Consider the following 91,001-nt stretch of genomic DNA (forward strand, 5'->3'; position numbering starts at 1 on the left):
CGTATCAACATAAAACCCTCGACACCAAAATTTGCGATTCCCATATTTATACTTTAAATTAGCGTGTCGATCAAATATCATTAAGCTACTTTTGCCCTTTAAATATCCCATAAATGAGGAAATACTTAGTTTCGGTGGTATACTCACCAACATGTGAATATGATCTGGGCAAGCTTCTGCTTCATGAATTTCAACACCTTTTCTTTCGCATAATAATCGTAAGATTTGACCAATACTTGCTTTGTATTTCCCATAAATTATCTGACGTCGATATTTGGGTGCGAACACAATATGATACTTACAATTCCATGTAGTATGTGCTAAACTATTATTATCCTGTCTCATCAGGGGTCCTCCTTTTGTATATTAGTTAGCGGTCGGGAAACCTTATCTAATATAACACTTTAGGGGGACTTTTTTGATACATCGCTAAAAGCTTTTCGGAACCACTAGCACAGCTAGTGGTTTTCGTAAAACAATAACACCCCACAAGCTACAACTTGTGGGGCATTTTCTTTTATTAGTTTTTCTCTTACAAAATAACGTCTGTTTTTTCAACTTTGTAAAGGGCAATTCCCATGATTATGGTCAAGACAAGAAGAATTAAAACAGCAGGGGTCCAAGAGTTAAAGAGTTGTTTGCTTGAACCGAACAAGACTGGACCAAGGGCTGCAAAGATATAGCCTCCGGTTTGGGCTAAACCTGATAGTTGGGCTGTTTTTTCAGGCGTGCTAGCCTTCATTGAAAAGGCAACCATCATGTAAGGGAATAGGACACTAGCAGAACTTCCGATTAAGAGGTTAAGGACTAACCAATACACAAAGCTGTCTGTATTGACTAGAAGCATAGCCACTCCGATAAGTCCTGCTAGGACGGTAGCCACTAGCATCAAATGGCGGTTGCGATCAGAAAGTTTCGTGATTAGGCTAGGAACAATCATAGAGAATGGAATACTCGTCAGTGTGAAAACGGAAGCTAGAATTCCGGCATTGGCTTCGCCGACACCGGCTTGTGTAGCCATGGTTGGAAGCCAAGTGATAGTGGTATAGAAGAAGAGTGACTGTAATCCACCGAAAATCATGATGGCCCAGACTTTGCCACTCTTATACCAACTGCCTGAATTTTCGCTGGTAGAAGTTTCTTGTTCTAAGTAATGATTGTGACGGACATTAGGAAGCCAAACTACAAGAGCCAGGGCACAGACTGCTGTCAATACCCAGACCAAGCATTGCCATGAGGTTGCCTTAGTGATTGGAACGGCTACCGATGAAGCCACAGCTGTGGACAAGCCCATGGCTGTAATGTAGAGTGTGGTTAAGAATCCTAACTGATTTGGCTCATTAGCTTGGATGAGGCTTGGGAGAAGGACGTTGATAAAGGCAATCCCAGCTCCGACTAAAAGCGTCCCCACATAAAGGAGGGGAAGATTGAAGGTACGCAAAGCAGAACCAAGTGTCATCACAATTAAAACACCGAGGAAGAGTCTTTCAATACCAAAGCGTTTGGCCCAGCTAGCCGCAAAAGGAGAGAATATCGCAAAGGTCAAGAGAGGCAGACTTGTCAAGAGACCGAGAGAACTGACCTCAACGCCTAGACCAGAAGCAATGTCTGATAAGACCGTAGACAAGGTTGTGAACGGGGCCCGCAAAACAATCCCTAGAAGAAGGATCCCAGGGATTAGAAAATGTGAATGTTTCTGTTTCATAAACTATCTCCATGTTTAATAAGGGTATTTAAATTGATAAGCATATGATACTAATGCGTCACTTCCATCTTACCATAAATGAAGTGGGTGGTGAAAGCGATTACGTTGGATTATCAAGAAAGAATTTTTAGTTTTAAAATCCTATTCTGCTGATTATCAAATAGCATAATCTGATTTTTAAAAGACCGAACATGTAGTCCAGCCTCTTTTCAATGTCTTCTTAAATTTCATACCCCATAAGGAGTCCGCCTTCTTCAGCATAAAAACTACAGAGTCCAGAAGTAGGAAGGACTTCGATGCTTGCTTGGGCAAATTTTTCACGAACCAATTCAGAGAATTGCTCGATAAATTTTTCATTGTTGCGGTGGGCAATCGTAATGTGGCCTCCAGCATAACCAGCCTTGAGGAGTTCATCAAAGGCAGCTTTGATAGCTTTCTTTTGACCTCTGGCTTTTTGAAGCAACTCAAGAGTACCTGTCTTACTAGCTTCACCGACCATACGGATATTGAGGAGTCCAACAACGGTGCCAACTAGTTTACTTAGACGACCATTCTTCACCAAATTATCGACCTTTGCCAAGACAAAGAGCAACTTGGTTTTAGACTTGTAGCTTGTGATAGCATTAACGACTTGGTCAAAATCAAGGCCTTCAGCGACTAAGTGATTGAGTTTACGAACGATAAGGTCGACCTCACCACCAGCTGACAGGCTATCAATCACGTGAATCTTAGTATCAGGACGCTCTTCCAGATAAATTTTCTTAGCGATTTCAGCACTATTGTAGCTACCAGAAAGGGTTCCAGTGATCGTCACGACGACGATATTGTCCGCTCCTTCAAAGGATTTCATATAATCATCAGGACTCGGACAGGCAGACTTAGAAGCAGTCGTAGTCGCATACATTTCCTCCATCATTTGATCAATATTGAGTTGGATATCATCCCTGTAAATGGTCTCGCCCACTTGGATAGTCAAAGGAACACTGACAAACTCCGTATCTGGTGCCAGATTGTCCAAAGAACGGTAGTCACAGCCTGAATCCGCAATAATTTTCCATTTCATAGGTTACACCTCATATCTGCATAATGTACATTGACAAGTTATTTGTCTTCTTTTACAATTTTATCATGAAGTGCTTTGCTATCAAAGCAGATCTCATCAGGTGTGACAGATAGAAAGTGAATGTTATGGCAGAAAGAAAAATCTCAGAGAAATCCTTGGAAAATCTCAAACGATTTAACCAAGAAAACAAAGCAATTACACGAGAATCCATTGAAATTTCTCTCCTGCAATTGTTGGAGAAAAAAGACTTTAAAAAGATTACCATATCGGAACTGGTTGAGCGTGCGGGTGTATCTCGTGCTGCCTTTTATCGCAATTATGGTTCTAAGGAAGAGATTTTGAAATCTATTTTTGAGTCTAGCATTGCAAAGATTACTAAGTCTTTGGACGGCTATAATCTTAAGACTGATCTCTATCAGGTCTGGGTTTATCTCCTTAAAGAAGTCAAAAAAGAAGCCAAAATCATCAGTCTTGCCATTGATTATAATTTTGAGCAGGTATTGACCAAGGCAGTTTATGATTTTTTGGAAAAACGAAATGGTAGCTCATCAAATGGTGCTGGTAGTTACCTCAATTCCTTCTGGAGCTCGGCTATTGTTTCAGTGATTTCCAAATGGGTCAAGGATGGCATGAAGACCCCAGCGGAAAAGATTGCCAAACTTGGTCTCCCGCTTTTTCCACAAAAGAGGAAGTAGTAATCGCTGAGAGGCGGTTTTTAAGTAAACTGCACCTCTCCATTACTAGTTCAAATGAATAGATAGAACTGTGCACAGATTATACAAAGGACAAGAACGATGATCGAAGAACGAATTCTTGCTGCTAAGCAGTATGTTAAAACCTTATTTGCTGATCGAGCGGATGGCCATGATGTGGCGCATACCCTTCGCGTCTATACCAATGCTATGAGAATCGCACAAGCAGAAGGTCCATGTGATCTGGAGATAGTGGGCTTGTCAGCTCTTCTTCACGATGCTGATGATTATAAATTGTTTCAAACAGAGAATAATGCGAATGCTCGCATGTTTCTAGAAGAGATTGGTGCTCCTAAAAAGCAAATCGACCAGATTTGTCGGGTTATCAATGCTGTTTCTTTCAGCAAAAATCGCGGTAAACATCCAGAATCGTTAGAAGGCAAGATTGTCCAGGATGCAGACCGCCTGGATGCGATAGGAGCTGTTGGAATTGCGCGAACTTTTTCCTATGGTGGCCACAAAGGGAGACCCCTTACTGATACCGTCCAACATTTCCACGACAAGTTGCTCCTCTTAAAAGATGAAATGAACACGGAGACTGCCAAACAAATGGCAGAAAGTCGCCATCAATTTTTAATCACCTTTCTAAAAGAACTAGAGAAGGAATTGGACTGAGTGAAATATTGAATTAACTTTTATAATAGACTTATTTGAAAGGAAGATATGCTAAATCAACTAATAAAGAAACCTATTTTAAGTTGTTCAATTATATTTGTTATCTGCTCAGTAGCAAGGCTAATTGAATACTTCTATATTAGGACGGATGAAACCTTCTTATCTGAGAATTTTTTACATAAGCTTTTTGGAATTTTTCTACTGTGGGGAGTCCTTTCAATTTGTAATTTAAGATGGAAAGATATTGGTTTCAGTCCTGACGGAATAGTGAGTGGTATAGGGAAGGGGCTACTCTTTGGCTTAGTGTGTTCCGTCTTTGCATATACAGTTGAGTGCATTGTTCTCTTGTTTCTTCATGGCAATGTTCACTTATCGTTTTACGCCAGTGGTTTTTCCTTAACAAACGAAAAAGTATCTCAAGCAGGAATCTTACTTATTCTCTCAAGTGTGGTGTTTAACCTGATAAACGTATGGATGGAAGAAGGAGTTTTTCGTGGCCTTTTCACAAAAATTCTTGAAGGGATTTCGTACCGCAAGAGTCTATTCTTTATAGCCTTCCTATTTGGAATATGGCACTTGGTAATGCCCTTAAGAGATTATCTTCAAGGAGAGTCGTCACTCGTAAACCTCATCGTCATGGGCATTGGCTATGTTATCTTAGCGGGAATGATGAGTATCAAATGGTCCTTACTCTACAAAATGACGGGTTCCTTATGGTTTGGGTTAGGAGATCATTTTTTCAACAATCTTGCTTCGAATCTAGTTCATGTGGTTTCAAATTCTGAAGCAGATAGTTTGCAGATTGTGAGAATCCTTCTATGGCAATTGCTATCATTTGCTATAGTGTTATGGGGTTATCAAAAGAGAAACTGATAGTCAATCCCCTTGCTACTACAACTAATTGGAGGTTCAGTATGCCAATATATGAATTTTGTGCAGAGAATGTCACTAATTTAGAAAAAGCCTTTAAAGCCGGTGCTCAACGCGTGGAGTTGTGTGATAATCTGGCTGTTGGAGGCACGACGCCTTCTTATGGTGTCATAAAGGCGGCTGTTGAGTTGGCCAAGGATTATCAGGCTAAGGTGATTGTGATGATTCGTCCACGAGGGGGCGACTTTGTCTATAGCCAGCAGGAATTAGCTATCATGCTAGAAGATATCAAGTGTGCGCGCGAATTGGGTGTTGACGGCTTTGCACTAGGTGCTTTGACTTCAGAAAACCAACTCGATACAGAAGCTCTAAAGACCTTGTTAGATGCTAGTCGAGACCTAGAGGTCACCATGCATATGGCCTTTGACCAAATCCCTAAAGCAGCTCAGCCTAGTGCTATTCAGTGGCTTAAGGACCACGGTGCGACGCGTCTTCTCACCCGTGCTGGAACTCCTGAGACTGCTCTAGACTTACGCTTGAAACGTTATGCAGAATTGGTTCAGCTAGCAGACGGTCAGTTGGATATTTTAGCAGGAGGTGGTATCTCCGTGGCTAATCGTGACCAATTTCTTGCCTTACCTGGTCTTGAGCAAGTTCATGGAACACGTGTCGTCTTTTAGATTTACAATGGAACCAGCTTCTTGGCTCGGTTCCTTTTGATTTTTGTGCAATGGGAGGCACTTTGCTTTTCTAGTCATTCTTTGGTAAGCTATTACTATAGCATTAAAAAAATTGGGGGATGTATGTTAGATAATTTGTTAAAAAAGAACCCTATCTTGGGTGTCATTATTTATCCGTTATTAGGGCTAGGAGCTATTTGGCTTGGTCACTATTACTCACAGAGCCTTTCGCTATTGGAAAAAACGGGTGGTAAGCTTAAGGTTAATACTTTTGTTTACATTGCCTATCAATTAGGTGGGACCAAACTCGTCATGGGTTTCTTTATTCTTTTAGCGCTTTTCTTTTTCTATCTGGGCTATACTTACTTTAAAAAACTTGGCAATACTCAGAAATAAGTACTATGCTTATACACCGACTGCGGCTGCTTGCTTGCAGTTTTTTTCTTTTCGAACTAGTCAACCAGAATCCCCGTTTTATGCTAAAATAAAAGTATTACGCTTCAAAAAGGAGATGAGATGAAAGCAGAAGAATGGTTAACCTATTTTATAAAGATTTATGGACGTCGCCCAAAGATGACAGAGGTTGACGAGGCGATACAAAATGGTAGTCTCTTGGCCAATCGAGCAGAAGTAGAGAGCTTATTGTTAGCATCTAAGAAGGGCTTTTGGCAAACCTTAAGTCAGTCTATTGTGACTCATAAGGTCGCAGCGTCAGTTCTTGCAGTTTCTTGTATGACGCTTCTTGGTGGTGGTGCCATTTTTGCTTGGCATTCTCATCATTCACAAGCGCAACAGACGTCATCCCTTGCGGTAGCTTCGTCAGGCAGTCAAACTGGCCAAACGTCTTCCTCAGACAAGTCTAAACAATCGAGTTCCAAAGCGTCTGACTCGTCTTCAAGCTCTAGTTCTCAAAGTCAGAGTGCCTCATCGGAAGCAAAAACGCCTGCTATGGATGTGGAAGCCATTCGAAATGGTGATTTTTCAAGCATCGAAGGTGACTGGGTTTCTGACGGCGGTCATGTTGTGACCATTACCAAGTCAGGGCTCACAAAGTCTGAAGAGACAGGAAGTACTGATGGCAAGACTGTCGTTAAAGATTTTAACGGTCAGCCTATGTTTTATTTTGCGGACAATGGTCCAGGACATGGGGTTAATCCTTTTGTGCCTGTGCCAGCCAACCAAGCGGCACCGTCTCCAGACAATTCTGTCAAAGACACAGATCGTCTGGTTCAAATTCCAGAATCTGGAGGGCCGGGAGTGGTTTACACGTCCTATTACAGAGTGAAAAGCAAGAGTCAGTCTGGTCAATCTAGCCAGACCAATATGACAGCCCTTTGGAATAGTGACAAGGCCGCTAAGCTTGCTAGTTACATGGTAGAGTTTGGTCACAAGATGAATCAAGAAAGTTATAGAAGACTAATACCTAACGGAAGTGATGACTTCTTTGGTGCCATGTCTTTTGCCAAAAATAACCGCATCATTGTAGGTGAAAAGACAGAACAAAATGCTCCAATGACCAACCAACAAAAGGTAGACGTTGCCTTTTCCGAAGATGGTACAGGGACAGCGGACTATCTCATCGTGGATAGCTACGGGTATTCAGGTTCTGCCATGATTCTCTACCATTTCACCATTCATAAAGGTCAACCAGTGGTCCTAGTTTCCATGCAAAATCAGGGAAATCCTGAAAACATGTATTACATGTACCCTACCAATAATAAGGACATCCAAGAAGCCTTTGCCAATATTGTGAATGGCAAGTGATGGTTTGGAGACTAAAAAGCCTTTGTCCTCAATCTAAAGCCTTAGCAACAAGGCTTTTTCTTGTGGATAAGTATCTTGAGAATGAGTAGTCAGCAAAATCTGGTATAATGAAGCCAAGGAGGCGCCTATGAAACATTTGAAAAAACAGACGCTAATACTTCTATCTATCGCTAGCCTATTACTCGTTGGTTTAGCAGTTTTTGCACATATCCACAAAAAGGAGGAAAAACCAAGCTACTCCAACCTTAATAGCAAGGCCAGTCTCAATGAGGTGCGTTCCATTCTCTCGAAACATTTAGACAAGGGGAGTGTGGATAACTTTACCAATCTGGTTAGAGATTACAATGATACTGTGGGTTCTGTTGGACTTTCTGGGGATTTTGCACCATTTACCAAAACAGACTATGATGTGGAAAAAATAAGTAGCCTGTGGACAGCCAAGCATGGTGACTTTATCGGCACCAACTGTCGTATCAACACCTATACGCTCCTGAAAGGCAAAATCAAGATTCCACAAGTCAAAAATGATACTGAGCTCCTTTTCCAAGATAAGGACGCTATTGACAAGGGCAAGCTCTTTGATGCCAAGGATCAGGAAAATTTTGAGATTCTTTTTTCAAGGGTCAAGACTGAGGCCACCCAAGATGTCAAGGTTCACGCCAAGCATATGGAGGATTACTATAAGCAATTCACCTTTGATGACAAGGCACGTATGCTGTCGGTCGTTGTCCACGATAATCTGGATGGCGATTCCCTTTTTGTCGGTCACGTCGGCGTCTTAGTTCCTACGACAGATGGTTACTTATTTGTCGAAAAATTGACCTTCGAAGAGCCCTACCAAGCCATAAAATTTGCTAACAAGAAAGATTGCTACAAGTATCTCACAACCAAGTACAAGGACTATACCGGACCAGGTCTAGCCAAACCCTTTATCATGGACAATGACAAATGGGTGGATATGGACTAGCTCAGCGTGAGAAGAAGGTTTTTTATAGGCAAGAAAAGGAAGCAAGATATGAAAAGAAAAGAAGCCTTGTCGTTTTATCTGGCGGGGACCTTTGGACAGATTTTACTGGTCAGTCTCCTTGTTTGGTTGCTAAGAGTAGGAGGAGTTAGGGTTGATTATGGAACTCCAATTGGCCTCTTTACCCTTATCTTAGGTGGCTTGTCATCAGCCATTTGGGGAGGCTATGTTAGCATCCGCTATCATCACTCTAGTTTTAAACAACTTGTCAGAGATTTTTTCCAAGTCAAACAGCCTCTTAGTAACTATTTCTTAGTCCTCATTTTTTTAGGTTTGGATTTTTTACCACTTGTCTTGAGTGGAGGGATGATTATTCAGGCTTGGTATCTCCCCATTATCTTATTTTGCAAAGCCCTTGTCTTTGGTGGTATCGAAGAAATCGGTTGGCGCTATTTTTTCCAGCCTGCTTTGCAAGAAAAGTTGACCTATCTAGTGTCCACGCTCTTTACATTTTTGGCTTGGTCACTATGGCATATCCTCTATTTTTACATTGATGGGTCTCTGGCCACGATTCATTTATTGCCTTTCTTGCTAGGCTTATTAAGCAATTGTTTCATCTTATCCGCCATTTATACAAACACCAGAAGTCTTTGGCTTTGTGTGATGACACATGCGCTTATCAATGCTTTATCGCAACTGTCATCAGCGGAGAGCCTTTGGTTGTCCCTTGTGATTAAGGTGTTGATAATTCTTCTTGCCATGAAAATTGCAAGTAGCAGTATGGAGAAAGTGAAATCCTAAGCTGGCTTGATTTTCATTGCTTCAGTTAGTTATAATTCCCAAGAGTAGTTCAATGACTGCTCTTTTTTTCCACTCAAATGACCTTGCCCATCTTTTTGAGGCATGTTATACTAGAAAGGTATTGTCAAAATTTTCTGACATTACAGGTGGAAAGGAGGTGCTAATGCCTTTTAAAAAAACAAAACACCTTGTTTTTTCCCGCTACCTAAGCCTGCTCTGTTTGCTTCTACTTTTACTAGTAGCGTCAGTTTTTGTAGCAGTGTCTTTAGGGGCGGTCACTATAGATATAGGTGATACCTATGGTGTCATCTCCAGTAAATTGGGGCTTCCGATTGCCAGTCATAGCATAGCCAAGCCACTTGAAGCTATTATCTGGAATATGCGAGTTCCTAGGGTTCTCCTAGGGTTAATAGTTGGTGCAGGTCTTTCCATGTCTGGGAGTGTCATGCAGTCAACCGTCAATAATCCGATTGCCGAACCCTATATCCTGGGAATCTCGGCAGGGGCAACTTTTGGAGCAACCTTGGCCATCATTTTAGGCCTTAAGGCTGTGGTAGGCTTGGGTGCCTTTGTGGGGGCTATCCTAGCGACGATTCTTGTCCTAATCATTGCCTCTATGCAGGGGAGAGTGACCACATCTGGCCTGATTTTATCTGGAACGGTTGTCAATGCCCTCTTTATTGCCTTTGCTAATTTTATAATCTCTATTGGAGCGACTGCAGACAGTGTCATGACCATTAAGTTTTGGACCATGGGTTCATTGACAGGAACATCTTGGTCAGATTTGCTGCTTCCAGCACTAGTAGTTGGTTTGGCCTTTCTTTTTTTCTCAACTCAGTATCGTGTCTTCAATGCCATGATGATGGGAGATGAAGCAGCTTTGACTTTAGGGATTCCACTTAAACTCTACTGGTATCTTTATATTGTCATTGTTGCGATCATAACGGCCGTCTTGGTTGCTAGCTGTGGGATTATCGGTTTTGTCGGCTTGATTACCCCTCATATTGCTAGAAGTTTAGTCGGGACTAACTATCGTAAGCTTTTCCCGGTGGCAACGCTCTTAGGTTCCTTGTTTGTGGTTTGGGCAGACGTCTTGGCTAGAATCCTCGTTAAAAATGCAGAGCTACCGATCGGTATCTTTACTGCCTTAGTTGGTGCACCTTTCTTTATTTATATTGTGACTAAAAATCGTAGAAAGGTGGTTTAGACTTATGGATGTAAAGTGTCAGGATATTCATTATTCGATTGGAGAGAAAAAAATATTAAACGGTGTCTCTCTAGAGGTTAAAGGTGGGCAATTCCAGACCATACTGGGACCAAATGGGAGTGGCAAATCAACCTTGCTCAAAACCATTTACCGCCAGTTGAAACCAGATAGCGGTCAGATTTTTCTTGATGGAAAATCCCTAGACCAGGTAAGCCTAAAGGAAACTGCAAAAGAAATGGCCGTTGTGACACAGTTTAACACCCTTCAATTTGATTGTACGGTGGAAGAAATTGTCATGCTTGGCCGAACGCCTCATCTTTCCTTTCTGCAAAAAGAATCGGAGCGAGATTACGTCCTCGTTCAGGATGCCCTAGACAAGGTTGGCATGTCTGAAAAGAAGGCCCGCTATTATTCGTCCTTATCAGGTGGCGAAAAACAAAGAGTCATCCTGGCGCGTGCCTTGGCTCAGGAACCTAAACTCCTTTTATTGGATGAGCCTACTAATCATTTGGACATTAAGTATCAGTTGGAGATGTTGGCCCTGGTCAAGGAACTCGGCATTAATGTTCTGGCAGTTCTCCACGATATTCAATTGGCCTGTCGTTTTTCAGATTATATCTACTTAATGAAAGGGGGTGAGATTGTTGCCCAAGGTGTCCCAAGGGATGCCGTAACCCCACAATCCTTGCAGGCGGTTTATGATGTTCAGAGTCGTATTACTTGGACAGATGACCAGCAGGCAATGATTCAGTATTTATAAGCCTAGGAAAGGAAGGCCTTATGAACAAGAAAACATTTCGTATCGCATTAATCGCTGCAGCAGTCCTCACATTGACAGCATGCAGTTCTACATATAAAAACAGCACATCATCGTCATCATCAGCAAAAGAAACGGTGAAAAAGACCAAGTCAGAAACCCAGTATCCTTTGACTGTCAAAACTTATGACGATAAAGGAACTGAGCTAGATCAAGTCTTCAAAAAGGCACCAGAAAAGGTTATCACCAATAACCTTTCATCAACTGAAATCTTGATTGAGCTTGGTTTGAAAGACAAAATTGTCGGTATGCTTAACCCTGACAATGAAGTAACCGATAAATATAAGGATGACATTGCTTCAATCCCACATATCGGTGATAAGAAAACAATTTCTCAAGAAGCCATCTTGGCTTACGGACCAGATGCTCTTATTGGTCGTAATATGATGTTCTCAGACAAGTCAATGGGAACCATCAGCACATGGAACAGCAACGACATTCCTGTTTATACCCAAAAAGCTTCTGTCTCAACAACCAAACAAGATTTGAATAATATCATCGAAGATGTTAAAAATATTGGTGACATTTTCAACGTCCAAGACAAGGCAGACAAGTATGCGGGACAACTTCAAAAGCGTATCGACGCTGTTAAAAAGAAAAACAAGTCTTCTGACAAAGACTTGAAGAAGGCTCTTATCATGTGTGCCTACAACGATGAGACCTTTGGAACTTACAAATCTGCCCTTCAAGAAAGCATGCTCAATCAGCTTGGTTATACCAATGTTGCGACAGGAACATCAGATTTGACTCTGGAAAATCTCGTGTCAATGGAACCAGAATTGATTATCTATGTAACCAGTGACCGTAATAAGGCCATGGACAAGGAAGCAACAGACAAGATGGAAAAGAACGCTGTTCTTGAAAATGTTCCAGCCGTTAAAAACAAGAAAATCATGACTATTTCTTATGATGAGCTTATGGATTACGGTCCATCTGTGATTGATTCTCTTGAAAAGGTTAATGACTTTGTTAATAAATAAAGACTTTGTCTGCCATGACATTCAGGTTACGGTTGCCCTTCCTGAGTCTTATGATTTCAAGAAGGCTTATCCAGTTGTTTTTTTGAACGATGGGCAGCTTGAGTATCTGGGAAAAATCGCAGATTCTGTTATCCTGGTTGGGCTTGAACCTCAGAATCGCTTGGATGATTTTACGCCTTGGCAGGCTCAGGCTCTGAGACCTGGAAGCCCTGATTTTGGCGGTAAGCTAGCCAGCTATCATGACCATCTATTTGGCCATATTTTCAAAAGCATCGCACAAGAGTTTCGACTGGATGAAAGTCGCATGGCTTACGGAGGCTATTCGCTGGGTGGTTTGGCTGCTATTTCCAGTCTTTATAGCAGTGATAAGATGCCTTTGATCTTCTCCATTTGTGGATCCTTCTGGTATCCAAATTTTGTAGCTTACTGCAAAGCCCACCAGCCCATCAATAAGTCTTGCTCGGTCTATTTACGTAACGGTTTGACCGAGGGGGCTAATCATAAGAATAGATTGGCCAAAGCTCCTAGTTATGCCAAAGAAGTGCATGAACTTATCAAAAAACAGAGCGTGTCTACTTATTCAGCATTTGACCCCTACGGACATCATGACCATCTCCAAAAAAGATATGACGCTTTTTCGGATTGGTTGATTGAGCAGTGGAAGCTTTAGTTTTAACATGGTGTAAGAAAGAGCACTAGACAGACTAAAAAAGTAGTGAAGAAAATTCCGACGATGGAATCTCTTCACTACTTTTTGTTATGCTCGAAAACTACCATCACAGTTGATGCTTCCGAAAAGTTTTTAGACATGAATCAAAAGACGCCTTAACTCTGTATATTAAAGGTAATTTATTTACCTTTGACTTATATCCTAACTTCAAAAAGGACAGGACTATTATTGTTGCTGATGCAGTAACTTATATAATTTAAAACTTTTTTGTTGGAGAAGTAGAAGGGAAAAAACTATACTTTGGTGCCTGAGAATACTTCGATATGGTTCCCTAGTATTTTTATATCTACTGGCAGATTATCCGATTTGTCTCCATCAACATCTGACTCTAACTCAACCTCTGAAGAAATCCTAATATTACGCGCTTTGATATATTCGATATTATCGTTACCTACTAGATCCCCTTTTAACAAATCTGGGATAGTCGATAATTTAGAAATGATGGATGCATCTTTTAAAATCAAGATATTTCCATATCCATCTGTATTTTCATCAAATAGTTTTTTGTCTGCATAGTAATTAGATAGAAGAACTAAGACCTGACTAGCTTCACCTTCATAATTGCCATTTTCGCTTTCAATACGAACATTAAATACATCGTCTTCTACAACGGACTTCATCGTATTGATTGCATATGCAAAGATACCGTACTTTGTTTTATCTTCAATATCAACGTTATGAATAGCTTCTGGTAAAGATCCAACACTAAAAATATAGCCAAAATAATTTTGATTAGCTTTTCCAACATCAATGGTTTTAGTAAAATTGAAGTCAAGTTCTTCAATCGCTTGATCAATACTTTGGTTGATTTCTAATAGCTTAGTGATTAAATTACCAGTTCCACCAGGAATAATCCCAAGTTTTGGGATGTGATTTTTTTCAGCAATCCCTGAAATAACCTCATTTACAGTACCGTCTCCACCAAAAACAATTACTGCATCATATTTTTCTTTAGAGGCTTTTTCAGCAAATTGAGTTGCATCTTTGGCTTTTTGCGTAATCTTAGTTTCAACATAATCAAAATACTCTTTAGCCTTATTCTCCAAGATCTCTTTATAATCTAATGCTGTTTCTCCTCCAGAAGTTGGATTAATAATTATCATTACTTTTTTCATTGCTATTTTCTCCTATGGACTACTAGTGACAATACTTTTCAACGGTTTCTTATGCTTATCAAATTAATATCTCACATTACTTGTTGTTATTTGGGGATTCTTTTTACTTATCCTTTTCTATTTGTTGAAGATCATCATCGTTTTTATATTGAATGATGTAGTCGACTAATTCTTTTTCAGTTAATCTATTATTTGTTAATTGTGAAACCTGAATCGAGATATTTTTCAAACCATATTCATTTTGTTTGTTAATGATACCTTGTAACTCAGCTTCTGAAAGATATTTACCTGAAATGGTTAGCTTTAGTGTATTATTTTCTTTACTATATTTCTTTTTCAAAATAGTATGGTTTTCAAATTGATCAGATAGATAATTATTGATAGACTCATTGATTAGCGTATCTCTAACTAAGGTAGTTGCAGAAGCTAAACTTGGAATAATAAGAACAAGCGAGACTAGAATTAATATTTTTCGCATTTTAGAGGCTTCACGATTATGTTTAACATAAGGATTATTAACCATCATCACATTAGTGCCAATATATGTAGCAATCATAATAAAACTGCAGTTAATGGAGAACAAATATGACGCCCCTATCATATACTCAAGATTTCCTGTGGCAATAGAATACCCCACGGTACAAACAGGTGGCATAAGAGCAGTTGCAATGGCGACACCAGGAACAATGTTATTAGCTTCTTTCTTTCGTGCTCCAATAATGCCGGCTAATCCACCGACGAATGCTATTACAACGTCCCAAATTGTGGGCGAAGTTCTAGCAATAATTTCCGTACTTGCATAAGAAATGGGCGAAATTAAAAAATAAAGTGTAGAGGCTAAGAGGCTTACTGCAACTTGAATAAAAAGAACTTTAAACGATTTTTTGAGAAGTTTTGTATCTAATATTGCTAACGCAAAACCTACTCCAAGGATAGGTGTCATCAATGGAGAAATCAACATTGCCCCTATAATTGTTGGAATAGAATTCATATTCAAACCAATAGATGCAATCAATATCGCACACAATAAAGTGGTTAAGTCACTTTTTGATAAATCTAAATCCTCATAGATTTTGTCCCTAAATTCTATGAGAGAATAAAGTTTACCATCCTTCAAAACTTTTTCCATAACAGTACTCCCTCTTTGTTAGTATAGTCAACTTTTTAAGCTCACTCTTTGACGACGTATCTAAATCATTGGTCATTATTATTGTAACTTCTTTACGTGGGCGTGTTTTATATTCTACATTCAATTTGTAATCAATTCACTACTCCATATTAATTTTAAACTCCTACTGAAAGTGATGCAGTGTTTGGTGTATTATTTATACTATTTTGTTAGATACTTACTATTTAAAGAAAAATGTGTAAGGGTTTACATGTCTCAATTATACATTTTATTTTTACTTTCGTCACTCGAACGTCTTAGGGCTATTTTCTTTTGTGGCTAAAATGCTAATCAATCATATGAATGTAGCAGTTTAATCAAACTTTTAATTCATAAATCAATCCATTTAGAGGAAGTCCTAATAATAGTAGAAGTATGTGTAGACTTTTAACAAAAAAATGAGATAAGAGAAATTGTAAAACCATACAAGCGATTGCAAAATCCCAGGATGGTTTTCATGTCTATTTTCGTGTAAGCGCAAACATTTTTATTGACTTATCAATTTGATTAACATATACTGTTATTAACAGGTATATACTAACATTAATCTTATGATTGTTAAGATTAATATAAAAAATGTTTTAGCTAAAATGTAACTCTTTAGATGGTTTGATTTTCCAAACAATCTAACTTTCCTCTATTTAGAAAGGGGGAGACATTATGCTTTGGGCTATTATTGTCGGAGGCTTTATAGGTTTTATTGCTGGTGGAATCACTAAAAAGGGAGGTTCCATGGGAATAATTGCCAATATCTTTGCAGGTTTAATTGGTTCATCTGTTGGACAGTCACTCTTCGGTTCTTGGGGACCTAGACTAGCTGGAATGGCCTTAATTCCATCAATTTTAGGGGCAGTTATTGTTGTTGCAGTAGTATCATTTTTCTTAGGAAAAAAAGAATAATTTTCAATATTTCGATAGGAAGACTCCAATCAACTAGCAAACTTAGTGCTGATAAATTTAAAAAGTGGTAAACATGGACTAGCTAATGGTTTATCAGCAAATAAAGATAACGTTAGTGAGGGTGTTCAAGCTGTTTATGACTCGACTTCAACACAAAAGCTATAATTTAACTTATCTTGTTATACTTAAAAATTTGAATGTATTATTGAAGAGCGTTCATATTTAACAATCTTTATGTCCAAAGGAGGATAAAATTATGTCAGTAGAAGAAAAACTCAACCAAGCTAAAGGCGCATTTAAAGAAGGTGTCGGAAAATTAACTGGTGATAAAAAAACAGAAAAAGAGGGTGCTGCTGAAAAAGCAGTCTCAAAAGTGAAAGAAGTTGCCGAAGATGCCAAAGATGCTGTTGAAGGCGCTATCGAAGGTGTGAAAAATATGATTAAAAAGGACGATAAATAATTAAATAGCCAATTGATTTTTCACATAAAAGCTACAAAAGCTACTCTACAAAAAAATAGAGTTGTCATATTCTACTCCTAATTACTCACTTATAAGATTACTTTCAAAATAACTACAAATCGATATTCTTATAATATTATTCAGTTGAAAAATCAACTTTCTTTAGATTAATTCAAATTCCTTTTTAACTCCATATACATATTCTTTCTAATAGTAAAAGCACTCTAATTTCTATAGTTTTATACAAGCTATAGACGCTAGAGTGTTTTTTATAACATTTTGAAGAATTATTTAATGATTAGGGGAGATTTGTATTTATCTAGTGTCTATAAAAATCAGCAAAGTATAAGTGCTGACGTCATCCCGAATAGGGAATGGCAAACGTTTGCATTACTTGTGAATATTTTCACTACCAAAACATCACATTTTCAGTGAATTACTTGATTTTCATAAGTATTAGTTTTATAATCAAAGTATAGAAAACGCTTTCAAAAACATCTCCGAGTTTTTGTCCTACTTGAAGTGGTTAGGCTAACAGCCGACTTCCATTCTAGAAAGGAGTATTGTTTTGAGTCAATGTGATATTCTCATTATAGGGGCAGGTCCTGGCGGTTATGTTGCTGCTGAAGAAGCTGCCCGTTTAGGTAAAAAGGTAACTGTCATTGAGAAAAACTCCATAGGTGGCACTTGTTTGAACGTTGGCTGTATCCCATCCAAAGCCTATCTTCAACATGCTCATTGGCTATTAGCTGCTAAAGAAGCCTCTCAGTATGGAGTAACAATTTTAAATGATAATCTTGATTTTCAAAAACTTGTTGCTCGCAAAGATCAAGTCGTAGCAACACTACAGTCTGGTATTCAATCAAGTTTTAAACAATTAGGGATCACCTATATTGAAGGTGAGGCAGCTTATATTTCTGATAAAACCTTCCAAGTTAATGGTGAAAGAGTCTCAGGTAAGTCTGTTATTTTGGCGACGGGGAGTCATCCATTTATTCCTCCTATTTCTGGTATTAACGATGTTGACTATTTGACAACAGATAGCTTTTTCAACTTAAAGGAACTTCCTCAACGTTTGGTTATCATTGGTGGGGGTATTATTTCCGTTGAGTTAGCTTTTGCTATGGCTCCACTAGGTGTGGATGTGACAGTAATAGAGGTTGCACCAACAATTTTGGCAACTGAAGATGACGAAGCACGTTCCATTATTAGAGAAAAGATGGAGCAACTTGGAATTACTATACTGGAAGGAGTTAGCATAGATAGAGTTGAAGAAAATGCTGTAATTCTAGCAAATGGCAAGTCCTACTCTTATGATAACTTACTTGTAGCAACAGGACGTAAGCCAAATATTGAGTTAGCCCAAATGATGGGCTTGGAGCTGACTGAAAAAGGTTTTATAAAGGTAGATAGTTATTACGAGTCATCTCAATCAGGTGTTTATGCGATTGGGGATTTGATTCCTGGATATATGTTAGCTCATGTTGCTAGTAGCGAGGGAATCAAAGCTGTTCGAGCCATTTGTCGTCAGGCTGAGGAACCGGTGGATAATTCAAGTGTTCCACGGTCGCTCTTTACAACGCCAGAGATTGCTTCCTTTGGCTTGTCAGAAGAGGAGGCGGTTCAACAAGGATACGATATATCAGTTGGTCAACTTCCTTATGTTTATAATGGTCGAGCAATTGCGTCTAATTCAGCAAAAGGTTTTGTTAAAATTGTCTCTGAAAAACGCTATCACCTACTATTAGGTGCCGTTATCGTTGGCCCACATGCAACTGATATTTTACAATCCTTGATTGTCTTGAAAGATGCTGAAGGAACACTTGATCAGCTTGATAAGACTATTTTTGCACATCCAACAATTTCTGAGTTGGTTCAGGAAGTTGCAAGACTGATTTTAAGGTCCTAAGCTCGATGGATAGGTTTAGCGTAGTCATTTTCATTTTTTTAAATTTATATATGTCAATAATATTTGTTTTTTATAAAGTTCTCTATAGAAGGAGGAAACAATATGACACATTATCAAGAATTGCCACAAGCCCTAATGAAAGAAAAACATCAGGGACAAACCTTAACCAAGGAAGAAGTTAAGGTTCAAACTGCCCATGATCTTGGTGTGGAAAATGTTTCAAAAGAAGAGGCTAAATCCATGTATAAGACTATGTGCGATATTCGAAATTTTGAAGAAAATGCACGACATTTCTTTTCAATCGGTCAAATTCCAGGATTTGTTCATCTTTACTCAGGTGAGGAGGCTATTGCGACTGGGGTATGTGCTAACCTGACTGATAAAGACTACATTACTAGCACACACCGAGGACATGGACACTGTGTGGCTAAAGGTGGAGACCTTAAAAAAATGATGGCTGAAATCTTTGGTAAGTCTACAGGGCTTGGTAAAGGTAAGGGTGGCTCTATGCATATCGCTGACTTGGATAAAGGAATCCTTGGTGCTAACGGTATGGTAGGTGGAGGCTTTGGTCTTGCGACTGGTGCTGCTATGCGTAACAAATATCTAAAGACTGATGATGTTGCTGTATGTTTCTTTGGTGACGGTGCTGCCAACGAAGGTAATTTTCATGAGTGCTTAAACATGGCCTCTATTTGGAATCTACCTGTGGTATTTGTAAATGAAAATAACCTTTTTGCAGAATCAACACCACAATGGTACTCATCAGGTTCACCAACAATTGCTGAACGTGCACAAGCATACAATATGCCTGGAGTTCGCGTTAATGGTAAAGACTTATTTGCTGTTTATCAAGTGGCTAAAGAGGCCATTGAACGTGCGCGTCGTGGAGATGGTCCAACGTTAATTGAAGCTATTACTTATCGTAACCATGGCCATTTCGAAGGAGATGAGCAAAAATACAAAGCACCAGATGGAATCGAAAAAGAATGGGCAGATGTGGATGCCTTGGAAGTATTTCGTGACCTTGTAACTGAAAAGGGTATCCTTAGCCAAGATGAATTGGATGAGATTGTTGCCCAATCACAAAAAGATGTTGAAGATGCAATCCACTTTGCTCAAGAGAGCCCAATTCCAAAAGAAGAAGCTCTCTACGAAGACGTATTTGCAGACTGATTGAGGAGGATTCATAATGACTAGAGAAACATTATTTATGAAAGCCATCAATGAAGGGCTCGATCAAGCCATGGAAAGAGACGAGCGAGTTGTTCTTCTAGGAGAGGATATCGCAGGTGGTGTTAATGTTGAACACTTAGAAAATAATAACGAGGATGCCTGGGGCGGTGTCATGGGTATCACACGAGGATTGATGCCGAAATATGGCAGGGAACGTGTTATTGATACTCCGATTTCTGAGCACGGCTATTTATCAGCTTCGGTGGGGATGGCGCTTACGGGACTAAGACCTGTACCAGAGTTGATGTTTAATGATTTTATTGGATTCTGTTTTGATGCCCTATTAGGACAGGCATCTAAGATGCGTTACATGTTTGGAGGAAAAGCTAAAGTTCCGATGGTTGTGCGTACTATGCACGGTGCGGGTGCTTCAGCTGCGGCTCAACACTCCGGCTCATATTACGGCCTCTTTGGATCTATTCCAGGTATTAAGGTAGTTGTTCCTGCTACACCATATGATGCTAAAGGTTTACTATTGGCGTCAATTGAAGATGATAATGTTGTTATTTTTTCTGAGGACAAAACCCTCTATGGCTTAAAAGGGGAAGTGCCAGAAGAATACTATACTGTACCAATTGGTAAGGCTGCCGTTCGTAGAGAAGGTAAGGATTTAACAATTGTGACAATTGGTAAGATGTTGTATGTAGCTTATGAGGTCGCAGATCGTTTAGCAAAAGACAACATTTCTGTAGAAGTGATTGATCTTCGTACAGTTGCTCCATGGGATGAAGAAACAGTGTTAAATTCCGTGAAGAAAACGGGTCGTTTGGTTATTGTGGATGAGGCAAACCCGCATAACAATACTGCAACTGATATTGCATCTGTAGTTTCAGATAAAGCTTTTGATTATCTTGATGGACCAGTGAAATGTGTTTGTGCACCAAATACTCCTGTTCCATTTGCGACAAACTTAGAACAAGCCTATATCCCGGATGCGGATAAGGTTTTGAAAGTAGCTGATGAATTGATTCAGGACTTGAAAGGATAGGAGGGCGCTTATGGCAACAGAAATTTTAATGCCCAAGCTCGGCCTAACCATGACTGAAGGACTCATTCAAAAGTGGTTGGTCCAAGTTGGTGATACAGTAACAAGTGGTCAGCCTTTATTGGAAATTAGTTCTGAAAAATTGACTAGTGAAGTCGAATCCCCTGCTTCTGGGGTTGTTCTTGACATTGTGCATGGTGAAGGTGCTACAGTTAAATGTAAAGAAGTTGTTGGATGGGTTGGCCAGGAAGGAGAAAATGTAGGAACCCAAGAAGCTCCTGCACAAGAGGAAGCTCCAACTGAAGTCGCTAAAGATCCAACACCGTCTAGTCCTAAATCTACTACAGCACCTATAGCTCGTACTAGTGGGGAACGAATTTTCATTACACCGGTAGCTCGTAAGATGGCTACTGAGAAAGGCTATGATATCTCCCTTATTAAAGGAACAGGTGGAAATGGTCGTATTACAAGACGTGATGTAGAATCTTACCAACCAAGTCTTGTTGCTGATAAGGTCGTTGAACCTCTAACACAAGCTATGGCCACAGGACAATACGGTGAGGGACTCGAAGGCATGCGTAAGATTATTGCCGAACGTATGATGAACAGTCTTCATTCTTCTGCTCAAGTGACACTCCATCGTAAGGCTGATTTAACTGAGCTTTTGAAATTCCGTAAAGAACTTAAGGCCAAGGTACATACTCCACTTGAAAATGGTGAACTAGGTATCACAACTCTATTAACTAAAGCAGTAACCAAAGCTTTGAGAGATTTTCCAGCTTTGAATGCTTGGTATGGTGGCGGAATTCATAAGATTCACGAACGCATTCATATTGGTATGGCAACAGCTTTGGATGATGGTTTGGTTGTTCCTGTGATTCAAGACGCAGATCGTATGACTTTAGCAGATCTTGGTCAAAGCATTAAGACTTTGGCTAATCAAGCTCGAAAAGGTACACTTGCATCTGACCTATATAGTGGTTCTACTTTCTCAATTACGAACCTAGGGGGGCCAGGTGTAGAATACTTCACACCAATCCTTAATTCCCCAGAGGTGGCAATCCTTGGTGTAGGAGCAACTCAACAAGCTTTAGCATTTAATGAGGAGGGAGAGGTTGTTCAAAAAGACTATCTTCCATTGAGTCTGAGCTTCGACCATCAAGTCATCGATGGCCTTCCAGCTGCTGAATTTTTAGCAAGAGTTGTTTCTTATCTTGAAGATCCTTATCTCCTTATCTTCTAACAGAAGTATCCATTTGTAAGATGCAATTGTGGACGAATAGGACTTACTAGAGGTATAAAAGTAAAGTAATTGTTGATGTTCCGCAACCTAGTATGAAGAGAAGACTAAATTAGTCTTCTCTTTGTGTTTTGCTAGGGTTGAGACATTAGATTTGATTAAGGAGTTTTTTATTAAATTTCCTAATCACTCTTAGTGACAACATACACAACCCATTTGTAATTTTGCTTTTCTTCAATCTTTGAAAAGCCAATGCTTGTTAACAACTGCATCAATTCATGGCTTGTCCCATAATCTGTCATATGATATTTTATTTTTTCTTTTTCGGAAGCAATAATCAAAGTGGAAGGATTGGACATGACTCTATAGATTTCCTGAAAACTCTGTTTTAAATCCTCCCAGAAAATATGTGTCTGGATGGCAAATACCAAATCAAAATCATTATTTTGGTAGGGAAGGTTTGCTACATTACCAATCCGCAGCTTAACACTTCCGTTTTCTATAGCATCTGAATGAATTCGTCTAGCAGTTTGATAAGACTCCTTAGATATATCAATACCATGAATGTCAAGATTTTTATCTAACTCAAGAAGGTTCTTAATAGTGCTGCCTCCGCCATAGCCGATTTCTAAAATCCGACTATTGTTAGGGATAGTGGTTTGTTTGATTGCCCAAAGGCTGAGTTCTTTGAAATAGGACGACCAGATGTTGGTAATCAATCGACCGACAAGACCACTCGGTTTTCTAGATTGCTTTATAAGATATTGAATGAGCATGTTCTCTCCCATTTTTGAAAATAAAATTTGAAATATACATGATTAAAATTCAAACTTTATTATAGAGAAAGCTAGTAAGAATAGCAAGGGAAAATGAAATATATATTCATATATTTCAAACTTATGCTACAATTGTTTATAACAGAGGTGTTCACATGAATCAATATCAAAAGACAACTGAGAAAAAGAAGCAAGCGATTGTTCAAGCAGCTTTGCGTTTGTTTAAAGACAAAGGTTTTAAGGAAACTAGTATAAAATCTATTGCAGAGGCAGCAGAAGTATCTCCTGTTTCTATCTACAATTATTTCGGGAGTAAAGATAATTTGGTAGCTCTCTGTGTTAATGACTTGTTTGAAGAAGTCACACAGCAAGCTGAGGACATTTTAAATAGTAATCTAGATTTTAAAACAAAATTAAACCAGGCTTTTTCTCTATGTCAGGAGAAAATGAGTCGGCAAATCTCGGACTATTTTCAAGATAAAATGGTGAAAGAACCTACTTTTTCAACTCTCTTAGCGAAAGCGATCACTGCAAAAAAACGTGATATCTATCGTGCTTATATTGAGCTAGGAAAAGAAGAGGGCCTTATTGCTAAAGACCTATCGACAGAGCTTGTCCTAAATGTCATGGATGCTCTTAATGGTATGGGAAATCAGTTAGACCACAGTGACAATTTAGAGACAGAGGTTGAGCAAATTCATCAGATTTTTTTGTATGGTATTTTTGGAAAAAAATGAGTCTAGCTTTCATGTCTTGTCCATCAATCCCAATCAGTTGTATATTCTCATGCATGGGTGTAAAATCTACTATATAAAGATAAAGAGGAAGTAGTAATGGAATTAAAAGATTTTACAGAACAAGAACAAAAGCAAATCGAAAAAGGTTTGAGTACAGCTGAGATTTCTGACAAGGAAGCGGCTAAGAAGTTGCTCGCTCTCGTACCGCAAGAATGGATTAAACGTATTCCTTTCTTTGTCAGAGGGCATGCGACGACCAAGACGGTGGAGCGTGTAGCCAAGCAATACCCTGAACTCTACGCAGTAGCTAAACGCCAAGGGGACCTTCCTGAAAAAGAAGGCCAAGAGCTACGTAAAATCATGACAGCTATCTTTGAAGAAAAAATGAACAAACACAAGATTAAGTAAGATTTATAAAGATTGTGAACAATACCATCTTTGAGTCGATGCGGATTAAGGTGAGATCTATCTGATTTATTATCCCGTAACGGAGGAAAAATGAGCAAATTTATTTCAAAAAAATCAGTCGCTATCTGGTATGCACTGACTGCCCTCCTTGCTACATTTATAGTAGGGCAAGTTATCCTTTGGTGTTTCCCAGATGGAAAGAGCACAGGTGACTCTCTACTGTTTATCCTAATGAACTGTATTCCCCTGATTATGGCGGCTATCTTTTCTCTTGTGTTGAGTGAAGTCAAATCTTTGGGCGATTTTTTCAAAAAGGTCTTTCTTCAAAAAGAAAGTCACCTATCCTGGATCCTAGCTTTCATCATCCCCGTCATCTATTATGGGATTTCAATCCTGCTCATGAATGTTCGCTTTACTGGGAACTCCCTCTTAGCCTTCTTCCTATATCTCCCCTGGACCTTTTTATATGGCGGTCTGGAAGAAGTCGGTTGGCGTTGGTTTTTACAAGAACATCTTTACTTTAGTAAGCACTTTATAACTAAAATGATGGTTCTTTCCATTATCTGGTTCCTCTGGCATATCCCTATCTATCAACTACCTTGGATTACAGCAGGCTCGTCCAACTATCTCATCTTTTACCTGATGATTTTAGGGAATACCTTTCTTTTGGGAGCTCTTAAAGAGTACTCGAGAGGAGCTGTTCCTTGTATCCTCGCTCATATGCTGATCGATAGTCTGGCTGTCCTTATGCTGGTTCAGAGTTCACTCACTCAGATTGTCCTTCTTGTTATTTTCGAAATTCTAGTAGCCTTTTGGCTGGTGGCCATGAGAAAATCATAGAATTAGAGTTGAACCTCCCACTGAATTTCGGTGGGAGCTTTTCTTTCCTATCAGTTGATATAATGACACAGTTTCATTTTTAGGAGGTGACTCGTTTGGCCAAGGATACATTTCATCATCAAAAGGCTGAAAAAGAGAGAAGAGCTCCGTAAAATCATGAGAGACATCTTTGAAGAAAAAATGAATAAACACAAGATTAAGTAATGTTGTATCAAAAGAGGTATAAGTCTACAAACTTATACCTCTTTCATATCTTTACTTCTTACTTGATTTGGATAGGGTGATGGCAACCATTGTCGCACACAGGAAAAAGGCTGCTAGTAAACCTTTTGTAGTCGTGGTCATAAAGGGTTTATCAAAGACATAATAGTTATAGACAGAAAATCCCAGTCCAATAAGAGTTACAATAATCGACACAACAAATAGCGTCACCCATAATCTTCTTTGAGTCATCGTCAACCTCCTGTTTGTATTCGTTTTCTTTCTGCCTATAGTATAACATAAAAAACCTTAGCTAAATTCCAGAGAGTGGATTGGCTAAGGTTTTTAATTTTATTTCGTCAAGATAACCGTATCATTTGGATCGTGGTCATCATCTTCAATAGTCAGCTGATTACCGTCGAGTTTGTAGAATTTGGTATCGTCACCAATCGTTAGACTTTGATTGTCAGGGTTAATTGTTACAGACTTGCTTTCCTTCTCGCCATCTGCTTCGTCCTCTTCCCAAGTTCCAGTATTTCCAGAGATGGTTAGGGTAATGCGATCATTTTCATCAGTCCCTTTATAGGTGCCATCTAGCCCTTCAGTCTGTTTAGAAACTTCAGAACTTTGTGAAGATAAAACCTTACTTGAACTTTGTTGGGTGCTAGCAGAGCTTTCAGGTGTTTGAGCTTTCTGGTTTGAGCAGGCTGCTAAAAGACCAAGAACTGCCATAGAGGCAAGAGAAAGTGTGAGTTTTTTGGACAATGTCATAGGCTTTGTCTCCTTTCTTTGATACCTTAAGTATAGCAAACGCTTATACATAAACCAAACAAAATCCCTTTTCTGAAAATAGTTGAAAATCACTCTTCAAATTCTCAAAGGCATAATCTATTATCCCCATTTAAACTATGCTATACTGATAAAAAAGCAAGAAGGAAGATTCCTAATGACAACTACCAATCCACGTCGCCAGTGCGAGCGACTTTGGGCAGCAAATAAGTACCTGGTGCTCAGCCATTCAAACAAGATTTACTTAGAAATCCGTAACTATCTCAAGAATGATGAGGTTAGTTTGGATCAGGTTCAGGCCTACATTGATCAAGCCCTGGACCTTCCTGAAAATCCTGGTCAGGTCGTCAATGCCTTCCAACATATCTGGGGTTACTTTAAGAAAAAAGCGACTGCCAACGAGAAGGAAATGTTTATGGCCCAACTGGAAAGCTATGCGACAGGTCGAATTCCTCAGATGTGTTTGGTGGCATCCGTCAAAGAGCTCCTCATCAAGTACCCAAATCGCTATCTGGAGGAGTCAACTCTGATTAATGGAGGTAGCAAATGAGACTATGGCATCAAGCCTTGATTTCAAAACTACCCCGTCAGCAATTATTAGGGCAGCACCGAGAATGTTGTGCCCTTCGTGGTAAGGGATGGCAACGCAAACATGCGACGGTTAACTATGTTTTTGATTATTCACCGTATCGCTTGTTTAAGTACCATGAGCTTATTATGCAAGAAATGGCGGAACGTGGCTATCGTGTCAGCCCAGAGTGGTTGGACAAGGAGTATCGAGGCAAGCAGATGCCAGCCTACGATAAGATTGAAGTGGAGAAGCTACCAGTCATCATTTACCCAGAGCATGATACTGCCTATTTACAGGAATGTCTGGACAATCTCAAGCAAAAAGGAATCATCATCTAAAGGAGGAAAACGATGCATTTGTTTAAGTGGCTTGCACCTAAAAAGAAAGCAGCAGAAGGCCTTGTCATGCGTATTTCGACAGCTGATCAGGTAGACTATGCGACGATGACAAACCCAAGTGACAGTGATATCTGGGATGCCTTGGTGCAACTTCCAGTATCCTACGATAGTCTCTATCTTACATATGGAGATAAAGAGTCAATGAGCTTTATCTTTGTTGAATACGAGGATGACAAGTATCGCTTGGAACATGACACACCTAAGCTAGGATTAGAATTGACAAATGTCGCGCGTGTATCCCAACAAGTTGCCAGAGATATCCTTATTCACTTTTCTAAAGAGCACACAGTGATTTTGGACGACCATTGGAAACAAGAGAAAGTAAGGTAGTCCTATGGCATATCTTACCCCAGAAACCAGACGTAAACGACGAAAAGCCTTTTGTTTAATTATTGAAATCATTTGTCTGGTTCATTTTGCAATCATTGTCCCGCGAGACCGGATTTTTACTCCTGAAAAATGGGCTCAAACACCAGCTCCTATGCGACACAAACTCATGTGGAGTTTTCACCGGCAGTATCAGCTTGAGGGCATGACGAGAAAAGAAGTTGAGAAACTCTTGGGCAAGGGGAGTGATCTTCAAGGAAGTGTTGAGTACAAGCTGAAGGACGATTGGATTGGTGGTTGGCGTGTTTACCATATTGACTATAAGCAAGACCGTGTGATTCGTGCCAAAGAAATGTGGCTAGACTGGTGAGAATGGGCTTTTTCTTCCCCTAAAAGTAGTATAATCAAGGTGTAAAGGTAATCGTTTTCAAAAGAACGAAGCTGTCTTTTGAATAGAAATGGAGGACAAACTCATGACCCTATTTATGTCTAAACTGATGAGCGGTATTATGGAACTGCTCATAGTCTCTGTCGTTCCTTTTATCACTTGGTTAATTTGGAGCAGGAAAAGGGTCGGTTTCTTTGACTGGATTGGGTTGAAGAAAGTTGAGAGTCAGAAGAAGAGGCAATTACTACTGACCATTTTTGGTTTTACCCTACTTTTTACTCTTTTTTCGATTGTAGTCTTTAGTTGGTTTGACTCTAGCAAAACGGCCACAGCAGATTTTTCTGGAAAGGGAATTGGAGCTCTTCCTGCTATTCTAGCCTACGCTATCTTAGGGACTGCCTTGCCTGAAGAAATCTTCTTTAGAGGTTTTCTATTAAAAAGGATGCAAGGAAAACTAGGATTTCTAGGAGCAAATCTGGTTCAGTCTCTCTTATTTGGGCTCATCCATGGGTATATGTTTATCCAACTAATCGGTGACCTAAAAGCTATGGCTATTTTTGCCTTTATTAGTCTCATAGCTTTCGTTTTGGGTGCTATCAATGAAAAGAAAGCAAATGGCTCCATTCTTCCAAGTGTCTTTATTCACGCCTTGGCCAATACGGTTGTAGGGTTGCTCTTTGCCTTCTCCCTCATTTAGATAAAATTATATAGAAGAAAGTTATCATGGATGAATTAAAAGAAATCAAACTTAAAAATTATCAGTACTTAAATGAGGTCGCTATCAAGGGGGAGACGCTTTTCACGGGCTCCTCTCTCATGGAGCTTTTTCCCATTTGTGAAATCGCTAGGAGTAGAGGTATCGACGATATCATCTACAATCGAGGCATCAGTGGTTTGAATACGGATGAATTTCACCAGCATCTCCATCCCCTGCTTTTGGATCTGCAACCGAGTAAGGTTTTCATCAATATCGGTACCAATGACATGACCGAGGAGCCTTATGGAGTTCAGTGGTTACAACATATGACGGCAAATATCAGCCAAATTCTGGAGCAAACATTTGCTATTTTGCCCCATACCAAGATTTACCTCATGGCTTTTTACCCAGCCAATCTACATCTGCCTTGGCAGACACCGGCATCTATCCAGTGGATGAAACTGCGGACTCCTGAAAATCTTGACCGCTGTAACCAGGCTCTTGAGGAAATCGCCAAAACCTATGGCTGCCACTTCATTAATTGTAATGCTGAGCTGGTCAATGATAGAAAAGAGCAGAAGGCTGAGCACACCTATGACGGCGTCCACCTTTATGCCAATGCTTACTTAAAAGTCTTTGAAGTTCTGGAGCCATATCTCCTGCATTAAGAAAATATGAGAGAATTTCCAGTTCTTACTCGCTTTTTTCCCTTGATTACAGTACAATAGACGTCAAAAGTGAAAAATTGAAATGAGGTATCCCTATGTGGAAATGGTTTAAACGACTCATTGTCCTCGTCATTGTGGTCTTTTTTGCAGTGGCGGCTCTACTTATTCCGGACAAGATCGACAGTCAGGACCAATTAAAAAATGTATCAACACAAACATCCCTTGCTGATTTAGCCCAGGCTGGTATTGGTGGGGCGTCCCTTTCATCAGGCGGGGTTTCAACTGAGATTAATCTTGACAGTAATCAGTTTCGTCAAATCCTAAAAGCAAGCATGGCTGATTCTAATGACGAGACCTTGCAAAACAGTAGCGTAGAGTTGAATGATTCCTATCTAACAGCTAAGGTTCCCGTATCTCTTGGGCCTATCGGATCAACATTTAGCCTTGATTTTACGGTCAGCACTAACAAGGAAGTCATCCTACTAGATTTGGCAGGTGCCCACCTGGGTCGCCTTCCAGTTTCAAAATCACTGGTTCTGCCTTACCTCAAGAAGAGCATTGCCCAGTCCAGCAGTGGTATTCAAATGGTTAATGACCAAATTCAGCTCAAGCTTCCTGAAATCGGCTATGAAATTGAGCAAGCCTCTGTGACCAATAGCAAGATGAAGGTTAAACTTAACATTCCGATTTCCTTGCCAACAAGTTGGTAATCTATAATGAATCTTTCAAAACAAGTCCATAGTCTGGACTTGTTTTTTGATACCTTCACTTCTAAACTAAGAAAGTTAAAAAATTCTTGAAATAATAGCTTTAAATCCCTCAATCCCCTAGAAAATGAGCTTTTCCTATGCTATCATAAGATTGTAAAATTGATAAGCGTCTGACACTCATTGAAAAAGAGTTATTTCACTGAGTTAAAGAGTTTTAGGATAGTAGTTAGGAGGAAAAAATGGACGCTTTAAAATATATCACACCCAAATTTTTCACTACCATCAGGACTTATTCCAAGGGACAGTTCATCAAGGACCTGATTGCAGGAGTTATCGTGGCTATCATTGCCCTGCCCTTGTCGATTGCTCTAGCGATTGCCTCTGGTGTTAATCCCGAACAAGGTCTATACACAGCAGTGGTTGCAGGTTTTTTTATTTCCTTTTTAGGAGGTAGCCGAGTTCAGATTGGTGGACCTACCGCAGCCTTCGTTGTCATCATCTATGGCATCATCGCCCAGTATGGCATGGCGGGTCTGACTGTTGCCACGCTCATGGCGGGACTCATGCTTATTATCATGGGGCTCCTGCGTTTTGGCGACCTGATTAAATTCATTCCCAAAACCATCACACTTGGCTTTACCTTGGGGATTGCCGTTGGGATTGTGGCTGGACAGATTAAGGATTTTCTAGGCCTTGAGATGAAGTCGGTGCCAGCTGAGTTTCTGGAAAAGATGATTGCCTATGGAGAGCATCTTTCGAGTATTAGTTGGGCGACTCTAGCTATCGGTATTTTAGCCCTGCTCATTCAAATCTTTTGGCCACGCCTTTCTCAGAAAATTCCGGGTTCTCTGGTTGCTATCTTTGTGACCACAGCTATCGTTGCTTTTGGTCATCTCCCCGTCAAAACCATTGGTGACCTTTACACCATCAAGGCGGGACTCCCAAGTTTTACGGTTCCTGACCTATCATTTTCTTTGATTCGCCAGATGATTTCGCCAGCCTTCACCATTGCGATACTTGCTGCCATTGAATCGCTCCTTTCTTGTGTGGTTTCAGATGGCATGATTGGTGGTAATCACCGCTCTAATGCAGAATTGGTCGGCCAAGGTGTCGGGAATATCATGTCAGCCCTCTTTGGCGGGATTCCGGCAACGGGTGCTATTGCCCGTACCGCAGCCAACGTCAAAAATGGCGGACGAACACCAGTAGCAGGTATGGTTCATGCCTTCACCCTGCTTCTGATTTTACTCTTCCTCATGCCTTACGCCTCATTGATTCCTATGACCTGTCTGGCCTCAATCCTTATGATTGTCGGTTATAACATGAGTGGTTGGCGTACAGTTGGTCGTATGATCAAACGTGCCCCTAAGAGTGATGTGGCGGTTCTGCTAGTGACTTTTGTCTTAACCGTTTTCTTTGACCTAGTAGTTGCCATCGAATTTGGTATGGTCCTAGCAGCCTTCCTCTTCCTCAAACGCATGTCCGACGTGGCTCAAATTCGTCAGTGGGTGGACAAGGAAAATCTGGACGATCCAGTTTTGTCCGAGGATAGCGACTTGAAACAAGTTCCTAAAAACGCTGTCGTCTATGAAGTTTTTGGTGCCCTCTTCTTTGGTGCAGCCAATAACTTCTTGAATGTGATCAATGATGAAACTAAGAATGTTCTCATCCTACGCATGCGAAACGTTCCAGCCATGGATATCTCAGGCCTAGATGCCCTTGAAGAAACCCTGGCCATCTGCCAAAAACGTGGCATGACCTTGCTTCTTTCTCACGTTAATGCTCAACCCTACAGAGTGCTTGAAAAATCAGGCTTTATCCAAACTATTGGACCAGACCATATCTGTGAGTCGACCGATCAAGCCCTTGAAAAAGCAGCAGCCCTAGCACAAGAAGCTTAGACAAATGTTTTTAATACAAGAAGAAAAAGCCAGTTCAACTGAACTTGGCTTTTTAAAATATAAACAAAGACAGCGTTTACAAATTTTGTTGTAAATTTTCAGATATTATTGTAAAATATTAGAAAAAAGCATAAGGAGATTCTTAAATGAGCGACTTAGTTTTAGGACTTGATATCGGTATAGGTTCTGTTGGTGTAGGTATCCTTAATAAAGTGACGGGAGAAATTATCCATAAGAACTCACGCATTTTCCCAGCAGCTCAAGCGGAGAATAATGTAGTACGTAGAACAAATCGTCAAGGAAGACGATTGACACGACGTAAAAAACATCGTAGAGTTCGTTTAAATCACATATTTGAAGAAAGTGGATTAATCACTGATTTTACGAAGGTTTCAATCAATCTAAACCCATATCAATTGCGAGTTAAGGGTTTGACCGATGAATTGTCTAATGAAGAATTGTTTATCGCTCTTAAAAATATGGTGAAACACCGTGGGATTAGTTATCTTGATGATGCAAGTGATGACGGAAATTCATCAGTAGGTGACTATGCACAAATTGTCAAAGAGAACAGCAAACAATTAGAAACAAAAACACCAGGCCAGATTCAATTGGAACGCTATCAAAAATATGGTCAATTACGTGGTGATTTTACTATTGAGGAGGATGGAAAAAAACATCGCTTAATTAATGTCTTTCCAACATCAGCTTATCGAGCAGAAGCACTGAGAATACTGCAAACCCAACAAGAATTTAATCCACAGATTACCGATGAATTTATTAATAGTTATCTCCAAATTCTAACTGGAAAACGTAAATATTATCACGGACCAGGAAATGAGAAATCAAGAACTGACTATGGTCGTTATAGAACATCTGGAGAAACTTTAGACAATATTTTTGGAATTCTAATTGGGAAATGTACATTTTATCCAGAAGAGTTTAGAGCAGCAAAAGCTTCCTACACGGCTCAAGAATTCAATTTGCTAAATGATTTGAACAATCTAACCGTTCCAACAGAAACCAAGAAGTTAAGTGTAGAACAGAAGAATCAAATCATTACCTATGTCAAAAATGAAAAGGCGATGGGTCCAGCGAAACTCTTTAAGTATATCGCTAAACTACTTGCTTGCGATGTTGCGGATATCAAGGGATATCGTATCGACAAATCAGACAAACCAGAAATTCATACTTTCGAAGCTTACCGAAAAATGAAGACGCTTGAAACCATTGATGTTGAGCAAATGGAGAGAGAAAAACTTGATAAGTTGGCCTATGTCTTAACATTAAATACGGAGAAGGAAGGTATCCAAGAAGCGATAGAGCATGAGTTTGCTGATGGTACCTTCAGTCAGGAGCAAATTGATGAATTTGTTCAATTTCGCAAAGCAAATAGTTCCATCTTTGGAAAAGGCTGGCATAATTTTTCTGTCAAGTTGATGATGGAGTTAATTCCAGAATTGTATGCAACGACAGAAGAACAAATGACTATTCTGACACGACTTGGAAAACAAAAAACAACTTCGTCTTCAAATAAAGCCAAATATATTGATGAGAAACAACTAACTGAAGAAATCTACAATCCTGTTGTTGCTAAGTCTGTTCGTCAAGCTATTAAAATCGTAAATGCGGCAATCAAAGAATATGGTGACTTTGACAATATTGTCATCGAAATGGCTCGTGAAACAAATGAAGATGACGAAAAGAAAGCTATTCAAAAGATTCAAAAAGCTAATAAAGATGAAAAGGATGCAGCCATGCTTAAGGCTGCCAACCAATATAATGGAAAGGCTGAATTACCACATAGTGTTTTCCACGGTCATAAGCAATTAGCAACCAAAATCCGTCTCTGGCATCAGCAAGGAGAACGTTGCCTTTATACTGGTAAAACAATTTCAATTCATGATTTGATTAATAATCCTAATCAATTTGAAATAGATCATATTTTACCTCTCTCTATTACCTTTGATGATAGCCTTGCCAATAAGGTTTTGGTTTATGCAACTGCTAACCAAGAAAAAGGACAACGAACACCTTACCAGGCTTTAGATAGTATGGATGGTGCATGGTCTTTCCGTGAATTAAAAGCCTTTGTCCGTGAATCAAAAACTCTTTCAAATAAGAAAAAAGAATATCTTCTTACGGAAGAGGATATTTCAAAATTTGATGTTCGAAAGAAATTTATTGAACGAAACCTTGTAGATACAAGATATGCTTCAAGAGTTGTCCTCAATGCCCTTCAAGAACACTTTAGAGCTCACAAGATTGATACAAAAGTTTCCGTGGTTCGTGGGCAATTCACATCTCAATTGAGACGCCATTGGGGAATTGAGAAGACTCGTGATACCTATCATCACCATGCTGTTGATGCACTGATCATTGCTGCTTCAAGTCAGTTGAATTTGTGGAAAAAACAAAAGAATACTCTTGTAAATTATTCAGAAAACCAACTACTTGATATTGAAACTGGTGAACTTATTAGTGATGATGAGTACAAGGAATCTGTATTCAAAGCCCCTTATCAACATTTTGTTGATACGTTAAAGAGTAAAGAATTTGAAGACAGTATCTTATTCTCATATCAAGTGGATTCTAAGTTTAATCGAAAGATTTCTGATGCAACAATTTACGCAACAAGAAAAGCGAAATTAGATAAAGAGAAAAAAGAATACACTTATACTTTGGGGAAAATAAAAGATATCTATGCTTTAGGGACAAAAACTCCTTCTAAAACGGGATTTTATAAGTTTTTAGATTTATACAAAAAGGATAAATCTCAATTCTTAATGTATCAGAAGGATAGAAAAACTTGGGATGAAGTAATAGAGAAGATATTGGAACAATATCGACCATTTAAAGAAAAGGACAAAAATGGAAAAGAGGTTGATTTTAATCCTTTTGAAAAATATAGAATTGAAAATGGACCTATTCGCAAGTATAGTCGAAAAGGCAATGGCCCAGAAATCAAGAGTCTTAAATACTACGATAATCTCCTAGGAAGATTTGTTGATATAACTCCCTCAGAAAGTAAAAATCCTGTAGCTTTACTATCTTTGAATCCTTGGAGAACAGATGTATACTACAATACAGAAACAAGAAAATATGAATTCTTAGGATTAAAGTATGCAGATTTGTGTTTCGAAAAAGGAGGTTCTTACGGTATTTCAAAAGTTAAGTATAATAAAATAAGAGAGAAAGAAGGAATTGGTAAGAATTCAGAATTTAAGTTTACACTGTATAAGAATGATTTAATTTTAATTAAGGATACTGAAACAAATTGTCAACAAATCTTTAGATTTTGGTCTCGTACTGGAAAGGATAATCCAAAAAGTTTTGAAAAGCATAAATTAGAATTAAAACCTTATGAAAAAACAAGATTCGAGAAAGGAGAAGAACTTAAGGTATTAGGAAAGGTACCTCCTTCTTCTAATCGATTGCAAAAGAATATGCAGATAGAAAATCTTTCTATTTACAAAGTAAGAACAGATGTCCTAGGAAATCAGCATATCATCAAAAATGAGGGTGATAAGCCTAAGCTAGATTTTTAATATTAATTGTTAAAAAGTGTTGCAATTATAGTTATCATATACTATAATAATCGTGTAAGGGACGCCTTACACAGTTACTTAAATCTTGCAGAAGCTACAAAGATAAGGCTTCATGCCGAAATCAACACCCTGTCATTTTATGGCAGGGTGTTTTCGTTATTTAAAAAGGAGAAGAAATGACTTGGAGAGTTGTACATGTCAGTCAAAGTGAGAAGATGCGCTTAAAGCTTGATAACTTGTTAGTGAAAAAGATGGGTCAAGAGTTTACGGTGCCACTTAGTGATATTTCGATAATAGTTGCTGAAGGTGGGGATACAGTTGTTACTCTTCGATTATTAAGTGCCCTAAGTAAATATAATATTGCCTTAGTTGTCTGTGATAACGAACATTTACCAACAGGGATTTATCACTCGCAAAATGGGCATTTTAGAGCCTACAAGCGCTTGAAAGAACAGATGGACTGGACGCAGAAGCAAAAGGATAAGGCGTGGCAGATTGTGACTTACTATAAAATCAATAACCAAGAGGATGTCCTAGCCATGTTTGAAAAAAGTCTGGATAACATTAGATTACTTTCAGACTATAAAGAGCAGATAGAACCTGGTGATAGAACCAATAGAGAGGGACATGCTGCCAAGGTCTACTTTAATGAACTTTTTGGTAAAGAATTTGTCAGAGTAACACAGCAAGAGGCTGATGTTATCAATGCTGGCTTAAACTATGGCTACGCTATCATGAGGGCACAGATGGCTAGAATAGTGGCGGGTTATGGTTTAAATGGACTATTAGGAATCTTCCATAAAAATGAATACAATCAGTTTAATTTGGTTGATGACTTGATGGAGCCATTTAGACAGATTGTAGATGTTTGGGTTTATGATAATCTACGAGATCAAGAATTCCTTAAGTATGAGTATAGGTTGAGATTGACAGATTTACTCAATGCTAAAATCAAATATGGCAAAGAGACTTGCTCAGTGACAGTTGCTATGGACAAATATGTCAAAGGCTTTATCAAATATATTTCGGAAAAAGATAGTAGTAAATTTCACTGCCCAGTGGTATCAAGTTTAGAGTGGAGAAAATAAGATGAGGTATGAAGCGTTGAGATTATTATGTTTTTTTGATTTGCCAATGGAATCCAAGGATGAAAAAAGAATCTATCGAAATTTTCGTAAAGAATTAATTTCAAATGGGTTTGAAATGTTACAATTTTCGGTCTATTATCGCACTTGTCCTAATAGAAGCTTTGCAAATAAATTTTATAAGAAACTAAAGATGAGCAATCTACCTGCTGGAAATGTGAGACTTTTGGCGGTTACTGAAAAGCAATTTTCAGAAATGACATTAATCATAGGTGGCAAAACTAAGCAAGAAGAAATCGTCAGTGATAATAAGTTGGTGGTTATATGAAATTTTTTGTACAACATCCTTACAAGGAACGTATTGAATTGAATATTGGTGCAATCACACAAATTGTTGGTCAGAATAAAGAACTCAAATATTATATTTGGCAGATTTTGAGCTGGTATTTTGGTGGAAAAAAATACTCAAGTGAGGACTTAAGTATTTTTGATTATGAGGAGCCTACTATACTTGATGTGACTGGAGAAATAGTGAAACAAAGTGGTTATCACTATATCGACATTTCATGTTTTAAGGATTTACTTGAGCAGATGGAATATAAGAAAGGAACACTTGCTCAGGGTTACCTTAGTAAAATTGTCAATCAGGTTGATGTTGTAGCCTATTTGGAGAAAATAAATGAACAAGTTGAGCTCATAGAAGGAGCGATGAATCAGCATATAAACTTAAACAGCGGTCAGGCGGAATACCATTTAGAGAATCAACCTCTGACACTAAATCAACTACTTTCAAAAAACTTTAGTCCATTTTTTGCCATTGAGAACAAGAATTTATCTTTTGAATGGGTTTCAAATACTGATAAACTATTCCTCTTTTTAGAAATGTTAGACCGTCTTCTGTCACAAACGACAGAGAAATATCTCATTGTGCTAAAAAATATTGATAGTTTTATTTCAGAGGAATCATATGATAGTTTTTATAAGCAAATTAGTCAGATAGTCAAAAAGTATCCAAACTTAACCCTTATTTTATTTCCTAGTGACCAAGGCTATTTAAAGATTGATGAAGAAAATAGCAAGTTCGTGAATATTTTATCTGACCAGGTGGAGCATTTGTACGATGTTGAGTTTATGTATGAAAGGGTAAAGAAACATTATCCAAGTAATAATTTTCCAACGATAGAGGATTTTAGGATGTCCTTAGAGACCGTAACGCCTTATTTATTGACAAAAATGCTGAGACAACCTAGTCTCTCACTTATAGATTCAGCAATTTTAAATATCTTAAATCAGTTGTTTCACTTTAACTACTGTATAAGATATTCTCAGACACCTGATGAGGAGCTATTGCATAAATTTTTAGAAAGTAAGAATTGACAAGGACAGTTATTGATTTTATAATCACTATGTGGGTATAAAAACGTCAAAATTTCATTTGAGGTTTTTGTACTCTCAAGATTTAAGTAACTGTACAACATCATTGCCTTTCCGAATGGCGTTGAGGTGGTTTTTGTACTCTCAAGATTTAAGTAACTGTACAACAGTAGTTGTTTTACCCTCCCCCTCATCTGCGTTTTTGTACTCTCAAGATTTAAGTAACTGTACAACTATGGGAAACGTGTTTATTCAAGGGTGTTCGTTTTTGTACTCTCAAGATTTAAGTAACTGTACAACATAACCGTACACACCTTGGTCGTTTGAGTGGTTTTTGTACTCTCAAGATTTAAGTAACTGTACAACTCCGCTACATATTGCGGGACGACTGGTCTAGTTTTTGTACTCTCAAGATTTAAGTAACTGTACAACCTGATGCTGGTCAAAACTGGTTGAAAGGCTGTTTTTGTACTCTCAAGATTTAAGTAACTGTACAACAGAATTCCAAGGCGGCATTCCGGGCATCCGTTTTTGTACTCTCAAGATTTAAGTAACTGTACAACCTTACAAGCAAGTCTTCATCAATACCTACAGTTTTTGTACTCTCAAGATTTAAGTAACTGTACAACTAGGTGCCTCTAAAGCTGACCTAGAAACTAGTTTTTGTACTCTCAAGATTTAAGTAACTGTACAACTTCTTCACTTTCACTTTGAAATTGTTAGATGTTTTTGTACTCTCAAGATTTAAGTAACTGTACAACAGCCTTTGACGAAAGCAACCGTCCAACGAGGTTTTTGTACTCTCAAGATTTAAGTAACTGTACAACAGAGCCACATAGCGAGCGTCTTCTTCGTCAGTTTTTGTACTCTCAAGATTTAAGTAACTGTACAACCCGTAGCTGATGATCTTGTTGTTTGGTACAGTTTTTGTACTCTCAAGATTTAAGTAACTGTACAACTGATTGACGGCAAAGAATTTGGTGAAATAAGTTTTTGTACTCTCAAGATTTAAATAACTGTACAGTTTGATTGATTCAACTTAAAAAGCCAGTTCAACTGAACTTGGCTTTTTAAAATACACGATAAACATAAGGATTGTCAGGCTGACCAACCTCTTTGACCTCAGTCAAATTAAGGATAGGCAGGCTCTGTTTAAGATTTTGATAGTAATCCACAGTGATGGTACCAGTGACTTTCACCCAGGTATTGTCCTTAAAGGTTTGGTCACTTCCTGTCGTCGCCAGCCCGTAAACACCTGAATCGGCGATACAGTGGATAATTCCGAAACGGAAGATGAACTGATAACCCTTGGTTTGTGGGTCATTGTAGACAAAACCGGTATAGGTAACCTTCTTGCCCACAAAATCGTTAGGATAGAGGTAAATGAGTTCCATGACTTCCATGTAATTTTCTGTGGTAATCTGGATGGTCTCACGTCCCTTGTACTTGGCTAGCTCTCTGGTCATTTCCTTCTCATAAGCTGAGGAGGTGAAGTAGGAGCTGGTGTCCGGCTTCAAGTACTGAATAGTCGTTCCCTCTTGGTCGGCCTGATTAGGATCGCTCCCTGCCGCCAGTGGAAAATGATACCCCTTAGCTGACACGGTATTGGCATCCAAGGTTACTGTTGGCACCAAGAGCCCAGTGAGGACTGGAAAGGCCAAGAGAACGATGCTGGCTACCTTGGCTACTCGACCTGACAGATGCGAGTGAACCTTCATCTGCTTCATCCAAACGATGAGTTGGACCACAGCAAGGATAAAGGAAAGCACCATGGAAATGTAGGCCAAGTAGGAGTAGTGGATGTTAATGTACTGGTTGAGCTTGCCAGAAACTTGCAAGTACATGACGAGCTCAAAGTACCCAGATAAGATGAGAAAACGTAACATTAAATCACCCCCAATAACAGACAGTAAATGATTGTCACCAGACTTGCGGTTCCTACGAAGAGACCAACAAAGCGTGTTTTAAATTGGTGTTTCATCATAATCAAGTTCTTGATATCAACCATAGGACCAATGATGAGAAAGGCAACCGTTGGTGCCACTCCGAAACTAGAGAGCAGCGAAGCCCCGATAAAGGCATCGGCCTCTGAACAAAGGGAGAGGATGAAGGCCAAGAGCATCATGATCAGGATGGCTGTCACTGAATTATGACCGATGGTCGTGAGGATACGGGTCGGTAGGTAGGTCTGCATACTTGCTGCCACCAAGCTCCCGAAAATCAAGTAACGCCCAGTGTCAAAGAACTCGTCAACCGCATGAACCAGAGCTTGAAAGACTTTCTTACCAGCTGACAAACCACTATAGTCGTGAACATGACTAGCCTTACGATTGTCCTTGAGAATCTGGTCATCCACCACAAAGCCCAGTAAAATTCCCAAAATCATGGCAATCAAGAAAGCCCCAAGGAAACGTAAAATTACGTAGTACCAAGAGTTCCCAAAGGCTGTGTATGTCGCAAAGAGAACAACTGGATTAATGATAGGAGCAGTTGCCATGAAAGGAATAGCCGTGTAGCTAGGCACTTTTTTCTCTAAAAAGCGCGTGATAATTGGAACAATCCCACACTCACAAGAAGGGAAAATAAAACCAATCAGGGTTCCAAAGAGAATAGCCAGGACCTTGTTTTTAGGAAGGAAGTTTTGGACCTTTTCAGGAGTCACAAAGACCTCGATAAAGCCAGATAGGATACTTCCCAGTAAAACGAAGGGCAGGGCTTCGATAATAATCGATAGAAAAACTGCCAGAAGCTGCAAAACGCTATCTGGTAGTTGATGAAAAATAGCCATAAAAATTATTTCTTCTTATCTTCTTGAAGACGTTTGTCCTTCTTAGGATCAGTTCCCGCCTTTTCAAAATCAGGGATAGCCGCAAAAGATGCCATCATGCTTTCAAGTTCATTTGTTTTTTTCTGAATAACTGCCATAAAAAGCCTCCGAGTTAATTAAGATACTAAGGGCGTCATTTCTGACAGAAAAGAGGGCATCAGACGAAGAAGCTCTGCTTCTAGGAAGATGCATCTATTTTCCGAAAGAAATAGCCCGAGTTCAGTTACAAAAGATACTAAGGGCGTCATTTCCGAAAGAAATAGCCCCTAACAATAGGTTTACTTTTCTATTATACTACCTCTTGCTTAAAAATTCTCGCTTCAGCTACAAGGTTTTCTGCCCAAGCAAATCTCCTCTCGTGGTATAATAGAGCTTATGGAAAATCGTAATTTAGAGACATTGGCTCAGGAATTGGGCCTAAAAAAACAACAAGTTGAAACTGTTTTGGAATTGACCGCAGAAGGCAATACCATTCCCTTTATCGCCCGTTACCGTAAGGAAAAAACAGGCAATCTGGATGAAACGCAAATCAAGGCCATCATTGATATGGACAAGTCCTTGACTGCTCTTCAAGACCGTAAGGAAACAGTTCTTGCCAAGATTGAGGCTCAGGGCAAATTGACTGATCAACTCAAGGCAGCCATTGAAGCCGCTGAAAAACTGGCAGATGTGGAAGAGCTCTATCTTCCCTATAAGGAAAAACGCCGCACCAAGGCGACGGTTGCCCGTGAAGCAGGTCTATTCCCCTTGGCTCGTCTTATCTTGCAAAATAGTCCAAACCTCAAGGCTGAAGCTGAAAAGCTGACATCTGAAGCCTTTCCAACAGCTGACAAGGCTCTCGCAGGTGCTGTGGATATTTTGGTTGAGGCCTTTTCTGAGGACAATAGCTTGCGCTCTTGGACCTACAACGAGATCTGGAACAACAGTGATATCACCTCAACCCTCAAGGATCAATCACTGGATGAAAAAGAAACTTTCAAAATCTACTATGATTTTGAGGATAAGGTTTCTAAACTTCAAGGTTACCGTACCTTAGCCCTTAACCGTGGGGAAAAACTAGGCGTTATTAAAGTAGCCTTTAAACACAATCTTGAGAAAATGCACCGTTTCTACAGTGCCCGTTTCAAACAAAAAAATGACTATATTGAGGAAGTCATCAACCAATCTCTCAAGAAGAAAATCATTCCAGCTATGGAGCGACGTATCCGTAGCGAGTTGACTGAAGCGGCAGAAGATGGTGCAATTCAACTTTTCTCTCAAAACCTTCGAAGCCTTCTTTTAGTTTCACCACTTAAAGGTAAGATGGTACTCGGTTTTGACCCAGCCTTTCGTACAGGGGCTAAGTTGGCCGTAGTTGACCAAACTGGTAAGCTCATTACAACGCAAGTTATCTATCCAGTGGCTCCAGCCAGTCAGGCTAAGATTGCCCAAGCTAAGAAAGACTTGGCTGACCTCATTAAAAAGCATGCCATTGAGATTATCGCTATTGGTAATGGAACAGCCAGTCGTGAAAGTGAAGCTTTTGTGGCAGAAGTCCTCAAGGATTTTCCAGAGACTTCTTATGTTATTGTCAATGAAAGTGGTGCCTCTGTCTACTCTGCATCAGAGTTGGCTCGACATGAGTTCCCAGACTTGACGGTCGAAAAACGCTCTGCCATTTCCATTGCCCGTCGTCTTCAAGACCCATTGGCTGAGTTGGTTAAGATTGACCCTAAATCAATCGGAGTAGGCCAATACCAGCATGATGTTAGTCAGAAGAAACTCTCTGAAAATCTTGATTTCGTCGTCGATACCGTGGTTAACCAAGTTGGTGTTAATGTCAATACGGCAAGTAGTACCCTCTTGTCACACGTGTCAGGACTCAACAAGACTATCTCTGAAAATATCGTCGCCTACCGTGAGGAGAATGGTGAGATTGCATCACGTGCTGAAATCAAAAAAGTCCCACGTCTTGGTGCTAAAGCCTTCGAACAAGCTGCAGGTTTCCTTCGTATTCCAAATGCCAAGAATATCTTGGATAATACAGGGGTCCACCCAGAGTCTTACCCAGCGGTAAAAGCCCTCTTCAAGAAGTTGGCTATCACAGACTTGGACGACTCTGCCAAGGCAAAATTGAAGGCCCTTAATCTTAAAGAAACAGCAGAAGAGCTGGGACTTGGACAGGAAACCCTCAAAGATATCATTGCTGACCTTTTGAAACCAGGTCGTGACCTCCGTGATGATTTTGAAGCACCTGTGCTTCGCCAGGATGTTCTTGAACTCAAAGATTTGTCAGTAGGACAAAAACTTGAAGGAACGGTCCGTAACGTTGTGGACTTTGGTGCCTTTGTGGATATCGGTGTCCATGAGGATGGTCTTATCCACATCTCAGAGATGAGTAAGAGCTTCGTTAACCACCCAAGTCAGGTTGTCTCTGTTGGGGACTTGGTTACCGTGTGGGTATCAAAAGTTGACTTAGAGCATGAAAAACTTAATCTCTCCTTGGTGAATCCGCGTGAATCTAACTGATTATGTTAAGACTGTTTCTATAGAAGATTTTGGTTGGGAATTTAAGCATCAAGCCTTGTGGAACAAGCGTCTCCGAACCACTGGAGGTCGGTTCTTTCCCAAGGATGGTCATTTAGATTTTAACCCAAAACTCTATGAGGAACATGGTCTTGAAACCTTTCGAAAAATCGTCCGCCACGAACTCTGTCATTATCACCTCTATTTTCAGGGCAAGGGCTACAAGCATGCGGATAGAGATTTCAAGGACTTACTAGCTAAGGTCGATGGCCTTAGATACGCTCCAAAGATGCAAGGTCAAGAGGAGAACTACTACCTCTATCAATGCCAATCCTGTGGTCGTATTTACCGTCGCAAACGCCGTGTCAATACACGGAAATTTGGCTGCGGTTTGTGTCGAGGAAAGCTCATTTTTCTAAATCAGTCCTAGGGCTGATTTTTTTAGTTTAAAAAAATCATATAATTAAATCAAAGAAATGATGGGAGAAGAAGACCATGTCAAATCGTTTTTATAAGACACGAAAAAATAGACTCGTCGCCGGTGTTGTTGCAGGTTTGGCAGATAAGTTTGGCTGGGACCTAGCTCTAGCTCGTATCTTGGCTATTATTCTCATGGTTTCAACGCAGTTTGGAATTTTTCTATACTTGGTTTTAGCCTTTCTCCTTCCTTACAAAGAAGATATTTATCCCGAAATCAAACTCAAGGATGGACGCAAACGTAAAAACGCTGAACCTGTAGAAGACGAGTGGAACTGGTAAGTAACTGTTAATATGACCTGTGATTGGCCCTGGTGCTTGTCACAGGTCTTTTTTGTTTTGAGAACCGCATTGAAAACCTTTTTATGATACAATAAAACTAGTAAATAATCGGAGGAAATAACATGACAGTAACCGTTAAAATGTTGGTTGACAGGCTTAAACTCAAGGTTGTCTATGGGAATAAGGAGCTTTTGGCAAAACCGATAACAACTGCTGATATCTCTCGTCCTGGTTTAGAAATGACAGGTTATTTTGACTATTATTCACCGGAACGACTGCAGTTGGTTGGGATGAAGGAGTGGTCCTACCTTAAAACCATGACTGAAAATAACCGTTATTCTGTTTTTGCGAATATGTTTAAAGCGGAAACTCCAGCTGTTATCGTGGCGCGTGGTCTTGAGATTCCGGAAGAGATGCTTCGAGCTGCTAAGGAAAATGGTGTAGCAGTTCTTCAAGGACGAAACGGCACATCGTCGCTTTCAGGTGACATGTCTTGGTATCTTAACTCGCAATTAGCTGAACGAACTAGTGTCCATGGTGTTTTGGTAGATATCTACGGGATGGGAGTTCTTATTCAAGGAGACTCTGGCATCGGTAAGAGTGAGACAGGGCTTGAGTTGGTGAAACGTGGTCACCGTCTTGTCGCTGACGACCGTGTGGATGTTTATGCTAAGGATGAGGAGACTCTCTGGGGTGAGCCCGCGGAAATCCTCCGCCATCTTCTTGAAATTCGTGGGGTTGGTATCATTGATGTCATGAGTCTCTACGGAGCTAGTGCTGTCCGTAATTCCTCTCAGGTTCAGTTGGCCATTTATCTTGAAAATTTTGAAGACGGTAAGATCTTTGATCGTCTTGGAAACGGAAACGAAGAAATCGAATTGCAAGGCGTTAAGATTCCACGTGTCCGTATTCCTGTTAAGACAGGACGTAACGTATCAGTTGTTATCGAGGCTGCAGCTATGAACTACCGTGCTAAGCAAATGGGATTTGATGCAACCAAAACCTTTGAGGAACGTTTGACCAACCTCATTAGTAAGAATGGTGAAGACTAATGTTAGCTACTATTGATCCTATTGCTCTAAGGCTTGGCCCCATTAGTATTCATTGGTATGCCATCTGTATCGTATCTGGTCTTTTACTAGCCGTTTATCTGGCTCAGCGTTGGGCTCCCGAAAAGGGAATTGACCCTGAAAACATCCTAGATTTTATTCTTCTTGCCTTTCCTATAGCCATTGTTGGTGCAAGGCTCTACTATGTGATCTTCCAGTGGTCTTACTACAGTCAGAATCCTTCAGAAATTTTTGCGATTTGGAATGGCGGAATTGCCATTTATGGTGGCTTGATTGCTGGTGCAGCTGTCCTCTATTGGTTTTCGAAACGTCATGCCATTGCTGTCTTGGATTTTCTAGATATCGCGGCACCTGGCGTTATGATTGCTCAGAGTATCGGTCGCTGGGGAAACTTTGTTAACCAAGAGGCTTACGGAAGAGCAGTTAGTCATCTGAATTATGTCCCTGAATTTATTCGCCAGCAGATGTTCATTGATGGGAGTTATCGTGTACCGACCTTTCTTTATGAAAGTCTCTGGAACTTAGTCGGATTTATCACTATCCTAGGACTAAGACGCTTTAATAAGAAACTACGTCAAGGAGATGTGACCTCATTTTACCTTATCTGGTATGGTCTTGGACGTTTTGTCATTGAAGGCATGCGTACCGATAGCCTCATGTTTGTTGGCTTGCGTGTTTCTCAATGGGTCAGCATCGCCATTATCATCTTGGGTGCTATCTTACTATATTTGCGAAAACAACGTCCAGAGGCAGATTATAAAATGAAAAACTAGTCATATAGCTCAGACTTTGTTATAATATAATGAAAATTATCATAACAAAGGTCACTGGAAACTGGAGAGTTTACTTCAGTTTTCTTGTAGCGACCTTTTAAAAAGATCAAAGGAGTCTTAAACTATGGCAGAAATTGCATTTCTTATTATCGCAATCGCACTTGCTGCGTTCCTCATTGCATTGATCCCTACCCTACTTCGTACACGTCATGTGGTCAAAGAAGTTGAAGAAACAGTTGCTGTGCTTCGTACAGACATTAATGTAACCCTTCATCAAACAAATGAAATCTTGGCTAAGGCAAACGTCTTGGTTGAAGATGTTAATGAAAAAGTTCAAACAATCGATCCTCTCTTTGTAGCAGTAGCTGAGCTTTCAGAAAGTGTTTCTGACTTGAATACTGAAGCTCGTTACCTCGGTGCTAAAGCAAGTGCAGCAGGAGCAAGTGTCGGTAAGGCAGGTTCAGCCTTTGCTATCGGTAAGGTTGCCTCAAAACTTTTTGGTAAAAAAGACAAGAAAAAATAAGGAGATCTTTTCATGAGTAAATTTTTAAATACCCTAATCATTGGTGCAGCTTCTGGAGCTGCAGCAGCATACTTCTTTACAACTGAAAAAGGTAAAGCTGTTAAAGCACGTATTGATGAAGAAATCGCTTCATTCAAAGAAGATCCTAAAGCTTATCAAAATCAAGTGGTGGAAAAAGCTAACGACTACAAAGATTTGGCAGTCGATACTTTCCAAGACTATAAAACAAAATTTGAAAATGGCGACATCACTGCGGATGATTTGACAAAAGCTGTCCAAGAAAAAACAGCTCAAGTTGCTGACTTTGCAAAAGAGAGCTTTGAACTTATCAAAGAGAAAACTGCTCAAGTAACTCCTGAGCAAGCAGATGTTGAAGCAGAAACAAAAGCTATCGTTGATGATATCGTCATTGATATCAAAGATATCTCTGAAGAAGCAGCAGAAGCAAAATAAAAAGAAAGCCCATGAGGCTTTTTTTAGTACGAAAAAAACGTTGACCAAACAGTCAACGTTTTTGTGCTTTATAATACTCGATTAGGACATAAATGCCTATCTGACCAATGACGCTGATGGTAATTGCCCAGAAGAAGGCCCAGAAGGTAGCCACCTGTGCTACCAAGAAAAGGAAGGCAACTAGGACTGTTGAAACACAGAAGCTTGAGATACGTCCAAAGAAAATCATATCTTGTAGCTTAATACTATTACTATTTAAAGTTTGATAATCTTGGTAATTCGTCGTTTGAAGACGCTCAGTCTCGAAATCTTCGATGTGATCAAATTGACGGTGTAAGTTGTCAGCCATGTCTGCCTCCTTTCTATATAAAATATCTAAATCACTTTTTCGTGTAGGTTAAAATACTTAGTCAGTATTTCACTATTTAGAATCTCATTAATAATACCATAAAAAATTTATATTGCAAAGTTTTTTTTGATTTTTGTGAAAATTATAGTATTTAAAAACTAATTTAAAATATTGAGATACATAGTTTTGAACCTAAAAATTCTAAAAAAATCAAATCATTTGTGCTATAATGTGAGTTATGGAAAAAATTGTAATTACAGCGACTGCTGAGAGCTACGAGCAAGCACGTGAGCTCCTAGAACTTGGCGTAGATCGTATTTATATCGGCGAAAAAGCCTTTGGCCTTCGTTTGCCTAAGCCTTTTTCATTCGCAGAAATGCGAAAGATTGCAGAGCTGGTACATGAGTCAGGCAAGGAATTGACTGTTGCCGTTAATGCCCTCATGCACCAAGGTATGATGGATGCTCTTCCAGACTATCTTGATTTTCTTGAAGAAATCAAGGCAGATTATATCACGGTTGGTGATGCAGGAGTTTTCTACATCTGTAACCGTGACAAACGTCCCTTCAAAATGATTTATGATGCTTCAACTATGGTAACCTCTAGCCGTCAGATTAATTTCTGGGGCAAACAGGCAGGAGCATCTGAAGCGGTTTTGGCTCGTGAGATTCCATCTGCGGAACTATTCATCATGGCTGAAAATCTTCAGATTCCAGCTGAGGTTTTGGTTTATGGTGCAAGTATCATTCACCACTCAAAACGTCCACTTCTTCAAAACTATTACAACTTTATCAAAACGGATGAAGCTGTTACCAAAGAACGTGACCTCTTCCTTTCTGAGCCAGGAGATCCAGATTCTCACTACTCAGTTTATGAAGATATGCACGGGACACATATCTTTGCCAACAATGACTTGGATATGATGACTAAACTTTCAGAACTCGTTGAACATGGTTTTGACCACTGGAAGTTGGACGGCGTTTATTGCCCAGGTGAAAACTTTGTAAAAATCACTGAGTATTTTGTGAAGGCTCGTGACCTCATCGAGGCTGGCGAATTTTCACAAGACCAAGCCTTCCTCTTTGATGAGGCTATTCATAAATTACACCCAGCCAACCGTGGTTTGGACACAGGTTTCTACGACTATGAACCTGACCGTGTAAAATAAAAATACTTCCTCCTTCGTTTGAGAGTTTTCCATTTTCAGGGAACGAAGGAGTTGTTCAAAACTTAAAATCGACAATCTTGCAAATTGGAGAAATTATGACTACAACTAAAAAACGCCCAGAGGTACTTGTACCTGCTGGAACTTTGGAAAAATTGAAAGTCGCTGTAAATTACGGCGCAGATGCTGTTTTCGTTGGTGGACAAGCCTATGGTTTGCGTAGCCGTGCCGGAAACTTTACCATGGATGAGCTTCGAGAAGGTATCGAATATGCTCACGCTCGTGGTGTTGATGTGCACGTTGCTTCAAACATGGTTACCCATGAAGGAAATGAAAAAGGTGCTGGTGAGTGGTTCCGTGAATTGCGTGACATGGGACTCGATGCTGTTATCGTATCTGACCCAGCCTTGATTGAAATCTGTTCAACCTACGCACCAGGACTTAACATCCACTTGTCTACACAAGCATCTGCGACAAACGTTGAAACCTTCCATTTTTGGAAAGAGTATGGTTTGACCCGTGTCGTTTTGGCACGTGAGGTTACCATGGAAGAGTTGGCTGAAATCCGTAAGCGTACGGATCTTGAAATTGAGGCCTTTGTCCATGGCGCTATGTGTATCTCATACTCAGGTCGCTGTACCCTTTCTAACCACATGTCAGACCGTGATGCCAACCGTGGTGGTTGTTCACAGTCTTGTCGTTGGAAATATGACCTTTACGACATGCCATTCGGCCAAGAACGTAAGAGTATCAAAGGTGAAGTTCCTGAAGAATACTCTATGTCAGCCGTTGACATGTGTATGATTGAAAATATCCCTGACCTTATCGATAATGGCGTTGATAGCCTTAAAATCGAAGGTCGTATGAAATCTGTCCACTATGTCTCAACAGTTGCTAACTGTTACAAGGCTGCTTGTGACGCTTACATGGAAAGTGCAGAAGCCTTTTATGCCATCAAAGATGATTTGATTAACGAACTCTGGAAAGTTGCCCAACGTGAATTGGCAACAGGTTTCTACTACAAGACACCAACAGAAAACGAACAACTCTTTGGTGCTCGTCGTAAGATTCCACAATACAAATTCGTTGGTGAAGTCGTAGACTTTGATCCAGCAACTATGACAGCTACGATTCGTCAACGTAACGTTATCCTCGAAGGTGACCACGTTGAATTCTACGGACCAGGCTTCCGTCATTTCGAGTGTGATATCAAAGACCTTCACGATGCTAATGGTAACAAGATTGACCGTGCACCAAACCCAATGGAACTTCTTACGATTACCGTGCCACAAGAAGTTAAACCTGGTGACATGATTCGTTCAACTAAAGAAGGTTTAATTAACCTCTACCAAAAAGATGGTTCAAGCAAAACTGTTCGTGCCTAATGACAAGTCAAATCAATGGGCTCCTGGTAGATGATCAGAGTAGATGTCAGCACTATCATTCCCCACTAGATATTGTGGCCCTAAAATGCTTTGAGTGCCAGAAGTATTATGCCTGTTATCAGTGTCATGATAGCTTGGAGGATCATAGCTATCGAGCTTATCCTTGTCAATTGAAGCAGGACAAGGTCCTTATCTGTGGCGTTTGTAGGCATGAGATGACAATTGAGGAATATCAGCAGGCTCTAGTATGTTCTCATTGTCACAGTGCTTTCAACCCAGCTTGTTCAAAGCACTATGACATTTATTTTGAAAAATAAAAAGATTGAAGATTCTGTTCACACGAACAAAGTCTTCAATCTTTTTTTAGTTAAAGTAGCTTTGATTTTTAAGAGCTTTTAAGACTGGCTTAGTTACCAAAGCGACGATGAGTCCTTTTAAGAGGTCAGGAATAATAAAAGGTGTCAAGCCAACAGCCACAGCCGCAGACCAACCCATCTTTCCAAGAAAGTGAAGGCTGAGGATACCACCGACAAATACAATTGCATCACCCAAAACAAAAGCCACAAAGATTTTCCAAATAGGAGTCTCAGCATGCGTCAGTTTTGAAGTGATAAAGGCAAAAAATGGATAAGCCAACAAATAGCCAGCTGAAGGTCCAAAGAAGGATTGGAGCCCACCGCCTCCACCTGCAAAAACTGGTAGACCAATGGCGCCTAGAATCAGGTAGAGGGTAGCAGCAAGTGTCGCCTCTCTTGGCTTAAGGATAGCAGCAACAAGTCCGACAGCAAAAGTTTGCAGAGTAATGGGAACTGCACCGATAGGAATAACAATTTGAGCCAGTGCAGCAATGATGGCAGCGCCAAAAGCTGGAAGAATAAGCGACAATGTACGATTTTGTGTCATTTTTAGTTAACCTTTCGTAAATAAATAGTTAACTTATTATAGCAAGTGGTTTCAAAATAGTCAACCTAATAATAAAAAGAGGTTAACTGATAAACTTAACCTCGTTGTGATATGATTTTTAGACGTTTGATTTCATCAAGTTCAATCATGCTGATGATCTTATCCTGCTCGATAAAGATGGCTTGTCGCTCCCTGTCATAATGGTTGATGTAGCCCTTATAGGTCTTCTGATTGGATGTCAGCATGACCATTTGATTATGATCAATAGCATGATAGATATCGTTAATAAGTTGATTCTGCATTAGGTGGACAGGTTTGCTGTGACCTATTTCCACAAACTGATGAAGCTGATGCTTTACGGCTTCTAAAAAGTTTATCATGGTCATTTCCCTCGTTTCTTGATAAAATAATTATAGCATGAAAGGTGAATTTTTGTGGATAACTTCATTCTAAAACAGACAATTTTCACAGAAAAAAACGAATAAAGCTAGTGGGGGTAAGCAAATGGCAGAATTTTCATTTGAAATTGAAGAAAAACTCTTGGTCTTGTCTGAGAATGACAAGGGTTGGACTAAGGAACTCAATCGTGTGAGCTTTAATGGCGCACCGGCTAAATATGACATCCGTACATGGAGTCCAGACCATACCAGGATGGGCAAGGGGATTACCCTCAGCAACGAAGAATTCCAAGTTCTCGTTGACGCCTTCAAAAACTAAAACAAGGTCAGCATGGCGCTGGCCTTATTTTTTTGTTTAAAACGTATCAAAGATAAGTTTGAGATTGAGAATGGTTAGGACAATAGCGATGGCATAACCAAGGAAGGTATTCCACTTGGCATTGACGTGTTTTCCCATGAGTGATTTCTTAGAAGTGTAGTAAATCAAAGGGAAGATAGAGAATGGCAAGGCAATTGAGAGGAATACTTGTGAATAAACCAAGAGTTGATCCAGTATCTTTTCTTGATCGCCGTAGAGAATGGCTACAATGATAACAGGTAGCAAGGCGAAGAGACGTGTGAACAAACGAATTACCCACTGTGGTAACCTCATGTGGAGGAAGCCTTCCATGACAATTTGACCAGTTAGGGTACCAGTAATGGTAGAGTTTTGACCACTAGCCAAGAGGGCCAAGGCAAAGAGAGTCGAAAGTGTCGAACTAGCTACCGCACCAGCAATCTTAGAGTCCTGAAGAGCATTGTACATTTGTGAGAAGGCTGAAATATCAGAAGCGTGACCAAAGAAGAGAGCTGCTCCCAAAATCAAGAGGAGGGAGTTAACCACAAAGGCCAAAGTCAACTGAATATTGGAGTCCCAAGTCATGAAACGGACAGCCTTGGTCACGTCTTTACCATCTGAATAGTCAACCTTACGAGTCTGTGACAAGGATGAGTGCAAGTAGAGGTTATGTGGCATAACGGTTGCACCCACAATCCCAAGTGCCAAAGTCAACTGGTTGGTGTGCCCAGTAGCATGTGGCTCAAAGAGCGCTGGCGTAGGGAGATAACCCTCGAGGATTCCCGTAATACTAGGCTCAGACAAGGCTACCAGATAGACAAAGATAACCAAGATGGTCAAAATCAAGGTTGAAACAATAGCCTCGATTTTCTTGAATCCCAGCTTCATGATGAGTAGGAGTAGGAAGACATCAAGGACTGTCACCAGAATGGCAACCATAATTGGAATACCAAAGAGCAGGTTAAGTGCGATGGCAGAACCAAGCACCTCAGCCAAATCTGTCGCCATTAAGGCAAGCTCCAGAATCACCCAAAGCGTGTATCGTAGCCATTTGGGCGAGTGGTAGGCCGTCGCTTGGGCCAGGTCCATTTGAGTCACAATCCCTAACTTTCCAGCCATTTGTTGCAACTGCATAGCGATTAAAGATGAAATTAAGATGACAAAAAGAAGACTATACTTGTAGGTCGCCCCACCGACGACACTGGTAATCCAGTTTCCTGGATCCATGTAACCCACGGCCACGAGAGCCCCAGGTCCCAAGAAAGCCTTAAGATTTTGCCAAAAACGATTATTATTTGGTGTATCTATTGATTGGTTAACCTCAGAAAGGGAAACCTTTTTTGAAGATGTCATAAACACCTCTTTCTAAGTCATATCTGCCTAAAAGTTGCATTATTTCTAGACAGACCGACAATTTTATTATAACACTATGAGGAAGATGTGCAAGGTTTTGAAAGGTATTGACTTATCTGACATTGATGTCATAGACGACTTTTCAGGAGTGCCTTTTTATATTAAACTATAAGAGTAGATGATTTCATAGATGAGGGAGAAAATGTAAAAAGCCTTTTAAATAAGGCTTTTTGAAGATCTTCCTATTTTGGGAAAGCTAAACAGGTTGAATGAAGAAAATTTAGATGAAATGATAGGATTATTTTCAATAATATTCGTGATAGAGTTAGAGTATAGGTAAATATGTATGCTGAGAGTATTGTTAACATCAATATAAAGGGTATTGATCCTGTAATCATTGATGAGTTGTGAAGTGCGAGCATGAATAGAAATTGGAGATTCTATTAAGTTATCACCCAAAATATTACTAGACGAATTCTTTGAAAACACTTAAATGTTAGCAATAGATTCTGAGTATAGATGGATTGATAAAAAGAAAATAGTTTTTGATATCACCATATCTATAAAAATATGATAAGACAAGTATGATAATTACTTTAGTAAATAGGACGAAAAAAAGTAATTGCTAACTCTTATGCTTGTTTTCTTTTACGGTATAAAAAATGAAAAAAGAATTCGATAATTCAAAAATAAAGTGATATAATCCCTATATAGAAAGTTGAGGTATTTCATGAGAGGCGGAGCTAGAGAAAATGCTGGACGAAATCGTGTTAGTCCAGATAAGAAAAAAATAGCAAAATCTATTCACGTTAGCCCACACCTATTCAATAAGATTCAAGAATTGGAGATTGACGGTTATGATAGTTTTTCAAGCAAATGTCAATATCTGATTGAAGAAGGTTATGAAGCAATTCAAATGAATAATCATAAAGATAATGTAGACAGTTTAACCTTTATAGACTTATTCGCTGGTGTTGGAGGAATACGAAAAGGATTCGAAGATAAGAATACAAAGTGTGTGTTTTCATCTGAGTGGGACAAATTTTCTGTGAAAACATATGAAGCTAACTACGGTGATATTCCCTTCGGTGATATTACCAAAATTGATGAAAGGGATATTCCTCGTCATGATGTATTGCTAGCAGGTTTTCCTTGTCAACCATTTTCTAATATAGGCAAACGAGAAGGATTTGGCCATGAAACTCAAGGAACTTTGTTTTTTGACGTCCTTAGAATTTTAAAATATCATATGCCTAAAATGTTTTTGCTAGAAAATGTACCTGGTCTTTTGACTATTCAGAATGGAGAAACATTTAAAATTATTTTGGATAATTTAGAGGAACTAGGCTATTCAGTTTTCTTTGACGTTTTAGACGCTCAAAATTTTGGTTTAGCACAAGTTAGAAAAAGAGTTGTAATAGTAGGTTTCCATCCAGATTTGAACGTTTCAACATTTGCATTTCCTCAAGGGAATACCGAAAATAGAGTTCCTGTTTCGTCAATACTAGAAAATAATCCTAAGGGATATAGTATTTCTGAACATTTACAGCAATCGTACCTTTTTAAGAAAAATGATGGTAAACCTCAAGTTGTAGATTCAAATTCTACTATCCAAGTAAAAACATTAGTAGCTTCCTATCATAAAATACAGCGACTCACGGGGACTTTTGTTAAAGGTGGAGATACAGGGTTAAGACTTTTTTCGGAATTAGAATGTAAAAGATTGATGGGATTTCCAGATGACTTTATTATTCCTGTAAGTCGAACACAAATGTATCGTCAGATGGGGAACTCAGTAGCGGTTCCGATGATAAGAGAAGTAGCTAATGCAATGAAAGAAGAGTATCAAATGGCACAACAAGATAAAAAAGTTGGAGTAAGTTATGCCTAATAAAGTCAATAAAGGTGAGTGGGCTGAACTTTTTGTGTTTCTTAAGGCTTTATCTGATGGTAAAATTTATGCTGCCGATGAAAATTTGGAAAAAGTAGAAAAACTCTTTTATGTCATATTAAGTGCGATCAAAAATGAAGATGGTATTTTAAAAGAATTTAAGCGTAGTCAGTCGTCAAATGAGATTATTCTATTAGAAAACGATTCAGAGTGTTTACAAATTCCTGTTAATGAGTTTGAGTATTTTTCGAACGTAGTTTTAGAGGCAGTAAAAAATGGAGCAGGAACGTTTGTAATTCCTGAGATTGAGCCATTTTTATCAAGAATTAAACTAACTAAAATAAAAGCTAGTAGCGATAGCAAAAAAGATGTTATTTTTAAGATTCATGATGAGTTTACAGGTGCAGAGCCTAGAATAGGTTTTTCGATAAAATCATATGTTGGTAGTAAGCCAACGTTATTGAACGCAAGTGGGGCTACAAGGGTTCAGTATAGCTTGTCGAAAAATCTATCCAAGGATGATTTAGAGATAGTAAATCAGATTGCTGGAAGAACTAAAATTAAAGATAGAGTACAATTTATCAAAGATAAGAGTATTTCTTTGGACTTTGAAAAAATGTTAAATGAAACTTTCTCAAGAAATCTGAAAATGATTGATTCTAGAATGCCAGAATTTTTGGGATATCTATTTTTGAATTCTTACTTTGTAAAGGGGAAAGCAATCCCTGATGTAGTTGATTTATATTGTGATAAGTATGGAGAAGATGGGGAAATTATCTCCCACAAAGTTAAAGATTTGTTGGTTGCAGTTGCATTAGGCATGGAACCAAATACTAGGTGGAATGGCCTTGAAGATGCTAATGGCGGTTATATTGTAGTAAAAGATGATGGCGAGGTTTTGTGTTACCATATATATGACCGAAATAAATTAAGGGAGTATCTTTATAGAAGTACTAAATTTGATAGTCCATCAAGTAAGCGAACTGGTGCAGGTATTGTAACTGAAGAAGCTGGAGAACAAAAATTTACACTAACAATACAAATCAGATTTTAGTGATATCTTTTTGGTATATAAATAGACGAAAAATCTTAGATAGAACAATAAAAGAATGTTGATTTACCAACATTCTTTATTATTATCCAGACGAATCAACTAGTTTATTTGCTTACTAACCACTATGCTAACGGTGATGTGAGTTTTGGACACTTGAGTAAGGGCTCCAAGGGCAAAATATAGAAAAAGGTTTCGTGGTAATTACGAGAGAATTTTTTTCTATTTATACTAATTATTCTTTGTAACTAGCAAACATCTCATCGATATCCTCTTCAACCAAGTGATAGATTTTCCAATCAAATTCAGTTCTAGCAACATCATCAACCAAGACTGTATAACAGAAATCCATGTAATCTTCATAAAAATCAGAGATGAAGGGGAGGAGTGTGTCACTAATATCAGATGAATAGAGTTTTTCATCAAGATGTTTAAAGAGATAGTCTGAACCCATAATCGTTTCATTCTTGAGTTTTTGTGCATCTTCAAGGTTAAAGCTATCACTTTGGGGATTCAGAAAATCATGTTTTGCTAGCCAGGCTACGAAGACACTGAGATGAAAGGCAGCTCTTTTGCTAATCTCTAGCATATCTGATTTGCTTAGTTTTTCTGAAGTAATATCATTTTCTTCACAATAGAATACAAGTGCATGATCGAAAAAATAATCTGTGCGGTCTATGGGAAAGTCTAATTTACTTTCTTCTCTCTTTGGCTCAGGCTGTTCAACTACAGTTGATTTTTTCTTAAAAAGGGACTTCATTTTTCTAAACATGTTTATACCTCATATAAAAATATCCCATTATTTGAATAATGGGATATGATTATTATTTCATCGTTGGGAACAACAAGACATCACGGATAGTTGTTGTATCAGTGAGGAGCATGCAGAGACGGTCGATACCGATTCCGAGTCCACCTGTTGGTGGCATACCGTATTCAAGGGCTTCAACGTAGTCATAGTCGATGCCTGTTGCTTCGTCATCACCGAGTTCTTTAGCAGCAGCTTGTGCTTCGAAACGTGACAATTGATCGATTGGGTCGTTCAATTCGGTGAAGGCATTTCCGTACTCTTTAGTCATGATGAAGAGTTCGAAACGGTCAGTGAAGCGTGGGTCTTCTGGGTTTTTCTTAGCCAATGGAGACACAGCAACTGGGTGACCGTAAACGAATGTTGGTTGAATCAATGTTTCTTCAACGAATTCTTCGAAGAAGGCGTTGATGATGTGACCAACTTCAGTGTAGTGTTTTTCAACTGGAACATTCTTTTCAGCAGCGATAGCTTTGGCTTCATCCAGAGTCATGTCTTGCCAGAAGTCAACGCCAGTGATTTCCTTGATAGCGTCAACCATGTGGATGCGTTTGAATGGTTCGTTAATCTTGATTTCAGTTCCTTGGTAGTTGATAGGTCCGTCACCTTTAACAGCTTTAGCAGCGTGTTGGATGATACCTTCAGTCAAGTTCATGATATCATGGAAGTCAGCGTAAGCTTGGTAAACTTCGATAGATGTGAACTCAGGGTTGTGAGTGGCATCCATACCTTCGTTACGGAAGATACGTCCGATTTCGTAAACGCGTTCCATACCACCAACGATGAGACGTTTGAGGTGGAGCTCAGTTGCGATACGAAGCACCATGTCGATGTTTTGTGCATTGTGGTGAGTGATGAAAGGTTTAGCAGCAGCACCACCAGCTTCATTGTGAAGGACAGGTGTTTCTACTTCAAGGAAACCTTGAGCATCAAGGTAACGACGGATTTCAGAAATGATTTTTGAACGTGTGACAAAGCGGTCAAAGCTTTCACGGTTAGAAATCAAATCGAGGTAACGTTTACGGTAGATTGTTTCAACGTCTGAAAGTCCGTGGAATTTCTCAGGCAATGGACGAAGGGCTTTAGACAAGTGTGTGATATGAGTAGCCTTGATAGAAAGTTCTCCCATATCTGTTCGCATAACTTCACCTTCGACACCGAGGAAGTCACCAAGGTCAGCTTTCTTGAAGATTTCGTAGTTTTCTTCACCGACAGCATCTTTACGCACGTAGATTTGGATTTGACCATCGCGGTCTTGGATGTGGGCGAAGCCAACTTTACCTTTACCACGTTTAGTCATCAAACGCCCTGCGATAGTAGCAGTTTCGTTGATTTCGTGCAATTCTTCTTTTGTTTTGTCAGCGTATTTTTCTTTTAATTGACCAGATGTAGCTGTGCGTTCGAATCGCTTACCAAAAGGATCGATTCCTTGTTCAGCCAAAGCCGCCATTTTTTCACGACGGACAATCTGTTGATCGTTCAATTCTTCCATGTGTTGATTTGACATGTTAGTCCTCCATAAAATAGTCGTAATTATTGTATCATAAATCACCTTCTAAAGATAGGACAAATGATTAAATGTCAGATAAATAAAGCTAGGATTTGTCTATTTTTAGTACAAATTGTAAACTAGCATTAACCTTTGATTAGAAAGTTATAGAATTTATTGACAAATATAATAAAAAGGGTGTACAATAGCAAAGTAAGTTTCGTATGATATAAGGAGGAAATACGATGAAAAAGAAAAATTATGTTAGTAAAGCCGTGATGCTTGGCGCTTTACTAGCACCTATTGGGATGCCTACGGTATCTGTGTTAGCAGATAGCTTTTATCAAAATCAAACGAGTGCTCACGCTGCTGATATTACAAACTGGATTGCCAGCACACCTGAACAAATTACAAATAATTTGACAACTCAGAATATCAATCCACAGCAGTTGGATGGTCAACAATACGTGATTCAATGGGGAGATACCTTGTGGGGAATCTCTCAAGCGACTGGGATTTCTATTGAAAAATTAGCCTACGATAACAATATTCAGAATATTGATCTTATCTTTGCAGGTGATATCCTCATCTTGAAACGTGATGGTGATGTCCCAGCAGGTTACCATGTGACTGGTAATGGTTACCGTTGTGCACATTCTAAGATTGTTATCAACAACTACTACGGTGATAACAACCGAGTGATTATCAATAACAGCACTTTTGTCTCTGATGACCATTCTAAGAATACAGTGATTTACGCTCCAGATAATTCTGACAATAGCGTTTCATTCTCAAATAACACGACAAACAATAATAACGATAAAGACAAAGATACTAAAGATTCTAAAGATGGCAAGGACTCTTCTTCATCATCTGAATCTAAAGGTGCTTCATCAAGTTCAACAAGTGGATCATCATCATCTTCTGCATCAAGCTCAACAGCAAGCAGTAGTGAAAGCAAAGCAAGTACAGAAAGTTCTAAGGAAAAAGAATTGACTGATGATGCTTTCCAAGACAAGGTTCAAAGTGAATTCAAACAAGTATATCAACAAAACCACTCAGGTAGTCCTGCATGGACTTTCTTCTTACATGCAGATGATAAGACTGGTGTAAATGCTACTGCTAAGAAGGACACTGAAAGCAAAGCCCTTTACCTTCAAGGTGAAACACCTAAGGCTCAAGACATTGTAGATGGACCTAAAGATGGTGCCAAAACTGAAGCCAATGCCAAAGCCCTCGCTCAAAAGATTTACGACGCCCTTAACAGAGATAGTAAAATGTCAGATCTTATCAAGTCAAAATATGCCCAAATTCAAGTAAGTTATAAGGGTGATAAGTGGGCTTTCAACGTTGATGTTTACAAGGAAAAAGAAAGTTCATCATCAAGCACTGAGAAATCTTCAGAATCTAAGGCGTCATCAAGTGATGATTCTCAAACAGAAACACGCATGAGTTCAAGCTCATCAAGCCTTGAACGCTCATCATCAAGTTCTTCAAGCCACACTGAAACAGACTCAGAGGCAACTTTCTCTGACCTAACTGGTGACGAATAGAGAGGGGCAAGACATGTCAAAGAGAAATATCATTATTAGTGTTGTTCTTGCTTGTCTCTTGGTTACGGGAGCTGGATTTGGTGCTTTCTATTACTGGGGAACACACCATTTAGATAGTGTTGTACCTGGTAAGGTTTACCAATACTCAAGTACTCTAAACGGTGAGGTCAATAATCGTGTCATGTATGTAGCCTTCCAAGAAGGTGGGAACAAGGCGCTTGTGAGTCAGGATCGTACGACAGTGGTTAATGCTGCTAAGAGTCAGACTGATTTTGACAAGGCCTATAATGACCAAACAGCTAAGTGGGAATACAGTGTGACAAAAACAACATTGACTCTTGGTAAAAAAGAGGACGATCAATTGTCACAATGGCAGTACAACAAGGTCTTTGCTTATGGTGACCACTTCACATCAAAAGATTTCTATTACCAGATTGCCAAAGGTGGTCAAGGTGAAGTCAAACAAAAAATGACCTTCAAAGAAATTAAATAAGTATCTGAATATGACAAGATGCATTAGGTTTGGGACAAAATGTTCCAAACCTTTTTCTATCTTCAAAACACGAATAATCTTTCCTTAAGTGGGGTCGAAAATTGAAAAGAAAGGGTAAAAACGGTATAATAAGACTGTTTGGGCAATTGCATCTTAGTTAAAAAAACAGACGAGTAAGATTGCCCTAGACAGTTGACTAAAAGCTTACTTTTGCAAGACTGAAGATTAAATTAAGAGCTGACTCATGTAGTAGTTTAGTTGTTAGTTTCCTAATTTATTTAAGTCTCTGACAAGAGAATGATATAAGAAAGAACGGACAGATGATTACTTCTATTGTTTTTGACGTTGACGATACTATTTATGACCAACAGGCACCTTATCGTATTGCCATGGAAAAATGTTTCCCTGACTTTGATATGAGCCACATGAATCAAGCCTACATTCGTTTCCGCCACTATTCTGATGTTGGTTTTCCACGTGTAATGGCTGGTGAGTGGACAACTGAGTATTTCCGTTTTTGGCGCTGTAAAGAGACCCTTTTGGAGTTTGGCTACCGTGAAATTGATGAAGAAACGGGTAACCATTTCCAAGAGGTTTACGAGCATGAGTTGGAGAATATCACCATGCTTGATGAGATGCGCATGACCCTTGATTTCCTCAAGGAAAAAAATGTTCCTATGGGTATTATTACCAATGGACCAACAGAGCATCAACTTAAGAAGGTCAAGAAGTTGGGACTTTATGATTATGTGGACCCTAAGCGTGTCATCGTCAGTCAGGCGACAGGTTTCCAAAAGCCTGAGAAGGAAATCTTCAACCTCGCAGCTGAGCAATTTGATATGAATCCATCGACGACGCTCTACGTTGGAGATTCTTATGACAATGATGTCATGGGTGCCTTCAATGGTGGCTGGCATTCTATGTGGTTTAACCACCGTGGACGTAGCCTCAAACCAGGTACTAAGCCAGTCTTCGACTTGGAAATCGACAATTTTGAGCAACTCTTTGGAGCGGTAAAAGTCCTTTTCGACCTTCCAAATAATAAATATATCTTTGATATCAATGATAATGAAAATCCAGTCCTTCAACTAGGTATCAATAATGGTCTTATGATGGCGGCTGAACGTCTTCTTGAGAGCAATATGAGTATTGATAAAGTGGTTATCCTTCTTCGTTTGAATGCGAACCAGGAAAAAATCCTTCGTATGAAATATGGAAGATAATAGAGCGGCCTCGTATGGCCGTTTTATTGTCTAGAACGTGAGATAAGGAGTTTGAAAATGGTAGAAATCAACAACTTAAAACATGATATTGAAGCACTAAGTGCTGAACGTGATGCTTTGAGAAAAGAGGTAGAAGCACTCGAAGCCAAACGTGACGATCTCTTCGAAGGTATTAGAGATGCAGAGCAGATGAAGGGCGTTGCTTGGGATTCCTATTATGCATTAGTAGACCACCTTAATGCTGAGGAAAAGCAAAGAGGGTTTGCTAACAACTATTGGGAACATGTCCATAGAACTGCCAAAATAGACGTGGAATTTATCTTGAGTCGTGGTCTCCGTTTTAAGCGTTTATTGTCTGAAGGACAGTATGATCTTGTCTCACAGGAACTAGACGATTTTGAAAATGAACTAGAGGACTTGGCCCGAGACTTTGGTGTCGAATTAAATCGTTTGCCAGATGAACCGAAGTGGAAATAATGGAAGTGAAGCTCTTAAAGTAATAGATTTAAGGGCTTTTTGACTGCTAAAAAGCGACCCTTGTTCAGGATCGCTTGTCTTATGAAGTCAGTCGCTGATTTAGCTGATCTTGTTTTGTTCATCCATATAGGACGTATCATTCCAACATTTAAGAGTGAAGTGCTCGAAATCATTGGTTTCGAGAATAGTGACAGAAGCATTGTCAAGACCGCCTGCCTTACGAAGAAGACCAGGTTCAAAACCAAGGAGGGTACGGATAGAAGCCGTTAAGTTAGCTCCGTGACCGACGATGAGGACATTTTTAGCATCACTATCTTTAAGTGTTTTAATAAATTCGGCCACACGTTTGGTTGTCTGGTAGACAGACTCAGCTTGGAAGTCATTAGCACGGAAGTTGGCTAGGTTATGACGGAAAGCATTCATTTCTTTTGGATAGATGGCCTGAACGAGTGCAATTTTTTGCCCTTCCAGTTTACCAAGTTGCCATTCACGCAGAGCTTTAGTGTAGGTAACTTTAGCTTTAGGCTTTTGAGACTCCATGATGAGTTCAGTAGTTTTTTTAGCACGTGGTAGGTCACTTGAGAAGATCAAGTCAAAATGTGTGTCACTGAGATAGTGACCTAACTCACGTACTTGTTCGATAGATTCTTTAAGCAAAGGCGAGTCTCCCTTGGCGCCTTGAAGTCGGCCTTCCAAGTTCCACTCGGTTTTACCGTGACGTACAAAATACAGTTTCATGATTACTCCTTAATATCAGCAAATTCAGCATTAACAAAATCAGCAAGATCTTGACTATTGATACGGATAGAACGCCCAATTTCCCCCGCTGAGACAATAAGGAAGCCAGCTTCTTGGGCAGTTTGATCGATATAAATAGGGAAATTGTGCTTTTGGCGAATTCCCACTGGGTTGTTAGCTCCGTGAACATAGCCAGTTGTTTTTTGGAGATCCTTTTGTGGAATCATTTGAACTTTCTTGTTCCCTGAAATTTTAGCTAATTTCTTTTCAGACAGGTGTTCGGTGATAGGGACGATGCCGATGACTGGTCCTGTCTTATCTCCCTTAAGGGCGAGGGTTTTATAAATGCTCTCACGCGCCACATCTTCTGGAAGCTCCCCTTCTAAACCATTGAAGGATAAGCTATCATGGTCAATATTAGCTTTATCAAGAATTTGGTCAACCAAGGTCTTCTTGACTTTGCCTTTCTTAGCCATTGTCATATCTCCTTTTAAAGTTATACATTTCTACCATCCATTATAACACATTCATCCGAGCACGCCTAAGCCAATTTGACAAGAAGAAAACCAGTGTCTAAGGCACTGGTTTTTACTGACTACTAGATGAACTTGTCGAAGTAGTCTTCTTATTTTTAGTTGGTTTTTGCTTAATCTTACCAAAGAGTTTTTCAAAGGTTTTACGTTTGTTTTTCTCAGGATTGATTTGGTTAAGATCTAGGATATTATCGAAACCAGGCAGGCTTCCTTGTGACGTATACTGGTGAAGGTCATAGTCGATTTCAGTATTTGGTAGAGCCTCATAATAACCAGAATCGGTACCGTAGGCTGGAATCCAAACAGCATCAAAGTTTTTAGTTGAAACTTCTTGCTCAAGCATGAAATAAGCACCAATATAGAGACCAACGTTTTCAGCTCCTAGACGTTTGAGCTCAGCGAGAAAGGCTTGGACACCTTGCTCCATGTTGGACATGGTTTCTTCTTCAACGTCGATCCAGTAATAAGTAGGTTTGTATGGAGAAGCATTTTTGTAGAAAATACGAGCTTCTTCCTTCATCTCTTTAACAGAAGTACCTTGAGCGTAGGAATAGACGGCAACTGGAACGTCACGTTTTTTGAGTTCTTTGATATGTGTTTTAAAAGATTTGTCGACCCCATTCGAACTAGCGGCATTGCTATCCTTACTAATCTGTGATCCACCGAAGACGCGGATAATAGCACCAGAAATATGATTTGACAAGACATCGTAATCGATATCCTGAGGTAGTTGCCACCCCGAAAGGTCGATAATGGGATTGAGTATCAGCTCCTCGTCGGAACTGCTAGATGTACTACTGGTTGTTGTTTTTGGTGTAGTAGCATAAGGAAGAGCAGATTTCACGTTTTGTAGATGCGCCTGCTGTTTGGACGTATTGTGAATATTTGCAATAACTAATGCTAATCCTAAAAGAGCTAGAACCACGTAAACAACGATCGGTTTTATTCTTTTTCTCATTACTCCCATTTTACCTTAAATAGTGCAAAAATGCAAAATAGAGTGTTTATAAATTCTGTGAGAGATATTAAAGTGACTGATTTCCAAAAAGCCTTTGTAGTGCTGACTTAGGCACATTTTATGAATAAGGGTGTTTTGAGCTAGTCTTGAATTAAGTGAATTTTTCATTTATTAAAGCAAAAAATTTAGCTTAAAAGTCAGTTTCCTCCTTGAAACTAGCGCCACTAGTGGCATCCGACCAGGCTACAAGAGCTTGAGCAGAGTTATCTAGATAGGTTTTGAGAGGCTGCTTCAAATCATAGATGGTCTCCCAAAATCCCAAGACATTTCCATCTTTGTCTATAGCAGCTTGGTAGGTTTGGATGAGGACTTGATCAAAACTGTCTGTTGGAATCTGATAACTTCTTTCTTTGGTAGGAGAGGCTAGCACTTCAGACATGATCCAATCAGGCAGATTTTCAGACTCACGGGGGAAGAAACTACCGTCAGCGCCACCATTGTCATAGAGAAAGTTTCCTTGGGCATCATAGGCTGCTAATTTATAGGGCAGGTGATCCAGTAGTGTTTTTAAATCATTCATACTTTCATCATAGCTTCTTTCATGCAAAATGGCAATGCATTGGATTGGAGACAATACTATCGTAGGATAGTATCAGTTTGTCTAAGGATAGTAGTATCTGTTGTAGCATTATCAGGGTATAATAAAGTAAAAGAAGACTCGAGGTGAAAACATGTCAAAACTTATTTTTCTAGATGTTGATGGGACCTTGGTGGATTATCATAACCGTATTCCAGAATCAGCAATCAAGGCTATTCGTCAGGCCCGTAAAAATGACCATCTGGTCTATGTTTGTACTGGTCGTAGCAAGGCAGAAATGCAACCAGAATTATGGGAAATTGGCTTGGATGGGATGATTGGTGGTAATGGCTCTTATGTAGAGCATCATGGCCAAGTCCTCATGCATCAGCTGATTTCCAAGGAAGACGCTGCTAAGATTGTGGATTGGCTAACAGAACGCCATCTAGCTTTTTATCTTGAGAGCAATAATGGTCTCTTTGCTAGTCCGGATTTTCGGGAGCGGGCACGTGAGACACTTAAGACTTACGCTATTCAAAAGGGGCAGTCAGAAGAGTCTGTCGCTGGTAAGGAACCAGAAGATTTTCTTCATGGCCTTCAGTATGGTGGGAAACTCTACCGTGATGACCTAAACAAGGTCAGTTTCGTTTTAGAATCCTATCAGGACCATCTAGATTCAAAAGAAGCTTTTCCACAGCTTGAAGCCCATACTTGGGGAGGTCGAGGTGAAACAGCCTTGTTTGGTGATCTAGGTGTTAAGGATATTAACAAGGCCCATGCCATCGATGTCCTTTTGGAACATTTGGGGGCTGAGCATTCGGAGACCATTGCTTTTGGCGATGCCAAGATTGATATTCCTATGTTGGAATACTGTGAGGTTGGGGTTGCCATGGGAAATGGTGGGCCAGAAATCTTGGCTATGGCAGACTTTGTAACAGACGATGTTGAAGCTGATGGCCTCTACAAGGCTTTTGAGAAATTGGGTTTATTGCAATAGAAAAAACTGAGTTCCGTTTGGGAGCTCAGTTTGTGTTTTATGCTGGTTTACGACCGATAAATTTTTTCAAGAGGTATAAGAGATAGCCAACAGCAATGTACCCGGCACTGATGACTAGGACATTTACCAAGACCTTGTTCCAACCAAATTTATTGACATTGATAAAGAAGTAGGCGAAGGGGGTATCTTTGGCACCTGGGATTGGGAGTTTTAGAACCAAGCCATTTAGAAGGGCAAAGGCAAAGTAAGACAGAGGGACCACTGACCAGTAAATTGGTTCACGGAGACGGTAGGCTTTCTTAGCATCGAAAATGAGGGTATCAAGCACCAATCCCCAAGGGACAATATAGTGAACCAAGAAATTGCGGAGGGTCCAGAATTTCTCAGGTTCTGTAATAGGAGCCAAGAGGATGTGATAGATGACTCCAGTGATGAGGATGGCCATGGTTACGCCCCCCTTGTAACGCAAGAGTTTTGTGTTAGTCGTCGCATCCCCTTTTTTGAAGTCATAGATGATAAAGAAAATCAAACTGGAAAAGACGAGGATATTGGACAAAACGGTGTAGTAGAGCAACATGCCCCAACCATCGTCATGGATTTGGATAGAGACTCCTACCAGTCCACAAAGAGCTAGTAAGATACGGTAAAATCGTGAAATAGTCATAAGCTTCCTTTTCCTAATAAATAATCTCTCTTATGATATCACATTTTTCACTAACAATTTATTGAAAATTCTAGTAAAATCAAAGTAAGAAAGACTTCAAGGAGATTACTATGTCCAATCTAATCGATTATCTTGAAAAGGTAAAGGAACTTACCTTTGATCAAGAGCCTCTCAATATCTTGGATAAGGTTTGTATCAATGAAATTGGCTACCTGACTTATGAAAAATGCCTCACAGCAAGTGATTTACAGAAAACCATCAATTTACATGACTATGCCGAGGGTAAAGAGCTAAATCCTGAGTATACCTTCATGGTGACTAAGGAACGGGTAGATTTGGCTGAAGCCATGGTCAGGTCGAAGCGTTTCGCTGGACTTAATCTAAGTGACTACTGTAGTGTCTTGGACAAGGAAGTCGAAAAGCAGTTTGCAGCCATGATTTTTAGCCTGCCTGAACTGGACTACCAGCAGATTGTTTTTCGTGGGACAGATGATAGTGTTATTGGCTGGAAGGAGGATTTTCAGCTGACCTACAGTAGGGAAATTCCAGCCCATCGCTCAGCTATTGCCTTTCTGTCTGAGCACTTGCCAAAACTCAGTGGCTATATCGCTGTTTCTGGACATTCCAAGGGTGGTAATCTTGCCCTCTATGCAGCTGTCCAAGGCTCGACTGCTCTACGTGAGCAAATAGCAGAGCTTTTGCTCCTAGATTCCCCAGGCTTGATGAAGTCCCTCTTAGAGAAGCCTTCTTACCAAGAGTTAAAAGCCAGGATGACAGTTATTAGACCTCAAGATTCTGTTGTGGGGGTTATGCTCTATTGGGATAGGCCTGCCCAGCTAGTCGCAGCAGAAGGCATTGGATTTGCTCAACATAACGCCTTGACTTGGGAGGTTGATTTAGTGGCAAATGATTTTGTTTATGAGGACCAGCCAACAGAGTTGAGTCAACGTTTGGAAGAAACCTTCCAAGAATGGATTGAGACCTTGCCAAATCAAGAACTCAAGCAAGTTTGCGATTTGGTTTTTGATACCATCCTTGATTCAGGTATTGAAAGCCTCGATGATATTGGCATCCAAGCCTTGCCACAGATAGGTCAGATGCTGCAAGAATTTGGCAATCTCTCGGACAAACAAAAGAAGGTCTTGCAAGACGGTTTCAACCAGTTACTCTGGATATTTTGGAAGTCAGGAAATAAAAAATCTACCCTGCCCAAGCTTGAACTTCCTGATTTTATCAAGAAGTTGGGTGAATTGACAAATAACGATTAGGGGCAGCTGGACTATAGGAGTGGAGGATATCATGCCTAAAAACGTACTTATTACAGGAGCAACATCAGGAATTGGCGAAGCAACGGCGCGTGCCTTTGCTAAAGAGGGAGAAAATCTCATCCTAACAGGTCGCCGTGTGGAGCGTCTTCAAGCCTTGAAAGAAGAGCTCCAAGCAACCTATCCAGACCAAAAAGTTTGGACTTTTGCACTGGATGTTACCGATATGGACATGGTCAAGGATGTTTGCCAAGCCATTCTCAAAAGTGTGGGGCAAGTCCATGTTTTAGTCAATAATGCAGGCCTGGCGCTAGGCCTAACAGCCTATCAAGATTATGAAGAGTGGGATCTGCTGACCATGATTGACACCAATGTCAAGGGCTTGATGATGGTGACACGTCAGATTCTACCAAGCATGGTAGCTGCCAATGAGGGCCATATCATCAATATGGGCTCTACGGCGGGCATCTATGCCTATGCAGGTGCAGCTGTGTATTCAGCTACAAAGGCCGCAGTGAAAACTTTCAGCGATGGTTTGCGTATTGATACCATTGCCACAGATATCAAGGTGACAACCATTCAGCCCGGTATCGTTGAGACGGATTTTTCTCAAGTTCGCTTTCACGGTGACAAGGACAAGGCAGCTAAGGTTTATCAAGGTTTGGAAGCCCTCCAAGCCCAAGATATTGCGGATGCTGTCCTCTACGTTACCAAGCAACCACGACGCGTCCAGGTTTCAGACATGACCATCATGGCTAACCAACAAGCCACAGGGTTTACGATTCATAGGGGGGAGTAAATAGAAGATAAAAGCATGACCTTCGGGCCGTGTTTTTTTGTTTGAATTTTCCCAAAACTATGAAAGAAACTCTGAAAATGCTATAATGTAAGGGATTACGACAATGTTGAAAGGATAAGCCATGCCAGCAGTTACTCCAGAACTTGAGATAGAACGTCAATTAATCGAGCAATTAACCTCTGGTGAGAGCCAGTGGACCTATCGCCCAGACTTAAAAAATGAAGATCAATTATGGGACAACTTTTTTGAGAAGTTAGCGCAAAATAACGTTGCTCTACTAGCTGACCATCCCTTGACCGAGCAGGAGAAGCGCCAAATCAAGAACCAGTTTAACTTCATTAACTATTATGAAGCTGCTAAGTGGCTGGCTGGTGAAAATGGTATTGCTAAAGTCGAGGTACAGCGTGAAGATGCTAGCCTTGGGACTATCCGTCTCTCTGTCATCTGGCGTGATAATATTGCTGCTGGAAAATCCAGTTACGAAGTAGTCAATCAAGTAGAACGTGACAAGGCTTATCCAAAAGATCAGGACCGTCGATTAGATACAACTCTGATGATTAATGGCCTTCCTCTTATCCACATCGAGCTCAAGAGTCCTCGTGTGGCCTTTTTGGATGCCTTTCATCAAATCAAAAAGTATGACCGTGAAGGAAAGTTACGTGGCATCTATTCTGCCCTTCAGATGTTTGTTGTGACTAATAAGGTGGATACACGTTATATCGCAGCTGCACGAGAGGATAAACTCAATAAACAATTCTTGACATCTTGGGTGGATAAAGATAATAAACCCATGACCAGTCTCATGGACTTTGCCCATGAGGTCCTGTCTATTCCACGTGCCCATCAGATGGTGATGCAGTACTCCGTTATTGATGATAGTAAAAAAGCTCTCATCCTCTTACGTCCTTATCAAATCCATGCCATCGAGTCTGTCCAGGATGCTTCTCGTCGTCAGGAATCAGGCTATATCTGGCATACCACAGGTTCTGGTAAGACTCTAACCTCCTACAAGGTAGCTCGCAACCTCTTGCAGATTCCAGCTATTCAGAAGACGATTTTCGTTGTGGACCGTAGGGACCTTGACCAGCAAACGACGTCTTCCTTCCTTTCCTACGCCGCTAATGATGTCATAGATATTGATGAAACGGACAATACCCATGATTTGGTTAAGCGTTTGGCTGGAAATGATAAGCGTGTGATTGTGACGACTATCCAGAAAATCACTACCATGATGCGCAAGTTCCAAGAAGGTAAATACCAAAAGGATTCGGAGAAAATCAAGGACCTCCGTGTAGCTTTCGTTGTGGATGAATGTCACCGTGCGGTCACACCTCAGACTCAAAAAGATATCAAGGGATTTTTCCACAATTCGCTCTGGTATGGCTTTACAGGCACACCAATTTTCAAGGAAAATAAACGAAAGCAATTAGGCGATTTGGCACAAACCACCCACCAACAATATGGCGAACGCCTACACGAGTATACGGTCAAAGAAGCCATCCATGACGGAGCAGTTCTGGGATTCAAGGTGGATTATCGAAATACTATTATTTCGCCGATTCCTGAAAAAGATCTTCCTGACTCTGTCTATGAAGATAAAGAACACATGCTAGAAGTCTTGGATGCTATCCTAAACAAAAGTTATCAACAGTTGGGCTTTCCAAATGGTGTGGGCAAGACCTACGAGGCTATCTTAACGGTTAAGTCCATTCCACAAGCTCAGGCTTATTACAATCTGCTCAAGAGTATCAAGGCAGGACAGGAACGTGTCAAGGTGTCAGAGCGAGCTAAGCGCGTGCTACTTGACTTTCCAAAGATGACGGTCACTTACTCAGTGTCGGAAAATGAAGAAGAGTCTATCGACTACCAAGACCACATGAAACAGGTCATGGACGACTACAATCAGGAGTTCGGTACCCATTTTAACATGGCTGATTTGCGTGGCTTTAACACGGATATCAATAATCGTTTAGCTAGAAAGTTAGATAAATACATTCCTCGCAATGAGCAGTTGGATTTGGTCATCGTCGTTGACCGTCTTTTGACCGGTTTTGATGCCCCATGTCTATCCACTCTCTTTATCGACCGTAAGCCCATGCGTCCACAGGATTTGATTCAAGCCTTTAGCCGCACCAACCGCATCTTTGACAGTAAAAAGCGTTATGGCCATATCATCACCTTCCAAAGACCAGAGGCCTTTAAAGAGGCTGTGGATAACGCCCTTAAGCTCTACTCAAACGGTGGTGAAAATGATGTCACTGCTCCAGACTGGGTAGAAGAAAAAGCAAACTTTATCCAAGCCTGGATAGACTTTCAAGCAAAAGTGGAAGATGTGGAAAACTATGTCATCACGATTGAGCAGGCTACTAGCCCACAACTCCGTCGCATTGCCAAGGCTTACCAAACCTTTGACAAGTATCTGGCATCTATCCGTGTCTATAACGAATACGATGAAGCGGCTATCTATGCGGAGACAGGCCTATCAGATGAAAAGCTCGAAACCTATCTAGGAATCTATCAAAATATCCTAGCAGAGCTCAAAAGCCGAGCTGAAGACGATGGTGATGATAATCTCTTTGATATCCACTACGAACTGGAATCCGTCCAAGTCGATGAGATTAACTATGCTTACATCCTGACCCTGATTCAAAGTATGATTCAGCAGGAAGAGGATAGTCCACAGGCCCTCAGTGACAAGGATATCGAAACTGTGGATAACTATATCCAGAGCCTAGAAAGGACAAATCCTAAACTAGCCGAAATCATCCGAAATCTGTGGAAAGAAGTCCAAGCCAATCCTAAAGATTACCAAGGACAATCTATCACTGGCGTCTTGGACACTATGATTGAAGCCATTATCGACGACCATCTCAAACGCTTTGCCAGAGAGTGGTATGTCGGACTGGATGAACTTCGTTACTATGTCCAACACTATCGTAAGGGTGCGAAGAAGCAATCAGGAGAAAGCCAGCTCACCAAGAGCCAACGCTACAAAGACTACAAAGCAGAAACAGCTGATGCCCTCAACCCGCTCAGCTACAAAAAACACATCAAAGAAGCCTATACCAAACTCATTGAAGAGGTTGTTGAACCACTGAGAGTTGGGAGGTAGAGGAGGAAAGATGATTTCTGGAATAAATGAGCGATTTGTTAATAAGAATATTCAAATTTTAGAAGTTCTTTCTTTTACCAAGGAATTAAAAGAAAGAATCGAGAGTGAATTTAGAGTAATCTGTCACGGAGAATATGCTCTCGAATCAAAAAGTGTACATTTCTCAACTGAGGAATCATTAGAAGAATTTCTAAACTATAGATTACCTAATGGTCAAAATCAAAAAATAGGAGCTATTGGTGAGTTTCTTTTAAATCTTTTAATCAGAGAATATACTGATTTAGAAATTATTTCTCCTTTTTTTAACATGGAAGAAAGAAATGTGAAGAAGGGATTTGATATTATTGCACATGATACTGATGAAGTTGTATGGATAATTGAATCCAAAGCAGGGGTTCCCAGTGTTCAACAGGATGCTACTAAAAAAATTCGCGAACGTCTGAATGCTGCTCAACGAGATCTGAATAGTCGATTAAATATGAAAAACTCACAATTATGGTTAAATGCAATTAGATCTGTTCGTTCTTCCGTAAAAAAAAGTGATGAAAAACAAATTGTTATAGATTTGCTTGAAAAATCAAGTAATACTCATGAAAGCAAAGACAAGAATGTGGTTTTTGCGGGTATAGTTTTTTCATCTTTGAAAATTTCGCAGATTTCCAGTAGTGATGTTGAAGATATTTACAATAAGTTTCTAGGAAAAAAAGTCTATAGCCAAATAAAAATAATTGCAATTCAGAAAGAAACGTATAAAAAAATAATAATATATTTAAGTAGATTGATGTTTTTAAAGAGGATAACTAATGGAAGAAGAAAAGCGGTCTCAAAAGGTAAATTTACTTACTTTAAAAAAACTATATAATACTGGTTTTCCTGATTTGTATTATAAGTTTTTAAAACAAGAGATAGTAGATGAGTCAGATTTAGAGAAAATTTTATCTTTAGCTCTTTATTTTGTATGTTTAGATGATGAAGAATTAATAAAGTTAGGATACAGGTTGTTCATTTTATATAGCAAATATACATATGATTATAAACCATTGTATGAAGTAAGTTTGAATAAAGGTTTAATACCTATTTCCCATTTTATTAGTGATGTTCTTGAATATGATGAACAATACGGTAATTCATATACGTTTTTCAATAATTTAGAAAGCAAGTTATATATTTCTAATAATGTATATAGAACAATTGGACAACTTGAACTAACTAAATCTGTGAACCTAAATCTTAATAAATCACAAATCATTGTTGCACCAACCTCATATGGTAAAACAGAGTTAATTTTATCTTTTGTTGAAAAATTTCAAGACAAAAATATTTGTATTATTACACCTACTAAATCATTATTAACTCAGACTAAGAAAAGAATCATTAACCAATTTGGATATAGAAAAATAGTAACTCAGCCAGATATGTATTCAGATATTGATTTACATATTTTAGCTGTATTAACGCAAGAGAGATTGCTTAAACTACTTCAAGAAAATCGAGAATTATTTTTTGATTTCGTAATAGTTGATGAGGCACATAATTTATTAGATAGATATACATCTGACGATTCTAGGAGTGTACTCTTAACATCAGTATTAATAATTAACAAAAAGAGAAATCCAGAATCAGCATATAAATATTTAACTCCATTCTTGATTGATAGAAAGAGTTTGGAAATTAAGTATTTGGATGATAATTTTAATGAGTGGTACAAAGTAACTGAACAAGTAAAATCAGAAATGTTTTACTTCCATGATTTAAATAGAAATACAAAAGAACTATTGGATCAATTTTCTCCGAAGAGTCATAAATTCATTCAAATTCAAAATCAAAGCATAACAAATGATTATCAGGTAGTTATTAATGAAGCAGATAGGAAGAATATTATTTATTTAAATAAACCTGTAGATATTGAACGTTTTGCAATTGAATTATCAAATAATCTAAAACCAATTGATAAGCCATTTATTAAAAAAATTCTCAACGACCTACAAGAATTTATTCATAAAGATTATAAATTGATAGAGTGTATTCGTAAAGGTGTGGTATACCATCATGGGTCTATGCCAGAGTCAATCCGTTTTTATATTGAGGAGTTATATTCTAAGATAGATGAAATTAAATATTTAGTAGCGAATTCTACATTACTTGAGGGTGTTAATTTACCTGCGACTCGAATGTTTATTTTAAATCCTAAAAGAGGAAATAGTTATTTAACCCCATCAGGATTTAAAAATTTAATTGGACGAATTTGTAGATTTAGTGAAATATTCAACCAAAAGACAGGCAATCTTGACTATTTATTGCCAGAAATACATATTATAAAAGGTAAGTATGCTCCGATTAATATGAATTTTGAACAATTTATTAAGGGTAGAAAGTTACTGATACAGGATGAAAATAGTTCCCAAGATTATCCAGAAAATCCTTTATTAACTTATACTTCATCTTCAGACGATGAGAAGGTTAAAGCAGAAGAATTATTAGCAAATATTTCAGACGATAATCTTGAAATTCAAGAAACTGTAAATATAGCTAAAACAAAAGTAGGGAAACTTTTATATCAAAACAATGTAACTATTTTTAATATTTTTACCATGGAAATGGAAATTCAATCACAAATGTCTAATGTATCAATAGCTGAAAACATAGATAGCGTTTTCAAAGTACTAGATTTTCTATTTTTCAAAAGAATTGATGAAAATAGCAATGAGGAGAATCTAAGACGATTAAAATCTCATAAAGCTCAAGCATTTTACATTATGTTGATTAGTTGGAGGATGAGGTCAAAAAAAATGACAGCTATGGTAACTGATGTCCTAAATTATTGGGATAATTTGTCTATTAAGGAAAAGGAAAGTGTTTTTGTTGGAAAATGGGGAGATAAGACACGTGGTGGAGGTTTCAGAAAGCTTTGGACTGACTTAAACCAAAAAAATCATCTAGAAAGAGTAAACTTAGCAATTGTTAGATTGAAGGAAGAGTACGATTTTATTGATAATGAAATTATGAAATTTATAGATGTACTTTTTAAGCTGAACCTCATTTCTGTCAATCTGTATAATAAAATTAAATTCGGAACTACAGATGAGACGCGTATAGCCATGCTTAACTGTGGTGTAAGTGGCATAATTTGTGACCTTCTAGAAGAAAAATATAAAGATTATTATAGTGTAGATTTAAAACAGTGTTCGATTTTTTTTGACCCAATGATAATTGATAAAATGAATGAAAATAAAGAAAATGGAATTTTGATTTCTGAAGTGAAATTAAACATGAGAGAGTGATAGGAAAATGAATAAACCTAAAATAAGATTCAATGAATTTGAAAATATTTGGACTAAATCTAAATTAGGAGAATTATACGAAGTTTATTCCGGAAACACTCCGTCACGATCTGATAATAGGAATTATCAAAATGGAGAAATTCCATGGATAAAAACAACAGATTTAAATAATTCTATAATATGTTCTAATGAAGAAAAGATCTCAGTATATGGAGCAACAAAATTAAAAGTTTTACCTGAAAAGTCTGTATTGATAGCAATGTACGGTGGATTTAATCAAATTGGAAGAACAGGCTTACTAGCTTATCCTGCTACGATTAATCAAGCCCTAGTAGCTTTGATGCCAGTCAATGAAATTAATCCAAATTTTCTACTAAATTTTTTAAATTTTAAAAAGGAAAGTTGGAGAAATGTTGCAGCGAGTAGTAGAAAAGATCCTAACATTACAAAAAATGATGTAGAAAAATTTAAAATATCTTTTCCATCTATAGATGAACAATCTGCCATCGGATTCCTTTTCCGTACTCTCGACGACCTTCTGGCTAGCTACAAGGACAATCTTGCCAACTACCAATCTCTCAAGGCAGCCATGCTCTCTAAGATGTTCCCTAAAGCTGGAAAAGCAGTTCCTGAAATTCGTTTAGATGGTTTTGAAGGTGAGTGGAGAATTATAAAATTAGGTGATGTATTATCTGAGTTAAAAAGTGGCTTGTCGCGAGAATTATCAAATGACGATATTGGTCTTCCAGTTATTAGAGCTAACAATATTAGTGACGGAATTTTAAATTTGGATAGAGATATAAAATACTGGTTTAAGGAAGATCCTAAAGGAGCTAATACAGCAAATTATTTTGTAAAAGAGAATGATATATTGGTTAATTTTATAAACAGTGAGGCAAAAATGGGGACTGCTGCAATTGTGCTAAGGGAACCAGATAGGGAGATGATATATACAACAAATATATTGAAATTAACCGTAAAAGAAGATTATTATCCTTATTTTATATATTTAATGACTTTTGTACAAAGTTATCAAAATTATATAAAATCTATTACTAAACCTGCAGTAAATCAGGCGAGTTTTACGACTGTTGACTTTAAAAAATATGATTTTTTATGCCCAGCATTTCGAGAACAACAAGCTATCGGCTCATATTTCTCAAATCTTGACCAGCTTATCACTTCTTATCAAGAGAAAATTACTCAGCTTGAGACGCTGAAAAAGAAACTCTTGCAAGATATGTTTATCTAAAAAGGTGAATAAAGACTATTTATTTACTTGACTGATTAGCAACGAAAGTTTCAGTTTTACAGTGATAGTAGATGAAAGCAATAGAATTTAAGCAAAAGTAGGAGACCAACATGGTATCAGTAACACAACGTATCAAACAGATTAAACAGCCTCGTGGTGGTTATCTTCCGGTCAAGACTTTTACTGTGACGACGCTTGATGATGATCAGGGTCTTAATCCTGAGGAGTCTATTGCGGCTAGTTTGGTTGGGACTGCTGTGGACTATCTTAGTCGTTTCATGGATGGGACAGCTGTTGAGGAGGCCTTTGAGATTTCCTTGCTTGGTGCTCGTGCCATGAGGCTGGAGGCTAAGGCTTTTGGTCTTCTGGATGATGTTAAGGGGATAGACGATTTGTCGATTACTAAGGCTTGTCAGTTGGCAGGTTTTGATAGTGCCTTTCGTGCTGGTCCTCTGGCTTATCGTCCAGTGGAGGGGATTGTGCCAAATCAGGCTACTATTGCTAATATTCGTATCATGGTTGAGCGTAGTTTGAGCTTTTTCAAGGCCTTTGATCCTGTGACTGCGGATGGTTTTACCATGGAGGGGGCTTATACGGCTACCATAACGACTGGTGATGGGGATTTCCTGACTAAAGATACCCTTTGGGACTTTAAAGTCACCGCCAGCAAGCCTAATAAGGACCATACCTTGCAGCTACTGATTTACTATCTCATGGGTAGGCGTTCGATTCATCCAGAGTTTCAAACCATTGAAAATCTAGGCATTTTCAACCCACATCAAAATACTATTTACCAACTTCCTATTTCTGAGATTTCAGATGAGGTCATCAAAGAAGTGGAAACAAACGTGATTGGCTATTAGAACGAATAGGATAACATTCAAAAATACAAAGAAAGAAACATTATGTCAGAAACAACACAAACCTCCCAGTCGCTTTATCAAGCCCTGTGGAACTCAGCGGATGTGCTCCGCTCTAAGATGGATGCCAACGACTACAAGTCTTATCTCTTGGGCATGGTCTTTTACAAGTATTTGTCGGACAAGATGCTCTTTTTCGTGGCAGAGACCATGGAGGAAGAGACAGAAAGCTTGGAAGAGGCACTGGCGGTCTATCGTAAATACTATGAGGATGAGGAGACTCACGAGGACCTCTTGGCAGTTATTACTGATGAGATGAGTTATGCCATTCATCCTGACTTGACCTTTACGGCCTTAGTAGAGCAAGTGAATGATGGAAGCTTCCAGCTAGAGGACTTGGCTCAGGGCTTCCGTGATATTGAGCAGAGTGACGAGCTTTACGAAAATCTTTTTGAAGATATCGACCTCTACTCTAAGAAACTTGGGGCGACTCCTCAAAAGCAAAACCAGACGGTTGCGGCTGTGATGAAAGAGTTGGCTGTCTTAGATGTGGCAGGTCATGCTGGTGACATGCTTGGTGATGCTTACGAGTACTTAATTGGTCAGTTTGCGACGGATTCGGGTAAGAAAGCTGGTGAGTTCTATACACCGCAACCTGTAGCCAAGCTTATGACCCAGATTGCCTTTTTAGGTCGTGAGGACAAGCAAGGCTTTACCCTTTACGATGCCACAATGGGGTCAGGCTCGCTCTTGCTTAATGCCAAACGCTATTCACGCCAACCACAGACAGTGGTTTACTTTGGTCAAGAGTTAAATACCTCAACTTATAACCTGGCACGTATGAACATGATCCTGCATGGTGTGCCGATTGAAAACCAGTTTTTACATAACGCTGATACCTTGGATGAGGATTGGCCAACTCAAGAGCCGACTAACTTTGACGGTGTTCTCATGAACCCACCTTATTCGGCCAAGTGGTCTGCTAGCTCAGGGTTCATGGATGATCCTCGATTCTCACCATTTGGGAAACTGGCACCTAAGTCTAAGGCCGATTTTGCCTTCCTCTTGCATGGTTACTATCACTTGAAACAAGACAATGGTGTTATGGCTATCGTCCTACCTCATGGGGTGCTCTTCCGTGGTAATGCTGAAGGGACTATTCGTAAGGCTTTGTTAGAAGAAGGTGCCATTGATACGGTTATTGGTCTGCCGGCTAATATCTTCTTTAACACCAGTATTCCGACGACGGTTATCATTCTCAAAAAGAACCGCACCAATCGTGATGTTTACTTTATCGATGCCTCTAAGGAGTTTGATAAGGGGAAAAATCAGAACATCATGACAGATGCCCATATTGAGAAGATTCTTGATGCTTATAAGAGTCGTGAGGATATGGACAAGTTCGCTCATCTGGCTAGCTTTGAAGAGATTGTGGAAAATGACTACAACCTTAATATTCCTCGTTATGTGGATACCTTTGAGGAAGAGGAAGTAGAGCCCTTGACAGAGATTGTGGCTAAGATTAATCAGACCAATGCGACGATTGAAAGTCAGACAGCGTCCCTTCTTGACATGCTTGGCCAACTTCATGGAACGACACCAGAAGCAGACGAAGAACTCAAGGCTTTTGTGGAAGCATTTAAGGGCTAGTTGCAAGCTTTCATTTACTTTTTCCGAATAATAGAAGTAGAGGGGCCAACCCTCTATTTTTTCTTAAGGAGAAGTAGATGGAAAAAAGACACAAGCATGTCTCACCGACCTTGGATATTATGGCTAAGAAGATTTTTAGCCTGCCTGAGGTGACGGTGGCATTTATTCGAGATATTTTGGATTTAGATGTTGTGGATGCTCAGATTTTGGAGGGAACACAGCTTCACAAGAAGGACTTTGATGAGGATGAGCTCTTTTCAACCTCGGTGGATGTTCGAGCCAAGTTGAATGATGGAACCGAGGTTATCATTGAGATTCAGGTGCGTAAGCAGCATTATTTTCTCAATCGTTTTCATTATTATTTGGCTAACCAGCTGGTAGAAAATGTGCAACAATTACGCCAACAAGGGCAGACGCATAAGATGTATGAGCAGATGGAGCCGGTCTATGGTATTGCTATCTTGGAGAAGACCTTGTTGCCAGATGAGGAGTCCCCGATTAATACTTATTGGATGGCCAATAGTCGGACGGGCAAGCCTCTGCATTCTTTCTATAAGGATGGGAAACAGCAGAACCTTCTTCAGATTGCCTTTTTAGAGTTGGATAAGTATAATAAAGATAAGCATATCAGGGATGAAGGGCGGCAGTGGCTAGAGTTCTTTGGAAATCTCCCATTTTCTAAGGCACCTAGCCGAGCGGTCACGCATGCCGATTCATTACTGGATTCATCCAGCTGGACACAGGAGGAAAAGGCGATGATTGATGAACGCATACGTATTCAAGAAAATTATGACATGACCATGGAAACAGCAATTGATGAAGCGCGTGAAGAAGGCATAGAGAAAGGGTTAGAGCAGGGACTAGAGCGAGGTCGTTATGAGGGACAACTAGAAATGATTCGTAAGATGCTGTCAAAAGGCCTATCTCTAGAAGTTGTCTCAGATGTGACTGGTCTATCGCTTGAAGAATTAGATGGTTTGTTATCGTAAGAGCCAACCGATAGGAGGAAAAGGCGATGATTGATGAACGCATACGTATTCAAGAAAATTATGACATGACTATGGAGACAGCAATTGATGAAGCGCGTGAAGAAGGTTTGGAACGAGGTCGTCATGAGGAGCGTTTAGAGTTGATTCGTAAGATGCTCTCAAAAGGCTTATCTCTAGAAGTGGTATCAGATGTGACTGGTCTGTCGCTTGAAGAACTAGAGGCAATGTTATCGTAAAATCTAGTTAGGTTAGTTATTTTTTTGAAAAATCAGAGACAGATTATTGTCTCTTTTTTTATTTTTGGGTGTTTAACATTTGTAATACTAAAACATTCGGAAAATAATACTTTGAAGCGGAAAATTAAAAAAGACTGTCAAACGTTTGACAGAAATCTGAGAAAACAGATTTAAAACATTTTGATAGTTTTGGCCGATAACTCTTGCTAAATAAGCCTTTATGGAAATTTAGAGTCTTTTCTTTCTTACACGTGAAAGAAATCACCTTTTTGTGCGACATTTTTAGACTATAATTTAGACGTGAATGACTGAACTTTCTAATATGACAATTTTGTTAAGGCCTTGTTAAAATGGATAGCCTAGCCTTTTTTTTTACTTTTTCATCCCTTATAATTTACTTTGGTTTGTTTTTAATAAGAAAAACAACAGCATTATTAACAATATTTAATATGAGGGAATCTTTATTTTCTTTCAAAGGACGGCTTGGTCCTAAGATAGAGAGATTGTGAAAAAAAGTATCAGGAGAATAGACTTGTTTAAAGAAAGAAAAACGAAACCAAAGTACAGCATCCGTAAATATTCCATTGGGGCAGCATCAGCTTTGATTGGCTTTATGGCTCTTGCCAATGGGCAAGCAGCTCAGGCTGATGAGGCACAATCGATTGGTGATTTGACTGATGCCTCAAATCAGGCACAGACACCTCAAACAGCCTCAAGGGCACAAGTGGCGACTTCCGAACCAGCATCAGTTGAGACTGTGCAAGCGTCACAGCCTGCTAATATTGCTCCAGTTCAGCCTCAGGTAACAACTGTTCAAGCAGCTGAACAGACTCCGACCATTGATCAATTGGTTGAGGCAAGCAACCCTCAAACTCAAGAAACTTCAGCAAATGTCTTAACCAATGCGACTGAGGACCAAGGTCAAGCCAAGGAGTACAGCACAGATGGTTACGGTGCAAAAATGCCTTATACGACTCATGAGGCAGAAAATGCAAGTGTTGAAAATGGAGCTACAATTCAACAGTCAACGGACATGGAATCTACGGCTGTGGAAGCGACTAACCAAACTTATGTTGAGCTTCCTAAAAAGGATGCGGCAGTTACTTTTAATGTCACTGAGCCAGCCAATGCTTTGAATGTCCGTTATACAATACCTGATGGTGCATCAGGTCAGTTGGATGTGCAGGTCAATGGTTCAAGCGTTGGTAATCTTGATTTGTCATCTCACTCAGCATGGCAGTACCTTAAAGGGGACCATGAGTATGATCAAGCAATTGATGGTTCCAGTGCACGTTTTCGTTTTGATGAGACACGTCTTCTCCTAAAGGATATCCAATTGAAATCTGGAGATAAGATTTCTCTAGTTAAGAAGAAAGATGACAATGTCCCTTACGGTATTGACTTTATTGAGCTAGAACAGGCTCCAGTGCCTGTTGCCCAAGGTGAAAATAGTATCAGTATCTTGGATAAGGGTGCATCTGCCAATGATGATAGTGATGACACTGCTGCCCTACTTGCGGCTGTGGAAGAAGCTAAAGCCAGCGGAAAATCTGTCTATATTCCAGAAGGATGTTTCAATTTTGACAAACAGGTTAATATCGAAGCTGATAATCTAAAAATCTCAGGTGCCGGTGTTTGGCATACGCAACTACACTTTACAAGTGACAAACGCTATGGTGGTGGTATTGTCTTCGGTCATAATAGTAATGGCATTGAGTTGAGCAATCTTTACATGGATTCCAACTTGACGTCTCGTTATAACGAGGATGCACAGTACAAGGCTATTTCGGGAACACTTGGTAAGGATTCGAAAATTCACGACATCTGGGTTCAGCACTTTGAAGTCGGTATGTGGATTGGAGACTACGACCAGACGGGGAATATGAAGTATACGGACGGTCTTGTTGTTGAAAATGCTCGTATCCGTAATAACTTAGCTGATGGTATTAACTTTGCTCAAGGGACCAAGAATTCAACAGTTAAAAACTCTAATATCCGTGGGAATGGTGATGATGGTTTAGCTATCTGGTCAAGTATTTCAGATGGTACAAATGCCGCAGCTGAGGAAAATAATAAATTCCTCAACAACACCATTGAATCAGGCTGGCGTGCGGCTGGTATCGGTATTTTTGGTGGTAAGGGGCATGAAATCTCAGGAAACCTCATCAAGGACGTCTTTGCTGGAGCAGGTATCCGTGTAAACACTGTCTTTGCAGGTCACAATTTTGACCTCAATGATTCTGGAATTAAGATTCATGACAATACCATTCTACGTTCAGGAACAACTAATGACCTCTATAAGCTCCATCGTGGTGCCATTGATTTCCAACAAGTTCGTGGAACAATCAAGAATGTCGATGTCTATGATAATAAACTATTGAATACCTTGGCTGAGCCGGTGATTACCAAAAACTTTGAGATGGGTGACAATGGTAATGGAGAAATCCGTTTATCTAATAATACGATTGACAATAAGGCGACGATTGTTGGGGCTGTCTCAGCAGTTTCTCCAACAAAACCTGAACCAAAGCCTGTCAATAATCCAGTCTCCGAGACTTCAGTTTCTGAAGCACTGAAGAGTGAAGCAAGTTCAAGCACTCCAGTTTCTGAAGCCTCAACTAGTGAAGTGATCTCAGAGTCTTCAGTTTCAGAAACACCAAAGAGTGAGGCAGGTTCAAGTACTCCAGTTTCTGAAGCATCAACTAGTGAAGTAGTTTCTGAGACTTCAGCATCAGAAACACCAAATAGTGAGGCAAGTTCAAGTACTCCAGTTTCTGAAGTATCAAACAGTGAAGTAATTTCCGAGACTTCAGTTTCTGAAGCACCGAAGAGTGAGGCAGGTTCAAGCACTCCAGTTTCTGAAGCCTCAACTAGTGAAGTAATTTCTGAAACTTCAGCATCAGAAATACCGAAAAGTGAAGCAACTTCAAGCGCCCCAGTTTCCGAAGCATTGACTAGTGAGGAAAGTTCAACAGACCCAGTTTCCGAAGTATCTAACAGTGAGGTAATTTCCGAGACTTCAGTTTCAGAAACACCAAAGAGTGAGGTAGGTTCAAGCACTCCAGTTTCTGAAGCATCAACTAGTGAAGTAATTTCTGAAACTTCAGCATCAGAAACACCAAAGAGTGAGGTAGGTTCAAGCACTCCAGTTTCTGAAGTATCTAACAGTGAAGTGATCTCCGAGACATCAGTTTCAGAAACACCAAATAGTGAGGCAAGCTCAACCGCTCCAGCCTCTGAGTCACCAAAGAATGAGGAAACTTCAGTAGCTTCATCTACTAGTCAGGTTGACGTAGCAATTACTTCTGATAGCCCAGAGAAATCTCCAACTTCAGAAAGCACACAAAAAGATCCGATAAGTGAGGTTTCTTCAGAAGTTATTGAAAAAGGTTCAACAAGTCAGGTTGATGTCAAAGTTTCTGAATCTCCAACAATAGCACGTAGATCTGAAGTTGTCAGCATCTCACCAAATAGTCAGGTCGCTTATAACAATGACCTAAAAATCTCTGTAACAAGCAGTCAGCTCGCCTCAGAAGCTATTCGCTATAATTCTCTTTTGAATGAGAAGTCTGTGGATATGATTGCAAGTAAAGTTATGGCGGTTATGGCCTCTGAAACATTAGCCTCAGAAGCGGCATCACTTACAAGCTCTGAAGGTGTTGCCAAAGAGATTAGCAGTGATTTGTCAGAATTGGCGGAAAGCAAGAAGGATGACACACCTAAGAATGTCGCTCGTATTGATAAAGCAACTGAGGCAAAACAGGTGGCCAAGAGTTCTGAAAGCCAAGCTAGCACTTCAAAAGAAAAAGGTAAGTCTAATACGACAACGGTCTTCCTTCTTGTCGGAGTTGCTGCAGCACTAAGTATATCTACAGTTTACCTTACAAAACAAGGTAAAAAAGCAGGTAAATAGTAGGTAAGAAGCATCCATTAAAATGGGTGTTTTTTATCTATGCCAAAAAATACCAAGAAAACAAATGTCGTTACAATGACAGAAGCAGATGCCCTAGCCCAAGGTAAACGACACACGTCTAAAGAGTAATACAAAAGCTGGACATCTTGTCCAGTTTTTTTGTAAAACGACTCACATTTTACCACTTTTATCTGAAAATTTGATATACTGAGACTATCAAAGATACTTGAAAGAGAGGTTAATTGACTCTTTTTCAGTACAAGAAAGGAATAAAAATATGATTTGGATTATTATTGCCATTATCGTTGTTCTTGTAATTTTTGTTATTGCAAGTTATAACGGCTTGGTTAAAAGCCGTATGCAGACTAAGGAGGCATGGAGTCAAATTGATGTTCAATTGAAACGTCGTAATGACCTTCTTCCTAACTTGATTGAGACTGTTAAGGGATATGCAAAATACGAAGGTTCAACGCTTGAAAAAGTAGCAGAACTTCGTAATCAAGTAGCAGCTGCGACTTCACCAGCAGAGGCTATGCGTGCTAGTGATGAATTGACACGCCAGGTTTCTGGAATCTTTGCGGTAGCTGAAAGTTACCCTGACCTTAAGGCTAGTGCAAACTTCAGCCAGCTTCAAGAAGAGTTGACGAACACTGAAAACAAAATTGCCTATTCACGTCAACTTTATAACAGTGTGACAAGTAACTACAATGTGAAATTGGAAACATTCCCAAGCAATGTTATTGCTAAAATGTTTAGCTTTAAGGCTGCTGAATTCCTTGAAACACCTGAAGAAGAAAAAGCTGTTCCTAAGGTTGATTTCAGTGGACTAGGTAACTAATATGTTATTTGATCAGATTGCTCGAAATAAGAGAAAGACTTGGCTTTTGCTCCTGGTCTTTTTCCTCTTGTTGGGCCTTGTTGGTTACGGTGTCGGCTATCTTTGGTTAGGTTCAGGCTTCGGTGGTTTGATTCTTGCTCTAGTTATCGGTTTTATCTATGCCGTTACCATGATTTTCCAATCAACCAATGTCGTTATGGCTATGAATGGTGCACGAGAGGTTGATGAACAAACCGCTCCAAACCTTTATCATGTGGTTGAAGATATGGCTATGGTGGCACAAATACCGATGCCACGTGTCTTTATTGTCGATGATCCTTCAATGAATGCTTTTGCGACGGGGTCTAGCCCTAAAAATGCTGCTGTGGCTGCTACGACAGGTCTTCTTGCAGTTATGAATCGTGAGGAACTTGAAGGGGTCATAGGGCACGAAGTCAGCCATATTCGTAACTATGACATCCGTATTTCGACTATTGCAGTAGCCTTGGCATCTGCGATCACCATGCTAGCTGGTATGGCTCGCAATATGATGTTCTGGGGTGGAGGCCGTCGTCGTAATGATGATGATCGTAATGGAAGTAGTGGCTTGGAGATTATTCTTCTCATTATTTCCTTGATTGCCATTATCCTTGCGCCTTTGGCAGCTACCCTGGTTCAGCTGGCTATTTCTCGTCAGCGTGAATTTCTAGCTGATGCTTCTAGCGTCGAATTGACACGTAACCCACAAGGTATGATTAATGCTCTTCTTAAACTTGATCATAGTGAACCGATGAAACATCACGTAGATGATGCTAGCGCAGCTCTCTATATCAATGATCCTAAAAAGGAATCTGGTTTGCAGAAGCTCTTTTATACGCACCCACCGATTTCAGAACGGGTGGAACGCTTGAAACAAATGTAAAAAAAGTGAGACTGATGACACTTCTAAGGGTGTTTATCAGCCTCGCTTTTTTAGTTTGATTCAATATAAAGGTTGCTAGCAACAGTTTCTGGAATTTGAATTTCTTTTCCATCAATATTCAGGCGGTAGAGTTGTGTAAAAGGGTCAAAGCCTTTCAAGGTAAAAGTTACTCCAATTTTAAGACCGACAGTTTCCAAATAATGGAGTAAATCAATTTGATCCTGAACTCGACGAAGTACATAGTTTCCAGGAGTTAGGTCTTGTGTAAAAGTCTGGTTGTAGATTTCCTCTATGAGCTGACCTGACTTGGGGATTTGCCCACCGTGTGGACAGGTTTGGGGGTAATTGAGTAGGCGGTCAAGGGCATTGATAAAGTGATCAGAGACAGTATGCTCTAAAATTTCAGCCTCTTGATGAATTAGGTCGCAAGTATATTGCAAGTGGTCCACCAAAAAGACTTCGATGAGACGATGTTTCCGATAGAGTTCAGCGACATTGATTTTACCAGTTTTCGTTAGAAGATAGCCCTTGACTTTGTCTTTGATGATGAGGTCTTCTGAAATCAATTTCTTAATCATTTCCGTCACAGCAGGTGGAGACACCTGCATACGGTTTGCGATTTCCTTATTGCTTATTTTACCTTCTTCAGTACCAATCTCATAGATACATTTGAGGTAGTCTTCTTTATTAGGTGTCATTTCTCTTCCTTTGAAAATAGTCTCACCTTAGTATAACAGATTTATCATAAGAATACAGAATATTTCTTAGATGAGATTTTTACTGATTCAAGCCTTGGGTGATTTTATCCAGATTATATTTCATCATGTTGTAGTAGCTATCACCGTCTTGCCCTTTTTCAGCAATAGAATCTGTAAAGATCTTTGCATAAATAGGAATATTGGTATCCTTAGATACTGTTTTCATAGGGCGTTCATCGACACTAGATTCGACAAAGAGAGCTGGTACCTTTGTTTGACGTAGTTTTTCCACGAGTGTTTTGATTTGGTCTGGTGTGCCTTCTTCTTCTGTATTGATTTCCCAGATGTAGGCAGATGGTACGCCATAGGCTTTTGAGAAGTATTTGAAGCATCCTTCACTAGTGACAATCAGTTTTTTCTCATCGGGAATCTTGTTAAATGTTTCTTTAGCTTCTTGGTCCAGTTTACTAAGTTTGTCAGTATAGGATTTTAGATTCTTTTCGTAGTAGGTCTTGTTTTTAGGGTCCTTAGCAATCAGTTGCTTGGCAATATTTTGAGCATAAATAATCCCATTTTCCAGATTAAGCCAAGCGTGGGGATCCTCTTTACCTTTTTCTGACTGACCTTCAAGATAAATCACCTCAACACCATCACTAACTGCAAAATAATCTTTATTTTCTGTCTTATGAGCATTCTTGACTAACTTAGTAAACCAAGCATTTCCACCAGTTTCTAAATTGATACCGTTGTAAAAAATCAAGTCAGCTTGCGATGTCTTCTTTACATCATCAGGAAGGGGTTCGTATTCGTGAGGATCCTTACCAACGGGGACAATACTGTGGAGAGTGATTTTATCTCCGGCAATATTTTTGGTGATATCAGCAATAATGGAATTGGTCGTAACGACTCGTAATTTATCCTTGTTACTGCCTTGTTTATTGGTACAAGCTGTTAGAGTAACTACCGCTAAAAGTAGTAGTACTATTGTTGATAGTATTTTTTTCATATTATTTTCATCCTATTTTTTATTGTTTAGAAGTTTTATTCATGCCACTTTGTTTTGGGGCGATGAAAAAGCTGATGAGAAAGAGTAGAGCAGACGTTAATACAATGCTCGAACCAGCTGCAATATTAAAACTATAGCCGATAAAAAGACCTAGAACAGATGCCAGAGCCCCCAATCCTGATGAGAGAAGAATCATTGTTTTTAGGCTATGAACATAAAGGTAGGCAGTGGCAGCCGGTGTAATTAAAAGTGCCACAATAAGAATAGTGCCAACACTCTGCATGGCAGTTACAGAAACCAAAGTTAGAATAACCATAAGTAAGTAGTGGTAGAAGGTGACCTTAACTCCCATAGACTTGGCCAAAATTGGATCAAAGGATGTTAGGAGTAGAGGGCGAAAGAAGATTGTAATAGTTGCTAGTACGAGAAGTGAAACGATAATCGTTATCCACATATCCATGTCTTGTACAGCTAGAATATTCCCGAAGAGAATATGAAAGAGATCTGTGGAACTATTAGCAACACCGATGAGAATAATACCGAGAGCTAGAAAGCTCGAAAAGGTAATCCCAATTGCCGTGTCACTCTTAATAATGGAATTGCTTTTGATATAGGTAATCATTGTAGAAGCTAAAAGTCCAAAGATGATGGCTCCTATGAAAAAGTTAATACCCAAGATAAAGGAAGTAGCTACGCCGGGTAAAACCGCATGTGAAATCGCATCACCCATAAGCGACATGCCTCTTAGAATAATAAAACAACCAACAGCCCCTCCGACAATTCCAATAACTAAAGCCGTTATAAGAGCATTTTGTAAGTAGTGGAAATTTAGCAAACCATCAATAAATTCAGAAATCATTTACATCTCCTTTATAAAATAAACTGTTACCGTAGGTTTTACGGAGATTATCCTCATTAAAAACAAGATTAGTAGGCCCACTAGCAATCAGTTTACGATTTAGGAGGATAACTTGGTCAAAATAATGAGGAACTTTGCTCAAATCATGGTGGACAATAAGAATAAGCTTACCTTTGTCCCTAAGTTCTCTCAAGGTGTTCATGATAATATCTTCGCTAACAGAGTCAATCCCTACAAAGGGTTCATCTAATAAAATAATATCAGCCTCTTGTACAAGACAACGAGCGATTAGAACACGTTGAAATTGCCCTCCTGATAATTGGCTTATTTGTCGATGGGCCAAATCATTTAGACCAAGTAGTGTTAAAGCATCTGTGACCTTAGACCAATCACTCTTAGATAGACGTTTAAAGAACTTGGTTTTGGGATAGAGTCCTAGAGAGATGCACTCTCTGACAGTAATCGGAAAGTTAAAATCAATATCAGCCTTCTGTGCAACATAGGAAATACGATTCAATTGCTGACGAATAGGTTGTTTATTGAAAAGGATTTTTCCAGAGTGAGGAATAATACCAATTAATGCTTTAATTAGAGTTGATTTACCAGCACCATTTGGTCCAATAATCCCAGTAATACTAGGTCCCTCCAAGTTTAAGGTGATATTATCCAGAGCTAATGTCTGTTGGTAAGACACATTAATATTTTCAATTTGAATCATTAGCTACCTCCTTGAGTTTAATATACTTTAAAATAAAAAATAAGTCAAGTTAACTTTTATAATTAATCAAACTTAATTATTTACTGTTGTCAAGATGACAGAGGATAGTGAATGAGAGTACACTTTTTATATCAAATATTCAGCCTGCTCAAACCGTTTGATATTTGGGAGAGGCAACAAGGGACATTATTTTCTTCAATTTGTACGATCTTACTCTGTATTTCAAGAAATCTTTAGTTTTTATTTTTTAAAACTAGTCATATTTCCTTATTTCTGGCATAATAGATATATGAAACTAACGATTCAACGAATGGCTCGAATTGCCATTCTGTCAGCTCTGGCGGTAGGATTGCGGTCAGCATTTATAGGATTGCCAAATATTCAGCCTATTACAGCTATGTTTTTTGTGGCTGTTCTTTATTTGGGTTTGCTTGATGGTCTATTGATTATGGCTTTAACCATGTCCATCTCAGGATTCATCTTTGGTTTTGGTCCTTGGGTCTTTAATCAGATTCTGGCCTTCGGCGTCTTGATGGCTTTTTGGAGTTTGATTGCACCTAGGTTATCACTTGTCTGGCAGATTGCTTTGGTAACTCTTTTGTCCTTTTTCTATGGAGTTCTCCTTGATTACGGGTATGGCCTTCTATTTAAAAGTGGGATTACCTTTGTTATTTCTGGTCTACTTTACGACACCTATCATGCAGTATCGACGCTTCTATTTTATCCATTCATCCAGTCTATTTTTAGGAGGTTTTTGAAATGAAAAAATTATCGACCTATCTCTTTCTCGCCTTATCACTTGTTACCCTAGCAGCCTGCGGAAAAAATGAGGCAGCTAAACTTACTAGTAGCACAAACAATCATCAGTCTAAGGTTCAAGGTCAGGTGACTTTGATTTTGAAAACGGAAAAGGAAAGTAAGAAAAAATCAGTAGAAATCCAAAAAGGTGATACAGTGCTTGATGTCTTGGAAGAGGTATATCCTGTTCAAGAAAATGATGGCTTCATCACTGAGATTGATGGTATTTCTCAAGATAAAGATAAGGGCATCTATTGGATGTTTGATGTTAATGGGAAACTTGGTGAAAAAGCAGCCAACCAACTTAAGGTTGAAGATGGCGATGAAATCAAATTCTATCAAAAAAAGTATAATTAAGATTCTGAACTCTGTTTCAGAGTTTTTTTTTATAAAGTTCGGAAATAGACTTAAATAATTGTTTGAAAAAGTCGGAAAATTGCAAAATAACTGACGATTTAAAGGAAAATAGTTTACTTTTGTTTTAAAAGTGATATGATAAAAGGGTACTACATAAAGTAAGGAGAATACGGTTTGGCTTTTAACAAATTGGAAAGCAGTAACAACCAGGAAATCATCTCTGAAGAAGTTGGTATCTTGAAAGAATTGTTGGATGATGCAACACGAGGCATGGCTGGAGAGCAAGGTCTCACAACTATCCAACATTTGGTTGAACTTTATGATGAAGGTGACTATGTGGCCCTTACACAAGCCATTTCAGAAATGACGAATGACGATATGGTCGTTGCATCACGTTATTTCTCTTTGTTACCTCTCTTGATTAATATCTCTGAGGACGTGGATTTGGCTTATGAAGTCAACCACAAGAACAATATTGATGAATCTTATCTAGGTAAGTTGTCTGAAACCTTTGATGTTGTCGCTGAAAGTGATAATGCACGTGACATTCTTGAACATGTCAATGTCGTGCCAGTATTGACAGCTCACCCAACTCAGGTTCAACGTAAAACTATGCTTGAATTGACTAACCACATTCACGAACTTCTCCGTAAGCATCGTGATGTTAAGGCTGGTCTTATTAACAAGGATAAATGGTATGCAGATTTGCGTCGTTATGTAGAAATTATGATGCAAACAGATATCATTCGTGAGAAAAAACTTAAGGTTAAAAATGAAATCACTAACGTTATGGAGTATTACAACTCCTCATTGATTAAGGCGATTACAAACTTATCGCATGAATTCAAACGTTTAGCGGTTGAAAAAGGTATTGAACTTGACAATCCAACACCTATTACTATGGGTATGTGGATTGGTGGTGACCGTGACGGGAACCCATTTGTAACAGCAGAAACTCTTAAACTTTCTGCAACAGTACAAAGTGAAGTTATCCTCAACTACTATATCGAAAAAGTTGATAATCTTTACCGTTCATTCTCCCTTTCATCACGCTTGACTAAGGTTTCAGATACAGTAGCAGAGATGGCGAAACATTCTCCAGATACATCTGTTTATCGTGAAAATGAACCTTACCGTCGTGCTTTCAGTTACATCCAGTCTAAGTTGATTCAAACACTTCTTTTCTTTAAAGAAGGAAACTTCAGCAAGGAAAGAGTTGCTAAACGCCTTTCTGAAAATGTTCGTCTGGGTTCGGCTTCAACAGGTGAAGTAGTAGCTGATTACGTGCAACAACGTCTCAGCCAAAGTCTTCAAGCTGTCTCACAACAAACAACAGAATTCTACGAAACAGCAGATGCCTTCCATGACGATCTTTTGGCGATCAAAAATTCACTTCTTGAAAACGACGATGCTGTCTTGATTTCAGGTGATTTCGAAGAGCTTCTTCAAGCTGTAGAAGTCTTTGGTTTCTATCTTGCTACAATCGATATGCGTCAAGATTCTAGTGTTCATGAAGCATGTGTAGCAGAGTTGCTTAAATCTGCAAATATTGTTGATAACTATAGTGAATTGACTGAGGTTGAAAAGGTTGCTGTTCTTCTTAAAGAATTGCAAGAAGATCCTCGTACCTTGTCATCAACTAATGTGCCTAAGTCTGAAACACTTGAAAAAGAATTGGCAATCTTCCGCACTGCTCGTCTCTTGAAAGACTATATCGGTGAAGATGTCATCAAACAACATATCATTTCTCACACTGAGAGCGTTTCTGATATGTTTGAGTTGGCCGTAGAAGGCTGAGGCAATGGTCGCCATCATGCCAGCAGGCCCCCCACCAATAA

92 protein-coding genes, 2 pseudogenes and 1 CRISPR repeat array are annotated in these 91,001 nt (G+C 39.4%); of the genes and pseudogenes, 68 read left to right on the top strand and 26 right to left on the bottom strand.

The genetic code is table 11. The features are described 5' to 3' along the window. The 3 genes from tnpA to ADH51_RS03085 form a co-directional block, all read right to left on the bottom strand. A partial coding sequence (gene tnpA, locus ADH51_RS03075) for an IS200/IS605 family transposase (protein ID WP_048674319.1) occupies positions 1–345 on the bottom strand: 345 nt, incomplete at its 3' end. Positions 346–532: 187 nt separating this feature from the next. Continuing rightward, on the bottom strand, positions 533–1,705 hold the full coding sequence (locus ADH51_RS03080; protein ID WP_048674321.1) for a CynX/NimT family MFS transporter: 1,173 nt from the start codon (positions 1,703–1,705) through the stop codon (positions 533–535). Between the two features lie 220 nt (positions 1,706–1,925). Beyond that, positions 1,926–2,768, bottom strand: coding sequence for a DegV family protein (locus ADH51_RS03085; RefSeq protein ID WP_048674323.1), 843 nt, complete (start codon positions 2,766–2,768; stop codon positions 1,926–1,928). A 125-nt stretch (positions 2,769–2,893) separates the two neighbouring features. Here ADH51_RS03085 and ADH51_RS03090 point away from each other — a divergent pair, with 125 nt between their 5' ends. From ADH51_RS03090 to ADH51_RS03145, 12 genes are all read left to right on the top strand, one after another. Further along, positions 2,894–3,463: a TetR/AcrR family transcriptional regulator gene (locus ADH51_RS03090; protein ID WP_037603958.1), complete on the top strand. Its 570-nt coding sequence runs from the start codon at positions 2,894–2,896 to the stop codon at positions 3,461–3,463. A 99-nt stretch (positions 3,464–3,562) separates the two neighbouring features. Continuing rightward, the gene (locus ADH51_RS03095; RefSeq protein WP_048674325.1) at positions 3,563–4,135 is read left to right on the top strand and encodes an HD domain-containing protein; all 573 of its coding nucleotides are present in this window, start codon (positions 3,563–3,565) and stop codon (positions 4,133–4,135) included. 48 nt (positions 4,136–4,183) lie between these two features. Next, positions 4,184–5,008: a CPBP family intramembrane glutamic endopeptidase gene (locus ADH51_RS03100; protein WP_048674328.1), complete on the top strand. Its 825-nt coding sequence runs from the start codon at positions 4,184–4,186 to the stop codon at positions 5,006–5,008. 41 nt (positions 5,009–5,049) lie between these two features. After that, positions 5,050–5,685 (top strand): copper homeostasis protein CutC, encoded by a 636-nt coding sequence (locus tag ADH51_RS03105; RefSeq protein WP_048674329.1) that lies wholly within the window; start codon positions 5,050–5,052, stop codon positions 5,683–5,685. A 123-nt stretch (positions 5,686–5,808) separates the two neighbouring features. Beyond that, positions 5,809–6,081, top strand: coding sequence for a hypothetical protein (locus tag ADH51_RS03110; protein ID WP_048674331.1), 273 nt, complete (start codon positions 5,809–5,811; stop codon positions 6,079–6,081). 120 nt (positions 6,082–6,201) lie between these two features. Continuing rightward, complete coding sequence (locus ADH51_RS03115; protein WP_048674333.1) at positions 6,202–7,449, top strand: DUF4767 domain-containing protein; 1,248 nt, start codon at positions 6,202–6,204, stop codon at positions 7,447–7,449. A 127-nt stretch (positions 7,450–7,576) separates the two neighbouring features. Then, positions 7,577–8,416 carry a DUF4300 family protein gene (locus tag ADH51_RS03120; RefSeq protein WP_048674336.1) on the top strand — a complete coding sequence of 280 codons (840 nt, stop codon included), beginning with the start codon at positions 7,577–7,579 and terminating at the stop codon, positions 8,414–8,416. A gap of 48 nt (positions 8,417–8,464) precedes the next feature. Continuing rightward, positions 8,465–9,214: a CPBP family intramembrane glutamic endopeptidase gene (locus tag ADH51_RS03125; protein ID WP_048674338.1), complete on the top strand. Its 750-nt coding sequence runs from the start codon at positions 8,465–8,467 to the stop codon at positions 9,212–9,214. Positions 9,215–9,377: 163 nt separating this feature from the next. Beyond that, positions 9,378–10,421 carry a FecCD family ABC transporter permease gene (locus tag ADH51_RS03130; RefSeq protein WP_048674436.1) on the top strand — a complete coding sequence of 348 codons (1,044 nt, stop codon included), beginning with the start codon at positions 9,378–9,380 and terminating at the stop codon, positions 10,419–10,421. Positions 10,422–10,425: 4 nt separating this feature from the next. Beyond that, positions 10,426–11,181: an ABC transporter ATP-binding protein gene (locus ADH51_RS03135; RefSeq protein ID WP_002886099.1), complete on the top strand. Its 756-nt coding sequence runs from the start codon at positions 10,426–10,428 to the stop codon at positions 11,179–11,181. Positions 11,182–11,201: 20 nt separating this feature from the next. Next, a complete protein-coding gene (locus tag ADH51_RS03140; RefSeq protein ID WP_002885936.1) occupies positions 11,202–12,218 on the top strand; it encodes an ABC transporter substrate-binding protein in 1,017 nt (338 codons plus the stop codon). Then, positions 12,199–12,888, top strand: a complete 690-nt coding sequence (locus ADH51_RS03145; RefSeq protein WP_037611460.1) for an alpha/beta hydrolase-fold protein — start codon at positions 12,199–12,201, stop codon at positions 12,886–12,888. The genes ADH51_RS03140 and ADH51_RS03145 overlap by 20 nt, the downstream gene beginning before the upstream one ends. Positions 12,889–13,181: 293 nt before the next feature. Here ADH51_RS03145 and ADH51_RS03150 read toward each other — a convergent pair whose 3' ends face one another. Together ADH51_RS03150 and ADH51_RS03155 are read right to left on the bottom strand one after the other, a co-directional pair. After that, on the bottom strand, positions 13,182–14,063 hold the full coding sequence (locus ADH51_RS03150; protein ID WP_002886150.1) for a diacylglycerol/lipid kinase family protein: 882 nt from the start codon (positions 14,061–14,063) through the stop codon (positions 13,182–13,184). Between the two features lie 103 nt (positions 14,064–14,166). After that, positions 14,167–15,192 carry a DUF389 domain-containing protein gene (locus ADH51_RS03155; protein WP_048674341.1) on the bottom strand — a complete coding sequence of 342 codons (1,026 nt, stop codon included), beginning with the start codon at positions 15,190–15,192 and terminating at the stop codon, positions 14,167–14,169. Between the two features lie 699 nt (positions 15,193–15,891). Between ADH51_RS03155 and ADH51_RS03160 the strand changes: the two genes are divergently transcribed. The 6 genes from ADH51_RS03160 (at position 15,892) to ADH51_RS03185 (ending at position 21,964) form a co-directional block, all read left to right on the top strand. After that, positions 15,892–16,131: a GlsB/YeaQ/YmgE family stress response membrane protein gene (locus ADH51_RS03160; RefSeq protein WP_014634177.1), complete on the top strand. Its 240-nt coding sequence runs from the start codon at positions 15,892–15,894 to the stop codon at positions 16,129–16,131. A gap of 256 nt (positions 16,132–16,387) precedes the next feature. Beyond that, on the top strand, positions 16,388–16,591 hold the full coding sequence (locus ADH51_RS03165; RefSeq protein WP_002886207.1) for a CsbD family protein: 204 nt from the start codon (positions 16,388–16,390) through the stop codon (positions 16,589–16,591). 568 nt (positions 16,592–17,159) lie between these two features. After that, positions 17,160–18,500 carry a dihydrolipoyl dehydrogenase gene (lpdA, locus tag ADH51_RS03170; protein ID WP_002886094.1) on the top strand — a complete coding sequence of 447 codons (1,341 nt, stop codon included), beginning with the start codon at positions 17,160–17,162 and terminating at the stop codon, positions 18,498–18,500. A 102-nt stretch (positions 18,501–18,602) separates the two neighbouring features. Beyond that, positions 18,603–19,676: a thiamine pyrophosphate-dependent dehydrogenase E1 component subunit alpha gene (locus ADH51_RS03175; RefSeq protein WP_048674343.1), complete on the top strand. Its 1,074-nt coding sequence runs from the start codon at positions 18,603–18,605 to the stop codon at positions 19,674–19,676. A 16-nt stretch (positions 19,677–19,692) separates the two neighbouring features. Then, positions 19,693–20,724: an alpha-ketoacid dehydrogenase subunit beta gene (locus tag ADH51_RS03180; RefSeq protein ID WP_002885911.1), complete on the top strand. Its 1,032-nt coding sequence runs from the start codon at positions 19,693–19,695 to the stop codon at positions 20,722–20,724. Between the two features lie 10 nt (positions 20,725–20,734). After that, complete coding sequence (locus tag ADH51_RS03185; protein WP_048674345.1) at positions 20,735–21,964, top strand: dihydrolipoamide acetyltransferase family protein; 1,230 nt, start codon at positions 20,735–20,737, stop codon at positions 21,962–21,964. 179 nt (positions 21,965–22,143) lie between these two features. Here ADH51_RS03185 and ADH51_RS03190 read toward each other — a convergent pair whose 3' ends face one another. After that, on the bottom strand, positions 22,144–22,737 hold the full coding sequence (locus ADH51_RS03190) for a class I SAM-dependent methyltransferase (protein ID WP_048674347.1): 594 nt from the start codon (positions 22,735–22,737) through the stop codon (positions 22,144–22,146). 155 nt (positions 22,738–22,892) lie between these two features. Between ADH51_RS03190 and ADH51_RS03195 the strand changes: the two genes are divergently transcribed. The 3 genes from ADH51_RS03195 (at position 22,893) to ADH51_RS03205 (ending at position 24,722) form a co-directional block, all read left to right on the top strand. Continuing rightward, on the top strand, positions 22,893–23,474 hold the full coding sequence (locus ADH51_RS03195) for a TetR/AcrR family transcriptional regulator (RefSeq protein ID WP_048674349.1): 582 nt from the start codon (positions 22,893–22,895) through the stop codon (positions 23,472–23,474). A 96-nt stretch (positions 23,475–23,570) separates the two neighbouring features. Next, positions 23,571–23,882 carry a hypothetical protein gene (locus ADH51_RS03200; RefSeq protein WP_014633350.1) on the top strand — a complete coding sequence of 104 codons (312 nt, stop codon included), beginning with the start codon at positions 23,571–23,573 and terminating at the stop codon, positions 23,880–23,882. A gap of 90 nt (positions 23,883–23,972) precedes the next feature. After that, a complete protein-coding gene (locus ADH51_RS03205; RefSeq protein ID WP_048674351.1) occupies positions 23,973–24,722 on the top strand; it encodes a CPBP family intramembrane glutamic endopeptidase in 750 nt (249 codons plus the stop codon). Between the two features lie 255 nt (positions 24,723–24,977). On the opposite strand, the gene ADH51_RS03210 is transcribed toward ADH51_RS03205, so the two are convergent. Together ADH51_RS03210 and ADH51_RS03215 are read right to left on the bottom strand one after the other, a co-directional pair. Continuing rightward, positions 24,978–25,175, bottom strand: coding sequence for a hypothetical protein (locus tag ADH51_RS03210; protein ID WP_048674353.1), 198 nt, complete (start codon positions 25,173–25,175; stop codon positions 24,978–24,980). Positions 25,176–25,274: 99 nt separating this feature from the next. After that, positions 25,275–25,694, bottom strand: a complete 420-nt coding sequence (locus tag ADH51_RS03215) for an SP_0198 family lipoprotein (RefSeq protein WP_048674355.1) — start codon at positions 25,692–25,694, stop codon at positions 25,275–25,277. Positions 25,695–25,869: 175 nt separating this feature from the next. Here ADH51_RS03215 and ADH51_RS03220 point away from each other — a divergent pair, with 175 nt between their 5' ends. The 12 genes from ADH51_RS03220 to csn2-St all read left to right on the top strand — a co-directional run bounded on the left by ADH51_RS03220 (position 25,870) and on the right by csn2-St (position 37,382). Beyond that, on the top strand, positions 25,870–26,262 hold the full coding sequence (locus tag ADH51_RS03220; RefSeq protein WP_048674358.1) for a YbgA family protein: 393 nt from the start codon (positions 25,870–25,872) through the stop codon (positions 26,260–26,262). Further along, positions 26,259–26,621 carry a TIGR02328 family protein gene (locus ADH51_RS03225; RefSeq protein WP_048674360.1) on the top strand — a complete coding sequence of 121 codons (363 nt, stop codon included), beginning with the start codon at positions 26,259–26,261 and terminating at the stop codon, positions 26,619–26,621. The genes ADH51_RS03220 and ADH51_RS03225 overlap by 4 nt, the downstream gene beginning before the upstream one ends. A gap of 12 nt (positions 26,622–26,633) precedes the next feature. After that, positions 26,634–27,011 (top strand): hypothetical protein, encoded by a 378-nt coding sequence (locus ADH51_RS03230; protein WP_048674362.1) that lies wholly within the window; start codon positions 26,634–26,636, stop codon positions 27,009–27,011. A gap of 4 nt (positions 27,012–27,015) precedes the next feature. Beyond that, positions 27,016–27,378 carry a hypothetical protein gene (locus tag ADH51_RS03235; protein WP_048674364.1) on the top strand — a complete coding sequence of 121 codons (363 nt, stop codon included), beginning with the start codon at positions 27,016–27,018 and terminating at the stop codon, positions 27,376–27,378. A 103-nt stretch (positions 27,379–27,481) separates the two neighbouring features. Then, complete coding sequence (locus ADH51_RS03240) at positions 27,482–28,093, top strand: CPBP family intramembrane glutamic endopeptidase (RefSeq protein WP_048674366.1); 612 nt, start codon at positions 27,482–27,484, stop codon at positions 28,091–28,093. A 26-nt stretch (positions 28,094–28,119) separates the two neighbouring features. After that, entirely contained in the window at positions 28,120–28,761 is a 642-nt protein-coding gene (locus tag ADH51_RS03245; protein ID WP_048674368.1) for a GDSL-type esterase/lipase family protein, read from the top strand. Between the two features lie 95 nt (positions 28,762–28,856). Further along, entirely contained in the window at positions 28,857–29,471 is a 615-nt protein-coding gene (locus ADH51_RS03250) for a hypothetical protein (RefSeq protein WP_048674370.1), read from the top strand. Positions 29,472–29,710: 239 nt separating this feature from the next. Further along, positions 29,711–31,372, top strand: coding sequence for a SulP family inorganic anion transporter (locus ADH51_RS03255; RefSeq protein ID WP_048674372.1), 1,662 nt, complete (start codon positions 29,711–29,713; stop codon positions 31,370–31,372). A 146-nt stretch (positions 31,373–31,518) separates the two neighbouring features. Beyond that, entirely contained in the window at positions 31,519–34,920 is a 3,402-nt protein-coding gene (gene cas9 / locus ADH51_RS03260) for a type II CRISPR RNA-guided endonuclease Cas9 (protein ID WP_048674373.1), read from the top strand. Positions 34,921–35,096: 176 nt separating this feature from the next. Beyond that, complete coding sequence (cas1, locus tag ADH51_RS03265; RefSeq protein ID WP_048674375.1) at positions 35,097–36,008, top strand: type II CRISPR-associated endonuclease Cas1; 912 nt, start codon at positions 35,097–35,099, stop codon at positions 36,006–36,008. Position 36,009: 1 nt separating this feature from the next. Further along, complete coding sequence (gene cas2 / locus ADH51_RS03270) at positions 36,010–36,333, top strand: CRISPR-associated endonuclease Cas2 (RefSeq protein ID WP_002946754.1); 324 nt, start codon at positions 36,010–36,012, stop codon at positions 36,331–36,333. Then, complete coding sequence (csn2-St, locus tag ADH51_RS03275) at positions 36,330–37,382, top strand: CRISPR-associated protein Csn2-St (protein ID WP_048674378.1); 1,053 nt, start codon at positions 36,330–36,332, stop codon at positions 37,380–37,382. The genes cas2 and csn2-St overlap by 4 nt, the downstream gene beginning before the upstream one ends. A gap of 63 nt (positions 37,383–37,445) precedes the next feature. Then, positions 37,446–38,404: a CRISPR direct-repeat array (repeat unit 36 nt; unit sequence GTTTTTGTACTCTCAAGATTTAAGTAACTGTACAAC). Positions 38,405–38,449: 45 nt separating this feature from the next. Here csn2-St and ADH51_RS03280 read toward each other — a convergent pair. Genes ADH51_RS03280 through ADH51_RS10265 form a run of 3 tightly spaced genes read right to left on the bottom strand, consistent with a single transcriptional unit; the run spans position 38,450 to position 40,304 of the window. Further along, positions 38,450–39,265: a TIGR03943 family putative permease subunit gene (locus tag ADH51_RS03280; protein WP_003093491.1), complete on the bottom strand. Its 816-nt coding sequence runs from the start codon at positions 39,263–39,265 to the stop codon at positions 38,450–38,452. Further along, entirely contained in the window at positions 39,265–40,167 is a 903-nt protein-coding gene (locus ADH51_RS03285; protein WP_048674380.1) for a permease, read from the bottom strand. Before ADH51_RS03285 ends, ADH51_RS03280 begins: the two co-directional genes overlap by 1 nt. Before the next feature lie 5 nt (positions 40,168–40,172). Continuing rightward, positions 40,173–40,304 (bottom strand): SPJ_0845 family protein, encoded by a 132-nt coding sequence (locus ADH51_RS10265; protein WP_002885949.1) that lies wholly within the window; start codon positions 40,302–40,304, stop codon positions 40,173–40,175. A 277-nt stretch (positions 40,305–40,581) separates the two neighbouring features. On the opposite strand from ADH51_RS10265, the gene ADH51_RS03290 reads away from it, so the two are divergent. The 7 genes from ADH51_RS03290 to ADH51_RS03320 all read left to right on the top strand — a co-directional run bounded on the left by ADH51_RS03290 (position 40,582) and on the right by ADH51_RS03320 (position 46,289). Continuing rightward, a complete protein-coding gene (locus tag ADH51_RS03290; RefSeq protein ID WP_048674381.1) occupies positions 40,582–42,714 on the top strand; it encodes a Tex family protein in 2,133 nt (710 codons plus the stop codon). After that, on the top strand, positions 42,701–43,141 hold the full coding sequence (locus ADH51_RS03295; protein WP_048674383.1) for a SprT family protein: 441 nt from the start codon (positions 42,701–42,703) through the stop codon (positions 43,139–43,141). The genes ADH51_RS03290 and ADH51_RS03295 overlap by 14 nt, the downstream gene beginning before the upstream one ends. Before the next feature lie 65 nt (positions 43,142–43,206). Continuing rightward, complete coding sequence (locus ADH51_RS03300) at positions 43,207–43,470, top strand: PspC domain-containing protein (RefSeq protein ID WP_002885986.1); 264 nt, start codon at positions 43,207–43,209, stop codon at positions 43,468–43,470. Between the two features lie 122 nt (positions 43,471–43,592). After that, positions 43,593–44,522: an HPr(Ser) kinase/phosphatase gene (hprK, locus tag ADH51_RS03305; protein WP_048674385.1), complete on the top strand. Its 930-nt coding sequence runs from the start codon at positions 43,593–43,595 to the stop codon at positions 44,520–44,522. Then, complete coding sequence (gene lgt, locus ADH51_RS03310; protein ID WP_048674387.1) at positions 44,522–45,313, top strand: prolipoprotein diacylglyceryl transferase; 792 nt, start codon at positions 44,522–44,524, stop codon at positions 45,311–45,313. Before hprK ends, lgt begins: the two co-directional genes overlap by 1 nt. Before the next feature lie 124 nt (positions 45,314–45,437). Next, positions 45,438–45,836: a DUF948 domain-containing protein gene (locus tag ADH51_RS03315; RefSeq protein ID WP_002885965.1), complete on the top strand. Its 399-nt coding sequence runs from the start codon at positions 45,438–45,440 to the stop codon at positions 45,834–45,836. A 12-nt stretch (positions 45,837–45,848) separates the two neighbouring features. Continuing rightward, positions 45,849–46,289 (top strand): YtxH domain-containing protein, encoded by a 441-nt coding sequence (locus ADH51_RS03320; RefSeq protein ID WP_037603908.1) that lies wholly within the window; start codon positions 45,849–45,851, stop codon positions 46,287–46,289. A 52-nt stretch (positions 46,290–46,341) separates the two neighbouring features. Here the strand turns inward: ADH51_RS03320 and ADH51_RS03325 are convergent, their stop codons facing one another. Beyond that, positions 46,342–46,638, bottom strand: a complete 297-nt coding sequence (locus tag ADH51_RS03325; RefSeq protein ID WP_037603906.1) for a DUF3270 domain-containing protein — start codon at positions 46,636–46,638, stop codon at positions 46,342–46,344. Positions 46,639–46,876: 238 nt separating this feature from the next. Between ADH51_RS03325 and ADH51_RS03330 the strand changes: the two genes are divergently transcribed. The 3 genes from ADH51_RS03330 (at position 46,877) to ADH51_RS09810 (ending at position 49,505) form a co-directional block, all read left to right on the top strand. Then, entirely contained in the window at positions 46,877–47,806 is a 930-nt protein-coding gene (locus ADH51_RS03330) for a peptidase U32 family protein (RefSeq protein ID WP_037603903.1), read from the top strand. 95 nt (positions 47,807–47,901) lie between these two features. Next, a complete protein-coding gene (locus tag ADH51_RS03335) occupies positions 47,902–49,188 on the top strand; it encodes a peptidase U32 family protein (RefSeq protein WP_002885971.1) in 1,287 nt (428 codons plus the stop codon). Then, positions 49,188–49,505 (top strand): CHY zinc finger protein, encoded by a 318-nt coding sequence (locus ADH51_RS09810; protein ID WP_082160354.1) that lies wholly within the window; start codon positions 49,188–49,190, stop codon positions 49,503–49,505. The genes ADH51_RS03335 and ADH51_RS09810 overlap by 1 nt, the downstream gene beginning before the upstream one ends. A gap of 46 nt (positions 49,506–49,551) precedes the next feature. On the opposite strand, the gene ADH51_RS03340 is transcribed toward ADH51_RS09810, so the two are convergent. Both ADH51_RS03340 and ADH51_RS03345 read right to left on the bottom strand, forming a co-directional pair. Continuing rightward, the gene (locus ADH51_RS03340; protein ID WP_048674389.1) at positions 49,552–50,091 is read right to left on the bottom strand and encodes a biotin transporter BioY; all 540 of its coding nucleotides are present in this window, start codon (positions 50,089–50,091) and stop codon (positions 49,552–49,554) included. Positions 50,092–50,186: 95 nt separating this feature from the next. Further along, on the bottom strand, positions 50,187–50,471 hold the full coding sequence (locus ADH51_RS03345) for a hypothetical protein (RefSeq protein ID WP_037597639.1): 285 nt from the start codon (positions 50,469–50,471) through the stop codon (positions 50,187–50,189). 124 nt (positions 50,472–50,595) lie between these two features. Here ADH51_RS03345 and ADH51_RS03350 point away from each other — a divergent pair, with 124 nt between their 5' ends. Next, positions 50,596–50,808: a YdbC family protein gene (locus tag ADH51_RS03350; protein WP_048674391.1), complete on the top strand. Its 213-nt coding sequence runs from the start codon at positions 50,596–50,598 to the stop codon at positions 50,806–50,808. Between the two features lie 36 nt (positions 50,809–50,844). Here the strand turns inward: ADH51_RS03350 and ADH51_RS03355 are convergent, their stop codons facing one another. After that, on the bottom strand, positions 50,845–52,179 hold the full coding sequence (locus ADH51_RS03355) for an Nramp family divalent metal transporter (protein WP_048674393.1): 1,335 nt from the start codon (positions 52,177–52,179) through the stop codon (positions 50,845–50,847). 730 nt (positions 52,180–52,909) lie between these two features. On the opposite strand from ADH51_RS03355, the gene ADH51_RS03360 reads away from it, so the two are divergent. After that, positions 52,910–54,070: a DNA cytosine methyltransferase gene (locus ADH51_RS03360; protein ID WP_048674395.1), complete on the top strand. Its 1,161-nt coding sequence runs from the start codon at positions 52,910–52,912 to the stop codon at positions 54,068–54,070. Beyond that, entirely contained in the window at positions 54,063–55,124 is a 1,062-nt protein-coding gene (locus tag ADH51_RS03365) for an HpaII family restriction endonuclease (RefSeq protein ID WP_048674397.1), read from the top strand. Before ADH51_RS03360 ends, ADH51_RS03365 begins: the two co-directional genes overlap by 8 nt. 232 nt (positions 55,125–55,356) lie before the next feature. On the opposite strand, the gene ADH51_RS10075 is transcribed toward ADH51_RS03365, so the two are convergent. Then, a complete protein-coding gene (locus ADH51_RS10075; protein ID WP_048674398.1) occupies positions 55,357–55,893 on the bottom strand; it encodes a hypothetical protein in 537 nt (178 codons plus the stop codon). Positions 55,894–55,945: 52 nt separating this feature from the next. Further along, positions 55,946–57,436: a lysine--tRNA ligase gene (lysS, locus tag ADH51_RS03375; RefSeq protein ID WP_013990828.1), complete on the bottom strand. Its 1,491-nt coding sequence runs from the start codon at positions 57,434–57,436 to the stop codon at positions 55,946–55,948. A gap of 227 nt (positions 57,437–57,663) precedes the next feature. On the opposite strand from lysS, the gene ADH51_RS03380 reads away from it, so the two are divergent. The 4 genes from ADH51_RS03380 (at position 57,664) to ADH51_RS03395 (ending at position 61,164) form a co-directional block, all read left to right on the top strand. Further along, a complete protein-coding gene (locus ADH51_RS03380) occupies positions 57,664–58,971 on the top strand; it encodes a LysM peptidoglycan-binding domain-containing protein (protein ID WP_048674400.1) in 1,308 nt (435 codons plus the stop codon). Positions 58,972–58,984: 13 nt separating this feature from the next. Beyond that, complete coding sequence (locus ADH51_RS03385) at positions 58,985–59,464, top strand: hypothetical protein (RefSeq protein WP_002885961.1); 480 nt, start codon at positions 58,985–58,987, stop codon at positions 59,462–59,464. A gap of 320 nt (positions 59,465–59,784) precedes the next feature. Then, positions 59,785–60,687 (top strand): HAD family hydrolase, encoded by a 903-nt coding sequence (locus tag ADH51_RS03390; RefSeq protein WP_037600396.1) that lies wholly within the window; start codon positions 59,785–59,787, stop codon positions 60,685–60,687. A gap of 57 nt (positions 60,688–60,744) precedes the next feature. Next, the gene (locus ADH51_RS03395; RefSeq protein ID WP_048674402.1) at positions 60,745–61,164 is read left to right on the top strand and encodes a hypothetical protein; all 420 of its coding nucleotides are present in this window, start codon (positions 60,745–60,747) and stop codon (positions 61,162–61,164) included. 99 nt (positions 61,165–61,263) lie between these two features. Here ADH51_RS03395 and ADH51_RS03400 read toward each other — a convergent pair whose 3' ends face one another. The 4 genes from ADH51_RS03400 to ADH51_RS03415 form a co-directional block, all read right to left on the bottom strand. After that, the gene (locus tag ADH51_RS03400) at positions 61,264–61,902 is read right to left on the bottom strand and encodes a histidine phosphatase family protein (protein ID WP_048674404.1); all 639 of its coding nucleotides are present in this window, start codon (positions 61,900–61,902) and stop codon (positions 61,264–61,266) included. 2 nt (positions 61,903–61,904) lie between these two features. Next, positions 61,905–62,378: an aminoacyl-tRNA deacylase gene (locus ADH51_RS03405; RefSeq protein WP_048674405.1), complete on the bottom strand. Its 474-nt coding sequence runs from the start codon at positions 62,376–62,378 to the stop codon at positions 61,905–61,907. A 112-nt stretch (positions 62,379–62,490) separates the two neighbouring features. Continuing rightward, positions 62,491–63,393, bottom strand: a complete 903-nt coding sequence (locus ADH51_RS03410) for a glycoside hydrolase family 25 protein (protein ID WP_037597645.1) — start codon at positions 63,391–63,393, stop codon at positions 62,491–62,493. A 190-nt stretch (positions 63,394–63,583) separates the two neighbouring features. Continuing rightward, positions 63,584–63,973, bottom strand: coding sequence for a hypothetical protein (locus ADH51_RS03415; RefSeq protein WP_048674407.1), 390 nt, complete (start codon positions 63,971–63,973; stop codon positions 63,584–63,586). Between the two features lie 151 nt (positions 63,974–64,124). Between ADH51_RS03415 and ADH51_RS03420 the strand changes: the two genes are divergently transcribed. Next, entirely contained in the window at positions 64,125–64,967 is an 843-nt protein-coding gene (locus tag ADH51_RS03420; RefSeq protein WP_048674410.1) for a Cof-type HAD-IIB family hydrolase, read from the top strand. 37 nt (positions 64,968–65,004) lie between these two features. Here ADH51_RS03420 and ADH51_RS03425 read toward each other — a convergent pair whose 3' ends face one another. Beyond that, complete coding sequence (locus tag ADH51_RS03425; RefSeq protein WP_048674412.1) at positions 65,005–65,631, bottom strand: Pr6Pr family membrane protein; 627 nt, start codon at positions 65,629–65,631, stop codon at positions 65,005–65,007. Between the two features lie 110 nt (positions 65,632–65,741). On the opposite strand from ADH51_RS03425, the gene ADH51_RS03430 reads away from it, so the two are divergent. From ADH51_RS03430 to htpX, 14 genes and pseudogenes are all read left to right on the top strand, one after another. Further along, positions 65,742–66,899 carry an Mbeg1-like protein gene (locus ADH51_RS03430; protein WP_048674414.1) on the top strand — a complete coding sequence of 386 codons (1,158 nt, stop codon included), beginning with the start codon at positions 65,742–65,744 and terminating at the stop codon, positions 66,897–66,899. Positions 66,900–66,930: 31 nt separating this feature from the next. Beyond that, a complete protein-coding gene (locus ADH51_RS03435) occupies positions 66,931–67,695 on the top strand; it encodes an SDR family NAD(P)-dependent oxidoreductase (protein ID WP_048674416.1) in 765 nt (254 codons plus the stop codon). A 121-nt stretch (positions 67,696–67,816) separates the two neighbouring features. Beyond that, entirely contained in the window at positions 67,817–70,807 is a 2,991-nt protein-coding gene (locus tag ADH51_RS03440) for a type I restriction endonuclease subunit R (protein WP_048674418.1), read from the top strand. Positions 70,808–70,817: 10 nt separating this feature from the next. Continuing rightward, positions 70,818–71,669 carry a Hachiman antiphage defense system protein HamA gene (locus tag ADH51_RS03445; RefSeq protein ID WP_048674420.1) on the top strand — a complete coding sequence of 284 codons (852 nt, stop codon included), beginning with the start codon at positions 70,818–70,820 and terminating at the stop codon, positions 71,667–71,669. Then, a complete protein-coding gene (locus tag ADH51_RS03450; protein ID WP_048674422.1) occupies positions 71,611–74,088 on the top strand; it encodes a DEAD/DEAH box helicase in 2,478 nt (825 codons plus the stop codon). The genes ADH51_RS03445 and ADH51_RS03450 overlap by 59 nt, the downstream gene beginning before the upstream one ends. Before the next feature lie 7 nt (positions 74,089–74,095). Then, complete coding sequence (locus tag ADH51_RS03455; protein ID WP_048674424.1) at positions 74,096–75,340, top strand: restriction endonuclease subunit S; 1,245 nt, start codon at positions 74,096–74,098, stop codon at positions 75,338–75,340. Between the two features lie 110 nt (positions 75,341–75,450). Continuing rightward, positions 75,451–76,203, top strand: a complete 753-nt coding sequence (locus tag ADH51_RS03460) for a hypothetical protein (protein ID WP_048674426.1) — start codon at positions 75,451–75,453, stop codon at positions 76,201–76,203. Positions 76,204–76,245: 42 nt separating this feature from the next. Beyond that, positions 76,246–77,850, top strand: coding sequence for a type I restriction-modification system subunit M (locus ADH51_RS03465; RefSeq protein WP_048674429.1), 1,605 nt, complete (start codon positions 76,246–76,248; stop codon positions 77,848–77,850). A 77-nt stretch (positions 77,851–77,927) separates the two neighbouring features. Further along, positions 77,928–78,839: an Rpn family recombination-promoting nuclease/putative transposase gene (locus ADH51_RS03470; RefSeq protein ID WP_048674430.1), complete on the top strand. Its 912-nt coding sequence runs from the start codon at positions 77,928–77,930 to the stop codon at positions 78,837–78,839. A 26-nt stretch (positions 78,840–78,865) separates the two neighbouring features. Beyond that, positions 78,866–79,075, top strand: coding sequence for a hypothetical protein (locus tag ADH51_RS03475; protein WP_004182748.1), 210 nt, complete (start codon positions 78,866–78,868; stop codon positions 79,073–79,075). A 532-nt stretch (positions 79,076–79,607) separates the two neighbouring features. Next, positions 79,608–82,988: a YSIRK-type signal peptide-containing protein gene (locus ADH51_RS03480; protein ID WP_038675721.1), complete on the top strand. Its 3,381-nt coding sequence runs from the start codon at positions 79,608–79,610 to the stop codon at positions 82,986–82,988. Between the two features lie 36 nt (positions 82,989–83,024). Continuing rightward, positions 83,025–83,117 (top strand): annotated as a pseudogene (locus tag ADH51_RS10300) (streptodornase); the annotation flags it as partial. A 148-nt stretch (positions 83,118–83,265) separates the two neighbouring features. Continuing rightward, the gene (locus tag ADH51_RS03485) at positions 83,266–83,826 is read left to right on the top strand and encodes a LemA family protein (RefSeq protein ID WP_002884070.1); all 561 of its coding nucleotides are present in this window, start codon (positions 83,266–83,268) and stop codon (positions 83,824–83,826) included. Position 83,827: 1 nt separating this feature from the next. Continuing rightward, positions 83,828–84,727, top strand: coding sequence for a zinc metalloprotease HtpX (htpX, locus tag ADH51_RS03490; RefSeq protein ID WP_038675722.1), 900 nt, complete (start codon positions 83,828–83,830; stop codon positions 84,725–84,727). 50 nt (positions 84,728–84,777) lie between these two features. On the opposite strand, the gene ADH51_RS03495 is transcribed toward htpX, so the two are convergent. The 4 genes from ADH51_RS03495 to ADH51_RS03510 all read right to left on the bottom strand — a co-directional run bounded on the left by ADH51_RS03495 (position 84,778) and on the right by ADH51_RS03510 (position 88,008). Then, the gene (locus ADH51_RS03495) at positions 84,778–85,425 is read right to left on the bottom strand and encodes a metal-dependent transcriptional regulator (RefSeq protein ID WP_022496818.1); all 648 of its coding nucleotides are present in this window, start codon (positions 85,423–85,425) and stop codon (positions 84,778–84,780) included. Positions 85,426–85,504: 79 nt separating this feature from the next. Next, entirely contained in the window at positions 85,505–86,431 is a 927-nt protein-coding gene (locus ADH51_RS03500; RefSeq protein ID WP_021144383.1) for a metal ABC transporter substrate-binding protein, read from the bottom strand. A gap of 19 nt (positions 86,432–86,450) precedes the next feature. After that, on the bottom strand, positions 86,451–87,290 hold the full coding sequence (locus ADH51_RS03505) for a metal ABC transporter permease (RefSeq protein WP_021147014.1): 840 nt from the start codon (positions 87,288–87,290) through the stop codon (positions 86,451–86,453). Further along, a complete protein-coding gene (locus ADH51_RS03510; protein WP_002890643.1) occupies positions 87,280–88,008 on the bottom strand; it encodes a metal ABC transporter ATP-binding protein in 729 nt (242 codons plus the stop codon). The genes ADH51_RS03505 and ADH51_RS03510 overlap by 11 nt, the downstream gene beginning before the upstream one ends. Before the next feature lie 289 nt (positions 88,009–88,297). Here ADH51_RS03510 and ADH51_RS03515 point away from each other — a divergent pair, with 289 nt between their 5' ends. The 3 genes and pseudogenes from ADH51_RS03515 to ADH51_RS03525 form a co-directional block, all read left to right on the top strand. Next, the gene (locus tag ADH51_RS03515; protein WP_037601179.1) at positions 88,298–88,771 is read left to right on the top strand and encodes a membrane protein; all 474 of its coding nucleotides are present in this window, start codon (positions 88,298–88,300) and stop codon (positions 88,769–88,771) included. After that, a complete protein-coding gene (locus ADH51_RS03520) occupies positions 88,768–89,163 on the top strand; it encodes a DUF4430 domain-containing protein (RefSeq protein ID WP_048674434.1) in 396 nt (131 codons plus the stop codon). The genes ADH51_RS03515 and ADH51_RS03520 overlap by 4 nt, the downstream gene beginning before the upstream one ends. A gap of 174 nt (positions 89,164–89,337) precedes the next feature. Further along, positions 89,338–90,951 (top strand): annotated as a pseudogene (locus tag ADH51_RS03525) (phosphoenolpyruvate carboxylase); the annotation flags it as partial. Positions 90,952–91,001: the final 50 nt, after the last annotated feature.

It is taken from the genome of Streptococcus sp. 449_SSPC (genome assembly GCF_001073005.1).
Lineage (GTDB): Bacteria > Bacillota > Bacilli > Lactobacillales > Streptococcaceae > Streptococcus > Streptococcus salivarius_F.

Excerpts from the sequence above, each read along its gene's own strand:
- ADH51_RS03080 (WP_048674321.1), bottom strand. The coding sequence starts at position 1,705 with ATGAAACAGAAACATTCACATTTTCTAATCCCTGGGATCCTTCTTCTA.
- ADH51_RS03085 (WP_048674323.1), bottom strand. The coding sequence starts at position 2,768 with ATGAAATGGAAAATTATTGCGGATTCAGGCTGTGACTACCGTTCTTTG.
- ADH51_RS03090 (WP_037603958.1), top strand. The coding sequence starts at position 2,894 with ATGGCAGAAAGAAAAATCTCAGAGAAATCCTTGGAAAATCTCAAACGA.
- ADH51_RS03095 (WP_048674325.1), top strand. The coding sequence starts at position 3,563 with ATGATCGAAGAACGAATTCTTGCTGCTAAGCAGTATGTTAAAACCTTA.
- ADH51_RS03100 (WP_048674328.1), top strand. The coding sequence starts at position 4,184 with ATGCTAAATCAACTAATAAAGAAACCTATTTTAAGTTGTTCAATTATA.
- ADH51_RS03105 (WP_048674329.1), top strand. The coding sequence starts at position 5,050 with ATGCCAATATATGAATTTTGTGCAGAGAATGTCACTAATTTAGAAAAA.
- ADH51_RS03110 (WP_048674331.1), top strand. The coding sequence starts at position 5,809 with ATGTTAGATAATTTGTTAAAAAAGAACCCTATCTTGGGTGTCATTATT.
- ADH51_RS03115 (WP_048674333.1), top strand. The coding sequence starts at position 6,202 with ATGAAAGCAGAAGAATGGTTAACCTATTTTATAAAGATTTATGGACGT.
- ADH51_RS03120 (WP_048674336.1), top strand. The coding sequence starts at position 7,577 with ATGAAACATTTGAAAAAACAGACGCTAATACTTCTATCTATCGCTAGC.
- ADH51_RS03125 (WP_048674338.1), top strand. The coding sequence starts at position 8,465 with ATGAAAAGAAAAGAAGCCTTGTCGTTTTATCTGGCGGGGACCTTTGGA.
- ADH51_RS03130 (WP_048674436.1), top strand. The coding sequence starts at position 9,378 with ATGCCTTTTAAAAAAACAAAACACCTTGTTTTTTCCCGCTACCTAAGC.
- ADH51_RS03135 (WP_002886099.1), top strand. The coding sequence starts at position 10,426 with ATGGATGTAAAGTGTCAGGATATTCATTATTCGATTGGAGAGAAAAAA.
- ADH51_RS03140 (WP_002885936.1), top strand. The coding sequence starts at position 11,202 with ATGAACAAGAAAACATTTCGTATCGCATTAATCGCTGCAGCAGTCCTC.
- ADH51_RS03145 (WP_037611460.1), top strand. The coding sequence starts at position 12,199 with ATGACTTTGTTAATAAATAAAGACTTTGTCTGCCATGACATTCAGGTT.
- ADH51_RS03150 (WP_002886150.1), bottom strand. The coding sequence starts at position 14,063 with ATGAAAAAAGTAATGATAATTATTAATCCAACTTCTGGAGGAGAAACA.
- ADH51_RS03155 (WP_048674341.1), bottom strand. The coding sequence starts at position 15,192 with ATGGAAAAAGTTTTGAAGGATGGTAAACTTTATTCTCTCATAGAATTT.
- ADH51_RS03160 (WP_014634177.1), top strand. The coding sequence starts at position 15,892 with ATGCTTTGGGCTATTATTGTCGGAGGCTTTATAGGTTTTATTGCTGGT.
- ADH51_RS03165 (WP_002886207.1), top strand. The coding sequence starts at position 16,388 with ATGTCAGTAGAAGAAAAACTCAACCAAGCTAAAGGCGCATTTAAAGAA.
- ADH51_RS03175 (WP_048674343.1), top strand. The coding sequence starts at position 18,603 with ATGACACATTATCAAGAATTGCCACAAGCCCTAATGAAAGAAAAACAT.
- ADH51_RS03180 (WP_002885911.1), top strand. The coding sequence starts at position 19,693 with ATGACTAGAGAAACATTATTTATGAAAGCCATCAATGAAGGGCTCGAT.
- ADH51_RS03185 (WP_048674345.1), top strand. The coding sequence starts at position 20,735 with ATGGCAACAGAAATTTTAATGCCCAAGCTCGGCCTAACCATGACTGAA.
- ADH51_RS03190 (WP_048674347.1), bottom strand. The coding sequence starts at position 22,737 with ATGCTCATTCAATATCTTATAAAGCAATCTAGAAAACCGAGTGGTCTT.
- ADH51_RS03195 (WP_048674349.1), top strand. The coding sequence starts at position 22,893 with ATGAATCAATATCAAAAGACAACTGAGAAAAAGAAGCAAGCGATTGTT.
- ADH51_RS03200 (WP_014633350.1), top strand. The coding sequence starts at position 23,571 with ATGGAATTAAAAGATTTTACAGAACAAGAACAAAAGCAAATCGAAAAA.
- ADH51_RS03205 (WP_048674351.1), top strand. The coding sequence starts at position 23,973 with ATGAGCAAATTTATTTCAAAAAAATCAGTCGCTATCTGGTATGCACTG.
- ADH51_RS03210 (WP_048674353.1), bottom strand. The coding sequence starts at position 25,175 with ATGACTCAAAGAAGATTATGGGTGACGCTATTTGTTGTGTCGATTATT.
- ADH51_RS03215 (WP_048674355.1), bottom strand. The coding sequence starts at position 25,694 with ATGACATTGTCCAAAAAACTCACACTTTCTCTTGCCTCTATGGCAGTT.
- ADH51_RS03220 (WP_048674358.1), top strand. The coding sequence starts at position 25,870 with ATGACAACTACCAATCCACGTCGCCAGTGCGAGCGACTTTGGGCAGCA.
- ADH51_RS03225 (WP_048674360.1), top strand. The coding sequence starts at position 26,259 with ATGAGACTATGGCATCAAGCCTTGATTTCAAAACTACCCCGTCAGCAA.
- ADH51_RS03230 (WP_048674362.1), top strand. The coding sequence starts at position 26,634 with ATGCATTTGTTTAAGTGGCTTGCACCTAAAAAGAAAGCAGCAGAAGGC.
- ADH51_RS03235 (WP_048674364.1), top strand. The coding sequence starts at position 27,016 with ATGGCATATCTTACCCCAGAAACCAGACGTAAACGACGAAAAGCCTTT.
- ADH51_RS03240 (WP_048674366.1), top strand. The coding sequence starts at position 27,482 with ATGACCCTATTTATGTCTAAACTGATGAGCGGTATTATGGAACTGCTC.
- ADH51_RS03245 (WP_048674368.1), top strand. The coding sequence starts at position 28,120 with ATGGATGAATTAAAAGAAATCAAACTTAAAAATTATCAGTACTTAAAT.
- ADH51_RS03250 (WP_048674370.1), top strand. The coding sequence starts at position 28,857 with ATGTGGAAATGGTTTAAACGACTCATTGTCCTCGTCATTGTGGTCTTT.
- ADH51_RS03255 (WP_048674372.1), top strand. The coding sequence starts at position 29,711 with ATGGACGCTTTAAAATATATCACACCCAAATTTTTCACTACCATCAGG.
- cas9 (WP_048674373.1), top strand. The coding sequence starts at position 31,519 with ATGAGCGACTTAGTTTTAGGACTTGATATCGGTATAGGTTCTGTTGGT.
- cas1 (WP_048674375.1), top strand. The coding sequence starts at position 35,097 with ATGACTTGGAGAGTTGTACATGTCAGTCAAAGTGAGAAGATGCGCTTA.
- cas2 (WP_002946754.1), top strand. The coding sequence starts at position 36,010 with ATGAGGTATGAAGCGTTGAGATTATTATGTTTTTTTGATTTGCCAATG.
- csn2-St (WP_048674378.1), top strand. The coding sequence starts at position 36,330 with ATGAAATTTTTTGTACAACATCCTTACAAGGAACGTATTGAATTGAAT.
- ADH51_RS03280 (WP_003093491.1), bottom strand. The coding sequence starts at position 39,265 with ATGTTACGTTTTCTCATCTTATCTGGGTACTTTGAGCTCGTCATGTAC.
- ADH51_RS03285 (WP_048674380.1), bottom strand. The coding sequence starts at position 40,167 with ATGGCTATTTTTCATCAACTACCAGATAGCGTTTTGCAGCTTCTGGCA.
- ADH51_RS10265 (WP_002885949.1), bottom strand. The coding sequence starts at position 40,304 with ATGGCAGTTATTCAGAAAAAAACAAATGAACTTGAAAGCATGATGGCA.
- ADH51_RS03290 (WP_048674381.1), top strand. The coding sequence starts at position 40,582 with ATGGAAAATCGTAATTTAGAGACATTGGCTCAGGAATTGGGCCTAAAA.
- ADH51_RS03300 (WP_002885986.1), top strand. The coding sequence starts at position 43,207 with ATGTCAAATCGTTTTTATAAGACACGAAAAAATAGACTCGTCGCCGGT.
- hprK (WP_048674385.1), top strand. The coding sequence starts at position 43,593 with ATGACAGTAACCGTTAAAATGTTGGTTGACAGGCTTAAACTCAAGGTT.
- lgt (WP_048674387.1), top strand. The coding sequence starts at position 44,522 with ATGTTAGCTACTATTGATCCTATTGCTCTAAGGCTTGGCCCCATTAGT.
- ADH51_RS03315 (WP_002885965.1), top strand. The coding sequence starts at position 45,438 with ATGGCAGAAATTGCATTTCTTATTATCGCAATCGCACTTGCTGCGTTC.
- ADH51_RS03320 (WP_037603908.1), top strand. The coding sequence starts at position 45,849 with ATGAGTAAATTTTTAAATACCCTAATCATTGGTGCAGCTTCTGGAGCT.
- ADH51_RS03325 (WP_037603906.1), bottom strand. The coding sequence starts at position 46,638 with ATGGCTGACAACTTACACCGTCAATTTGATCACATCGAAGATTTCGAG.
- ADH51_RS03330 (WP_037603903.1), top strand. The coding sequence starts at position 46,877 with ATGGAAAAAATTGTAATTACAGCGACTGCTGAGAGCTACGAGCAAGCA.
- ADH51_RS03335 (WP_002885971.1), top strand. The coding sequence starts at position 47,902 with ATGACTACAACTAAAAAACGCCCAGAGGTACTTGTACCTGCTGGAACT.
- ADH51_RS09810 (WP_082160354.1), top strand. The coding sequence starts at position 49,188 with ATGACAAGTCAAATCAATGGGCTCCTGGTAGATGATCAGAGTAGATGT.
- ADH51_RS03340 (WP_048674389.1), bottom strand. The coding sequence starts at position 50,091 with ATGACACAAAATCGTACATTGTCGCTTATTCTTCCAGCTTTTGGCGCT.
- ADH51_RS03345 (WP_037597639.1), bottom strand. The coding sequence starts at position 50,471 with ATGATAAACTTTTTAGAAGCCGTAAAGCATCAGCTTCATCAGTTTGTG.
- ADH51_RS03350 (WP_048674391.1), top strand. The coding sequence starts at position 50,596 with ATGGCAGAATTTTCATTTGAAATTGAAGAAAAACTCTTGGTCTTGTCT.
- ADH51_RS03355 (WP_048674393.1), bottom strand. The coding sequence starts at position 52,179 with ATGACATCTTCAAAAAAGGTTTCCCTTTCTGAGGTTAACCAATCAATA.
- ADH51_RS03360 (WP_048674395.1), top strand. The coding sequence starts at position 52,910 with ATGAGAGGCGGAGCTAGAGAAAATGCTGGACGAAATCGTGTTAGTCCA.
- ADH51_RS03365 (WP_048674397.1), top strand. The coding sequence starts at position 54,063 with ATGCCTAATAAAGTCAATAAAGGTGAGTGGGCTGAACTTTTTGTGTTT.
- ADH51_RS10075 (WP_048674398.1), bottom strand. The coding sequence starts at position 55,893 with ATGTTTAGAAAAATGAAGTCCCTTTTTAAGAAAAAATCAACTGTAGTT.
- lysS (WP_013990828.1), bottom strand. The coding sequence starts at position 57,436 with ATGTCAAATCAACACATGGAAGAATTGAACGATCAACAGATTGTCCGT.
- ADH51_RS03380 (WP_048674400.1), top strand. The coding sequence starts at position 57,664 with ATGAAAAAGAAAAATTATGTTAGTAAAGCCGTGATGCTTGGCGCTTTA.
- ADH51_RS03385 (WP_002885961.1), top strand. The coding sequence starts at position 58,985 with ATGTCAAAGAGAAATATCATTATTAGTGTTGTTCTTGCTTGTCTCTTG.
- ADH51_RS03390 (WP_037600396.1), top strand. The coding sequence starts at position 59,785 with ATGATTACTTCTATTGTTTTTGACGTTGACGATACTATTTATGACCAA.
- ADH51_RS03395 (WP_048674402.1), top strand. The coding sequence starts at position 60,745 with ATGGTAGAAATCAACAACTTAAAACATGATATTGAAGCACTAAGTGCT.
- ADH51_RS03400 (WP_048674404.1), bottom strand. The coding sequence starts at position 61,902 with ATGAAACTGTATTTTGTACGTCACGGTAAAACCGAGTGGAACTTGGAA.
- ADH51_RS03405 (WP_048674405.1), bottom strand. The coding sequence starts at position 62,378 with ATGGCTAAGAAAGGCAAAGTCAAGAAGACCTTGGTTGACCAAATTCTT.
- ADH51_RS03410 (WP_037597645.1), bottom strand. The coding sequence starts at position 63,393 with ATGAGAAAAAGAATAAAACCGATCGTTGTTTACGTGGTTCTAGCTCTT.
- ADH51_RS03415 (WP_048674407.1), bottom strand. The coding sequence starts at position 63,973 with ATGAATGATTTAAAAACACTACTGGATCACCTGCCCTATAAATTAGCA.
- ADH51_RS03420 (WP_048674410.1), top strand. The coding sequence starts at position 64,125 with ATGTCAAAACTTATTTTTCTAGATGTTGATGGGACCTTGGTGGATTAT.
- ADH51_RS03425 (WP_048674412.1), bottom strand. The coding sequence starts at position 65,631 with ATGACTATTTCACGATTTTACCGTATCTTACTAGCTCTTTGTGGACTG.
- ADH51_RS03430 (WP_048674414.1), top strand. The coding sequence starts at position 65,742 with ATGTCCAATCTAATCGATTATCTTGAAAAGGTAAAGGAACTTACCTTT.
- ADH51_RS03435 (WP_048674416.1), top strand. The coding sequence starts at position 66,931 with ATGCCTAAAAACGTACTTATTACAGGAGCAACATCAGGAATTGGCGAA.
- ADH51_RS03440 (WP_048674418.1), top strand. The coding sequence starts at position 67,817 with ATGCCAGCAGTTACTCCAGAACTTGAGATAGAACGTCAATTAATCGAG.
- ADH51_RS03445 (WP_048674420.1), top strand. The coding sequence starts at position 70,818 with ATGATTTCTGGAATAAATGAGCGATTTGTTAATAAGAATATTCAAATT.
- ADH51_RS03450 (WP_048674422.1), top strand. The coding sequence starts at position 71,611 with ATGGAAGAAGAAAAGCGGTCTCAAAAGGTAAATTTACTTACTTTAAAA.
- ADH51_RS03455 (WP_048674424.1), top strand. The coding sequence starts at position 74,096 with ATGAATAAACCTAAAATAAGATTCAATGAATTTGAAAATATTTGGACT.
- ADH51_RS03460 (WP_048674426.1), top strand. The coding sequence starts at position 75,451 with ATGGTATCAGTAACACAACGTATCAAACAGATTAAACAGCCTCGTGGT.
- ADH51_RS03465 (WP_048674429.1), top strand. The coding sequence starts at position 76,246 with ATGTCAGAAACAACACAAACCTCCCAGTCGCTTTATCAAGCCCTGTGG.
- ADH51_RS03470 (WP_048674430.1), top strand. The coding sequence starts at position 77,928 with ATGGAAAAAAGACACAAGCATGTCTCACCGACCTTGGATATTATGGCT.
- ADH51_RS03475 (WP_004182748.1), top strand. The coding sequence starts at position 78,866 with ATGATTGATGAACGCATACGTATTCAAGAAAATTATGACATGACTATG.
- ADH51_RS03485 (WP_002884070.1), top strand. The coding sequence starts at position 83,266 with ATGATTTGGATTATTATTGCCATTATCGTTGTTCTTGTAATTTTTGTT.
- htpX (WP_038675722.1), top strand. The coding sequence starts at position 83,828 with ATGTTATTTGATCAGATTGCTCGAAATAAGAGAAAGACTTGGCTTTTG.
- ADH51_RS03495 (WP_022496818.1), bottom strand. The coding sequence starts at position 85,425 with ATGACACCTAATAAAGAAGACTACCTCAAATGTATCTATGAGATTGGT.
- ADH51_RS03500 (WP_021144383.1), bottom strand. The coding sequence starts at position 86,431 with ATGAAAAAAATACTATCAACAATAGTACTACTACTTTTAGCGGTAGTT.
- ADH51_RS03505 (WP_021147014.1), bottom strand. The coding sequence starts at position 87,290 with ATGATTTCTGAATTTATTGATGGTTTGCTAAATTTCCACTACTTACAA.
- ADH51_RS03510 (WP_002890643.1), bottom strand. The coding sequence starts at position 88,008 with ATGATTCAAATTGAAAATATTAATGTGTCTTACCAACAGACATTAGCT.
- ADH51_RS03515 (WP_037601179.1), top strand. The coding sequence starts at position 88,298 with ATGAAACTAACGATTCAACGAATGGCTCGAATTGCCATTCTGTCAGCT.
- ADH51_RS03520 (WP_048674434.1), top strand. The coding sequence starts at position 88,768 with ATGAAAAAATTATCGACCTATCTCTTTCTCGCCTTATCACTTGTTACC.